We start from the raw sequence: 112,366 nt of genomic DNA on the forward strand, positions 1-112,366 counted from the left end.
TTTACAGAGCTTTTGAACAGTGTGTAATCACAGTTGTCGCAGCGCCCGCTGCGGGCGTCCGGATATTCATTGAATTCGTAAACAATCGATGTATCGTAGCCTTTTGTTTCATATTCTTCTTTTTTTGTTTCCATGTCGATCCTCCGTTACAAGACGTGTCTGCTGTTTATCTTACAGCAAGCTTCCGGCGTATTCAATGGATTTTAGGAGGTTGGGTTTATCTTGATTTCTCCCTTGGTTTGCGCCAAAATAGCTTTATTAAGCTTATATACATAAAAAGCCTATGCAAAGAGGAGAGGAAACGGGTATGGGAAAAGGGTTACTTGGAAAACGCGTGGCAATCGGTGGCTCACGAAAAACGGAAGAAATTAGTACAATCATTGAAAAACAGGGCGGAATACCTGTCATCCGGCCTCTCCAAGGTACAGTTTACTTAGCAGAGAAGCAGGTGGAGCCGGATTTGCGGACGTTTGCGGAAGAAAAAGCTGACTGGGTCATTTTCACGACAGGCATCGGGTTGGAGACTCTTGTCGATATGGCAGAGAAAATTGGACTGAAAGATGAGTTTCTGCAGGCCATTCGCCAAGCGAAAGCGGCATGCCGGGGATACAAAACGCTGTCTGCGCTGAAAAAGCTTGGAATCACACCGGAAGCTTCGGATGAAGACGGGACAACAAGAGGCTTAATCCGTTCCTTGGAGCCTCACGACTTTTCAGGAAAAACAGTCATGGTGCAGCTTCATGGCGAAAAAGCGCCGGCTCTCATGGCATTTCTTGAAGAAAAAGGCGCGTCTGTCCTGCCGATTCTGCCTTATCAGCACATCCCACCGGAGGAGGAAACGGTGGAGCAGTTATGCCGAGAGCTGATGAACGATGAGGTCGATGCCGTTTGTTTTACAACGGCCATTCAGGTTCGTTCCCTGTTTGATTTTGCCAAGGGGCGAGGTTATATCAATGAAGTGAAGAAGGTATTCGAAGAACGCGCCATCGCAGCTGCTGTCGGAAAAGTGACTGCTGAAGCACTGCGGGAAGAGGGCATTACGAGACTGCTTGCGCCAGAGATTGAGCGGATGGGTGCGATGATTGTTGAGCTGGCCAAGTATTATGAAGAAAAGGAATAACAAGTACAAAAAGCCGCTTTTCCCTCGGAAAGCGGCTTTTGTCTGTCATTCATTCTGCTTCAGCTGCTGATGAACGGTGAATAATGATGGGTATGTCAGCACGCTTAAGATTACACAAGTCAGCGCGGCTGAGGCCATCGTTGTAAACACGATTAAGAGTTGAAAGCGTACTGCCTGAATCGGGTCCGCGCCGGCTAGAATCTGGCCAGTCATCATGCCGGGAAGCTGGACAAGACCCAGTGTTTTCTGGCTTTCGAGCGTCGGGATCATACTCATTTTCATCGCTGAGGTAAGAATGCGCTGTATGGATTGCTTCGGTGTGCCGCCAAGTGACAATATTAATTGAATTTCTTCTTTGCGAACGCCGACTTCTGAGTTAAGCCGGTTTAGAAACAAACTTGAGAGCACCATCGAATTTCCGATGACCATCCCGCTGATCGGAATGACATATCGTGCCGTAAGCGGAATGATATGAAGAGACAGCAGAATTCCCTGCGTCACAATTTCTACGATTGCTAACGCGGCAAACACCCTCCAAAACGAACCGATAGTATTTTTCTTTCGCTTGATGACATTTTGAGCCGCCACCGCGAGCATTAACAGCACCATCAGCAGGATAAAAACAGGGTGGTCTCCGCGAAAAATCAGCGACAAAACATAACCGATGATAAGCAGCTGCACCGCGGCCCGGATGGTGGCGATGATCATGTCTTTTTCTACACCGGCTTTAAAGGATTTTGATAAAAACAAGGCGATCAAAACAAAGATCATCGTTAAAGAGAGAGAAAGGTAATCCATTACCGAGTGCCTCCCTTCAAAAATTCTTTCGCTGCTTCATGCTGCGGAGCGGAGAAAAATGTGTCGGTTTCAGCGATTTCAAGCAGCCGGCCATCTGCCATAAACCAAATGGTATCGGCTATTCGTTTTGCCTGCTCCATATTATGAGTGACCCACATGACTGTCCATTTTTTCTCTTGATGCTGACGTTTGATCAGTTCTTCAATCTCAAGAGCAGAAACCGGGTCCAAGGCCGATGTGATTTCGTCCAACAATAGAATGGAGGAAGGATTTGAGAGCGTTCTGGCCAGTGACAGTCTTTGCCGCTGCCCGCCCGATAAGTCTCTGGCGCTTCTGTCTAACAACTCTGGCGGCAGCCCTGCAAGCGAAGCCAGCTTTTCAGGAGAGTACAGCTGGGATTGATGCAGCCTTTGTACAAGACTTAAATTGTCACGCACTGTCCCGTCGAGCACGGGAGCCGATTGAAACGCGAGGGCTGCCGTTCGCCTCAGCTCATTGACATTCCATTCTCTGACTTCCTTTCCGTATATGTTGACTTCGCCGCTGTCAGGCGTTCTCATTAAATTACACATAGAAAGGAGGGTGCTTTTGCCTGAGCCGGAAGGACCTAAAACGGCTACGATTGCGCCCTGTTGAATGTCTCCGGTGACATCCTGCAGCACATCATAGGTTTGTCCATCTTGTTTATAGCTTTTTCTGACTGATCTGAAGGAGATGGCTGGTATGTTTTGTGTTTGATCGTTTGCTTCCATTACAATAATCACCTTTCAATATAAGTAGGCTGACATTATATTTAACTATAACGTGAAACAGATTCCTTTTGGTAGCACAAATAAAGGAGAACAGGCTTTCACCCATTCTCCTGCAGATGCTAAGCAGTCAGATTTGACTGTGCTTTCTTTTTCGGTTTTCTCGGCTGTGAAGCGAAGGTATGTAACATCATCCCCGCTATTATAATGAACAAACCGGCAAATGATAAAAGAGATGGGAAAACGCCTGACAGCAGAACAATTTCACCAAGCAACGCGAAAATCACTTCACCGGATTGAGTGGCTTCAACGGCTGCGAGTTTTTGCGGATTGTCTCTTACCATATCAGTGGCCCAGAAAAATAAAACCGTCGCAATGATGCCTGAGCTGACGGCTACGATAAAGGATTGAACGGTTTGGCTTGCTGTTGGAAGGCCGTCTGACCACCAGCCGTAAGCTGCTAATATAAGCCAGAATGGAAGGCTTGCCAATGTCATTCCAAGCACGCGCTGAAATGTATCAAGCCGGCCTCCGTATTCTTCGAGCATTCTCCTGTTTCCTAACGGATAGGCAAAAGCCGCAATGACAACCGGCAGCACACTGAAAAGCAGCATCCTCCCAGAAAGCGATTCTGCATGCTGAAGCTGAATCAGAGCCGCTCCAATCAGGATGATCATGGAAGTGCCAAGTGAAACCAGGGGAATCTTTTGGCGAACGAACTGCGGACCGCCCGGCATATCTTGTTTGACATAAAACAAAGGAGATAAGAGCACCCCGGCTACAATTGTAATTTGCCAGGTTCCGGCTATGAGCCACCCCGGACCGTATGCAGCCGCAAATGTAATCGGCGCGTAAAAAAGCACGAAGCCGACGAAGCTCCATTTGATCCAATAAAACGGCTTTTTCCTCATCTCTAGTAAGAGAGGCGTGAATGTCCCTCTCATGATGACAATCAAACATAAAAACGGCACCATAAAAATAAAGCGCAGCGAAGAGCTCCAAAGCCAGCTGCCTCCTGATAACTCCATCGCTCTGTTTAATATAAAGGTAACGGCGAAAAAGAGTGAAGCCAATATTCCGATAACGATAGCTTTCATGATATCCCTCATTCTGGCATTATTTTTTTATACTATACTATTCGGTATCATGCAGATCAATGGAATCATGAGAAAAACATCATGTTTTGCGAACCGCTATGTGTGGAAGACAAAAAAGGGAGGTGAAATTGATGGAAAAAGAGACACAGACATACTTCTTTCCGGATGACGGCAGGATTCCGAATCACCCTGATTTTCCGCTCGTGGTGTATCAAAACGCGCTTAAGGACACCGGACTGGCAGAGCGGATCGTCATCCGGCATGGCTGGTCAAACAGCTGGTCAGGGAGTGTTTTTCCATACCATCATTATCACAGCAATACGCATGAAGTCCTGATTGCCCTTAGGGGAGAGGCTGTGATTCAGTTTGGGGGAGAAAAAGGGGCTGCCATCCCTTTCAAATCAGGCGACGCAGTCGTGATTCCAGCCGGAGTCGGACATAAAAAGCTCAACTCAAGCCCCGATTTTACTGTCCTTGGCGCCTATCCCGGTGGCGTTCAGTATGATATAAAGACGGGGAAACCGAATGAGCGGGAGGAAGCGCTCAAACAGATTAAGCAGGCGGCGTTGCCGGCGAATGATCCGATCACAGGAAAAAGAGAGCCTCTATTGGAAATATGGGTAAAGTGAAGGGGAGAAATTGCTGGATTGTCAATAACTAGTGCCGCAGAAACGATATGACATGAGCTCCATATAAATTAATTTCATAATCGAAGCAATTCACGTTCAAATTTTGTTCAAAAAGTGTTATCATATAGAAGGTAATCGAATTGGAGTTTTTTGTGTTTGCTATTTTCAGAGAGAGTAAAGGATTTTGACTTATTCAATTGTTTATTTTTAGATAAAAATAATACTGAATATGGCAAGATGAAAAACTGGGTAGTAAACATTTATTTTTGTAAATGATTGTGCACGAATTCACAATCCTTATTCTTATGCCTTAAAAGCGTGAGACAGGGAGAGGCACTACCCTTTCCAAAAAAATCAGCAAACTGCTTATAGTAAAGGAGAATTGGATATGCCAGAAACAATCGATCAAACAAATGCGTCTGTCAGCCAAAGCCAGCAAGATCTTATTGATCAGCTATTAAAGCCAGAAGTTCAAGAATCATTGACTGTTTTAGTTGACCAGCTTCCGAAGCTGACTGAGTTAGTGAATATTTTAACGAAGTCTTATGATTTCGCTCAGTCTGTAGCGACTGACGAAGTGTTAAAGAGCGACACAGTCGGTGCGATCACTGAAATTCTCGAGCCTGTAAAAGAAACAGCGAAAGAAGTAGCTGCGACTGCGATTGAAGCAAAAGACCGCGCGGAAGCAAGCAACGAAACAATTGGACTTTTCGGCCTTCTTCGCATGCTGAAAGATCCTCAAGCTCAAAAGCTGTTCCGTTTTGCTAACAGCTACCTTGAAGTCATGAACGAACGCGAAAACCAAAAATAATCTCAGATTCAAATTGATATAAAGGACGGAGGATATACGATGTCAAAACATATTGTCATTCTAGGCGCTGGTTATGGCGGAGTTCTTTCTGCTCTAACAGTTCGCAAACATTACACAAAAGAACAAGCACGCGTGACAGTGGTAAACAAATACCCTACTCACCAAATCATTACGGAATTACACCGCCTTGCTGCAGGCAACGTGTCTGAAAAAGCGGTTGCAATGCCATTAGAAAAACTTTTCAAAGGCAAAGACATTGATCTTAAAATTGCGGAAGTAAGCTCTTTCTCTGTTGATAAAAAAGAAGTTGCGCTTGCTGACGGTTCTACATTAACTTACGATGCGCTTGTTGTTGGTCTTGGTTCTGTAACGGCTTACTTCGGCATCCCAGGTCTTGAAGAAAACAGCATGGTATTGAAATCTGCTGCTGATGCGAACAAAGTCTTCCAGCATGTTGAAGATCGTGTGCGCGAGTACTCTAAAACGAAAAACGAAGCAGATGCAACAATCCTTATCGGCGGCGGCGGCTTAACAGGTGTTGAGCTTGTTGGTGAGCTTGCTGACATCATGCCGAACCTTGCGAAAAAATACGGCGTAGACCATAAAGAAATCAAATTGAAACTTGTTGAAGCAGGTCCGAAGATCCTTCCTGTTCTTCCGGATGATCTTATCGAGCGTGCGACTGCAAGCCTTGAAAAACGCGGCGTTGAGTTCTTAACAGGTCTTCCTGTTACAAATGTAGAAGGAAACGTAATCGATCTGAAAGACGGATCTAAAGTTGTTGCCAACACATTTGTTTGGACTGGCGGCGTACAAGGTAACCCATTAGTCGGTGAATCAGGTCTAGAAGTGAACCGCGGACGCGCGACTGTAAATGACTTCCTGCAATCTACATCTCATGAAGATGTATTCGTTGCTGGAGACAGCGCAGTTTACTTCGGTCCAGACGGCCGTCCATACCCGCCAACTGCACAAATCGCATGGCAAATGGGTGAGCTGATCGGTTACAACCTATTCGCTTCCCTGGAAGGCAAACCCGCTTGAAACATTCAAGCCAGTAAACTCTGGTACACTTGCAAGCCTTGGACGCAAAGACGCGGTTGCCATCATTGGTGCTAATTCTACACCGCTTAAAGGTCTTCCTGCTTCCTTGATGAAAGAAGCAAGTAACGTACGTTACTTAACACACATTAAAGGACTTTTCAGCCTGGCTTACTAATCCTTTTAATGAATCTGACATTGCCAAAAGCGTTCCTTACCGAGTGCTTTCTGGCAATGTCTTTTTTTATGTTTATGACAGCGTTAACATTTCATTTTCAAAAAAGAGATTGATCCCAGAGGAATATAAAGGTAAAATAAAAACAAATCAAAATGTTAACGTTAACATTTTGAAATAGAATGAAAGACGGTGAGGACATGGAACCCTTCATGGGCGAAAACTTTTTATTGAAAAATGAAACCGCTGTCAGCCTCTATCATAATTATGCGAAAGACATGCCAATTATTGATTACCACTGCCACTTAAGTCCGAAAGAAATCTATGAAAATAAGACATTTCAAAACATCACGGAAGCCTGGCTGTATGGTGACCATTATAAATGGCGCATCATGAGAGCCAATGGAATTGAGGAGACATACATCACCGGAGATGCGCCTGATGAGGAGAAATTTATGGCTTGGGCGAAAACCGTGCCGATGGCGATCGGCAATCCGCTCTATAACTGGACTCACTTAGAATTGCAGCGTTTTTTTGGCATTTATGAGATTTTAAACGAGAAGTCTGGGCCGGCTATATGGAAACGGACAAATGAACTGCTCAAAGGGGAAGGCTTCGGGGCAAGGGATTTAATCGTGAAATCAAATGTAAAGCTCGTGTGTACAACAGATGACCCTGTCGATTCTCTTGAATACCATTTATTGTTAAAAGAAGACAAAGACTTTCCTGTCAGCGTGCTGCCTGGATTTCGGCCGGATAAAGGACTTGAGATCAATCGTGAAGGCTTTCCTGAGTGGGTGCAGGCGCTTGAAGATGCCGCCGCCATATCGATTACAACCTATGATGAGTTTTTAAATGCGTTGGAAAAACGAGTGCGATTCTTCCACTCAGCCGGCGGCAGAGTTTCTGATCACGCGATAGATTCAATGGTATTTGCCGAAACAACAAAAGAAGAAGCTGGACGGATTTTTTCTGACAGATTACAAGGAACAGAGGTTTCTTATGAAGATGAGAAGAAATTTAAGACACATACGCTTCAGTTTCTTTGCGGTTTGTATGCGGAGCTCGATTGGGCGATGCAGTTTCATATCAACGCTTTAAGAAACACGAATACAAAAATGATGAAAAGGCTCGGACCTGATACAGGCTATGATTCAATGAACGATGAAGAAATTGCTAAGCCTTTATACAAGCTGCTGAACTCAGTTGAGATGAAGAACCAGCTGCCGAAAACGATTTTATATTCACTGAATCCAAATGATAACTATGTCATCGCCAGCATGATTAACAGTTTTCAGGACGGTATTACCCCAGGAAAAATACAATTCGGCACAGCCTGGTGGTTTAACGATACTAAAGACGGGATGCTCGACCAAATGAAAGCGTTATCAAATGTTGGCCTTTTCAGCCGTTTTATTGGCATGCTCACCGATTCCAGAAGCTTTCTTTCGTATACGCGTCACGAATATTTCAGGCGGATCGTCTGCAATTTGATTGGAGAATGGGTGGAAAACGGCGAAGTGCCGCGCGATATGGAGCTTCTGGGAAGCATCGTTCAGGGGATTTGCTATGACAATGCGAAACACTACTTCCAATTTCAAGAAGAGAAAGCAAACGTGTAACAAAGTGTCCGCTCAGCATCGCTGAGCGGATCACTATCCGAAAATTCTTAAGACACAGAGGTGGAACATGCGAACTGAACTGGCAAATAAGGTTGTGTCGGTCGAAACGGAAAAAAGGCTTTCATTGAAAGAGAAAATGTCCTATGGTTTTGGTGATTTTGGCAACGGTTTTATGTTTGATCTCGGCCAGATTTATTTATTGAAGTATTTCACTGATGTAGCGGGAATCCCCGCTGCGATGGCCGGCGGCATTTTTTTAGTCAGTAAGCTGTTTGCAGCGATAACAGATCCAATTGTCGGCTCATCAATCGATTATCGCAAAAACATTGGCAAACGGGGGAAATTCAGGCCTTATCTATTAATCGGCAGCATCGTGCTTGCGGTGCTTACTGTTCTTATTTTTCTGTCTCCCAATGTATCAACGACCGGAAAACTGATTTATGCATATGCATCCTATATGATTTGGGGCATCGGCTATTCGTTTGTGAATATTCCGTACGGCTCATTAGGGGCAGCGATGACTCAAAATTCTGAGGACCGGACCTCCATTTCGACGTTCCGCCAAATCGGATCACTTGGCGCCTTGTTTATCACAAGTGTGGCCGTGATGCCGCTGCTCGTCAAGTTTGATAATCCGAAGGTCGGCTACCCGGTGGTCATGGGCTTATTCGCCGCGCTCGGTGTGTTTTGGTTTTATATTTGCTACCGCAACTGCAAAGAGCGCATTGTCATATCGGAAGCACCAAAAGAAAAATTAACACTCTCATCTGTCGTCAAAACATTTATTACAAATAAACCGCTGTTAACCCTTGTCCTGATGACGATTTTTTCAATTTCCGCATACAACATTAAATCCGCCATGCTCGTCTATTTCGCACAATATAACTTGGGCAATGTTGAATTAATGGCTTATATGAACTTCATCATTATTGGTTCTTCCTTTTTGGGCGTCGTATTCCTTCCAAAGCTCGTCAAGATGTTTGGAAAGAAACGAACGGCAATGATCGGCTTCGGCATCAGTGTGGCCGCGGATCTGATCAACTTTATGCTCCCATCTAACGTATATGTGTTTACAATTCTCGCCAGTATCGCCTTTATCGGAATCAGTATCCCAAATGGCATCACGTGGGCTCTTGTCTCCGATATTATCGACTATGGCGAATGGAAATCCGGTGAACGGAAGGAAGCAACGACATATTCACTTTTCAATTTCTCAAGAAAGCTTGCTCAATCTTTGTCTGGCTTTCTCTCGGGGATCGGTTTGGGGATTATCGGCTATGTCCCGAATGCAGTCCAGACAGCACAGGCGCTGATTGGCATCAAAGCGCTTCTGCTTCTGTATCCGGCCATTGCTTTGGCATTAGCGATGATCATTATCGGCTTTCTTTATAAACTCACAGACCAGCAGCATGCTCAGATCGTTCAGGATCTTCAGCAAAAGATCTGACAATATAATATAGAGAATATTTAAAATAATTTGTAAATAAAATGTGTTTGTAGGGGGTTCGCTAGGAGAGTGCCCAAAAAACTGAAAAGGAAGGAGGCACTTGCTTGAAAACGATAACAATTGCAGCTAAAGAAGCAAAGGAACTCGTTCGGCAAAAGCTGGCCGGTGCCGGTTTGAATGAACGAGATGCTGAAAAAGTAGCAGATGTTCTCGTGCACGCTGATTTGCGCAATGTACATTCGCATGGCGTGCTGCGCACAGAACACTATGTGAACAGGCTTTTAGCGGGAGGGATCAATCCTGGGGCACAGCCTGTTTTTAAAGAAACGGGGCCTGTGACCGGGGTGCTTGACGGAGACGATGGTTTCGGTCATGTGAATTGCGACATGGCGATGGACCATGCAATTGACATGGCGAAGAAAAAAGGAGTCGGCATGGTCACGGCCGTAAACAGCAGCCATTGCGGAGCGCTAAGCTATTTTGTGCAAAAAGCGGCTGACGAAAAGCTGATCGGAATAGCAATGACGCATACAGACAGTATCGTTGTCCCGTTTGGGGGGAGGACTCCTTTTTTAGGAACAAATCCGATTGCTTACGGTGTTCCGGCTAAGCATAAAAAACCGTTTATCCTAGATATGGCGACATCCAAAGTGGCTTTTGGGAAGATTCTGCAGGCCCGTGAAGAGGGCAAAGAAATTCCTGAAGGATGGGGAGTCGATGAAAACGGAGAAGCAGTAACTGATCCTGACAAGGTCGTCTCACTTTCAACATTCGGGGGCCCGAAAGGCTATGGACTATCGATTGTGGTGGATGTGTTTTCAGGATTGCTGGCGGGCGCGGCTTTTGGCCCTCATATTGCCAAAATGTACAGCGGCCTTGATCAAAAAAGAAAGCTGGGGCATTACGTTTGCGCGATCAATCCAGCCTTTTTTACTGACTGGGATACGTTTTTAGAGCAGATGGATGCCATGATTGATGAACTGCAGCAATCACCGCCGGCTGTTGGATTCGAAAGAGTGTATGTGCCCGGCGAGATCGAGCAGCTGCATGAAGAAAGAAATAAGAAAAACGGAATTTCTATCGCTCGGAGCGTGTATGAATTCTTAAAAAGCAGGTGAGTAAAATGAAAGCGGTTCAAGTACGAAAAGCGTATGATCTGGTGACAGCGGAGGTGAAGAAGCCAGTTCTTTCAAAGGATGATGAAGTGCTCGTGAAAGTCAAGCGAGTCGGCATTTGCGGTTCAGACATGCACATTTATCATGGAACGAATCCGCTTGCTACCCTCCCGAGAGTTATCGGACACGAGGTAACGGGACAAGTGGAGGCAGTTGGTGCGAATGTACAGAGCCTAAAACCCGGTGATCATGTGGTGATTGAGCCGATTTCTTATTGCGGATCGTGCTATGCCTGCCGCAAAGGGCGGCCGAATGTTTGCGCCAAGCTTTCTGTATTTGGCGTACATGAGGACGGAGGCATGCGGGAATATATTGTGCTTCCGGAAAGGCAGCTTCACGCGGTCTTAAAGGACTTGCCTTGGGAGGAAGCAGTCATGGCCGAGCCTTATACGATAGGCGCCCAGGCAGTGTGGAGAGGCCAGGTGGAAAAAGGTGATACCGTCCTGATCCAGGGAGCGGGGCCCATTGGGATCTGTGTGTTAAAAATGGCAAAGCTGGCGGGCGCTGCTGTCATGATGACTGACTTGAACAACGAGCGGCTGTTATTTGCGAAAGAAAACGGCGCCGATGCTGTTGTAAATGTCCAAGCAGAACATGTTGCCGAGCGGGTTCTTGAATGGACTAGGAATGAAGGAGCAAACGTGGTCATTGATGCTGTTTGCCTGCCGGAGACATTTGCACTTTCAATTGAGGCCGTGTCACCGGCGGGACATGTGGTTGTGCTTGGATTCGATGAAAGAGCGGCTCAGGTTTCTCAGCTGCCGATTACAAAAAAAGAAGTCACGATAACCGGATCCCGATTGCAGACCAATCAGTTTCCAAAAGTGGTAGAGCTTTTGAATAGAGGCCGGTTAGTGCATAACGGACTGGTGACCCATACATTTTCAGTTGATGACGTTCATCATGCATTTCAGTTTATTAAGGAGCATCCAGATCAGGTGCGGAAAGCCGTCATCACGTTTGATTAAATGACTGAATCCGGAGGTGCGAGCATGAATATGACATTCCGATGGTATGGACGAGGCAACGATACAGTCACACTTGAACACGTGAAGCAAATTCCCGGAGTCAAAGGCATCGTTTGGGCTCTCCATCAAAAGCCTGTCGGCGACGTGTGGGAAAAAGAAGAAATCAGAGCCGAGACCGAATATATTCAATCCTATGGTTTTCATGCTGAAGTTGTAGAAAGCGTGAATGTTCACGAAGCAATTAAACTTGGGAACGAAGAACGCAGCCGGTATATTGAAAACTACAAGCAAACGATCCGCAACCTTGCCGGATTTGGCGTGAAAGTGATCTGCTATAATTTTATGCCGGTTTTTGACTGGACACGCACGGACATGTTCCGGCCGCTAGAAGATGGATCGACCGCTCTGTTTTTTGAAAAGGCCAAGGTGGAAAGCCTTGATCCTCAAGAGCTGATTCGGACGGTGGAGGATGCATCTGACATGACACTGCCGGGGTGGGAGCCCGAAAAATTGGTGCGGATCAAAGAGCTTTTTGCTGCCTACAGAACGGTCGATGAAGAAAAGCTATGGGACAATTTATCATTCTTTTTGCAGGAAATTCTTCCTGTTGCTGAGGCCTATGGTGTTCAAATGGCCATTCATCCGGATGACCCGCCGTGGCCGATTTTCGGACTGCCGCGCATTATCACAGGAGAGGCAAGCTATAAGAAACTGCGGGCGATATCAGATTCACCGTCTAATTGTATCACCCTTTGTACAGGTTCAATGGGAGCCAATCCCGCTAACGACATGGTGGAGATCGCTAAAACGTATGCCGGCATCGCTCCATTTTCACATATTCGCAATGTGAAAATTTATGAGAATGGCGATTTTATTGAAACATCTCATTTAACAAAGGATGGTTCGATCAACATTCAAGGCGTGATGGAAGAACTGCATAAGCAGGATTACGAAGGATATGTCAGACCGGATCATGGGCGCCATCTTTGGGGCGAGCAATGCCGCCCGGGATATGGCTTATACGATCGGGCACTTGGCATCATGTATTTGAACGGGCTGTGGGACGCCTATGAAGCAATGGCAAAAAAAGAGGTGGGCGTATGATCCCGCTGCATGAGAACCTGGCTGGTAAAACGGCTGTCATCACTGGCGGCAGCGGCGTGCTTTGCTCTGCGATGGCACGGGAGCTAGCCCGTCATGGCATGAAGGTGGCGATATTGAATCGGACGGCTGAAAAAGGCCAAGCGGTCGTGAAGGAGATAACGGCGGCTGGCGGCACAGCGTGCGCTGTTGCTGCGGATGTGCTGGACAGGATGTCACTGGAGCGGGCAAAGGAAGACATCCTTGGCCAATTTGGCGCTGTTGATCTGTTAATTAACGGGGCTGGCGGCAATCATCCTGCCGCGATAACCGATGTGGAGACATATGAAGAAGCGGGAGAAGGCCAATCCTTTTTTGATATGGATGAGAGGGGCTTTCTAACTGTATTCTCCACCAATTTCACCGGTGCGTTTCTGGCCTCGCAAGTGTTTGGAAAAGAGCTGCTGAAAGCCGATTCACCGGCGATTATCAATCTTTCTTCGATGAGTGCTTATTCACCTATGACGAAGGTTCCGGCATACAGTGCCGCCAAAGCATCGATCAATAATTTTACGATGTGGATGGCTGTTCATTTTGCTGAAACCGGGCTGCGGGTCAATGCGATTGCCCCAGGCTTCTTTCTGACAAAACAAAATCATGATCTGCTGATCAACCAAGACGGAACGTTCACCAGCCGATCTCACAAAATTATTGCGGGAACACCGATGAAGCGCTTCGGAAAACCCGAGGATTTGCTCGGTACGCTTCTTTGGCTGGCGGATGAATCCTATTCCGGTTTTGTCACTGGGATCACCGTTCCTGTCGATGGAGGATTTATGGCTTATTCAGGTGTGTAACGAAAGCGGTGCAACAGAAACTGAACCAACATAGGGGTGAGGTTGAGATGTTTTCAAAAGATAAGCTTCCCGTTATCCTTTTTTTGTTCCTGGCAGGGGTGATTAATTACCTAGATCGCTCGGCGCTTTCCATTGCAGCTCCTTTTATTCAGGATGATCTCACATTGTCTGCCACGCAAATGGGCTTGATTTTCAGCAGTTTTTCGATTGGTTATGCGATTTTTAACTTTCTTGGGGGCGTGGCATCCGACCGCTATGGGGCAAAGCTGACCTTGTTTGTCGCGATGGTTGTTTGGTCGCTGTTTAGCGGAGCAGTCGCCCTTGCTTTTGGCTTTGTCAGTCTGCTGATTATACGCATTCTCTTCGGAATGGGAGAAGGCCCGCTTTCGGCGACCATCAACAAGATGGTGAACAACTGGTTCCCGCCGACCCAGCGGGCGTCTGTTATCGGTGTAACCAACAGCGGCACGCCGCTCGGGGGAGCCATTTCCGGCCCGATAGTCGGCATGATCGCAGTGGCGTTCAGCTGGAAGGTATCCTTCGTTCTCATTATGATTATTGGATTGATATGGGCAGTGCTCTGGTTCAAGTTTGTCAAAGAAAAGCCGCAAGAGACGATGAAGGAAGCACCGGCAATAAAAGCAGAAACGTCTCCCGGAGAAAAAATTCCGCTCACCTTTTACCTGAAGCAAAAAACGGTCCTGTTCACGGCGTTCGCTTTTTTCGCTTACAACTACATCCTCTTCTTCTTTTTAACATGGTTTCCGAGCTATCTTGTCGACGAACGGGGATTAAGTGTTGAATCGATGAGTGTCATCACGGTCATACCGTGGATTTTAGGATTTATCGGGCTGGCTGCGGGAGGATTTGTTTCTGACTATGTGTACAAAAAAACGGCCCGAAAAGGTGTGCTGTTCTCGCGCAAGGTTGTGCTTGTCACGTGTTTGTTTTCATCAGCTGTCCTGATTGGTTTTGCCGGGCTTGTGGCAACGACTGCAGGGGCTGTCACTCTTGTCGCTCTGTCAGTGTTCTTTCTTTATTTGACCGGTGCTATCTATTGGGCTGTCATTCAAGATGTGGTTGATCAAAACAATGTCGGTTCTGTTGGCGGCTTCATGCATTTCCTCGCCAACACGGCAGGAATTATCGGCCCGGCTCTAACCGGATTTATTGTTGACCAAACAGGCACGTTTTCTGGAGCATTTTTGCTTGCCGGAGGGCTGGCTGTCTTCGCTTCACTTGCTGTGATTCGTTTTGTCCGTCCAATCATTGGCAAGCCAGCAGGAACAGAAGCTGAGAATCCTGTGTCTTATTAATCTGGAAATATAGTGGGAGAGGCGGTATGTTTGATGATACAATATACAGTAAATAATCGCAGCCGGTATGATAAGGAAGGGAATTAGATGGTAACCATAAAAGATATCGCAAAACTCGCAAACGTATCCCACACAACCGTTTCCAGAGCACTCAACAACAGTCCTTACATCAAAGAACATACGAAGAAAAAGATATTAGAGCTAGCAGAGCAGCTCAACTATACACCAAATGTAAATGCGAAAAGCCTGGCGATGCAAAAGTCGCATACGATCGGGCTATTCTTTACAAGCATTACAAACGGAACCTCACACAGCTTCTTTGCAGACACAATCAAAGGCGTCAATCAAGCCATAAGTGAGGATTACAATCTGTATGTGCGCGGCATTGATGATCTGAAAAACTATGACTCCGTTACACCGATGAGGTATGACGGCATCATTTTAATGAGCCAAAGTGACATTGATAATTCTTTCATTTACCATATTCGCGAAAAAAACATTCCGCTTGTCGTGCTGAATCGTGATATTGATGATCGCACCATCACGAATATTTTGTCCAATGACAAGGAAGGCTCTCAAGAAGCTGTAGAATACTTCATTCAGTCCGGCCATCAAGACATCGCCATCATCGAGGGGATCGAAGGCTTTAAATCCTCCCAGCAGCGAAAGGAAGGCTACTTATCTGCACTGATTCAACATCATATTCCGATCAAGCATGAATACAGTGTCAAAGGACAGTACGATATGGAAAGCGGCTTTCAAGCGATGGAGAGGCTGCTGGCACTGCCGAATCCTCCAACCGCTGTTTTTTGTTCGAATGATGACATGGCAATCGGAGCGATGAATGCGATATTCGCAAAGGGCCTGCGCGTTCCTGATGATATTTCGGTGATCGGGTTTGATGATATTGGGTTTTCACAGTACATCATGCCAAGACTTACAACAGTAAAGCGCCCAGTGGAGAAAATCAGCGTGCTCGGTGCGCAAAAACTCTTGTCTCTGATCAGCGAGCCCGAAACAAAAGCAGAAAAAATCTTGGAAAACACAGAATTCATGGTGCGTGATTCAGTCAGACGATTGACGACGTGATGCCCCGTTTTTCAGCGGGCATTCTTTTATAAAGAAAAATGTTAACGTGTGCATAAAAAGAGGGAGGCAATAAGGATGCAGAAACTGAATAAAAATGTTTACGATCACTATACTCGGTATCCAGAAAAAATTCTCCAATTCGGAGAAGGAAACTTTCTTCGGGGATTTGTTGATTGGCAGATTGATCAATTGAATCAACACGCTAATTTTAATGGGAGCGTGGCAGTTGTCCAGCCAAGAGGCTCAGAAAAAATCAAACGATTAAATCAGCAAGATGGATTATATACGCTTTTTTTACAAGGAATGAAAGACGGAGAAGCGGTAAACGAGCATATGATTATCAACTCAATCAGCCGGGGAATTGACCTGTTTTCTGATTATGAAGCATACAAAGAATTGGCATCAAGCGAAAGGCTTCGGTTTATTATCTCCAACACCACTGAGGCTGGGATTGTATGTGATGAAAAAGATCGTTTAGAGGATAGGCCGCAAAAAACATTCCCTGGGAAATTAACTGCATTTCTCTACTTCCGCTATCAGGCTTTTAAAGGAGATCAGACAAAAGGGTGTGTCCTAATCCCATGTGAACTGATTGAGAACAACGGCGAAAAGCTGAAGGAAACGGTTCTTCATTATGCAGGTCTGTGGAAGCTGGAGGAAGGATTTACACAGTGGATTCATGAGGCCAATACATTTTGTAATAGTTTAGTAGACCGGATTGTTCCGGGTTTTCCCGTCGACAGCATTGATGAGATCACGGCGGATCTTGGCTATCAGGATGATTTGATAGTTGTGGGAGAGCAATATTATTTATGGGTTATCGAGGGGCCTGATTGGATTGGAAAAGAACTTCCCTTTGCGGCTGCAGGGCTCCATACAAAGATCGTCAGCGACCTCACCCCATACCGGACTAAAAAAGTAAGAATTTTAAATGGCGCTCATACAGCAATGACGCCAGTGGCTTTATTATACGGCTTAAAAACTGTTAGGGATGCTGTCGAGCATCCGGAAGTTGGGCGATTTATAAGAGAGCTGATTGACGACGAAATTCTTCCTGTTTTAAAAATGGAAGGTCTTTCTCAGTATGCTGACGATGTGCTGAACCGTTTTAAAAACCCGTATATTAAGCATTACCTGGAAAGCATTGCATTGAACGCCATTTCCAAATTCAAAACGAGAAACCTGCCGACTCTTAAGGAATATGCTGAACAAAAGGGACAGCTTCCAGAACGCTTGGTGTTTTCTTTCAGCGCTCTTCTGTATTTTTATCATAATAATGAGACATTGCAGGATGATCCGGCAGTTCTTCAATTTTTCAAAGAGGTTTGGTGTCAGGAGGATGGCGACATGCTTCGGATTGCATCAAGAGTGTTAGGCGAACAGCGGCTGTGGGGGGCAGATCTCAATGAGATACCGAAGCTGACTGATAGAGTCGCTGTTTACTTGAATCTTATTCATGAGCTGGGCATGCAGCGGGCTCTTGAACAATACTGCATACAAGGGGGAGAGGTACGTTGAAGTCGTTTATAAAGATTCATAAGCAAGATAATGTCCTTCTTGCTCTGCGGGATATCCAAAAGGGAGAGAGGCTGCATGCGGACGGCGTGTCGATTGAAGTAAAGGATGATATAAAAAGAGGCCATAAGATTGCATTGCAGCCTATTAAAGAAAACGACAGCATCATCAAGTACGGGTTTCCAATCGGTCATGCATCACAAGATATCTCGATCGGAGAGCATATTCATGTCCATAATACGAAAACAAACCTGTCTGATATCCAATCATACAGCTATACACCAAGATTTGATGAAAATCCGTATACTAATGAGAACCGGACGTTTAAAGGTTTTAGAAGAGAAAACGGAGATGCGGGTGTACGGAATGAATTGTGGATTGTCCCAACTGTCGGCTGTGTCAATGGAATAGCAGAAAAAATGCTGCAGCGTTTTGTCAGAGAAACAGGGGATATCACTCCATTTGATAACGTACTGGTGTTAAAGCATCAATACGGATGCTCGCAGCTTGGCGACGATCATGAAAATACGAAGCAAATCCTGCTGAATGCTATTCGCCATCCAAATGCCGGCGGCGTCTTGGTGTTAGGGCTTGGCTGTGAAAACAATGAGCTGGCAAGAATGAAGGAAGCACTGCAAGATGTGAACTTGAAGCGGGTGAAGTTTCTGGAATCCCAGTCGGTGACCGACGAAATGGAGGCAGGCGTTGCTTTGCTGAAGGAAATTCATGAAGCGGCCAAAGGAGATAAGAGAGAAGACATTCCGCTGTCTGAACTGAAGATCGGGCTGAAATGCGGAGGTTCGGACGGATTTTCCGGCATAACCGCAAACCCGCTGCTTGGACGTTTTTCAGATTATCTCATTGCACAGGGAGGGAGTACTGTGCTGACGGAAGTACCGGAAATGTTCGGCGCAGAAACCATCCTGATGCAGCGGGCTGCCAATGAAGAAGTGTTTCATAAGATAGTCCAATTAATCAATGATTTTAAACAATATTTTATCAAACATGATCAGCCGGTGTACGAAAATCCTTCACCGGGCAACAAAGCGGGCGGCATTTCTACACTTGAGGATAAATCGCTAGGCTGTACGCAAAAAGCGGGGATTTCTCCTGTCACGGATGTCTTGAAATACGGGGAAGTGCTCAAGACAAAAGGACTGACGCTTTTGAGCGCACCGGGCAATGATTTGATCGCCTCCTCCGCATTGGCGGCGGCCGGCTGCCAAATTGTCCTCTTTACAACGGGAAGAGGCACGCCGTTTGGCACCTTTGTCCCGACGGTGAAAGTAGCGACAAACACCGAGCTGTATGAGGCGAAGCCGCATTGGATTGATTTTAACGCAGGCCTTTTAGCAGAGGATGATGTTCATGAGAAATATGTGCTGCGTGAGTTTATCCACTATATGATTGAGGTGGCAAGCGGCCAGCTTGTGAACCATGAAAAAAATGATTTTAGAGAACTCGCCATTTTTAAATCGGGTGTGACGCTATAATAAGAAAAGGCTATCCTTCAAGCGGATAGCCTTCTTCATTAAATCAATTTTAAACCGCTGACTAAAATAATGGACGCCATAATAAATTGCAGCGGACGCGGGGAGAATCGAGGCGAAAGATGGCTTCCGATCAGCACGCCGGGAATTGAACCAATGAGCAGATTAGCTGCCAGCATGTAATCCACGCTTCCGAAGCTAGCGTTCAAAATGCCTGCTGCCGTAACAAGAAGAAATGCATGCGCGATATCTGTTCCGACAATCTGTGACGCTTTCATGTTAAATAAGTAAATCATGGCGATTGCAAATAATGAGCCAGAACCGATTGATGTTAAGCCGACGATAAACCCAAACACAACACCAATAAGAATCGTCAGCGCCCGCTTATTTTCAAGCGGCATCAGCTGCCAGCGGTTGGGACGAAGTTTTCTATCCAAAAACAAACGAATGATGATTGAAATGGCAACCAGCGTTAACACATATCCTAGAGCGTGCTTAATAATTTCTTCCTGATGCTGGTGAAAGGCGGGGAACAAATGCAAGATGCCAATGGCTAGCGAAGCACTCGGAATACTGCCGATGGCTAAGTATTTTACCAATTTAAAGTTAATCGTTTTCTGCCGCCAATGGGAGGCAACGCCAAAGAGCTTTGTGATCGAGTTATATACAAGATCTGTACCGACCGCGATGGAAGGATTAATTCCAAGCACAATTAAAAGGGGAGTTAATAAGGCCGCTCCACCCACTCCCGTCAATCCGACTAAGGCTCCGACAAACAAACCCATCAATATGATGCTTACACTCATGATAAAGGCCTCCTGAAAACCCGACTATTTTTATCAGATTATATATGATTAGGACGCGTTAATCAATTAAATTTTTTGAATTTTTGTACGTTAGCTGCTTGAAATTTTGGTATGCTCAATATCTCTATTCATTTGCCCTATAATGAGTGTCTGGACGAAATCGAGAAGTACTAAAGGCGCAAAAAAAAGATACCTCTTAACAGGTATCTTTTTTTTTGTTTACGCTACATGCGCTGCTGATAGAAAGGAAGATCAGTGTGACCCATTTCCCGCACATACACGAACAGGTTGCCTTTATGGTGAATTTCATGCTCCATTGCAAGCTGAAGTAACGCGCGGCCTGTGACTTTTCTGCCGAAAGCGGATGTCAGATCAATTTCTCTGTCCAGCTGCTCTTCAGTCAGCTGTTCAAGGATAGCGACCGTTTTTTCTGTATATGTTTTTGCCAGAACATTGAGATCTGTTTCTGTTTCTTCCTGCTTGTTTTGAAATGGTGAGGCATTGCCTTCCTTAATGACATTTGCGAACAAGTGGAAAGACGTAAGAATGTGTTTGACCAGCTCTTCTGCTGACATTGATGTTTCTGCCGGTTTGTAGCTGTAATGGTCTTTGCTGATTTTTTCGGCAAGCTCATTGGTCACGTTTCGATGGGATAAAAAATGGCTGACAATTTGATTGGATTGGCTCATTATGATCTCCTCCATATGTAAAAATAAATGGTGCAATGAAATCCTATATCAACGGTTATGAATTCACAAGTAATATGCTGTGGGATGAAACAAAATGCTATGTCAATCGTATATATAACGTTCACAAAACATGAAATGGAGTATAAACATGACTAACATACCTTTCATTTATCAGTACGAAGAAAAAGAGAATGAAAGAGCTGCGGCGGGCTACGGCACTTTCGGTTACCTTATCACACGGATTGAAGAAACGCTTTATGATCAATACGGTGTATTCTATGAGCTCTATGCCAGTGATGATCCAAATACGGAATACTGGGAGCTTCTTGTAGAAGATGTCCGCAGCGGTTCATTGGAGCCTGAGCATGTGGCATATATATTTGAAAAGCTTGAAAAGAAAACCTTTGCTTACGATGAAGATGAGAAAGAACCGGATTATACCGTCCATAAGTCTATAAGAAACAGTGTATACGCGTATCCTGAAAAGGGAGTTGCTTTTGCCAGAATTCCATATTTTCAAGATGGGAGCATTATGAGTTTTGATTGTCTGTTTGCGGTTAACGATGAAAAGATGCGTGCATTTCTGGAGGGAGTCAGACCGCGTCTTTGGGAAAAAAGCAAGCGGAAAGTGACCGTGTTTACGGATGGAGATGGAGGGACTTCAAGAGAGCAGGAAGCCATTGTCAGAGAGGTTCAGCGGAGTCAAGTCATCATGAATCCGCTATTGAAAAAGGAGATATACAGATCAATTGATCAGTTTTTTCATAGTGATAAATCGTTTTATCAAACATATGACATCCCTTACAAGCGCGGCATTCTGTTATATGGACCTCCTGGAAACGGAAAGACGACGTTAGTGAAGTCGATCGCAGGCAGTATCAATGCACCTGTTGCTTATTGGCAAATTACTGAATTTACGTCGAGCGAGACAATAGAAGAAGTCTTTCAGGCAGCGAGACGCCTCGCTCCTGCAGTTCTGGTCATCGAGGATATAGATTCGATGCCGGAAGATGTGCGGTCCTTTTTTCTCAATACGCTGGACGGCGCGACATCAAAAGAGGGGCTATTTCTCATCGGTACGACAAACTATCCCGAAGAGATCGATCCAGGTTTGATGAATCGTGCAGGGCGATTTGACCGTGCCTATGAAATCGGGCTTCCGGATGAAGAGCTGCGGCTGGAATATATGAAAATGAGAGGCTTTGGCATCTTTTTGAGTGAAGGAGAAATAAAAAACGCCGCAAAACTTACAGAAGGCTTTTCCTTTGCACAGCTGGGAGAATTATATGTATCTTCAGCCCTTCAATGGCACCAAGAAGGGAATCACCATATTGAAACCATGGTGAAAGACATGACAGGAGAGCAAAGAAAAAGCCAGCGGGGAAGCTGGATGGAAAGAAACAAAGTCGGTTTTCACTAAAAGAAAGCACGGGTGTTTGAAAAACCCGTGCTTTTTTGTTGCGGTTAGCCGAAATTCGACAATTGCGGTTATTTTGCGTTCTTCTTTTTCTTGTAAATATGATAAAATATGACATATCTCGGGTAATTCAAAAGGGGGGATTAATTGAGGATGAAGCAGACGATTCCGTCCTCTTATGTCGGGCTTAAAATTAATGAATGGTATACTCATATCCGGCAGTTCCACGTCGCTGAAGCCGAACGGGTCAAGCTCGAAGTAGAAAGAGAAATTGAGGATATGGAAGAAGACCAAGATTTGCTGCTGTATTATTCTTTAATGGAGTTCAGGCATCGTGTCATGCTGGATTACATTAAGCCTTTTGGAGAGGACACGTCGCAGCTAGAGTTTTCAGAATTATTAGAAGACATCGAAGGGAATCAGTACAAGCTGACAGGGCTTCTCGAATATTACTTTAATTTTTTTCGAGGAATGTATGAATTTAAGCAGAAGATGTTTGTCAGTGCCATGATGTATTATAAACGGGCAGAAAAGAATCTTGCCCTCGTCTCGGATGATATTGAGAAAGCCGAGTTTGCTTTTAAAATGGCTGAGATTTTTTACAATTTAAAACAAACCTATGTTTCGATGAGCTACGCCGTTCAGGCATTAGAAACATACCAAATGTATGAAACGTACACCGTCCGCAGAATCCAATGTGAATTCGTTATTGCAGGTAATTATGATGATATGCAGTATCCAGAAAGAGCATTGCCCCACTTAGAACTGGCTTTAGATCTTGCAAAGAAAGAAGGCAATCCCCGCCTGATCAGTTCCGCCCTGTATAATCTCGGAAACTGCTATGAGAAAATGGGTGAACTGCAAAAGGCAGCCGAATACTTTGAGAAATCTGTTTCTATTTGCAAGTCGGAAAAGTTCGATAATCTTCCGCATTCTATCTACTCTTTAACACAAGTTCTGTATAAACAAAAAAATGACGCCGAAGCGCAAAAAAAGTATCGTGAAGGATTGGAAATCGCCCGTCAATACAGTGATGAATTATTTGTGGAGCTTTTTCAATTTTTACATGCGTTATACGGAAAAAACATTGACACAGAATCGGTCTCACACACCTTTCAATTTCTTGAAGAACATATGCTGTATCCTTATATTGAAGAGCTGGCGCATGATGCTGCCCAATTCTATATAGAAAACGGACAGCCCGAAAAAGCACTTTCATTTTATGAGAAAATGGTGCACGCACAAAAACAAATCCAGAGAGGAGATTGTTTATATGAAATCTAAATGGATGTCAGGTTTGTTGCTCGTTGCGGTCGGGTTCAGCTTTACTCAGGTGATGGTTCATGCAGGTGAAACAGCAAACACAGAAGGGAAAACATTTCATATTGCGGCACGCAATCAAACATGATGCATAAAAAAAGACCCTTAGGGGTCTTTTTTATTTCTTCAGCTTCCATTCTTTTATCGTCAGCTCAGAAGATCCACTTGCCACCAGCGGATCCGCATGGCCGATTTCCGCTGCCTCTTCCAGTGAATCTGCTTCGATGACATACGCTCCGCCTGTGGCGTCGCTAAATGGCCCAAACATTTTTAAACGTTTTTCTGCTTGTAAACGATCCAGAAATTCATAGTGCCCAGCCACATGCTCCTGATTAAATTTCTCCGTTCTCATTGTCAGCATTAAATATGTATACATATTCAGACCCTCCGTGAACTTCATTTTAACACATTTATCCATATTACGGTGATAGATGATATGAGCTTTTCGTCCTACGAATGCCACCTATTTATGAAAAAAGAAAAGGAGAGATGATAGGTGAGCATTCCAGTAAAGAAAAATTTGGTTTCTGAGGCGAAATACGCGTTGAAGTGTCCTAATGCAATGTCCGCTGAATACATTACCATTCACAACACGGCAAACGATGCATCAGCGGCCAATGAAATCAGCTATATGATCGGGAACACAAGCTCGACAAGCTTTCATTTTGCGGTCGATGATCAAGAGGTGATTCAAGGTCTGCCGCTTAACCGAAACGCTTGGCACACTGGTGACGGCACAAACGGTCCGGGAAACCGCAAATCAATCGGTGTTGAGATTTGCTACAGCAAATCGGGAGGCCCGAAGTATGAGGCAGCTGAAGCCTTGGCGATTTCATTTGTTGCACAGCTTTTGAAGGAGCGCGGCTGGGGCATCGATCGTGTGAGAAAGCACCAGGACTGGAACGGAAAGTATTGCCCGCACCGCATTTTATCAGAGGGGCGCTGGGATCAAGTGAAGGCGGCAATTGAAAAGGAATTAAACGGGGGCTTATCAGCTAAAAAAGCTGCAGTCTCTTCTTCAGCGTCTGTATATCATGTGAAAAAAGGCGACACATTGTCAGGGATTGCCGCATCACACGGAGTCAGTGTGAAAACGCTGCAAAGCATCAATCATATTACTGACCCGAATTACATTAAAGTCGGACAAGTGATCAAACTGCCTCAGACGGCATCTGCTTCTAAAAGCCATGCCGCATCCTCATATCCGCTCCCATCCGGCGTGATCAAAGTGACAAGCCCGCTGACGAAAGGGACAAAAGTAAAGCAGGTGCAGACCGCTTTAGCCGCTCTTTATTTTTATCCTGATAAAGGAGCGAAAAATCACGGCGTTGACGGCGTTTATGGCCCGAAAACAGCAAATGCAGTGAAACGTTTTCAGTCTGTCAGCGGTTTAACGGCTGATGGGATTTACGGTCCGAAAACGAAAGCGAAGATGGAGGAAAAGCTGTAAATGAAAAGCCGGAAGCTGTGAAGCTTCCGGCTTTTTATCTTACATACAGACTGCGGCAAGCACCTTTTGAATATCATAAATGCTCTCATCTTTTTTAAACTGCTTTGAGACGGCAGGAAGTTCTGCGCCGGAAATCCAAATTTTCAGCTCTGAATCGAGGTCAAAGCGGCCGGCCGTTTCCACGCTGAATCTGGAAATGCTTTTGTACGGAATCGATTGAAACTCCGTTTTCTTGCCTGTGATTCCCTGCTTGTTCACAAGAATAAGCCGCTTGTCAGTGAAGACAATCAAATCGCGAACCAGCTTAAACGCGGCTTCAACCTTCTCACCCTCAAGTAAAATATGAGCAAGCTCTTCTTTTACAGCAGCCGTTGACAGTGTTGACGCATTGCCGAGTAATCCATCAATAAACCCCATCATATACCTCCTCTGCGTATTCTATCAAATCATACTATAAAAAAGGTTTTCATTCATGGATGAGTAGAGTAAACTTGTGCTGACTGGTAAAGGGGGCGTTCAAAATGACAGATAGGTATGACAGCTTTGCAGCCCTTTCTGCTTCTGAGTCGGAATACCGGATTATTTATGAGGAAAAAAACGGAAGTGAATTTATCGTCCTCGGTCCCCACGGCGGCAGAATTGAGCCTGGGGTCAGTGAATTGGTGCGGGCATTTTCGGATCGATGTTCCATCTATTTGTTTGAGGGTCTAAAGCCGCGAAACAACCGTTCCTTGCATCTCACCAGCATTCGTTTTGATGAGCCGCTGGCTTTAGAAAAAGTGAATGACCACCATTACGCATTAGCGTTTCACGGGTATTATGATCCGAAAATCCCGCATACATTGGTCGGCGGGGCGGATCGTAAAAAAGCCAAGCTCATTTGTGAGCGTCTGAATGAAGCGGGTTTTAGCGCCGAGCTCACTAATGAGAAAGACCGCCTCGCAGGTGTACACCCAAACAATATTGTCAATCGGACGAAAAGAGAAATGGGGCTGCAATTGGAGGTGAGCACGGCACAGCGAAACGCGCTGTTCTGCAATTTTGGGTGCCGTGATAAAAGCTACATACAAAACGATTTGTTTGATCGATATGTGGAAGCTGTCAAGCTTGGCTTTTATACATAAAACGAAACGGGACCTGCACTGTCAGCCTATTCCTTCATACGCTGGGATTGTGCGAAAGTGTAGGGAGGAATGATTCATGTTTTATCATATAAAAGAGCTTCAATATCAAGCAAAGCCAGCTCATCCCGATCCGGTTTATGCGAAAAAACTTCAAGAGGTGCTCGGCGGCCAATTCGGTGAAATTAGCGTCATGATGCAGTATTTGTTTCAAGGGTTTAACTGCAGGGCGGATGCTAAGTATAAAGATTTGTTATATGATGTGGGGACCGAAGAGATCGGGCACGTAGAAATGCTGGCAACGATGATTTCCAGGCTTCTGGACAATGCACCCGCGGATGTACAGGAGGATGCTTATAAAAGCAATCCCGCTATCGCAGCAGTCATGTCAGGGATGAATCCTCAGCACGCGATTGTGTCCGGATTGGGGGCGATGGCATCAGATAGTGAGGGCTATCCGTGGAATGCAAAATACATTATCTCAAGCGGAAACCTGCTGGCCGATTTTCGCGCTAACTTAAATGCGGAGGCCCAAGGACGCCTTCAGGTGACACGGCTTTATGCCATGACCGATGATCCAGGGGTAAGAGATATGCTGTCATTTTTGATTGCAAGGGATACCTATCATCAAAATATGTGGTACGCGGCCATTAAAGAGCTGGAGGAAAGAGAACGGGATATTGTCGTCCCGACGACGTTCCCGCGTGAGCTCGAAAAGCAAGAAGTCTCCTATGATTTGTTTAACTTTTCCAGGGGGGATGAAAGCTCGCAAGGAAGATGGGCACATGGGGAAGCCTTTGACGGCCGGGGTGAATTCAGGTATATCCCGGCTCCGATTGCGTTCGCATCTGCGCCTCATCTTAAACCGGCGCCCATGTGGCTGCATAATACAGTTCCCCCAATGTCGAAATGTTAGGTTCTCTTCTGGGCTGAGGAATATATCCTTAGCCCGTATTTGATCAGATGTTTTTGCCAATATGATATAACGCTTTTTCCTCAGCCACCTGCAAGTGCTGCTGATCGCCTTCCTCGTACGCATTTGGCCGCTTGTGAGATAATAAATAAGCGAGCCGCTTCTGAAATTGAATACCTGCTTTACGCCGTTCAAACATGTCAAGCCTTTTATCAGCAAATTCCTTTGTTACCCGGAATACCGCCGCAATTGTGGCGAGTGCCTGGCTTCTCCATTGCGGCAGTTCCATCTGCAACAGCATAAAGGTTGGCACACAGAAGTGGTACATAAATTGATTTGCCTGGAATTCTTGAAGCTCTCTGAAGAGCTTGTTCATCTGAAAATGATTGCCTGCATGCTTTAACACGTGGCACAGCTCATGGCCAAAATCCTCCCATTGCTCTTCCCGTGACTTTTTTTGGTTCAATACGATACTGTACATGCCGTCGTATTTCACCATCATGCTCCCCATATCCTCAAAATGCACCCAAATATCCAGATCCTTTGCGATTTTCAGCATGTCAATGTGATGAGGGGATGTGATGCCCAGCCGGCCGTATAAATTTTTAACGTATTCTTCCAGATGTGATAAGTAATCGCCCAATTGAATACTCCCTTTCGAACATTTGTTCTGTTTTTAGCGAGAAAGAAAAGCCCGTATAGGACTGGAAAGTAGTGTAGAAATCTTTCCCTTTTCTTTAAAAAATAAACACTTTTTTCTTTATATCGGTCTACTTTTTATATGTTTTAGAGAACAGAGAACGATTTATTTATTTTTCGGTTTGCGGTTTTTCTCTTTTTCTTTTAAATAGTTGATAAATTCGATGGCCTGCTGTTTGCTTTCTGGGGAAAAATCCTGCATATCGCGGTATGCAAGCTGCAGGTCCGGATCTGAGAACATATCGTCATCGGATTTTTTGTCTTTTCCCGTTAATAAGTAATCAGTCGTTACTTGAAAGTAATCAGCCAGCTTTTGGAGTGTGTCGTAATCAGGTTCGCTTCGCCCATTTTCATAGTGGGAATATCGTGCCCGTGACACACCGATGTGTGATGCGATTTCTTCCTGTGTCCTTTTCCCTCTGAGACTCTTCAATCTGCCGCCTATCATACTATGACCTCTCTTTTTTAAACTCCCTACGTTACTTATGATTATAGATACAATATGTATCAAAATAAAGTTATGATAAAAAAAGTATCAAAAATAACTTGATGATACAGTTCGTATCGTTTATACTTGGTAACAGTTGATACGAAATGTATCGAAAACAAACCAGGAGAGTGATCACATGTATCCAATCCAAATTGTTTTTAGTGAAAATCCCATAGATCAGCGCCATCTCGGACAATCCGGCGGCACCATTTCGTTTACGGCATGCGGCCTTCCGGTGTTCCACTTTGAAACGCAAGAGCAGTTTCAAGCATACATGATGTTAAAGGGAGAAGCGGCGTACAATGAAAAACGATAAAAGCTATCCTTTTCCGACGTATTCAGGGTTATTGAATTCAGAACATTATGACAAAATTGGCCCGGCGCTATGGCTGTTTCTCTGGTTTATCAGCTCAACAACAAAAGAAATCGAAAAAGACGGCGTAAGCTGGGGCATCGTACTCGGCCATAAGCCGTTAAAAGCGAGAGAAATGGCGGCAGTCTTCGGCGTAAGTGAAAAAACCGTCAGAAGATGGCTGGAGCTTCTCGAAAACCATGATTACATAAAGGCCGTCCGTGCGCCATACGGACTGATGATTTCGGTCAAGCATTCCAAAAAATTCAGCTTCAGATCGGACAATACTGTACACGGGAGTCTAAAAGAACGGCCATTTTCGCCGCAGACACCGGACACAAACGACCGTACAGATATAGATAAAACAAACAAATATACTGCTGCTGATGATGCAGTGGATCACATTGCGAAGCGGTTTACACAATTACGGTCGGCTCAAGAAGGACGCACCGTGTATCCTTCCTCAAGAGATTATCAAGCCATCGCCCGCATTGTTGCCATCGGCGTTCCTGTCACGCAAACAATCAAATGGCTTGAAGAATGCTTTCAGGCTTTTGAAAACCGGCGGACCGCCGCTTCTGAAACAATCAAGGCTTTTCGCTACTGCTCGAAATTCATTGAAGACAGATTTTTCGCGCAGCAAGCCAAAAAGAATGCCGCAATTCAGCATGAGAGGATGAAAAAACATGACAAAACGAACAATCGAACAGATTTTGGACGAGCTGAGAAGAGGGAGACGTCCATTACTGGCGGACAAACCGGCCGAATCAGACGCAAGCAGGTATGATTGCCTGCGTTGCAAGGATCAGGGAGGTTATCTCGTCAGGCAGAATGGCCTGGAAGTCTGGACGATGTGCAGCTGCATGGCAGAACGGAAAGTGAAGCGGCTGCTGGGTGCAAGTGAGATTACCCACGCTTTCAGACAGCTCGGCTTCAAGGAATTCCGCACGGAGGGAAAGCCGCAGGCCATAAAAGACGCATTTGAGTGTACAAAAGAGTATGTTGCCGATTATGAACAAATCAAGGATTGCCGAAAAAACAGCATTGCCCTTTTAGGACAGCCCGGATCAGGGAAAACACACCTTTTGACTGCCGCTGCCAACGAATTAATGAGAACATGCTATGTGCCTGTCATTTATTTTCCGTTCGTGGAAGGCTTTACTGATCTGAAAAATGATTTTGCCCTATTAGAAGCGAAGCTGAACCGGATGAAGCAGGCGGATGTGCTGTTCATTGATGATCTGTTTAAACCGGTTAACGGCAAACCCCGCGCTACAGATTGGCAATTAGAGCAAATGTATTCGGTACTCAACTATCGCTACTTAAATCATAAACCGATTTTGCTTTCGAGCGAGCTGACAATTGAAGCACTTGTACGGGTCGATGAAGCGCTCGGCACGAGAATCTATGAGATGTGCAGTGACTATTTAGTGATTATCAAAGGAGCAGCCTACGAGCTTAACCATAGATTGGAGGGCGTCAGATAATGTGCAAGCTTTGTCAAACAAAGAAAGTCATTGTGGAACATACCGGTATTGGAGTCGTTTTTCATCCATGTCCGAACTGCCGATCCGGCACTGACTTAACGCCTGTCATTCAAAAGCTGGAGCAAATGCTGACAGCGGGAAAAGCGAGGCTGAATATCTATGATTAAACAGCTGACTGCTCTAATCACTTTGCTGTTTCGGGCAAAGCGAACAGAAAAAAACATTGAACAATGGTATAAGGACGACGGGAAGTGAAAGTGTTGGCAAAGACAAAACAGGCAGAGAAAAGCCCTGCGCCGTGGCGTGCTGTCCCGTGCGGGGATACGAAACCGATCTATATTTATTCAGCTTACAGTGAAGAAGAAAAAGAAAGATTCCCATATTCAAACGGACGGCTGATTGCCGCTGTATTTGACCTTAGCTCTTATTCGCAAAAAAGCAATGCCGCTTTGATGGCCGCTGCGCCTGAATTGCTGGAAGCGTCTAAAGCAGCGCTTGATTTTCTGAAAGGGAATTCTGTTCATTCAAAGGAGCGCATCATTCAGCTATTAGAAAAAGCTGAAGCAAGCGCTGCACCGAAAAGGGGAGGAAAAGAAACATGATTCATCCTAAAAAACTGCAGCATATTGATTCCGTCACGCTTAAGAGCCAGCTGGAGGACGGGAAAATCCGTGTCATTATTGTGGATGGCATCAAGCAAGAAGCATGGATCACAGAAGCGCCCGAGCATGGAAAAACGCTCGTCGAAACAAGAAAGGGCGACCTTGCCCGTGTGGAATTTGAAATCGGCTACAAATTAAATTAAAGCGAAAACAGAATACGTCCAAGACGGAAAGCCTGCGGACACTGATCAACTGCACAGCATTTGTGCGTTGATTGGTGTCCGTTTTTTATTTGCCAAAAATAAGGAGGATCATAGAATGCAAGACTTACTATTTGAATATAAACGCACGCTCAAACAAACAAGAATACAATATAAACCGCTCGCTGAGGCAGATGAATCCGTGCTCTCAGCTGAAGAGCTGAAGGATAAAAAAATCATCAGAAATATGATTACTGATCTTGAATATGTAACAGAATGGCTTGAAAAAGGAAGGCAGCCCGGCATCAGACGGGCGATTGACCGGCGTGATGCCTACCAGCGGCTGATGATCAAGGACCCGAGAATCATCGAATCATTTTCCAGCGCTATGATGTTTGAGCCGGACGGACAGGTATCAGAAGAAGACAGAGAGAGAATTCGAGAAGCATTAGCTCTGTTAACGGACAGAGAAAAGGAAATGTTTTTGCTGCATAAGGTAGAATGTTTTTCTTATGAACGGATCGCCGATCTTCTCGGCGTGAAAAAATCGACAGTGCAAACGACGATCAAACGGGCAATCGTAAAGATGCAAAGACAGCAGGAAGACATGAATCGATCACTTGCCTGAAAGCTTGTCATACGTTTGCCACCTATAAGTGAATAGAGCATGACACATAAGCGGCTGGCTGATCAGCCGCTTTTATGAATAAACAACCATGCTGGAGGTGGCGGTGATGCCGTAGCATGAAAACACAACTTCGCGAACAAGCATTAGCAATCTATCAACAACATCAAGGAAAGATCACAAATCGGGCGATTGCGGACACAATCGGTGTTTCCGCGAAAACAATCGGCATCTGGAAAAAACAAGACAAATGGAAAGAGGCCCTGTTTTCTGCGTCCAAAAACGAACAAAAACAGCGCCCTATAGACAACGATGAATTAAATGAACGCCAGCGGCTGTTTTGCCTGTATTACGTCAAAAGCTTCAATGCCACACAGTCAGCAATCAAAGCGGGCTATTCTCCTGACAGCGCTCATGTGACGGGCAGCCGGCTCTTAAAAAACGAAAAGGTTGCTGCTGAAATCAGACGCATAAAAAAAGAAATGGTCAATGAGATGTTTATTGAAGCGATGGATGTGCTGCAGGTTTATATCAAGATCGCGTTTGCGGATATTACGGACTATGTGACCTTTGGAAAAAAAGAGGTCCAGGCTGTCGGGAAATCGGGTCCGCTGTTTGATGAAGATGATAACCCGATTATGAAGGAAATCAGCTTTGTCGATGTCAAAGACTCGGGGCTCGTTGACGGCACCATTGTAACGGAAGCAAAGCTTGGCAAAGAAGGCATTGCCATCAAGCTTGCAGATAAAATGAAGGCGCTTGAGAAGCTATCCTTATATTTTGATTTGTTTCCAGATCAATTTAAACAAAAAATTGAAAATGAGAAGTTGAAGCTTGCCAAACAAAAAGCGGAGAAAACAGATGACAGCCAAGAGCCGATTGAAATTATGATCAAACGAAAAGAGGGCAAGTCATGATTGTAAAAGAAATCAACCCTCATTTCGAAGATTACGTGTTCAATTGGGAGCAGACGTACCAATTTCTCGTCGGCGGCTACGGCTCATCCAAAAGCTATCATACCGCATTGAAAATCGTGCTAAAGCTGCTGAAGGAAAAACGGACGGCCCTTGTGATCCGGGAGGTGTTCGATACCCATCGGGATTCGACCTTCGCCTTGTTTCAAGAGGTGATCGAAGAGCTCGGTCTCACAAAGGCTGTGGCATCTCTTTCTTCCCCGCTGCAGCTGCGATTTCACAATGGCAGCCGGATCATGTTCAAAGGAATGGACAATCCGGCAAAATTAAAATCGGTTCATAATATTTCATTAATATGGATTGAAGAGTGCTCAGAGGTGAAGTATGAGGGGTTCAAGGAATTAATCGGACGTCTTCGCCATCCTGAGCTGAAGCTTCATATGATCTGTACCACCAATCCCGTCGGCACCTCCAATTGGACGTACAGGCATTTTTTTCGGGACGAACGCAATAAACGGTTTGTGCTGGATGACAGCGAACTTTACGAAAAGCGGACAATTGTGAAGGGAGATACGTATTACCATCATTCCACCGCTAACGACAATCTTTTTCTCCCAGAAAGCTATGTGAAACAGCTTGACGGGCTCAAAGAATATGATCCCGACCTGTACCGGATTGCCCGCAAAGGAAGATTCGGCGTCAACGGGATCAGGGTGCTGCCGCAGTTCGAGGTACTCCCGCATGATCAAGTAAAAAAATGTATCGCAGCCATCAGCAAGCCAATCTTTCGTACAGGCATGGATTTTGGATTCGAGGAATCCTATAATGCCGTCGTCCGGCTTGCTGTAGATCCTGAAAAAAAATACCTCTACATTTATTGGGAGTATTATCAAAATAAAATGACAGATGACAGGACGGCTGAGGAGCTGCGTGAGTTTATTGAGACACAGGAATTGATCAAAGCCGACTCGGCTGAGCCGAAAAGCATTCAATATTTCCGCCAGCAGGGCTTTCGAATGGTTGGAGCCAGAAAGTTTCCCGGCTCCAGGCTTCAATATACCAAAAAGGTAAAACGGTTCAAAAAAATCTTCTGTTCGGATCGCTGTGAAAATGTCATCTATGAGCTCAAGACACTTACGTATGCCAAAGATAAAAACGGAGCTCTGATTGAGGATGAATTCACGATTGACCCGCATACGCTTTCTGCCATTTGGTATGCGCTTGATGATTATGAGGTTGCTGATATGAAAGAGACAGCACACAAACGAATCCGGCCGAACAGAGAAAGGAGGAGGTCATAAATCATGCACAATCAAACAGTCAGAGCAACTGTATTTAAAGCCAATGCCGCGGCTCCACAAACAAAGCAAATCTATGAAGATGACTTTTCTGAGCTGTACGGAGAGGACATTATCGCTCCGCCCTACAATATCATCGAGCTCAAAACCATTGCCGAATACTCGACTATTCTTCAGCAATGCATTGATGCGTACAGAGTGAATATTACAGGCTTTGGATTCGATGTTGAGTACACATTTGATGTCAACGCAAGTGATGTCGATCAGGCAAAAAAGAAAAGAGCGGAAAAAGACTGGGCCAGACTCGAAGCCTTTTATAAATGTCTTCACTTTGATGAATCAGCTGAAATGATTTTAGGCTATGCCATCGAAGACAGAGAAAAAACAGGCAACGGATTTATGGAAGTGCTTCGCGACGGGGCGGGAAAACCTGCCGGCATCGAATATTTAGATGTGAAATATATGCGTGTATGCGGAGCAGGCGAGCCTGTAGAGGTTTCATTCGTATATGAAGAAAACGGGAAAATGAAAAGGATCAAAAGGCAAAAACGCTTCCGAAAATATGTGCAGATGATCAATGGAAAGAAAGTATTTTTTAAAGAATACGGCGATCCGCGAAAAATGGATATTCGCACAGGTGAATATGTAAACACATTGGCAGAGAAGTATCAAGCAAATGAAGCCATTCACCTCAAAATCGGAAGCGGCGTATACGGTGTACCCCGCTGGATCGGCAATATTGTCAATTTATACGGGGCCCGAAAAGCAGAAGAGCTCAATTTTATGTATTTTAAGCAGGGACGTCACGTCCCCGCTGCGATTACAGTGGAAAACGGGATGCTGTCTGAAGCTTCTTACCGGGAGCTGCAGGAATACATGAATGATCTTGAAGGCGTGGAAAACGCCCATAAATTTCTCCTGATCGAAGCGGAAGGAATCGCAAAAGAAAAGGATCTCCACGGAGGCGAGGATATTACGCCGGTTTCCGTGGAAATCAAATCCTTGGCTGAAATTCTCCAAAACGACGCCCTGTTTCTTGAATACGATGAAAAAAGCAGAAATAAGCTGCGTTCCGCGTTCCGTCTCCCGCCGCTGTATACAGGCGAGGCCCAGGAATACAACCGGGCGACAGCTGATACTGCTAGAAAAATTACGGAGGAGCAGGTTTTTCAGCCGGAGCGAAAAACGCTCGTGAATAAACTGAATACGCTGCTTTTGCCGGAGCTGAATATCCATGACGTCAGGCTGACATTAAAAGGACCAGACTTTCGTGATCCGCTTGAGATTGCGAAGGTGCTCGGTCCTTTTATTACAGCAGGAGCAGTCTCGCCGAATGATTTACGCGACCTTGCCGGACGGGTGCTTGGCAAAACACTGGAGGAGTGGCCGGAGGACATTTATAAACGGCCTGCAGGACAGGATGCGGAAAAGACAAACCTGACTGCGCTCATGCAGGAGTTGAAAGAAAGCATCGAAGATATCAAAACGTCCTGAAGGGAGGTGAATCAAGCAGGTGGCGCGAGAATTAAGAAATGCCAAAATCAGCTTTGTCAGTTATGTGGACAAGGCGGCTAACCAGACAGAATTTTTCTTTACGAAGTCAGCCGAACCTCCGTCATTTGAAAAAAAGGTTCGGCTGTTTACAAAAAGTGAGCAGGATGAACAAAAGCTCGTGTACGGAATCGTGTATGAGCCTGATGTTCCTGATGCCCACGGCGATTTTATGACCGCCGAGGAAATTGAAAAAGCGGCGCACGGTTTTCTCGCGGAGGCACGGGAGATTGATATCAATCACAGCTTTGAGGGCGGAACCGGCGTCGTGGTCGAGTCCTATGTGGCGCCCGATGATTTTATGATCGGGTCAAAGCGGATTACAAAGGGCTCATGGGTACTCGTGACAAGAGCGTCTGACGAGGTGTGGGAACAGATTAAGGCTGGAATTATCACAGGCTACAGCATGGCTGGCACTGCAGATGTGTATGAAGAAGAACCGGTCGAAAAAGCAGGGTTCTTTAGTGTATTCAAGCAAATGCTTGCTGACAAAACAGGGAAGGAGACTGAAGAAATGAGAAAAGAAGACATGAAAGAATCATTCGAGCATGCGCTTTACCCTCTGCTCAAACGGCTTGAGCGGATTGAAAAAAACACAGACACGGAGGAAAAGCCGGAGCAGACGGGTGATGACGAGCGTCTGAAAAAGCTCGTTGAAGACATGCTTGCCCCGCTGATCGAACGCATCGAGGTTTTGGAAAAAGCGCGAGGCGCCTCTAAGCAGACAGCGGACGATACGGGCGGCAATACAGAGCAAGTCAAAAAATCAATCTGGAGCGGACTGCTGTAAAACCAGTCAAGGAGGAGGAAATCAATTGAGAAATCAAGAGATCATTCGGAAAGCGGAAATGTCGCTTTCTGCTTTAAAAAGCGGCGGGCTTATGAACCCTGCGCAAGCATCGGCTTTTATCCGCATGGTGCAAAACACGCCGACCATTTTCAGTGAATCCCGCGTGATTCAAATGGAAAATGACTCGCAAAAATTTGAGAAAATCGGCTTCGGCCAGCGTATTCTGCGGGCTGCGCAAGAAGGAAAAGCACTGTCAAACGACGAGCTGACAGTTCCAACGACAAGCACTGTTCAGCTGAACACGAAGGAAGTCATTGCGGAAATTAACATTACGTATGACACACTTGAAAACAATATTGAAAAAGACGGCCTGCAGCAGACAATCATGCAAATTTTAGCAGAGCGCGCAGCAGTTGATATTGAAGAGCTGATCGTTAACGGTGATACAGCATCAGCTGATCCGTATCTGGCACAGCTGGACGGCATCCGTAAACAGGCGGTTTCCCATATCGTTGACATGAACGGTGAAGAACTGTCCAGAGCGACATTCAAGAAAGGCTTAAAGGCAGTTCCGCCAAAATATTTGCGCATCCCTCAGGAATTCAGATTCTATACGTCTCACGGCTTAGAAGTTGAATGGAAGGACCGCGTGGCAGACCGCCAGACAAACCTTGGGGACCAGGCTGTTCAGGGCGGCTTGTCAACAGCATTCGGCGTACCGGTCAAAGGAGTATCCAATATTCAGCCGTACACAGTCGGTGAGGGAGACGCGCAATATGACGCTTCTGATATCATTCTCACACATCCGAAAAATATCATTCTCGGCTTCTCCCGCAATATCCGAATTGAAGTCGACAAAGACATCCGCTCCCGTAAATTCATTATTGTCTTAACGGCCAAGCTGGACAGCAAGTTCGAGGAAGAGGATGCCTGCGCGAAATTAATTAACGTAAAAGAATAATAGAAACGAGGTGGTCAGCTCATGCTCATTGAACCGACTGACGTAGCCTCCTATTCGGTCTATGATCGGGTGAAAAACAGGCCGGAAGAGCTGCTGGCGCAGGATATCATCGAGGCGGAAGCAGAAGCGGCTCTCATCACGGGCCACCGCTTTGAAGACAGCTTGTATGATCCGCTGCCCGGTAAGGTGAAGCTCGCTTTAGTAAAGCTTGCCCAGTATTTTGCGCTTGTCAACAGCGATGAATCTGCCTCATCAAGCTATCAGTCTGAGAAAATGGGGGATTATTCCTACACGGTTTCCGGAGAAGGCGGGATTCAGCGGCCTGAGGTGTATCATTTGCTCGAAGAGTTTATCAAGCCGGGCTACGTCCCTGAATCCTCCAGACTGAAGGTGAGATCTTTATGAGCTACAAGCAGATGCTCATTCACCGTTGCGACATTTATCATGAAGCAGCCCAAGCGCCGTCTGCAGGCCGATTTGGGATTCCGGCAGACAGGCTGCAGCCGGTGATTTCATATCCCGATACACCCGATGAACAAGATGTCCCTTGTTATTTTACCGAAAAAACACAGCAGCTGGTTCAGGAGGAGCCGGATCAAACTGTATATCACAGCTTTCTCGTCCATTTTCCGTTGTCAGCGGATATCCGCGTGAACGATAAAATCATTTGGGAGAATCATAAATATATACTAAAGCTGCCGAAAAGGATCAGACATCATCATTGGGAGGTCGTCGCAGTCAGGGATGAAAGCCTATGAAAATAGCGGGATTGAAACAGCTGAACACGGCATTAAAAGAAGCGGCTTCAGGCGGTTTTTCCATACAGGCGTCCCGGTGGCTTGAGGAGTGCGGGCAAGATTTTCTGGAGATCGTCCAATCTGAACTCATCAGCACACAAACGATTGATACAGAAAAACTGCTCAGTTCCTTTGAGAAAGGCGCAGAGGACAATCTCTGGATTGTGCAAAGCGGCGGGCTTTCGCTTGAGGTGGGGACACAGCTTGATTACGCCTCATTTCTTAATGACGGCCATTGGACGTCAAAACAAGATGTGAGATGGGTGCCGGGGCGTTTTCAAGGCTCACGGTTTATTTATGATCCAGCCGCTTCAACGGGAATGGCGCTCAAGAGAAAATGGATACCGGGCACGGGCTACTGGGATCATGCACTGCTTTTATATGAACAGCTGTTTGAAAAATCGCTGGAAAGCAAACTGCGCCAGTGGCTGAAGAAGCTGTAAAGGAGGAGCAGGATGAACAGTGAAACAGGATCGATCATGGCGTTTTTGTACAGCCGGTGGTCTGTTCCCATTTATGAACGCGAGCTTCCTGATCACTTTCAGGTGCCGTCGTTATACGTCCCGCCACCATCTGTTTTCGAGGAAACAGATACGGTCTCCACATTTAAAAAAACCTACAGTCTCAATGTAAAACTGTTTCATCTGGACTCCGTTCAGGCGCTGGATGAAGCGGACAGGCTCGCGGATGCCATCAGAGAAGCGAGAAATATGATTCCGCTGCTGAGTGAATCCGGCGAGAAGACGGGGGATATGGTTCGCATCTCCCAAATCGAGACAAGGGTAGGGGACAGGGGCGAGGCGGCCATGGTGATCAGGTGGAGCAGCCGATATTATTATCACAAAACAGAACAGCCTGTCTTACAGGATATCGACATGAACAGCGGGGTGAAATAAACGGTGTCAAAGGACAAACAACAGAAGAAGGCTGTACATACAAAGAGCCGGGAAGCTCTATTTGATACAGCGGATTTGATTAAGCACGCGAAGGAACTGTTCGGCGTTAAGCCGGATATTCTTCAGGGGGCTTTATTTGGCGTGGATCAACCACGTATGACGAAATCAGAAGCCAACCAATTGATTCAAACATTTCTAACCAAGGAGGTCATGTCATCATGAATGGCGGAACATTTACAACAGGCAAAGAAAAAGAACGTGCAGGCATTTATTTTAACTTTAAAACGACGGCACAGGAGCGGGTATCACTCAGTGAACGGGGAACAGTCGCACTTCCGGTCGCCTCAAGCTGGGGCGAAGCGAAAACGTTCGTCTCCATTTCCAGCGTTGAAGACCTAAACAAAAAAGTGGGCCTCAGCATTGATGACCCGTCTTTATTGCTGCTGCGTGAAGCGAAGAAAAATGCGAAAACGGTATTGATGTACCGTCTAACCGAAGGTGTCCGAGCGTCTGCTGATATTGCTGAAGGCGTCAAAGCAACTGCAGTATATGGCGGAACAAAAGGAAATGACATTATCATCCGCATCAATCAAAATGTGCTGGATGCTAATTCTTTCGATGTGACAACATATATGGACGAATCAGAGGTTGATAAACAGACTGTCAAAAAGGCTGAAGAATTAACAGCTAACGGCTATGTCACTTTTACCGGAACAGGCGATCTTTCTTCAACGATTCCTCTCACTGGATCAGAAGGAGACACTGCAGCTGAGACGCTGAATGCATCCGCGGGCATCCGTTTATCCGGCGGTACGGATAAAGCCCCTGTCAACTCCGACTATACAGATTTCTTAGCCGCGGCTGAAACGGAGAGCTTTGATGTGATTGCGCTGCCTGTTGCAGAAGGTGACCAGTTGAAGGCGACGTTTGCTGCTTTCATTAAACGCCTGCGCGACGGCCAAGGACAAAAAGTGCAAGGCGTCACAGCCAATTATGCCGGTGATTATGAAGGCATCATCAACGTAACCGAGGGTGTGCTGCTTGAAGATGGCACGGAAGTTACACCGGACAAAGCAACAGCTTGGGTAGCTGGAGCGAGTGCAGGAGCAACCTTTAACCAATCACTTACATTTGTAGAGTACGAAGGCGCAGTTGATGTGTTACACCGCCTTGACCACGATACGATTGTTGAACGTCTGGGTAAAGGTGAATTTTTATTCACATTCGACGCCCGTGATAAATCCGTCAGCGTAGAAAAGGACATTAACTCACTCGTGACGTTCACAGCTGAGAAAAACAAGAAATTTGCGAAGAACAAAATCGTTCGTGTCCTGGATGCTGTGAATAATGATTTAACACGCGAGCTGAAAGCCTTAATTAAATCAAGAAAAGGCAGCGGAAGCGATATCCCGGCATCTGAAGACGGACTGCAGTATGTAAAAACGATGATCACACAATACATGACAACGCTTCAGGACGCAGGCGGCATCACTGGCTTTGATTCCGATGAAGATATCACAATTTCAATGAATGAAGATCGTGACGGCTTCTTGATTGACCTGGCTGTACAGCCTGTCGACGCAGCAGAAAAATTCTACTTTAATGTGGAGGTAAACTAATATGGCATTAAAAGCACAAAACACAATCTCAGGAAAAGAAGGCCGCTTATTTCTCGATGGTGAGGAAATGGCGCACATCAAAACATTTGAAGCAAACGTTGAGAAAAACAAATCCGAAGTCAACATTATGGGCCGCCGCATGACAGGCCATAAAACAACAGGGGCAAATGGAACAGGGACCGCAACGTTCTACAAAGTCACATCAAAATTCGTGCTATTGATGATGGACTATGTCAAAAAAGGCAGCGACCCTTATTTCACACTTCAAGCTGTGCTGGATGATCAATCCTCAGGCCGGGGCACAGAGCGAGTCACGCTGTACGACGTCAACTTTGACTCTGCCAAAATCGCAAGCCTTGATGTCGATTCAGAAGCGTTAGAGGAAGAAGTTCCATTTACATTCGAAGACTTCGACGTCCCTGAAAAGCTATCTGACACGTTTTAATAAAAGCTGAATCAGCCCATACACAGACCTTTCTCAGAAAGGTCTGTTTTTTTACAAGATGAAACCAAACAATAGACAAGGGAGTTTTTTACATGAGCGAGAAGAACGAAAACGTATATGATCTTTCCTTTTTTATGCCGGGAAAAACAATTGAAGCTGAGGAAATCAAAGTGCCGATCTCAAAGCGTTTTGTTGATAAAAAAGGGAATGTCATTCCGTTTATTTTAAAACCAATTACTACTGAACGGATTGATGAATTAGAGAAAGAAAACACCACATTTAAAAATGTGAAAGGCCGCGGCCGCGTCAAAGATTTAGACTCCCAGCGCTTTTATGCGAGAATTGCCATCGAATCTACTATTTATCCTGATTTTCGTTCAAAAGATTTAAGGGAAGCATACAAAACTGCGGATCCGGTAGAAGTTGCCAAACGTGTATTATCTGTTGGGGGAGAGTATGCGAACTGGCTGAATAAAGCAATTGAAATCAATGGTTTTGAAGATGATCTTGAAGATCTAGAAGAAGAAGCAAAAAACTAGTAAAGGATGGCGATAAGGAAGCTGTGTATTTGTACTATGCAATGCATGAGCTTCATTACTCGCCATCCCAACTTCTTGAATTATATGAAGCACCAAAACATTTTAAAGCTCTTTTATTTGGGTTGATAGGTTATAAGCTAGATCTATTAGAAAAAGAATCAAGGGGAGGAGGGAACTAATATCGCAAAATTAACAGCCCGTTTTGATCTCGAAGACAAGGTATCTAAAAAACTAAAACGGATACATAAAGGATTCCAAGAGGTCGAAAAAAAAGTCAAAACCATTAATCGGCAAATCAAAATCAGTATCAGAGCGGAAGATCAGGCATTTTACCGGCTGAGAAAAATAAACGACTATATCATTTTGAAATTCGCGAAATCGCTTGAAATTAAAGTTGTACTTGATGACCAAGTCACTTCAAAGCTTGATGCAATTGAAAGAAAACTTAAACGGCTGCCGAAAGAAACGAAGCTGACTGTCTCTTTGGTAGACCGGACAGCAGCTGCGTATAAAAAAATAAAGAAGATGCTATCTAATCAAAAGCTATCATTCCTTTTGATTCCAGATGACAAGGTTACTTCTACAGTTAAAAGGATTATCGGTTATATTAAGAAAAATTTGAAAAACGGATACACAGTAAAACTAAAGGTCATCGATGAAATCACCAAAACAGTTAATCGATTAACAGCACTTTTAAGGAAATTTGAAAAAACCTATTATGTAAAAGTGGTTGTTAAGACAAAAATATCAGACAAAATCAATAAAAAAGAAAGCCCGATTAACAAAGAAACTTCTAAGAAAGAATCAGACAAATCCTCAGATAAAGGCTCTGATAAAAGCTCAGATCAAAAACCTGGATGGGTCGGAAAAATAAAAGGTTGGCTGAAGGATTGGTGGACAAAATCAGCTTGGCCTTGGATTAAAGATACACTCAATGAAATAGGCAAAGCTTTTTTGGATCGTTTCAAAGAGAGATTGATAGAAAAGCTGAAAAATGATGTGTTTGATAAGATCATTGATAAAATTCTAGGACCACAAAAAAAGGACGATTCTGGTGAAAATTCTGACACAGATAAAAAAGTCCTTAACCGTAATACAGGAGGAAATTGTTGCTGTGACTGCTGTGAAGGCGGCGGCCTCAATCCGAGCACTAAAAATAAAAAAACCTATAGAAAAAAGAAAAGTCCCACAAAGGCTCCAAACAGAACACTCAAGGTTCCTGGAGAGGTGATAAGAAGACGCCAAAGCGGCACACCTGCTGAAAGTGCACCTAGGACCTCGGGTTCCAAGTTAAAGAACTGGCTTGGAGGGTTAAAATCGCTAGGGAAAGATTCATCCAAACTAGGTAAAGCGTTCAGAGGAATGGGAAAGGCTGTTCCATACGTAGGATCTGCTTTAGCAGTATTTGATTTAGCTGGAATCAATAAAGATAATGCTGGCGAAAAGGTTGGTTCAATTGGAGGACGTATTGCCGGAGCGGAAGCTGGTGCAACAGCCGGAGCGGAAGCTGGTGCAACGATTGGATCTTTCGTTGGTCCGGAAGGTACAGCAATCGGCGGGGCAATCGGCGGAATTGGCGGCGGATTAGTAGGCGGAATCGGCGGCGAAGAAGCAGGTAAGAACATTGGTAAGATGTTTGATACTTCTCAAATCAAAGAGAACATTTCAAATACATTATTTAATGGTGATTGGTGGAATGAAAAATGGACAGGTGTTAAAACAACAACGAGTGATACTCTCGGAGGCCTTAGTGATACGTGGACTAATATAAAAGATACAGCTTCTACTACTTTTTTTGACTCAAATTGGTGGGCTGAAAAAGCTGGTTATGCATACGGTACATTAGAGTCTACGCTTTTCAACAGTGATTGGTGGGGCGGAAAATGGGAATCGGTAAAAGGTTGGACACAGGAAAAATGGGATCAAGCTTCCTCTGTATGGAACTCTGTTAAATCAAAAGTAAAAGAAACAGTCTTTAATAAAGATTGGTGGTCCGGTAAGTGGGAAGGCGTTAAGAGCTGGGCTCAAGAAAAATGGAACGGTGCCGTTTCTGTTTGGGAATCAATTAAGTCGAAAGTAAAAGAAACAGTCTTTAATAAAGATTGGTGGTCCGGTAAGTGGGAAGGTGTTAAAGGCTGGACAAAGGAAAAATGGGAAAATACAAAGTCACTTTGGAAAAAATTCAAATCTACACTTGAGGACAGCCTATTTAATAAAGACTGGTGGTCTGGAAAATGGGATTCAGTAAAAGAGTGGGGAAAAAATATATTAGGAGATTCTTGGGATGCAATAAAGTCTACAGGCGGGAAGGTAGTAAAAACTGCTCAAAAATTGGGCGGCGGAGTGAAGTCTTGGGTTCAAGAAAAGGTAGAGCATTTTCAAAATGGACGAGAGAAAGCTCACAGAGACTTTGGAATGAAAACTGATAAAAACGCCTCAGGTGGTTTTATTACGAAACCAACTATTTCTTGGATCGGTGAAGCGGGTAAGGAATTTGTCATTCCAGTCGACAACAATCGCGGCCGCGGCAAAATGCTGTTAGCGCAAGCCGCATCGAAATTGGGCATGCATGTGGTCGATGATATGGCATCAGCCTCTACACTTTCAGGTGGTACAGCTCTAAACACTGTTGGCAGCCATTCTGCTTCAATGTCACCTTCTATTAACACATCTAGCCTTAACGGACAAGCTTCAGACCTCGGACAGCAATTTTCAGAGGGCTTTGACAAGGGAATAAGTAACCAACCTGTCAAAATGGAAGACTGGAAAAAGAAAAACATCAATACGCCATTTACACAAATGATTTCTGCTTCACCAAATTACGGTAAACAAATGGTAAGCGGGTATGCCAAGGGCCAAAACGGCACTGCAACCGGAACGGACGGCTTTTTGCAATCAAAAGTTAAAACGCCGTACCAAGCCACTGTGAACAAATCGTCTTCATGGGGCACAGGAACGGTCAAAGGCTTTGCGCAAGGACAAAACTCAACCCAAACAGGGACTGCACAGTATGTGAGTACACATGTTGACAAACCGTTCTTGCGTTCAAAAGACACATCTAACAGCTGGGGTTCAGGCATGGTCGAAAACTTTGTGACAGGCATGAATTCTAAATCCAGTGAAGTAAAACAAGCAGCAAAGGATATGGCCAAGAGAGTGGAGCAGGCTTTCCGTGAAGAATTAGATATCCATTCGCCTTCTCGAGTCATGATGAGCTTGGGGCGTTTTGCCTCTGTCGGTGTTGTAAAAGGACTGGATTCTGTCGATGTGAAAAAATATGCTGAAAAGCAAGCTGGATCACTGGCAGCTGCTTATTCCGGAATGGATGCAGTAGGTGGAAATGTGAAGCAGTGGCTTATGGCTGCAATGATGGCCACAAAAACACCATTGAGCTGGCTCTCGGGATTAATGACGATTGCACAGTATGAATCAGGGGGCAACCCGAACTCTATTAACCTGTGGGATAGCAACGCGAAGGCGGGAAATCCATCACAAGGACTCATGCAGACAGTTCCGACCACATTTAATGCTCATAAAGCACCGGGCATGGGTAACATTAGAAATCCGATTCACAACGCTGCTGCCGCGATCGGCTATATCAAAAGCAGATACGGCTCAATTGATAATGTACCTGGCATTAAAAGCCTGAAACGTGGCGGTCCTTATGTCGGTTATGCAAACGGCGGGCTGATCACGAAAGAACAAATTGCCCGTGTCGGTGAAGGAAACAAGCGGGAATGGATCATCCCAGAGGAACGGGGCATCCGCGGTCGCTACCTTCTTCAGAGAGCGGCACAGGCTCTTGGTATGGAAGTGACAGATCCGTCTCAATCCCAGCAGTCTGAGCTTTCTTCAGGACAAGTTTCAGCTGTTACCTCGGCTAGCCGGCCGACTGCAGCGGTTTCTGGATCAAAAGAGATTTATATTCAATTTAACGGTGACCAGCACTTCCATAATGGACAAGACGCCGAAAGCCTAGCGGCGAAGATCAAGCAGGCGCTTATAGATGAACTGCAAAAGGATATCAATATTGGAACGAAGGGAGTCGTTGCATTTGACTAAATCCGTATATGAATTTTGGATTTCACAAGGGAAGGACAAGCTGCGGCTCCCCGTTCTTCCCGACCAGCTGAGTATTTCAAATACAGTTCAGAATGAGACGGTTAAAGTAGCCAAGTTCGGTGACCTTACATTTATTGACGAGCAGGGAGCGAAAGAAATTTCGTTCTCTTCTTTTTTTCCGAAGAAATACAGTCCGATAGCAGAATATCAAAACTTCCCGTCGCCGGAAAATGCGATAACAAAAATTGAAAAATGGATGAAGGCCAAAAAACCGGTTCAGTTTTTGATTACGGGAACTAAAGTGAATTTAACATGCAGTATTGAAGGTTTTTCCTATAGCGAAGGCCAGCAGGATATAGGTGATCGTTCCTTTGATATTCAATTAAAAGAATACAAAACCGCTTCCCCGCGGAAAATCAAGCAGAAGAAAAAAACAAAGGCAAAACGTCCGTCGAAGGCTGCGCCGAAGACGTACACAGTGAAAAAGGGAGACACGCTATGGGACATTGCAGGCAGATTTTACGGGAACAGCACTCAATGGCGCAAAATTTGGAACGCCAATAAAACAGCAATGATCAAACGAAGCAAACGGAACATCAGGCAGCCGGGCCACTGGATTTTTCCCGGCCAAAAATTAAAGATACCGCAATGAAACAGGTGATGTATGATGATAGAACTGTTCGTCATTAAAGACACAGAGTGGCTTGAGCTGGTTGCTGAAAGCGTATCGCTTGAAGGCCACCGTTATCAGGCGCCGCGCTCCATTGAAGCGACCATCGTCACCAAACAGGGCGACCAGACGTATTACAGTGTCTCAGAAGGAGATACGGTCTTGTTTAAATGGAAGGGAAAAGAGCTGTTTCGGGGCATTGTTTTTGCAAGAACCCCGGACGAGCATACGCTTGCCTTCAGCGCTTATGACATGCTGCAGTACCTGGTCAAAAACCAGGATATGTACGTGTTTTCCAATCAGCGGGCCGACCAGATCATCAGAAGGATTGCTAGTGACTTCCAGATACCGACAACCTCGATCGCAAACACAGGCCATACGATCAAAAGTCTTGTCATTAAAAATGATACGACATTGTATGACATCATATTAAAAGCGCTGAAACAGACGAAAAGCCAGACAGGACGACATTACCAGCTGTATTCGGAAAAAGGAAAGCTCGGTCTGCGCGCTTGGCCAGATCCGTCAGAGGTATGGGTGCTTGAAACGGGCGTCAATATCACAGGCTACCAATACAGCACTTCTATAAACGACACTGCTACTCGGGTGGTGCTTCGCCGGCAAAAGGACAATAAGACATATAAAGCCTCTGCTAAGGACAGTTCAGGCTTAAATAAATACGGTGTGCTTCAATATACGGAAACGGTCACGGATGACATCAACCAGGCACAGCTTCAGCAGCGGGCAGATGTACGCCTTGCTGAAAAAAAGGGCGTGAAAAAAGAACTGAAAAATATTCAGGCAGTGGGCATCCCGGAAGTGCAGAGCGGCTTGCCCGTCTATATTTCGATTCCGGAGGCCGGTATCAAGAAAACCTATTGGGTAGATACGGACCGGCATGAATTTAAAGGAACGAAACATACGATGACGATCGATGTTGTCGAAAAGAATACGATGCCGGAAGGAGTATCCTGATGAGATTAAGTGAGGCTATAAAACATTTGGCAGTCGGCGCAATTGACGCTGAGTCTCCGGTAGAACTGCTCCCGGCTGAAGTCGTTTCAGTTTCTCCTGTGGAAATCAAATTAAAAGAAAACAGCAAACTGATCATACCGGAAGACGCCATCATTATCCCAAAACGAATGCAGTCCGGAGGAGACGATGCACTCGAACCGGGGGATCGCCTCATGACCGCGGCTCTGACTGGCGGGCAATCGTTTTTTATTTTAGATAAGGTATAGACAAACCGCTTCAGTACGAAGGGGTTTTTATTTAGCATGTAAAAGGAGTGGGCATCATGGCCCTGACACCAGAAGTGGAGTTTGAAGATATTGAAGATGAGAGCGAAATCATTGAAACCTCGCAAACGTACAAAATAGATTTTGAAAACGGAAGAATTACGAATGAGCTGATTACCGGGCTTGAAGCGATCAGGCAGTTCGTGTATATCGCCTTACAGACAGAACGCTATGCGTATTCCATATACAGCCATAATGTCGGAAATGAGCTTCAGGACGTGCTGACAGATCATGAGACGACTGATGCCTATAAAAAGATGGAGATTCCGAGGCTGATAGAAGAGGCGCTGGTTTATGATGACCGGATATCGGCTGTAACAGACTTTGAGATAGAAAAACAAGGCGATGCGTTTCATGTGTCCTTTGTGGTGGAGACGGATGAAGGGACGCTTGAGATTGAGGAGGTGATTGGCGAACATGTTTGAAGATCAGACCTTTGAAAATATTATGGAGCGAATGCTGAACAGCATTTCCGCAGATATTGACACAAGAGAAGGCAGCGTCATTTATAATGCGTTAGCCCCGGCGGCGGCCGAGCTTGCGAAGTCTTATATATGGCTGGATACTGTGCTTGAGCTAGTTTTTTCTGATACCGCACAAGGCGAATTTTTAGACAGGCGTGCAGCGGAAGCGGGAATTGAACGGACAGCCGCGACAAAGGCGGTCAGAGCGGGAGAGTTTACATCTGGAGTTACTATTCCTGTCGGCTCCCGCTTTTACGTGGATAATCTTTATTTTCAATATACGGCAGACGGGACGCTCATCTGTGAAACACCTGGTGAAGCGGGAAACGCCAATCTGACCGGACGCAATTTACTGTCATTGGATACCATTCCCGGTTTAGAAACGGCCATTGTCAAAGAAATCCTGATTCCGGGGCGCGAGGAAGAGGGAGATGACAGCTTGCGAGAACGGTATTTTACAAGGGTTCGGCGTGAGGCCGTCAGTGCCAATAAAATGCATTATAAAGAGTGGGCTGAGGAAGTGGACGGTGTGGGAAAGGCAAAGATCTTCCCGCTTTGGAACGGTGAAGGCACGGTCAAAATTGTCGTCACCAATGCGAATCTTGAGCCCGCTTCTCCTATTTTAATTCAAAAAGTGAAAGATTATATCGACCCTGAACCTGGGCAGGGAGAGGGACAGGCGCCAATCGGAGCCGTTGTCACAGTGGAGAGCGCGGTCTGGAAAGAAGTTGAGATTTCTGCCGAAGTGCTGCCTGAGATCAATCACTCAATTGATGAAGTGAAGTCAGAAATTGAGGAAGGCGTTTTAAATCTCTTTAAGAAAATGGCGTTTGAAGACAACGTTATCCGCCTTTCTCAAATTAACAATATCGTCTATAATTCACCGTCAGTCAGTGATTACTCCAATATTCAAATCAACGGCACGTCTGAAAATCTGGTGCTGAGCGACGTGGAAATTCCTAAGCTTGGGCAGGTGAAGATTATTGAGCAAACAAGATGACATGACAGCGTATCTGCCGCCGTTTCTCACCAGCCTTAAAGAAATGGCTGAGCTGCTGAAAGCGGAAGCGCCTGAGTTTGATAAACAAAATGACAGCATATTTGATCTGACGGATCAGTTATTCGTACCGACGGCGACATGGGGGCTCAGCCGCTGGGAAAAGATTTTAAATGTGCCTCGGGAATCAGGCGACACAGATGAGATCAGACGATTGCGGCTCATTTCCAAAATGTCGAACATCCCGCCAATCACATATAGGGCCATTGAGCAGGCGGTAAACCGTTTCTTGAAAAACCCGTCTGCACAGGTCCGCCTGCTTCCCGGTGAATACCGCTTTAACGTGGATATCAATGTTGATGACCTCCAGCACATGAATGAGCTGATTGAAGCCATAGAAAATATGAAGCCCGCTCATTTGGCGTATACGCTCAGAGGCGGATTGAATGAGACGCTGCAAATCAAAGATACAGTCATCCTGAATCACCGCAGATACCGAACGGCCAGTGAGCTCAAGGTCGGTTATTCTGTCACTCTTAACAACAATGAGGTGGTCTTAACTTGATTTCAACTATATACAGAGAACGCACAGCGGCTGATCTAAAAAGCAGAATCGATCACGTGCTGCTCAACGGCCAAAAAACAGAAATAATAGAGCTCGCCATTGACGGTGCGACCGTCACCGTCCTGACAAAACGTGAGGAAGACATTAAGCATATTGAGACAGTACAAATTTTTGACGAGCTGGGCAATGTGATCACAGAGAGAAAGACTGACCTGGACGTCAGCGAAAACAGAACACTTGATTTCAGATTTACTTTTGAGGTGGTGTAAACATGGCATACGAAGAAAAAACAGACTGGCTTCCGGACGACCCCATCAACGAAGATGACGTCAACCGCTGGGAAAAAGGAATAAAAGACGCCCACACCGACCTGGCCGCCCACAAAAACGACATGAACAACCCCCACAACACAACGAAGGCGCAAATCGGGCTGGGGAACGTGGATAATGTGCAGCAGGCGGCTAAGAAGGATTTTGACAAGCATGAGCAAGATCAGGTGCGGCATGTTACATCGACAGAGCGTGAAAACTGGAACGCAAAAGAAACTCCAGGTGAAGCTCAAAATAAGGCAGATCAAGCCGAAGCCAACGCAAAAGCCTATACAGATAGTTTTGCTGCACGAAGAGATAATCCTAACCAAGTAACAAAAGCACAAGTTGGACTTGGGAATGTCGAAAATGTGAAACAAGCCTCACAAGCAGATTTTGATGCTCATTTAAGCAATACTAAAGTTCATGTATCTGAAGGGGAAAAAAACAAATGGAATGCTGCCCAACTAATTAAACTTACTGGAGACGATGGTAAAAGAATACAACTCCAAGACGGTACGGATATTCTTACATTATCTTCTGGGTTTTATTGTGCAGTTGGTCAGTCAGTTGTAAACAACCCGGTGGAAGGCGATGCAACTTGGTATAACTACGATATTGTAGAAGGCGGTTCAGGAAGGAAAACAATAGTAGCTTACCAAAGTTGGGGAAGCATGATGTGGATTGGAATGGTTCACACTGATGGAGAATTTAGAGGATGGAAACAAATTGCAACAACAGATTTTATAGATAGAGTTCAAACAGAATTAGATCTTCATGAAAATGATAAAACTAATCCTCATTCAGTTACTAAACAACAAGTGGGTCTCGGAAATGTTGAGAATGTTAAGCAGGAGACACCTGATGGTGCGCAAAAAAAAGCTGATACTGCTTTAAACCAATCAAAAGATTATACTAACAGCACGGCCTTTATTACTAGACCATTAAATTCAATAACCGATGCAAATGATTTAAATCTTCCGCCTGGCACTTATCGTTTAGACACTAATTACATGAATGCAAATCCAGTTTTGCAAAATCAATTTCCATTAAATGATAACAGAACAGGTTTATTAATTATCTACCCCTCTGCAAATAAATGGGCTACACGTCAAGATTGGTTTAGCATCTCTACGAAAACACTTTATACAAGGGTAGCAGTTAATGGTACTGATTATACCAATTGGTATATATTGGAAACATCGGAAGGTTCACAAAGTAAAGCAGATAAAGCCTTAGCTGATGCTAAAAACTATGTTGACTCTAATTATACGAATAATAAATTAACAGTTCTTACAGGATCCAATGCAATTCAAGACGCTAGAACAAGCGGCAATGAGTATCCAGCTGGGCTGACTTTTATGGATATAGGAGCAAATAATACAACAGGATACCCTCTTACCTATGGTATTGTAAAAAATGAAAAACACAGTAATTATAGATTTACTCAGTATTTTTATGGAACTGGAAATGAATCTAGCTCCTACTTTGCCAACACAGGTTCTTGGATTCGCCATTGGTGGGCAGATTCAGGCTGGACAGCCTGGCATAAAATTTCTGGATTCGCACATGCCAATATTCGGGCTAACAGCATACAATATTTAAATAAAGCTAACCATACAAAAATTCAGTTTAAACGCAAAATAAAAGATAGTCATAATGCTTTTGACACAAATAATAGTAGATTCGTTGCCCCTAATGATGGAATGTTTTTAGTGGGAGTTGGGCTGTATATGATAAATACACCGGCTTACATCAATTTTCATCTGAAACTCTATCTAAATGGATCATTGTATAAACCAATTGACCATAAGAGAGGGGACTTTGTTGATAAGCAAAATGAAATGTACCTTGGATTAAATGGTAATGTAACCGTTCCTATGAACAAAGGTGACTATATAGAGATCTATTGTTATTGCAATTATAGCGGTGATGATAGAAGAGGTGTATCCGATTTTAACGAGCTATACAACTATATAGACGTCCAAGAACTTGGAGGACTTAACTATCCTACAGTATAAGATAGGAGGCAAAATGATGATCGCAGAAGCAATCATGTTTAAATACCCCAGTGCAGACCCAACAAGAGATTTTATCGTTCAGAATGACGGGGAAGGGTCTTATATAGCTGAATGGAATCTGCGCTCGCCCATCCCAACACAAAAAGAACTCGAAACCTGGTGGGAAGAGCTGCAAAAAAATCCGCCGTACGAGCCGCCTGAGCAGGTGGAGCTTCTCGCTCAAGAATTGTCACAAGAAAAGCTGGCACGCAAGCAGCTTGAAGAGCTGAACAAAACTTTGGGAAGCGAGTTGTCAGATATAAAGCTATCATTACTTTCCTTGAAAGGAGATCTTGCCGAATGAATTATTGGGTGCTAGCCCTTTATTATGAGTGGGCGACAGCAGATATGGTAAAACAAGCATTAGCATATAAAGACTGTTCAATTGAGGAGCTGGCAGAGGGTGTGAACAAAAAGCTGATCACAGCTGACCAGTATAAAGAAATTACCGGTAAAGCCATGTAAGGCTTTTTTATTTTGCCTGTTTTTAGATCAAAGGAGGATGAAGATGGTGAAGTATCAATATGAATTTCCTCTCGATAAGGCTGGAAAAGCCGGCGCTGTAAAGCCCTATCGAGGAGGAAAAAATGATTTTGTGACACCTGTTTCGAATTTGTCAGGCGTAGCGGAGATTTTAACAAATGCTGCTTTAAAGGCGACTGAGGCATACAGTCAGCTCGGGCAGGACAGGCTTGGCGCAGTTCTGATTTCGAAAGTGAAGGGCTGGGCGTATGCAGATCGTGAAGGTACGCTCTTTATAGAAGAAAGCGACAACAACAATGTTTGGACAACGACAGCAGCAGTTAATGTCGCAGCAGGCGTCCTGACAGCGACGGACTGGGTATATCTTTCTAAACGCTATTACCGTTTCCGCTATGTGAACGGGAATCTTCAGCAATCTGAGTTTGTATTATACCAATCAGTCGGTGCGGGTGAGATGGATGTGCGTGTCAATGAAAAAACGCCTTTACAGATTGACTTTGCGGAGAATCAAACACACGATGGACGGCTGAAAGTCGAGGCTCGCAAAACATTTGACTTTGTCTTTCATGAAAATGCAGAGTCCGCCGGCGAGGGGGCTGCTTTACCTGTTGACGGTGCCGCGCATTTACTCGTTGAAGTCTACGGCACAGCAGAAATGAGCGAAGTCAAATTTTGGGGCAAATCGGTGTCAGGACAGAAACTGCCGATCAGAGGCGTGAAAACTGATGATGCTACCACTGCCTCCAGTACATTAGGAAAAGCTGAGGCATGGGCCTTTGATATTAAAGGGTTTAAGGAGATCATCATGGAGATTATCAGTATCACCGGCGGTACTCTTTCGGTAAAAGGGACCGCGGTTTCATAATAGTCTCGGCCCTCGGAAGGGAGGTGATCTGCATGTGAAGGAGGAGTGAGAGATGCAGCAAGAGGCAGACGTGAATGTGTTTCAGCAGGATTTAGCAGACATGAAAGGCGAGCACAAAGCACTTGAGCAGAGGGTTTCCGCATTAGAACGCGTGTCTGACCGGCAAGACCAGCAAATCATGACGCTGAACGAAAAATTAAACAAAATTGAAGAAAACACCACGTGGATTAAACGCACCATCACAGGTGCCATCATTACAGCAGTGTCTACAGGCATCATTGGCGGAGCCATCGCCATTATGTACAGCCTGCTGCAGCATTAAAGGGGGATTTTTATGAACACGTTTGACAAGGGCACGGTCATCAGGACGGTGCTTCTTTTAATTGCTTTAATCAACCAGACCATGCTGATGCTCGGCAAATCACCATTGGACATTCAGGAGGAGCAGGTCAATCAGCTCGCTGACGCTCTTTATTCAGCCGGTTCCATCGCATTTACAATTGGAACGACACTTGCCGCTTGGTTTAAAAACAACTATGTAACAGAAAAAGGGAAAAAACAGCGCGACTTGTTAAGGGACAATAATCTGACGAAATAAGGAGAGATGAAAATGGTTAACATTATTCAAGACTTTATTCCGGTTGGCGCAAATAACCGTCCAGGCTACGCAATGACGCCGCTTTACATTACGGTGCACAATACAGCGAATACTGCAGTAGGAGCGGATGCTGCGGCCCATGCCCGCTATTTGAAAAATCCTGATACGACGACAAGCTGGCATTTTACAGTTGATGATACAGAAATTTATCAGCATCTGCCTTTAAATGAAAACGGCTGGCATGCGGGAGACGGAAATGGCAGCGGCAACCGGGCTTCTATCGGAATTGAAATTTGCGAAAATGCTGATGGAGATTTTGCAAAAGCAACAGCAAATGCCCAGTGGCTCATCAAAACATTAATGGCTGAACATAATATCAGTCTCGCCAATGTCGTCCCTCATAAGTATTGGTCAGGGAAGGAATGTCCGCGAAAATTATTAGATACGTGGGATTCGTTCAAAGCAGGAATTGGGGGAGGCGGCAGCCAAACTTACGTCGTGAAACAGGGCGACACACTTACATCCATAGCGAGAGCATTTGGTGTTACGGTTGCTCAGCTGCAAGAGTGGAACAATATCGAAGACCCGAATCTTATTCGCGTTGGTCAAGTATTAATTGTAAGTGCTCCATCGTCCGCTGAAGAACCCGAGCTCTATCCACTCCCTGATGGTATCATTCAATTGACAACACCTTATACCTCAGGAGAACACGTCTTTCAGGTGCAACGAGCACTTGCGGCTCTGTATTTTTACCCTGATAAAGGCGCTGTTAACAACGGAATTGACGGCGTTTACGGACCGAAAACAGCTGACGCAGTTGCCCGTTTTCAGTCTGTTAACGGTTTAACTGCTGACGGTATCTACGGGCCTCCGACGAAAGCGAAGATCGCAGCGCAATTAAGCTGATCAAAGACCATAAAAATCCCGGAGCCGCTCCGGGATTTATTTTTTCTTCTTCAACTTTTTAATAATTCCAGCACTGCGCTCCCTCACCCGAAGCGAGTACCCGGAAAGCCCAAACCTTCCGTAATCAACAAACTTCACACGCCTCACCAATTTTTTCACTGTATCACCTGACATTATCCTCTGTTTGTATTTATTATATGTCACCCTTTAAGAAAAGGAATAAGGACAAGAGCTGTTTTCCCTTGTCCTTTTAGTGTGATCATGCTTTTTTTCGTTTATACTCGTCAATCAGCCGTTCGTTTTCTTTGAAGATTCTTGCTGTATGCGGACTGACTTGATAGCTTGCGACACTGGTGGTTGAACGTTTTTTCAGGATTTTAAACGGCTTCGCCGCTCTGGGCTCGCATCTGTTTTGAAACGCACGTTCCATTATCCTTCACCTTCCTCCTCAATTGGCAGCACCAAATCATATATGCTCGTTAATGACGTAAATAGCAAATAATCAAATTCCGTGACAATGCTGTCAGACGTCAGCTTGATGACATAGTTCTGTGTCTCGATGGTAAAAGGGATGAGAACCACTTTTCCGTATTGGTCGTAATAAACATCCTTTCGATCGAGCCGTGTTTGTACATCTGCCGGATCATCCATATGCTCGGTTAACCGGTCTTTATCAGCCTGTGTCGAATAGTGGCAAAGAGAAGCCGTTAAGTTCATTTTATCAGCATAGGTTTTCAGCAGCTTATCAATACCTTCAGCATAAGCATCTATACTTCCATAATAAACATGGATCGGTTCGTTTTTCAATAGGTATTGGTATGTTTTCAGCCGATTGAGATACATGTGGAGCATTTCGTTGTTTTCTTCAAGAATTTCTCTTGTGTCTGTTTCAAGCTCGCTGCCGGCCAGTTTTTTGACGTATGCACTTAAGAAGATAAAAGCATCAATCAAAGCAAAACTGACTGCGACAATGAGATACCGTTCCCAGTGGGTAAATAGGGAAGTGGGCTCATATGTCCAGTATACCATAGCACCCAGAACAAACAGCAAATACCAAGTTTTCCGGATGGCGGACATTTTTTCTTTGACCTTCGCTTCGAAACGCCACGTGGCATACACGTATAACCCCAGTCCGGCCACGATGCACCAGACCATGATCTGAAAGAATAAAACCATATTCGAATCCCTCACATCTGAAATAGGTTCTGCTTATTGTATTCGAGAGATCCGGATGGTTTTCCTGTTCCATCAAAAAAACCGCTCCTTTGACAGAAGCGGTGTGACATTAAAATATCATATTTAAAATAAAGTAGGCGATGGCACCAAGTGTCGCTGAAATCGGAAGCGTGATGACCCATGTAATGAGCATTCGCTTGGCCGTACCCCAGTTTACGCCTTTTACCCGGTGTGACGCACCGACGCCAAGAATTGATGAAGAAATGACGTGGGTTGTACTGACCGGCAAATGAATAAATGTGGCGCCGAAAATAATGGCTGCTCCGGTTAAGTCAGCGGAAACACCGTTTACCGGGCGGATTTTCATGATCTTTCCGCCAACGGTTTTGATGATTTTCCAGCCGCCGATTGATGTTCCGAGACCCATGGCTGTCGCGCAGGCGAATTGCACCCAGGTAGGAATATCATTAGCAGAAGTATGTAAATTCGCTGTGATGAGAGCCATTGTGATAATTCCCATTGCTTTTTGCGCATCGTTTGTTCCGTGTGTATACGATTGCAGGGCAGCTGTTACAATCTGCACTCTGCGGAATTGCTTATTCGTTTTCGCCAAGTTGCTGTCTTTGAAAATCAGCTTAACGATGCTATAAAGAATAAAACCAAGGACAAAGGCAATAATTGGTGATAGAATCAGTGCTTCAATGATTTTAATGAAGCCCTTATAGTTTAACGCTGCAAATCCGGCTGCCGCAATGGCTGCACCGGCAATAGCGCCGATGATGGCATGGGATGAGCTGCTTGGGATACCGTAGTACCATGTGATAAGGTTCCAGGCAATTGCAGCGAGTAGCGCAGCCAAAATGACAACAGAGCCATTTTCCAGCGTATAAGGATCTACGATGTCTTTCGTAATGGTTTTGGCAACACCTGTAAACGTCATTGCTCCGACAAAGTTCATCACAGCAGCCAATATAATGGCATGGCGTGGTTTTAACGCTTTTGTTGATACCGAAGTCGCAATTGCGTTTGCCGTATCATGAAACCCGTTGATGAAATCAAACGCCAGAGCACAAATGACTATTAGTATCGTTAATATTAATAGAATATCCATTTTTACCCCTCGTTACGCGTTTTTCATAATGATGGTTTCAAGATTATTGGCAACACTTTGACAAGAGTCGGCGATTTCTTCAAGCGTTTCGTATATTTCACGATATTGAATGACTTTGATTGGATCTGTTTCATTTCCGAAAAGATTCTTTAATGATTTTCTGTGCAAGTTGTCACAACTGTGCTCATACTCTTTAATTTTGATTGCGTGAGGCTGAATATCCTTTAAGCGATTTTCTGCCAGCAGCTCGATCGTAATCAAAATCTCTTTCGCGCATTCTCTGATATATCCGCTGAATTTATCAATATGCTCGTCTGATGAAGTAATTGAGAAAATCTCCATCATGGCAGAGAAATGTTCGATTCCGTCAAGCACATCATCCAAGCTGTTTGTCAGCTGAAGGATATCTTCGCGCTCAATAGGAGTGATGAACGCTTTGTTAAGCTCTTTAATCATGACATGAACATGATTGTCACCTTTTGTTTCATATTCCTTTAACGTATCTGCAAATTCTTTAAGAGTCGTTTGGTTAGTGACCTTAAAATTCACAAAATATTCTGCAGTTTCGTCTATGTTCTTTGCAATTTCTGTTAAAAGGAGTGAGAACTTATCTTTTTTTCTTCTTATCATTAAAAACCCTCCATAGTTTGAATGAACAATGCACACATCAAATTATTATATAGCCTTTTGTCGAAAAAAAACAGGTAAAGTCGAAAAAAACGTATCTTGACTTTTTTGATAAATCGTGTCTCCTTATTTTGACCTACTTCGCTTTAAAAAAACGACCCAAGTTTGCAAAAACTTTCTGCTTAACGTAAAAAGTATATCAAAAGTTGTGTTTTTCCTGTCAACTTTTATCTTCTGTTTCACCAAAAAACGGTTCCCTAAACAAGGGAACCGTTTTATCAGCTTGCTTTTCGTTTTTTCATCCCGTAATAGACAGGCAGTCCGGCAAGGCCGATGAGGATGGATAATCCGCAGCTCATTGTATCTGTAATGAGTGTGCTGCCTAACACAAAGAAGGAGCCCGCGATTGCCAGAATTGGCATAAATGGATAAAGCGGAACACTGTAGGCGCGCTTTTCTCCCTTTGCTCGCTTACGGAGAATAAACACTGCAAAAAAGGCCATCACATAAAAAATGTAGATCATGAAAATGGAGATTTCTGAGAGCTTATCAGGGTTGCTGATCAGCATCATAATCAAAGCCAAAGCAATTTGAAAAGAAATCGCAATCCATGGTGTGCGGAACGACGGGTGTACATGTGACAGTTTTTCAGCAAATGGAAGCTGTTTGCGTTCCGCCATTGCAAATGAAACACGCGGGAAAGAAAGCACCTTTCCATTTAAGCACCCAAAGATGCTGACGATAATCCCTACACTGATCAGCTTTCCGCCAATTGAACCGAACAGCATGGTTGCAGCGGTGCTTGTCGCATTTTCACCAAGCGTGACAATTTCGTTCGCTGACAGGATGTGAAGCAATGCAAAATTAATGAAAATATAGATCGCCGTTACAATTAATAATCCGCCCGTCATAGCGCGTGGAAGCAGCTTTTCGGGATTTTTCATTTCTCCGCCGAGAGCGGCAAGGAGAATCCATCCGTCATAAGCAAACAACGTAGCTAAAATAGCCGCCCCGAAGTTCATATCGGAAATGCTTTCGTTTACTGCTGTGAAGATGTGCTGATCGCCTTTCCAAAGGCCAAAGATGATGATGCAGGCAATCGGAATCAGTTTTCCGATCGTTGTCAGCGTTTGGACAAAACCGCCATATTTTGTACCAATAATATTAATGACGCATAAAAAGAGAACTGCTATGATTCCAATGACTTTTGATAGTCCAGATCCCCAGCCGAAAAGATTCGCCATTAAAGATCCAAAATATAAACCCAGCGCGCCGATAATCGCCGGACCGTAAATGATAATCTGCACCCAGCCGCACAAAAATCCCCAAAACTCGCCGTACACTTCTTCAAGGTACGTATAAAGCCCGCCGGTTTTTGGAATCTGCGTTCCGATTTCCGCGATTGTCAAACCGCCCGCCAGTGTTAAAATACCGCCTAACAGCCAGGCGAAAAGCGCCGTTTTTGAATCACCTGAATAAGCAAGCACAGCGCCGGGCTTCATAAAAACACCAGAACCGATAATGGTTCCGATGACAAGAGTAAGGGCAAACAAGAGGCCTATCTCTTTTTTCAAACCGTTGTCTTCAGTATGCATGTCCTTAACCTCCTATGATGTTGAAGCTTCATGTTGAAGAATCTATTTTTTCATATTGTAAACCCTATTTTAGAAAAGTGAAATAAAATAAATTTTCTGATTTTCGAAATTTGCTTTGTGTACAGCAGATAAAACTGTGGAAACACCTGTTTTAACGATCTATAAACGAATAAACTTCATGATTTTAATTTGTAAAGTTCGTGTTTTATGTTTTGGATTTTAGCCGGTACAGAGGGGAGATGAGAATTCAGAAAATGAACGAACCTTCGGTGAAGCTGATATGTTGACTTTCTCATGCGAATAAAATACTTTGTTATTAGAACAATAAATATACAATTATGATATGATATCTCGAAATCGAGATAAAATAACCTGGAGGGACAGCATATGAAAGTTAACGGCATTCACCACGTATCGGCATTAACGGCCGACGCACAAAAAAACTTGGATTTCTATAAGAAAGTATTAGGATTAAAGCTCGTGAAAAAATCCGTCAATCAGGATGAACCGACAATGTACCATCTGTTCTACGGAGATGAAGTGGCAAACCCGGGAACTGAGCTGACGTTTTTCGAGATTCCCCGCATTGCACCGTTTCATGCGGGAACAAACAGTATTTCTTCTATTGGATTGCGCGTTCCAAGCACAGAAGCCCTGCATTACTGGAAAGAACGTTTTGAAGAGCAGCAAGTAACGCACAGCGGTATATCCAAAAGAGCTGGACGTGACATATTGGCATTTCAAGATCATGAAGGGCAGCGACTTGTGCTGACTGCTGATGAGGAAGGAAAAGGATATGGCCTGCCTGTTAAACAGAGCGGCATTCCGGAAGAATTTTCGTTTCGCGGGTTAGGGCCGATTGAACTGACTGTGCCATATGCTGAACCAACCTTACACGTATTGACGAATATTCTTGGATTTACAGAAATCAGCCGTGAACCAGTCGAAGGGCAAGGAACCGCCGTTATTCTGGAATCAGGAGAAGGCGGTGCTGCAACGGAAATCCATTTAATAGAAAGAAACGATCTTCCGCGCGAGCGTCAAGGCAAAGGGAGTGTTCACCATGTCGCATTTCGGGTAAGAGATGAAGAAGAACTTGCCGGGTGGCACCGGATCATCAGCCGCGAAGGCTTTAGCAATTCCGGCATTGTGGAGCGCTACTATTTCAAGGCGCTGTATTTCAGAGAACCGAACGGCATTTTGTTCGAGTTATCAACGGACGGACCGGGCTTTATGGTAGATGAAAATCTTGACGAGCTTGGCCAAACGATTGCTCTTCCGCCATATCTAGAGCATCGAAGAGCAGAAATTGAAGCGAAATTGAAACCGATCCAATAAATTGTGATTCATTTGCCTTCCGGCGCCGCCGGAGGGCTTTTTTTATTACCATAATTAATTTTGACCTAAACAGCATGCCTTATTAGGGAGGAAATATCAGATGCTGATTGGGAGAAATGGCTTAAAACCCTTTGCAAATATGGGTGATTGGTATGGAATGACCTCGGCAAAAATATTGTCTTTGTTTATTAATAGTTTATTCATATTTGCTTGTTACACTATTCCCAAGTTAGACAAAAAGGAGTGAAAAACACGTGGAAAAGAAAAAACGCGAGCTGGATATTTTCCTCATCCTCATTTTGCTCGCATCTGCATTCTTAAATATCTATAACATCTGGAATGATGATACGGTGAATCCTTATTACACCGCTGCAGTCACAAGTATGATGCAAAGCTTTCATAATTTTTTCTATGCCTCATTCGACGCGGCGGGGTTTATAACGGTTGATAAACCGCCTATTACGTTCCAGATACAAACCATCAGCGCACTTATATTCGGTATGCACGGCTGGAGCGTCATCCTGCCTCAGGCACTTGCTGGTGTAGGTTCTGTCCTTTTAATGTATCTGTTAATAAAACCGACATTCGGTAAGACAGCAGCAAGAATTGCCTCTTTCATCATGGCATGTACACCGATTGCTGTAGCTGTAGCACGTACAAACAATGTTGATGCATTACTGGTATTTTTCTTATTGCTTGCTACATGGCTTCTCTTTAAAGCGATCAGAAAAGGAAAGCTGATCTGGCTGTTAGCAGCATTTTTCGTTGTTGGAGTAGGTTTTAATACAAAAATGCTGCAGGCTTACATGATTTTACCGGCCTTCCTATTGTTCTATTTGATTGCGGCAAATGCCGCGGTGAAGAAAAAAATCATTTCGCTGGTAAGTGCGTTAGCCGTATTAGCAGCCGTTTCGTTATCGTGGCCGCTCATTGTCGACAATATCCCTGCAAGCAAGCGGCCTTATATCGGAAGCAGCCAAACCAACTCTGTTTTGGAATTGGCTTTCGGCTATAACGGAATCCAGCGGCTGACAGGCCAAAATTCAGGCGGCGTCCAGGGTGCGCCAAACAAAGACGCTTCAAAAGAAATGTCTTCTTCTGATAACACTCAAGCACCGCCTAATCAGTCATCAAGCAGCAGCTCATCAAATGATGGTAAATCCTCAAATGGCAATATGACGGCACCTCCATCCAATGGCCAAATGCCAAGCGGAGGAGAAATGCCAAGCGGCGGTCAAGGAGGCCCTCCAAGCGGCGGAGATGGCGGCCAAGGCGGACCTGGCGGAGACGGAGGGAAAGGCGGTACAGGAACCGGTTCGAAAATGCAATCAGGTTCAGGGATGTTTGGAACGGGAACACCTGGTCCACTGCGGCTTTTCCAAACAGAGTTATCTGATCAAATCAGCTGGCTTCTGCCATTTGCGATATTTGGAATCGCAGGCTTACTGATCGCAGGCGCGAGAGAAAGAAGAAGATTATCTATAGAGCAGAAGGAAACGGTGTTCTGGGTTGCGTGGCTTGTACCGATTGCCGGATTCTTCAGTGTCGCAGAATTTTTCCACCATTATTATCTCATTATGCTGGCGCCTCCGATTGCTGCTCTTGTCGGTGCGGGATGGGTCGCCCTTGTTCATCTGTATCGCAATCAGACAGGCTGGAAAGCATGGCTTTTGCCAGGAGCAATTATTGCGACAACTGGATTTGAATTGTTTATTCTCAGAAACTACAACGATCAAATCGGTGCAGGCTGGAGCATCGGTGTAGGTGTTATCGGCGTGTTGTCAGCGATTGCTTTGCTGCTGTTTAAACAGCGCCAAAAACCGTTCAGTTATTATATTTCACTTGCAGCTCTCCTCGCATTGTTGGTGATGCCGATTTATTGGGCAAGTACACCACTTCTGTACGGAGGCAACAGCTCACTGCCTGAAACAGGCCCTCAGCTCGCATCAATGAGCGGAAAAGGCATGGGAATGTCTGATGCGACTGTAAATGAAAAACTGATCAAATATCTAGAGGAGAATAACTCCGGAGCTGAATACCTATTCGCCACAACCGATTCGAACACAGCGGCACCATATATCATTAAAACGAAAAAAGCTGTCATGGCTATTGGCGGATTCAGCGGTTCTGACCCGGCGATCACGCTGACTCAATTCAAAAAGCTTGTAAAAGAAGGAAAAGTGAAATACTTCTTGGCTTCTGGAATGGGAAGAGGCGGAAACAATGACATTGTTGAATGGGTTGAGAAAAATGGAAAAGAAGTAGCATCAGAAAAATGGCAATCAAGTTCTGATCAAAAAACAGAAAATACTGATTCAGCTGATACATCAAGCAGCAAGGCTTCAGGTAAAAACGGAAAAATGGGCGGACCTGGCGGAATGAATCAGTCAGCAACATTATACGAACTACATGCTGATGAATAGGAGGCAAAAACATGAGCAGACATATTCAATATTCAATTGTTGTACCTGTGTATAATGAAGAGCTTGTCATTCATGAAACCTATCAGCGCTTAAAAGAGGTCATGGATCAAACGAAGGAAAACTACGAGCTGCTTTTTGTCAACGATGGCAGCAAAGACCGCAGTATTGAGATTTTAAGAGAGCACAGCCTGATCGATCCGAGAGTGAAAATTATTGATTTTTCAAGGAATTTTGGACATCAGATCGCCATTACGGCGGGTATGGATTATGCACAGGGGAATGCAATCGTCGTCATTGACGCCGATTTGCAGGACCCTCCTGAACTGATTTTAGATATGATTGAAAAGTGGAAGGAAGGCTATGAGGTCGTGTACGCCGTGCGGACTAAACGAAAAGGGGAAACCTTTTTCAAAAAACAAACCGCGGCTATGTTTTACCGGCTTCTCAGCGGTATGACAGATATTGATATCCCGATTGATACGGGGGATTTTCGTCTCATGGACAGAAAAGTCTGTGATGAAATGAAGAGATTAAAAGAAAAAAATCCATTTGTCAGAGGGCTAGTCAGCTGGGTGGGCTTTAAACAGACAGCGGTCGAGTATGTACGTGATGAAAGGCTCGCCGGAGAAACAAAGTACCCGCTCAAGAAAATGCTGAAGCTGTCAATGGACGGCATCACGACATTTTCACATAAACCGCTGAAGCTGGCAAGCTATGCGGGGATTTTAATGTCAGGTGCTGGATTTCTGTATATGTTTATCGTGCTGTATCTGAAGCTATTCACAGACAGCACGATTACCGGCTGGTCATCACTTATTGTGATCCAGCTCCTGTTCAGCGGCATTGTCCTTCTGATTTTGGGCGTGATCGGCGAATATATCGGCAGAATCTACGATGAAGCCAAAGACAGGCCGCTTTACATCGTCCAAAAATCGTATGGAATTGAAAATAAAAGACTCTATAGAGACCAGCATATGTCATAACCTTAAACCCCCTGTCCGTTACGGACAGGGGGTTTTTATGCACTGCGCACGATCTAAAGCAAAAGATGCAGATAGATATATGGAGATTGGGTAAAGAAGAGATTGTGAGCTTGTACTGCGGTTCAGTCATGCCGAAATAAAAACAGCAAAACTTAAAGATTTCGTCATCGGCTTTGCTGCAAGTCAGCTGTTATATTGGGGGGCTTTTCAGAAACGCATGATTAGAGCCGTACCAGTTATGTTTAATAGAATACTGGTACCCAATACAATTCCCCACGTCAACGTCGATTCAGATAGAAGAAAGCTCAGCAAAAGAAAAGCCAATCCTGCGCAGATCATACTCAGTCCCACGGTTTTCATGTTCATGCCTCCTAGCAAACGATGTTTCTAGCATCTGATGAGAATGATGTCAATCTGTATGATATACGGATATCTCGTCAGAAAGTTTCATAGAACAATTAGGTCTTTTATCTAATAAAAAGCCTCAGACCGCTTTTGCGGCCTGAGGCATTATGTCTTACGAAGTTTTCTCTTCTTTTTGATCCAGTTTAATTTTTTTCGTCATTTCTTTGCCGTTTCGGAGAATTTTCACTTCAACGGTATCACCGATCTTTGCGTCTTTATATAAGATATTGCGCAATTCACTGCCTGTATCAATTTCTTTACCTTTTAGGCCGATGATAATATCCTCCGCTTTTAATCCGGCCTTTTCAGCAGGAGAGCCTGAAGCGACCTCACGGATGTAAACACCTTTATTCAGCTGGCTGCCGAACAGGCCGAGTGTGCCTTCTTGGTAATTTTGCGGCACTTGTTCCAGATCAAGCATGCTGACACCGATATATGGACGTTCAATTTGTCCTTTAGAAAGCAGTTCTTCAGCAATCGGTTTTACGTCATTGCTTGGAATGGCAAATCCGATACCCTCAACATCATCCTCACTGATTTTCATACTGTTAATGCCGACAATTTTGCCGTCTGTATTTAACAAAGGACCGCCGCTGTTACCTGGATTAATTGCTGCGTCTGTCTGAATGACGTTAATGCTCGTTTCGCCGGCTGATGTAGACATTGAAACCGTTCTGTCCACGCCGCTAACAATTCCTTGTGTTACTGTGCGGGACAGATCTTTTCCAAGCGGATCCCCAATCGCAATAACGGTCTCGCCTGTTCTGAGATCAGATGAATCACCGAAGTTTGCCACTTTTGTGACGTGGTCATCACTGATTTGGAGGACGGCTAAATCAGTTAACGAGTCACTGCCTACCAGCTTTGCAGTAACCTCAGTGCCGTCATATAAAGATACCTTCAGTGATGATGCCCCTTCTACGACATGGTTATTTGTAATGATATAAGCCTTGCCATTCTCTTTTTTGAAAATGACACCTGACCCTGAACCGCTTTCTGTATCTTCGCTGGAATTAGAAGAACTAGAGCCGAACAAAGAGCTGTTTGATTGTGCCTGAAGATTTGTAATGCCGACAATCGCTGGTGAAAGGTCTTCTACCATATCTGAGATTTTAGAAGAGTCCTCGCTCTTGAATGCAGATGAGCTGCTTGAGCTTGATGAGCTTTTTTTAGATTCAGAGGAGGTGCTTGTTGCTGTAACAGATTGCGTTTGCTGCTGGCTGGATGATTGTTTTGCAGTGTCCTGAGAATCATGGTCGCCAAGCGGTGTAAACGTGTAAATGCCAAGGGCAAGACTGCCGCCGATCACTCCGCCAAGCAACGGTCTGAACCATCCGAATCCTCGTTTTTTCTTCTCCTGATCATGAATGACATTGCGGGCCGAGTAGGAGGTGCTCTGATCGTTCTCTTTCGTTAAAAAGACCTCATTCTCATTACCTTTCGTTCTGTTTTCATCACGATAGTTATCCATCATGTTCACTCCGTTTCTCTATTTTCACATGTCTATTTATATTGATAGGTTTATGACTTGAGTTTATCATAAACAAAAACTGTGGGATAAAAATGAAAAGATTATGGGAAATTGTGAAAAAGTGCGGAAAACGGTACACTTCATATTGTATATGAAAGGACTGAGTCGATGGAACAGATTGGATTGATTGGATATGGCAGCATGGCGGATATGATCGCCAGACAGCTGTTGAAACATGAACAAATAAAAGAGAATGAGCTATTTATTGAGACGAGAACGAAGGGGGAGCGGCTGCGGGCACTCATGTCAGATTATCCAAACGTATCGGCTGATCCGTTGGAGAATTGGGCAAATACGTGCCAATTGATTTTGATATGCGTCCCGCCGCTCCATGTCATCGAAACAATGCGCCGTCTGCACCCGTATGTGAACAGAAATACTCACATCGTATCCATAGCTGCCGGTGTGCCGCTGCGTCTTTTGGAGGCAGAAACAGAAGCGGGTATCTCACGTGTTATTCCTGCCATTACGTCCGAAGCAGAAGCTGGCATCTCACTTGTCGTTCACAGTGAAGCACTGGCTGCGGAGAAGAAAGAGCATCTGAATGAATTGTTATCGGTTTTCAGCCGTGTACGAGAAATCAAAGAATCGAATGTTGATGCGGCCAGCAATTTAACGAGCTCGGCACCGGGATTCATAGCTGCAATCTTCGAAGAACTGGCACTGTCTGCCGTCAGAAACAGCAGTCTGTCCAAAGAAGAAGCCTTTGATTTTCTGATTCATTCGCTATACGGAACTGGCAAGATGCTGATCGAAAAAAATATGTCTTTCGAGGAGACGCTGGAACGTGTCGCAACCAAAGGCGGAATAACGGGAGAGGGAGCTGAGGTGATACGCGCCTCTGTGCCGGACGTTTTTGATGAGGTGTTTGAAAGAACCCTGAAAAAATATGAACTGCTTACAGAACAGGTTGGTAAACAGATATGAATCCTTGAAAGAGGATTCTTTTTTTATCACTGAGTGGTTGAGATTTTCCCCAGTTATATTGCATTTTTCCTCTTTTTTTAATATAATTTGTTAGAATATTCATAATTTAGTAAAAAAGGAGGAGCGTTATGAAATTGTACATGTCAGTAGATATGGAAGGTATTTCGGGTCTTCCGGACGATACCTTTGTGGATTCCGGCAAGCGGAATTATGAACGCGGACGGCTTATCATGACTGAAGAAGCAAACTACTGTATTGCTGAAGCGTTTAACAGCGGGTGTACCGAGGTGCTGGTCAATGACAGCCATTCGAAGATGAATAATCTGATGGTTGAAAAGCTTCACCCTGAAGCAGACTTGATTTCTGGTGACGTCAAACCATTTTCAATGGTGGAGGGACTGGATGATACGTTTACAGGCGCTTTGTTTCTCGGTTATCATGCGAGAGCCTCGACTCCCGGTGTCATGTCACACAGCATGATTTTCGGCGTCCGTCATTTTTACATAAACGATCGGCCTGTCGGTGAGCTTGGATTAAATGCATACGTTGCCGGTTATTATGATGTCCCGGTATTAATGGTAGCCGGGGATGACCGGGCGGCGAAGGAAGCGGAAGAGCTTATCCCGAACGTGACGACAGCCGCAGTCAAACAAACCATTTCAAGATCCGCAGTGAAGTGCTTGTCCCCTGCGAAAGCCGGACGGCTGTTGACAGAAAAAACCGCGTTTGCCCTGCAAAACAAGGACAAAGTCAAGCCGCTCACCCCGCCTGACAGGCCAGTTCTGAGCATTGAATTCGCCAATTATGGCCAAGCAGAATGGGCGAATCTGATGCCGGGAACGGAAATCAAGACGGGAACTACAACCGTTCAATTTCAGGCGAAGGACATGCTTGAAGCCTATCAGGCGATGCTTGTCATGACTGAGCTTGCGATGCGGACATCATTCTGCTAAAGGGGTGTTTTAGGCTTTGGCGCGATACATGATAAAGCGTTTTTGGGCAATGGCAGCTACGATTTTGGTGATTACCACCCTGACTTTTGTTCTCATGAAGGTCATTCCCGGATCTCCTTTTAACGAGGAGAGAGGCACAAATGAAGCCGTTCAAAAAAATCTTGAAGCCTACTATCACTTAGACGATCCTCTCATTTTCCAATACATTTTCTACTTAAAATCCATCATTACATTCGATTTCGGACCTTCAATTAAAAAACCGTCGGACAGTGTAAATGATATGCTGGAACGCGGATTTCCCGTTTCCTTTGAGCTTGGGATGACAGCGATTGTCATTGCTGTGATTTCTGGGCTGGTGCTGGGCGTAATCGCTGCACTCCGCCGCAATGGCTTTTTGGACTACGCTGCGATGAGTCTTGCAGTACTCGGCATCTCCATCCCGAATTTTATTCTGGCAACATTGCTCATTCAGCAATTTGCTGTCAATCTCAAACTATTTCCCGCTGCGACATGGACGAGCCCGATTCATATGGTGCTTCCGACCGCAGCGCTTGCTGTAGGGCCAATGGCGATCATTGCCAGGCTGACACGCTCGAGCATGGTTGAAGTTCTGACACAGGATTATATCCGCACAGCAAAAGCAAAAGGGCTTTCTCCGTTCAAAATTATCGTAAAACACGCACTCAGAAATGCACTCATGCCCGTCATTACCGTCCTGGGCACACTCGTCGCCAGCATCTTAACAGGAAGCTTTGTCATTGAAAAAATCTTTGCCATTCCGGGAATGGGAAAATATTTTGTTGAAAGCATTAATCAGCGGGACTATCCCGTGATTATGGGAACGACCGTTTTTTACAGCGTCATTCTGATTATCATGCTGTTTTTGGTCGATTTGGCCTACGGTCTCTTAGACCCGCGCATTAAACTGCATAAGAAAGGGTGAAGCGTGTGAATCTCCCTGTACAAACGGATGAACGCCAGCCAGAACAGCACAATCAGGTGCCTGATGAGTGGTTTGTCTCGAATCAGGAAAAAAATCGGGAAGCCGATTCGGTCAAGCGGCCGAGTTTATCATACACGCAGGATGCCTGGAGGAGGCTGAAAAAAAATAAATTAGCGATGGCCGGACTCTTTATTCTTTTATTTCTTTTTGTCATGGCAGTTATCGGGCCCTTTTTATCGCCCCATAGTGTCGTACGCCAATCGCTGACAGAACAAAATCTTCCGCCCTCAGCCGATCATTGGTTCGGCACCGATGAACTCGGCCGGGATGTGTTTACCCGAACATGGTATGGCGCGAGAATCTCGTTGTTTGTCGGCGTGATGGCAGCACTGATTGATTTTTTGATCGGTGTCATTTACGGAGGCGTTGCCGGCTATAAAGGCGGCAGGATTGACAGCATTATGATGCGGATTATCGAAGTGCTGTACGGCCTGCCGTACCTGCTTGTTGTCATTTTGCTGATGGTGCTCATGGGACCGGGACTGGGCACTATTATTGTGGCGCTGACTGTGACCGGGTGGGTCGGCATGGCGAGAATTGTAAGAGGCCAGGTGCTTCAGATTAAAAATTATGAATATGTACTCGCCTCGAAAACCTTTGGCGCGAAAACCTTTCGCATCATCCGAAAGAATTTGCTGCCGAATACTATGGGGGCGATCATCGTACAAATGACATTAACCGTACCTGCCGCCATATTCGCAGAATCATTTTTAAGCTTTCTCGGCCTCGGCATACAGGCTCCGTTTGCAAGTTGGGGCGTGATGGCGAATGACGGCCTGCCTACGATTTTATCTGGGCATTGGTGGCGCCTGTTTTTTCCGGCCTTTTTCATATCTCTGACGATGTACGCGTTTAATGTGCTGGGGGACGGATTGCAGGATGCGCTTGACCCTAAGCTGAGGAGGTAGCTGTATGGAAAAAGTTCTGTCAGTCCAAAATCTGCACGTGTCTTTTACGACTTACGGCGGGACGGTTCAGGCGGTCAGAGGGGTGAGCTTTGATTTGTATCAAGGAGAAACCTTTGCGATCGTCGGCGAATCCGGCTGCGGCAAAAGCGTTACCTCCCAAAGCATCATGGGCCTGCTTCCGCCTTATTCGGCGAAGGTGACAGACGGCAGCATTCTATTTAAAAACAAAGACCTTTGCCGTCTCTCTGACAAAGAAATGAGAGGTATCAGGGGAGCCGACATTTCTATGATTTTTCAAGACCCGATGACGGCGTTAAACCCTACGCTGACTGTCGGCGACCAGCTGGGGGAAGCGCTATTGCGCCACAAAAAAATGAGCAAAAAAGCGGCACGGAAAGAGGTGCTTTCCATGCTGTCATTGGTTGGTATTCCAGATCCCGAAGAGCGCCTAAAGCAATATCCCCACCAATTCAGCGGCGGCATGAGACAGCGGATTGTCATTGCGATGGCGCTGATTTGCGAGCCTGACATCTTAATTGCGGATGAACCGACCACCGCCCTGGATGTAACCATTCAGGCACAGATTTTAGAGCTGTTTAAAGAGATTCAGAGAAAAACGAATGTGTCTGTCATTCTGATTACACATGATTTAGGGGTCGTTGCCCAGGTAGCTGACAGAGTCGCAGTCATGTATGCGGGGAAAATCGCGGAAATCGGCACGAGAAAAGATATTTTTTATCAGCCGCAGCACCCTTATACAAAAGGACTGCTGGCTTCTGTTCCGCGGCTGGATTTAGATGGCGCTGAGCTGATCCCAATCGACGGAACGCCGCCGGATTTATTTTCGCCTCCGCCGGGCTGCCCGTTTGCCGCCCGCTGTCCGAACAGGATGGTTGTGTGTGACAGGGTGTACCCGGGCCAGACGATCAGATCTGACTCGCACACCGTCAACTGCTGGCTGCAGGATCAACGAGCAGAGCATGCGGTGCTGTCAGGGGATGCGAAGGATTGAACATGAAAAGGGGGAAGAGGATGAAACGAGTGAAAAAGCTATGGGGCATGGGTCTTGCATTAGGACTTTCGTTTGCGCTGATGGGGTGCACAGCAAATGAACAGGCCGGAAAAGAAGGCAGTCATGATAAGGCAAAAACCAGCGGAGAAAAGGTGCTGTATGTAAATAATGAAAATGAACCGACTTCATTCGATCCGCCGATCGGCTTTAATAATGTGTCATGGCAGCCGTTAAATAACATCATGGAGGGGCTGACGCGTCTTGGCAAAGATCATGAGCCCGAGCCGGCAATGGCGGAGAAATGGTCTGTTTCGAAAGATAATAAAACCTACACATTTACGATTCGGGAAAATGCGAAATGGACAAACGGAGATCCTGTAACAGCCGGAGACTTCGAATACGCGTGGAAGCGGATGCTTGATCCGAAAAAAGGCGCTTCATCGGCATTCCTAGGTTATTTTATTGAAGGCGGCGAAGCATATAACAGCGGGAAAGGGAAAAAAGATGATGTGAAGGTGACGGCAAAGGATGATCGAACCCTTGAAGTTACACTGGAAGCACCGCAAAAATATTTTCTGAGCGTTGTGTCCAATCCTGCGTATTTTCCGGTAAATGAAAAGGTCGATAAAGACAATCCAAAGTGGTTTGCTGAGGCGGATACATTTGTCGGAAACGGCCCGTTTAAGCTGACGGAATGGAAGCATGATGACAGCATCACAATGGAGAAAAGCGACACGTATTGGGATAAAGATACAGTGAAACTTGATAAGGTGAAATGGGCGATGGTCAGTGACAGAAATACAGATTACCAGATGTTTCAATCAGGGGAACTTGATACCGCTTATGTCCCTGCTGAGCTGAGTGATCAGCTGCTTGATCAGGATAACGTCAATATTGTTGACCAGGCGGGTCTCTATTTCTATCGATTTAATGTCAACATGGAGCCGTTTCAAAATGAAAACATCAGAAAAGCCTTTGCGATGGCTGTGGATCAAGAGGAAATTGTAAAGTATGTCACGAAAAATAATGAAAAACCGGCGCGCGCCTTTGTATCGCCTGGGTTTACGCAGCCTGACGGCAAAGATTTCCGTGAAGCAGGCGGAGACCTGATCAAGCCTAACGAAAGCAAAGCGAAGCAGCTGCTCGAAAAGGGCATGAAGGAAGAAAACTATAATAAGCTTCCTGCGATCACGCTTACTTACAGCACAAAGCCGGAGCATAAAAAGATTGCCGAAGCTATTCAGCAAAAATTGAAAAATAGCCTTGGAGTCGATGTAAAGCTGGCCAATATGGAATGGAACGTATTTTTAGAGGATCAAAAAGCGCTGAAATTCCAATTCTCTCAAAGCTCATTTTTGCCTGATTACGCGGACCCTATCAGTTTTCTGGAAGCCTTTCAAACGGGAAATTCGATGAACCGCACAGGCTGGGCCAATAAAGAATACGATCAGCTGATCAAACAGGCGAAAAATGAAGCCGATGAAAAAACACGGTACTCTCTTATGCATCAAGCTGAAGAGCTGCTCATCAATGAAGCGCCGATCATTCCGGTTTATTTTTATAATCAGGTTCACCTGCAAAATGAACAAGTAAAAGGAATTGTCCGTCACCCTGTCGGCTATATCGATTTAAAATGGGCAGATAAAAACTGATGGCGGTGATTGAGGAAATACTGCTTCTTTATGCGAAGGAGCGGTATTTTTTCTCTTTCTTGCACGTATACGTAGGGTGCAGAGCAAATGAAAGGAGTGTTTTCGTTGAATTACAAGCCGAAAGCGCTGAAAAAGGGTGATACAGTCGGAGTGATCGCGCCCGCAAGTCCGCCGGATCCAAAAAAGCTTGACACCGCGCTTTTATTTTTAGAAGAGCTCGGTCTTCAGGTAAAGCTGGGCAAGGCGCTGAAAAACCAGCACGGCTATTTAGCGGGACAGGATGATGAGCGGCTGGCGGATCTCCATGAGATGTTCAGAGACGAGGAGGTAAAAGCAGTGTTGTGCGCATGCGGGGGTTTTGGGACAGGACGTATCGCCGCGAGCATTGATTTCAGCTTGATCCGCAAACACCCTAAAATCTTTTGGGGATACAGCGATATTACGTTTTTACATACTGCCATTCATCAAAACACAGGTCTTGTCACCTTCCATGGCCCAATGCTCAGCTCGGATATTGGCCTTGACGACGTTCACCCGCTGACAAAAGCGTCATATAAGCAGCTCTTCCAGGAGACGGAATTCACCTATACAGAAGAGCTTTCTCCGCTGACCACGCTTGTTCCTGGAAAAGCGGAAGGCGAGCTTGTCGGGGGAAATCTGTCTTTGCTGACGTCTACACTGGGCACGCCATTTGAAATTGATACGAGAGGAAAGCTTCTGTTTATTGAAGATATTGACGAGGAGCCTTATCAAATCGACCGGATGCTGAATCAGCTGAAAATGGCGGGGAAGCTGACGGACGCTGCGGGAATTCTAGTTTGTGATTTTCACAATTGTGTCCCGATGAAGCGAGAGAAGTCTCTCTCGCTTGAGCAGGTGCTGGAAGACTATATTATTTCTGCGGGCAGGCCTGCTCTGAGAGGATTTAAAATCGGCCACTGCTCGCCAAGTATTGCCGTTCCGATCGGTGCGAAAGCTGCTATGAATACAGCAGAAAAAACAGTCGTAATAGAGGCAGGCGTTTCAGAAGGGGCGCTGAAGACATGAAAATCATTCGAATCGAAACAAGCCGAATCGCTGTCCCGCTGACAAAGCCGTTTAAAACCGCGCTTCGCACTGTGTATACGGCTGAATCAGTCATAGTAAGGATTACTTATGACAGCGGTGCAGTCGGATGGGGAGAAGCACCCCCGACGTTAGTGATTACAGGAGACAGCATGGATAGCATTGAAAGTGCCATCCACCATGTGTTGAAGCCGGCATTGCTTGGAAAAAGCCTGTCCGGCTGTGAGGCCATTCTGCACGACATCCAGCATCTTCTTACAGGAAATATGAGCGCGAAGGCTGCTGTAGAAATGGCGCTATACGACGGCTGGGCGCAGATGTGCGGGCTGCCGCTTTATCAAATGCTTGGCGGATATCGAGATACGCTGGAAACAGATTATACCGTCAGTGTCAACTCACCTGAAGAGATGGCAGCTGATGCCGAGAATTATCTCAAACAAGGCTTTCAAACGCTGAAAATAAAGGTCGGAAAAGATGATATTGCAACAGATATTGCCCGTATCCAGGAAATCAGAAAACGTGTCGGATCAGCTGTGAAACTGCGTTTAGACGCTAATCAGGGGTGGACGCCGAAGGAAGCGGTAACTGCCATTCGGAAAATGGAGGATGCGGGTCTAGGCATTGAGCTTGTCGAGCAGCCTGTCCATAAAGATGATCTCGCTGGGCTTAAAAAGGTGACAGATGCAACAGATACGCCGATTATGGCTGATGAAAGTGTTTTTACACCGCGCCAGGCGTTCGAAGTTCTGCAAACCCGGAGCGCAGACTTGATCAATATTAAATTGATGAAAGCGGGCGGCATCAGCGGAGCAGAGAAAATTAATGCCATGGCGGAGGCCTGCGGGGTGGAGTGTATGGTCGGCAGCATGATCGAAACGAAGCTGGGCATTACGGCCGCGGCGCATTTTGCGGCAAGCAAGAGAAACATCACACGCTTTGATTTTGACGCGCCGCTGATGCTGAAAACAGATGTATTCAAAGGCGGCATAACATATAGCGGCAGCACGATTTCGATGCCTGGCAAACCGGGCCTCGGAATCACCGGGACTGCGCTTTTGAAAGGGGGAAAAGAGCAATGATGCACACTGTCATATCAGCAGTGGCCAACATCTGGACAGCGCCTGATTCACCGCGTCCGTCTGATCAATTCATGCTTCAACCGACTGTAAGGATCAGAGACTGGCTGGAGCGCATGACGTATGATGAACGGCTTGGATTATGTACAGACAATGTAATCCAAACTCAGGTTCTCTTTGGCGAAAAGGTACTTGTGACGGCGGAACAGGGGGAATGGGTTTCTGTGATCGTGCCTAGCCAGCCATCCCGAAAGGATCCGCGCGGATACCCGGGTTGGATGAAAAAGTACCAGCTGGCAAAATCTATGCCCATCCATTCACAACACGATGTGATGATCAGCAAACCTGCTGCCTTTTTGTACAGAAGCAATGGGGAAAAGGAGATCGAATTAAGCTTTTTGACGGTTCTCCCCTTCATTGCAAAAGAAAACGGATATTTTAAGGTTTCGACCGTTTTGGGAGAAAGGTTTGTGAAGCAAAGTGATGCAGTGCCTGTCAGCCAACAGAAAGGGACTGCTGAAGACATCATTCAAACGGGTGCGTTTTTCCTTGGCCTTCCCTACCTGTGGGGAGGGATCAGCGGGTTTGGGTTTGATTGCTCCGGATTTATGTACAGTATATTTAAGGCAAATGGATACAGCATCCCCCGTGATGCGGGAGATCAGGCTAAGGCGGGGAAGGGTGTCCCGCTTGATGATATGAAAGCCGGTGACCTGCTGTTTTTTGCTTATGAGGAAGGAAAAGGAGCGATTCATCACGTCGGTCTCTCCGTTGGCGGCGGGAAAATGCTTCATTCTCCAAAGACAGGAAAATCAATCGAAATCATTACATTAAAAGACACAACCTATGAAAAAGAACTTTGTGCGGTGCGCCGCTGTTTTTCAGAATAAGGAGGGAGACAAATGACGCCACTGCCTTTATTAGAGGTCAGCCAGCTGAAAATGCATTTTGACGCAGGGAAAAAGCGGACAGTCAAAGCCGTCGACGGGGTCACCTTTCAGATTCGTGAAGGAGAAACGTTCGGGCTAGTCGGGGAATCAGGGTGCGGGAAATCAACCTTGGGGAGAGTGCTGATGCGCCTTTATCAGCCGACAGAAGGAAGCGTGACATACCGCGGCACAAATCTTCATGCACTGAGTGAAAAAGAGCAGTTTGCCTTCAACCGCAAACTGCAGATGATTTTTCAGGACCCTTATGCTTCACTTAACCCGCGCATGACCGTTCGAGAAATTATTTTGGAGCCGATGGAGATTCACAATCTCTACAATACCCATAAAGCGCGGCTTCTCGTCGTGGACGAGCTGCTTGAGGCAGTTGGGCTTCACCCCGATTTTGGCAGCCGTTATCCGCATGAATTCAGCGGCGGGCAAAGGCAAAGAATCGGGATTGCGAGAGCACTGTCGCTGAATCCTGAATTTATCGTGGCGGACGAACCGATTTCTGCACTTGATGTCTCTGTTCAAGCGCAGGTGGTCAACCTGCTGAAGCGGCTTCAAAAAGAGAAAGGGCTTACGTTTTTATTCATTGCCCATGATCTTTCGATGGTGAAGCATATCAGTGACAGGATCGGTGTTATGTACTTAGGACACATGATGGAAATTACAGAGAGCGGCACCTTGTATCGTGAACCGCTCCATCCCTATACAAAGGCGCTTTTGTCCTCGATTCCGATTCCAGATCCTGAATTGGAGGACAAGCGTGAGCGTATTCTCTTAAAAGGAGAGCTGGCGAGCCCGGTCAATCCGCCAAGCGGCTGCGTGTTTCGTACCCGCTGTCCGGAGGCGATGCCTGAATGTGGAGAATCTCGTCCCCAGCTTCAAGAAATTGAACCCGGCCGTTTTGTCGCTTGCCATTTGTATCGAAATGCTGAAACGAAGGAAAAAGTGAGATAAATAAAAAGAGTGGCTCCTTTTTACTAGAGCCACTCCATTTGTTTTATACTTGATGTAAAAACTTTACACAAACCGGGTAAGGGACAGAAACCGTTGATGGGAGGAGTGTCAATCGGCCGGTTTCTTTGTCTCTTTCAAACAAGACAAGGTTGCCTGTTTCTTCATTTGAAGCAACGAGGAACCCTTCCGTTGGGTCAAGTACAAAGTCACGAGGCCAGTTTCCTTCTGTCGACACTCTTTCTACGAAAGCCAGCTCTCCTGAATATTGATTCACTTCAAATACGGCGATACTGTCATGGCCGCGGTTTGCGACATAAACAAAACGTCCGTCCTGCGTGACATGAATTGCGCTTCCCTGGCTGTTATCTGTAAAATCATCAGGGATGGCAGAAACGACTTGGATTTCTCTAAATTCGCCGGCTGTCGGGTTGTATTCAAGCGCAATCACTTCATTGCTTAATTCTGTCATGACATAAGCGTATTTTTCTTTCGGATGAAAAGCGATATGGCGAGGTCCTGCACCGGGAGCGAAGGAATGGCTTCCGGATTCAGTCAACACGCCGTCTTTCAGCTTATAGGTGTACAGCTTATCTATACCTAAATCAACCGCTACCACATAATTGTGTTCAGGTGTGAACCCCGCGTAGTGTGTATGCGGTTTTTCTTGTCTTTCGTGCGGCCCTTTTCCTGTGTGAGCGGCCTCTGAAACAGGTGATTGCAAGCTGCCGTCTTCCTGAACCGGAAAAACGTGTACCTTCCCGCTGTGATAATTGGCAGTCAGGACGAATTGATTTTGATCATCAATGCTTACGTGGCATGGCGAAGGGCCATCAATTAACTGATGATTCAGAAATGTCAATTCGCCGCTGTTTTTATCGATTTGATAGGCAGCAACTCCGCCTTGGCCGTCTGCTTTTTCGATGGAATAAAGGATGGTGTTGTTTTTATTCGGCGCCACATATGTCGGGTTGCCCAGCTTAGCGGCCAGCTTTGGCTCGCTGAGTGCTTTTTTCTCAGTATCAAGCTCAAATGAATAAATTCCTTCGCTTCCGCCTTTTGTATACGTCCCGACATATCCTATGTATTTTGTCATGCGATTTCCCCCTTAAAAATGATGTCACCTCTATATTAACGTATCTTGATAAAATAAGCTGTTCAAAACATGAAAAAGGGGAAGATTCTTCATTCGCCTCGAATCAGCGGCATTGTGCAGCACCTGAAGGAGCCGCCTGATTTAATAATTTCTGACAGGTCAATTTCGATAATGTGATAGCCTCTTTTCGATAGCTGTTGATTGACATGGCGGTTGCCAGGGAGACTGATGATCGTTTTTTTTCCGATTGAAAGGATGTTGGTGCCAAGCGTAAATTGTTCGTCCTCGGGCACCTCAATAAGATCATAACGTTTTGCCAGCATATCGGCTGCATCTGGCTCAATGGCCTGTGGATAAATTAACGCTTCGCTTTCAGATACAATGTTAAATACGCAGTCCAAATGCAAAAATTTTTCATGAAGCTTCACTGGAACGATCGTATATTCAGGAAGTGCCTCTTCCAGCTGGCCGATAGCTGAAATGTCGGTGCGCTGGCTGATTCCGACATAGACAATGTCATCATCGATAATGACGTCTCCGCCTTCAATACTCGTATCAAGCATGCGGGTGTAAGAGATACCTTGGCTGTGAAAAAAATCTTTTATAACGGCTTCTTCTCCTTGGCGAATCGGTTCAGTCATGCTTGACAGAAAGGCTTTTTCTCCGATGACAAATCCTATGTCCCTAGTAAAAACCTGCTCTGGGAGCCCGTCGCGAACGGGTAAAAGGATGACCTCAACGTTGTGTGACCTAAGTGCCTCCACTAAGCGGCTGTGCTGGTCGTTAGCGGTTTTTACATGAATATTGTCATCTTCAAAATGTTTTTGTGTTTCGTTTATAACATCTTTTATGGTCATGTGCTCAGGTTTGCATAAGATCACTTTCTGAAGTGTGCCGTATTCCGTTCGGCATACCGTTTTGTGCTGAGATTTCGGGATGGATACGTCCATTTGTTTTTCCTCCTAAAGTGTGAAGAATACATTTATTATTCCCTCATCATGAAAATCATTAAACCATTTTAAATTTTAGACAAATGGAAGAGAATATTGTTTAATAGGAGAATATAAGTGCATTTAGCTAAAAGATCAGACATCAAAGGGGAGAAAGGTATGGAAACACCGGAAACAAGATTTTGTAAAGAGTCAAAGGTTGTGAAAACCAGCAGGGTGTTCCCGCTTGACACGAACAACCATAATACGCTGTTTGGCGGAAAATTAATGAGCTACATCGATGACATTGCCTCTATTTCCGCGGCGCGCCATTGCAGACGTGAAACCGTAACGGCTTCAATGGATTCTGTAGATTTTTTAAAGCCGATCGGGCAAAAGGATTCTGTCTGCCTAGAGTCATATGTGACATGGGTCGGCACATCTTCCATGGAAGTATTTGTGAAAGTCATTAAGGAGCATTTGATGACTGGCGAACGGGAACTCGCTGCCACATCCTTTTTGACATTTGTCGCATTAGATTCAAATGGCAAGCCGGTGCCTGTGCCGAGAGTTGTACCGGAAACAGAAGAAGAAATCATGCTTCATAATACAGCAGTACAGCGCGCTAATGAACGAAAGAACCGCAAGAAACACAGCCAGGCGCTTGCAAATGCGCTCGGAACTGATAAACCTTGGTGACGTTAAACCCAAAACATAAGTTGTTTTGGGTTTTTTTTGTACTTTTCAATGGTGATTATTACAATGGTTAGTCCGTTTTTGCTAGGGGATTCTATAAAAAAGCAACAAATGTCATGTTAAATTGATAATTTTGTGACAACTTTATTAAAGATTCATTTTAGATATATCTTTTATTCGTAAGATCATGTATTTTAAAGATATATTTTAAATACATCTTTTCGAAAGGATTGTTTATACAATGTTAGATAACAAAACAATCGAAATTATTAAAAGCACTGTACCCGTATTGCAACAGCATGGAGAAACAATCACTGGCCGTTTTTACGATCGGATGTTTCAAGACCATCCAGAGCTTTTGAACATTTTTAATCAAACAAACCAAAAGAAAAAAACACAGCGAACTGCACTGGCAAATGCCGTTATTGCAGCTGCGGCAAACATTGACCAATTAGGAAACATCATTCCGGTTGTCAAACAAATCGGCCACAAGCACCGCAGTATCGGAATTAAGCCTGAGCACTACCCAATCGTCGGTAAATATTTGCTGATTGCGATTAAAGATGTATTGGGAGACGCTGCAACTCCTGACATTATGCAGGCATGGGAAAAAGCGTACGGAGTCATTGCTGACGCGTTCATCGGAATTGAAAAAGACATGTATGAACAGGCTGAAGAGCAAGCCGGCGGCTGGAAGGAGTATAAGCCATTCGTTATCGCAAAAAAAGAGCGGGAAAGCAAAGAAATTACATCCTTCTATTTGAAACCGGAAGACGGCAAGCCGTTACCTGAATTCCAAGCAGGGCAATATATCAGCATCAAAGTGCGGATTCCTGATTCTGAATATACGCATATCCGCCAGTACAGCCTGTCTGATATGCCGGGAAAAGACTATTATCGAATTTCAGTGAAGAAAGATGGTGTCGTGTCTTCCTACTTACACGATGGGCTGCAGGAGGGAGATTCAATAGAGATCAGCGCACCGGCAGGGGACTTTGTTTTAGATCATGCATCACAAAAAGATCTCGTTTTGATCAGTGCCGGAGTTGGCATTACACCAATGATCAGCATGCTGAAAACATCTGTTTCCAAACAGCCTGAACGGCAAATTCTGTTCATTCATGCGGCGAAAAACAGTGAATATCATGCATTGCGCCATGAAGTAGAAGAAGCAGCAAAACATTCTGCTGTTAAAACAGCATTTGTGTATCGCGAGCCGACAGAGGAAGACCGTGCAGGTGATCTGCATTTTCATGAAGGACAGATTGATCAGCAATTCCTCAAAGAACTGATTGCCAACACAGATGCGGATTACTATATTTGCGGTTCACCGTCGTTTATTACGGCAATGCATAAGCTTGTATCAGAGCTCGGATCAGCGCCGGAGTCTATCCATTACGAGCTATTCGGCCCGCAATTAAGTTTGGCGCAGTCCGTTTGAACACATACATGAAACTCTTCTCCTTTCAGAGAAGAGTTTTTTATTGAGATATAAGAAGGCAGACAAGCGCCGGTTTCTACATCCGGACAATCACAGACCCGCCGCCATTTGTGCATACACGGTTTTGCTGTTCTTGCATTGTTCTCAGCAATTCATTGTTTACCTCAATCGCTCTAATTAGTTGCTCCATCCTTAGCTCCAAACCGGCCAGCCTGTCGATTGTTTGCTGCTGGTAGCCCTCGGGTTGGGGAGCCAATGGCAGATCAAAGGGCCAAAGGGCATTCGACTTCTGATTTTTCATATTGCGTATTGCGCCTCCAATCGGTGTCACTTTCTATTATGTTATGTTCAGGCGATATGCACGTTCGCCTAGACACTGATGCATAGAGGGCCTGCCACGGGGCACAATAGGCTCAATATGACCAGCGGATGGAGGTAAAGATCGGTGTTATGGATGGTATGGGTATTTTTACTGAAGCCAGTTATCGTATTTTCGATTGCATATATTTTATTTCGGCTTGCCGGTAAAAAAGCTGTGTCACAAATGAACAATTTTGACCTGCTTTTGACCTTCGCAATCGGAACCATTATCAGTGAGCCGATCCTTACATCCAAGCTGCCGATGTCAATTTATTATGCGGGTGCTTTTTTGGTGCTTTATCTTATCATGAGCAAGCTCTCTTTATCTAATAAATGGCGATGGCTCCTAGTCGTGAGCCCGACTGTCCTAATCCGAAACGGGGATATTGATGAACGCGGCCTTCGTAAAGAAAGGCTGACTGTTAATGAGCTGCTCGGAAAGCTGAGGGAAAAGGGCTATGCCGACCCGGCTGACATTGATCTTGCTATCATTGAAGAAACGGGAGAAGTAAGCGTCATCCCGAAAGAGGAAGCGAGAGCGGTGCAGGTGCGGGATTTGAATATGGAAGCTGAACGGAATTTTATCCCGATTCCGCTCATACTGGATGGCGAAATCCTGGATCATAATTTGAAATATCTCCAAAAAAACCGATCCTGGCTGTTTGAGAAGCTTGAGGAAAAAGGGTACAGCCCCAAACTGCTGTCTTCGATTACCCTTGGCACGATGAATGCACGCGGTGATATATCCCTTGATTTAAATACCGCTAATGAACCGCAGCATGATCCTTACTTATATAAACCGGGAAATAACAATTAAGATGGCTCTCTCTTGTAATGAGAGCTTTTTTCTTTTTTAAAGGGAATTTTTGTTTGGTGTCAAATGTACCTAGTTAGGAGGGGAACTGAACATGAAGGACTTATCCATAAGAAACGACATGGCGCCAACGGTCAGTTTGCTGTATTCCGCAGTGGAAGAAAACAGTCTCCGTCTGGCTTCCATCGTAAGCCATATGACACACAGTGAACTTTACTATAAGGGGCGCTGCCAAACAAAAAACAGCACGGCTCAGCTTTTGCACCATATCACAAATGTTGATATCAGATGGGTCTGGCGTATCAAGGAAAATCGGATACCGGACCATATTGAACAGGCATACGGCCCGATGACAGATGAAAGCGGACGGCTGCCTGAACCGGTGAATCAGCCAGACTTAGATGAACTCCTGAAAAGACATCAGCATGTAGTAGAGGAGTTGAAATCGGTATGCTTCACTTTAACTGAAAATGCTTTGAACCAGCCGCTTTCCTTCGAAGGTGACACCGCGACGATACGATGGGGAATTTGGCATATGGCAGATCATAACCGCTATCATCAGGCACATATTGAAGCTCTCAAAAAAGAATGGAAGCAGGATGTGGCGAAGTATGAATGCTAAAACGAAGCTTGTGACCGATCGAATTCGTTTGCGCTGTATGGAAGATCGGGATCAAGCCACTTTGTTTGGGCTGCTTTTTAATGATCCTGACGTCATGACATATTATTCCGGTTTAAAAGATAAGAGGCAAACCCGCGAGTGGGTCAATTGGAACCAACGAAATGAAAAAGGGTACGGCGTTAGTCTGTGGATCGCCGAAGATAAGCGGACAGGGGAGTTTTTGGGGCAATGCGGCATCGTTCCCCAGCAGATCGAAAATCAAACCGTAATGGAAATTGGATATATGTTTGCCCGCCGCCACTGGGGGAACGGCTATGCGCAAGAAGCGGCTCGGGCCTGTCTGGACTATGGCTTTAACGAGCGGCAGTTCGGCAAAATGACGGCTTTGATTGATCCGGGTAACAAAGCGTCCATACGGGTAGCGGAGAAAATCGGCATGCATTACAGCAAAACGATCAGAAAATGGAATAAACCGATCGCGGTATATGAAAGAAAATCTTACAATTGAAAGATAGAGCTCAGTTTAGTATCATGATATCATGTAAAGTTTTCTAGGGTTCCGCATGTCAATTGACATGGACTGGTCCGAGAGAAAACACATACGCGTAAATAGAAGCGCGTATGCACACGGAGGGAAAAAAGCCCGGGAGAGTCAATCTCATGTGAGACGACTGTCCGGGGTTTTTTTGTTTTCGGAGAATCTTAATAGATAGAAAGGAATGACTCAAAATGAAATGGGGATTGGTCGTGCTTGCCGCTGTTTTCGAGGTTGTTTGGGTGATAGGCTTAAAGCACGCTGACTCAGCCTTAACATGGAGCGGCACTGCCATCGGCATCATATTTAGCTTTTACCTTCTAATGAAGGCGACTCACAGTCTGCCTGTTGGTACCGTGTATGCCGTCTTTACCGGGCTCGGCACAGCGGGAACAGTACTTAGTGAAATCGTTCTTTTTCATGAACCGGTTGGATGGCCGAAGCTATTGTTAATTGGCGTGCTCTTAATCGGTGTAATCGGGTTGAAGCTTGTGACACAGGATGAGACAGAGGAAAAAGGAGGCGAGGCATAATGCTGCACTGGATCAGTTTATTGTGCGCGGGCTGTTTAGAAATGGCCGGCGTGGCCCTTATGAATCAATATGCGAAAGAAAAAAGCGTGAAATGGGTGCTGTTGATCATTGTTGGTTTTGCCGCTTCATTTTCCTTGCTGTCGTACGCAATGGAAACCATTCCGATGGGAACGGCTTACGCGGTCTGGACAGGAATTGGCACCGCCGGCGGGGCGCTTATCGGCATCCTCTTTTACAAGGAGCAGAAAGACGCCAAACGGATCTTCTTTATCGCGTTGATTTTATGCTCAGCAGTTGGTTTAAAAATTCTGTCATAAATTGATTTTTATCAAATCTTCAGTATAATGGATAAATAGTTTAGACTTACAAAGATAAGAGGGATTATTCATGAAATCATATATGACTCAGCGGTTGGACGAATACCGTGACGGAAATGAGGATAAAGGGCGGCTCTTGGTCAGCTGCCCCGATCAGCCGGGTATCGTCTCTGCAGTTTCCGCGTTTTTATTTGAACACGGTGCCAATATTATAGAATCAAATCAATATACGACAGACCCTGAAGGCGGCCGGTTCTTCCTGAGAATCGAATTCGACTGCGCGGGCATTCGTGAGAAAAAAGCATCTCTTCAGGCGGCGTTTGCCTCTGTTGCGGAAAAATTCGACATGATATGGAGCTTAACTTTGGCAAGCGAATTGAAGCGTGTCGCCATTTTTGTATCAAAGGAGCTCCACTGCCTGCATGAGCTGATTTGGGAATGGCAAACCGGCAACCTGATGGCGGAGATCGCTGTTGTCATCAGTAACCATGAGGAAGCGAGAGAGCTGGTTGAGCGCCTGAACATTCCATTCCACTATATGAAAGCGAACAAAGACATCAGAGCGGAAGTCGAAAAGAAGCAGCTTGAACTGCTGGAGCAGTACGATGTTGATGTCATCGTGCTCGCACGCTATATGCAGATTCTAACTCCTGATTTTGTTTCGGCTCATCCGAATCGCATCATCAATATCCACCATTCATTCCTGCCAGCTTTTATCGGTGCGAATCCGTACAAACGGGCCTACGAGCGCGGCGTGAAACTGATCGGTGCGACATCTCATTATGTGACAAACGATCTTGATGAAGGGCCGATCATTGAACAGGATATTGAGCGTGTGGACCACCGCGATAATGCGGAAGCGCTGAAAAACATCGGAAGAACAATTGAGCGCAGCGTGCTTGCCCGTGCTGTGAAATGGCATTTGGAAGACCGTGTCATCGTTCATGAAAATAAAACAATCGTCTTTAACTAGACTGCAAGAGGCCCGCGCAATGCGGGCTATTTTTGATGACAAAAAACCTTGACAAGTGTCTTTTTTCTTTGCATAATATAAAAAAATCATTGAGCGTTGAAGAGGATTAGTAAGCAGACCTTTCTGTGACAGAGAGCAAAATGAATCGCTGAAACATTTTGCCGCATGAAACCTGCCGAACCTGCCTTGGAGTCCTAGGGGGAAAACCTAGGCGCATAACCTGGCGTTACAGGAGAGCGGAGCGTGCACAAGCGCGTTCAATCAAGGTGGTACCACGGAAACCCATTTCGTCCTTATGAATCAGGATGAAATGGGTTTTTTTATTGTAGAAGAGCCGCGGAGGAGAATAAATGAAAAAACAAAGAATAGTAGTGAAAATAGGAAGCAGTTCGCTCACGAATAGCAAAGGAAGCATTGATGAGGCAAAAATCAGAGAGCATGTTCAGGCGATTTCCGTGTTAAAAAAAGCGGGGCATGAAATGATTCTGATTACCTCGGGTGCCGTAGCGGCGGGGTTTTCCAGCCTCGGTTATCCATCCCGTCCCGTTACCATCAAAGGAAAACAGGCGGCGGCCGCGGTCGGACAAACACTGTTAATGCAGCAATATATGAATCAATTTAAACAATACTCACTGACTCCGGGACAAATCCTTTTAACGAGAAATGATTTTTCGAAAAGAGAACGGTACCGAAACGCGTATGCTACGATAATGGAATTATTAGAGCGCGGCGTCATTCCGATTATCAACGAGAACGATTCTACCTCTGTTGAAGAATTGACATTCGGAGATAATGATATGCTTTCTGCGTTAGTCAGCGGATTGATTCACGCGGACCAGCTCATGATTCTCACCGACATTAACGGACTGTATGATGCCAATCCAAATGAAAATCCTGAGGCGAAACGATTTGATTATTTGCCGGAGATCACGCCTGAATTGCTTGGATATGCAGGTTCAGCTGGATCAAAGGTCGGCACCGGCGGAATGAAATCAAAGCTGTTAGCCGCACAAACCGCGCTGTCTCTGGGAGTGAAAGTATTCATTGGAACAGGCAGCGGAGAGCAAAAACTTGCGGACATTTTGGACGGCAGGGGAGACGGCACTTATATCGGAGACAAAGAACTATCTTCGGTTAACAACACAAGGCAGTGGATTCAGTTCCACTCGCCGATATCGGGAGAAATTATCATTGATGCGGGTGCCGAAGAGGCGATGATCCATAATGGAAGCAGCCTTTTGCCCGCTGGCGTTGTGGGTGTGAACGGAAGCTTTCCGAAAGGGGCGGTTGTGGAAGTCAGGGGACCGGGCGGCGTGATCGGCAAAGGCCAAACCCATTACTCCTCTGAGGAGATTATGGAGGCCAAGGGCAAACGCAGTGACGAACTTGATTTTGAGAAAACGTTTGAGGTTATTCATAGGAATGACTGGGTCAATGTAAAAGACTAGGAGGCGGAAAAATGAGTGAAGTTTCTGTAAAAGCGAAGCTGGCGAAAGAAGCAGCAGCCGAAATGATCATGAAAACAACAGCCGAGAAGGATGAGGCGCTCAGCCTCATTGCAAACGGACTCCGCAAAGAACTGGATTTTCTCTTGGCGGAGAATGCAAAAGACATTGTGAACGGAAAAGAGAATGGTTTAACACCGGACATCATTGACCGTCTCACATTGGATGAGAAACGTATACGCGATATCTCGGACGCGGTGGAGCTCTTAATCGACTTAGCGGACCCAATCGGCGACTCTCTTGAAACGATTGAAAAAGAAAACGGCCTGTTTATTGAAAAAATCCGTGTGCCGCTTGGTGTCGTAGGAATGATTTATGAGGCGAGGCCAAACGTCACAGTTGATGCGGCTACCCTTTGCCTGAAGACAGGGAACGCGGTTGTGCTGCGGGGAAGCTCCTCAGCCATCCACAGCAACAAAGCGCTCGTCAGTGTCATTCACAGAGCACTTGAGCAATCAGCGCTTCCGATTCACGCTGTGCAGCTGATTGAGGATACGAGCAGAGAGACAGCAAAAGAGCTCTTTACGTTAAATGATGGTTTAGACGTATTGATTCCGCGCGGAGGCAAGAAACTGATTGATCTCGTTGTGAGAGAATCAACAGTTCCTGTATTAGAAACGGGAGCAGGAAACTGCCACATATTCATTGACGAAACAGCCAAACCGCAAATGGCAGAAAAGGTTGTCGTAAATGCCAAAACGCAGCGCCCTTCCGTATGCAACGCGATTGAATCATTGCTGATTCACAAGGCTTGGGCAAGACAGCACGGGAAAGAATTGCTGGACCAGCTGGAAAACGCGGGAGTTGAAATTCGGGGTGATGAATTGGTGTGTGAACTTCATCCTTCAAGCAAACAAGCATCAAAAGAAGATTGGGAAACCGAATTTTTAGCGCCTGTCCTCAGTGTAAAGACGGTTGAAAACGTCCAAGAAGCTGTGAAGCATATCCAACAATACGGCACCAATCATTCTGAAGCGATTTTAACTGAAAATGACAAAAACGCGGCATATTTTCAAACGGCTGTCGATGCTGCCGCTGTCTATCATAACGCGTCAACCCGCTTTACCGACGGCTTTGAATTCGGCTACGGAGCCGAAATCGGCATCAGCACGCAAAAGCTTCATGCAAGAGGACCGATGGGGCTTCCTGCACTGACTTCTACAAAATACATCATTAAAGGAACTGGGCAAATCCGTGAATAGCGGGGCAATGTTCAATAAAAAAGCTTATCTCATTACGAGATAAGCTTTTTTATACGAGAAAAATTGACATTTCAAATTTAATTGTATACAATTAAATTGTATAAAACGTATTGGAGGAATGAAAAATGAGTCAGCCATTATTTACAGCAACTGTTTCAGCGGTAGGAGGAAGAGAAGGAAAGGTCATTTCATCAGACCGCGTTCTTGAGCTTGATGTCGCAATGCCGGGGACACCGAGAGCCAAGAAATTAGAAAAAGCGACAAATCCAGAGCAGCTGTTTGCAGCAGGTTATGCAGCTTGCTTTGACAGCGCTCTGCAGCTTGTTGCAAGAACAGAACGGGTAAAAGTAGAGACAGAGGTTACAGCGAATGTAAGTCTGTTAAAGGATGAAGCGGACCAAGGTTACAAGCTTGGTGTGACGCTGCAAGTAAAAGGAGAAGGAGTCAGTGCATTAGAATTGGAGGCGCTTGTGAAAAAAGCGCACGGCGTCTGCCCGTATTCAAAAGCAACCTCCGGAAATATTGATGTGACACTTGAAGTTGCTGAATAAATAAAAAGAGGATGCCTTGTACAAGGCATCCTCAATTTTTTTGATGAAGTGTTTCCAGTAATGTATATAGAGCGGACTTTAACTGTTTGAGATCCTCCCCAGACTGCTTTGAGAGCCCCAGAATTGTCCCTGGAATGTCAACCGCTTTTTCTTTTAATAACGCTCCGTCCTCTGTCAGGCTGATCAACACGGACCGCTCATCCTCTTCAGATCTTTTTCTCGTAATCAAACCCTGTTGTTCCATTCGTTTAAGCATCGGAGTGAGCGTTCCTGAATCTAAATACAGCTGTTCGCCCATTTTTTTGACAGTAAGCGTTTCATGTTCCCATAACAAAAGCAAAGCCAAATATTGAGGGTATGTTATATTCAGCTTATCAAGCAGCGGCTTGTATTGCTTTGTCATCTCCCGCGAACTCGCATATAGCAAAAAACAAAGCTGATTCTCCAATTTCATATGATCAAATTTATTTTCCATTTTGTTCACCAACTCTTTTTTGTCATTCGATTCTATTGTATCTGAAAAACCTCACTTTTCCTATTCTCGGCAAACATAGCATGTTTAAAAAGATCAGAAAGGGAAATATAACAACTAGATACAAATAAGGAGGTTGGGAAATATGGCACTATTTACAGCAAAAGTAACCGCGCGAGGCGGACGAGCAGGACATATTACATCAGATGACGGTGTTCTTGATTTTGATATTGTCATGCCAAATGCCAAAAAAGAAGGACAAACCGGCACAAATCCGGAACAGCTCTTTGCGGCAGGGTATGCTGCATGCTTCGGCGGCGCGCTCGAACACGTAGCCAAAGAGCAGAATATCGAAATTGATTCGGAGATTGAAGGGCAGGTCAGCCTCATGAAGGATGAGAGCGACGGCGGGTTTAAAATCGGTGTCACACTTGTTGTGAACACGAAAGATTTAGATCGGGAAAAGGCACAAGAGCTTGTCAACGCCGCTCATGAATTCTGTCCTTACTCAAAGGCAACCAGAGGAAATGTTGATGTAAAACTAGAATTAAAATAATGACCGGCATCCTGAGGATTCTCAGGATGTTTTTTGGTGTCGGACATGCGGGGCGGGCACAGATTTATGATAAAACTTCAGAGAAGCGTTTGAAGCATGCCTTTAAACCAAAAGTTACAGATGAAGCGGGTGGCTGGCACGGTGTCTGCCGTGCTGAATTGCGCGTATATGCTGTTTTGTATTTGCACAGGGCATAGCGGCTACTTGGAGAAATAACAAGGACCAGGCCGCGCATGCCTGATCCTTTTAATATTCTTTCTTATTGGCGAAGTTCCGCCATGCTTGAAACGGGGATAAATGCTCTGTTAGTGTCACTTGATAAAAGGGGATCGTTCTTTCTTCAGCAGGTTTATCAATTTCTTTATAAATGAATGAATCATCAAACCCGGCTTCGGCAGCGTCTGTGTGCTCAGCTGCATAGAAAACGGCTTTAGGCCGGGCCCAGTAGATGGCGCCCAAGCACATTGGGCATGGTTCACAGCTCGTATACAAAATGCAGTCATCAAGCTGGTAGGCTCCTAGCACCTTACAGGCTTTCCGAATAGCTGTGACTTCCGCGTGGGCAGTCGGATCATTGCTTGTTGTGACGTTGTTCTGTCCCTCTGCAATAATGGCTCCGTCTTTCACGATAACGGCTCCAAAAGGCCCGCCGATTCCTGCATTCACTCCTTCACATGCGAGAGTGACAGCCCGTTTTAAGAACGTTTCATGATTCATCCCAATCCCTCCTGTCAATAGAGTGTTATTAGTATAGCCGAAAAGAATGCAAAGAACATTCTTAAAAAAGTGCAAAATAAACAAAGTATTTGGGGGATTTGCTAAATAAGAAACCGATTGTGGCTGTATTATAGAAAAAAACCATCTGCCAAATGCAGATGGTTTTTTCAAATTATACTAGCTGTGTCTGCTGTGCTCTTGCCTGTTTTGCGGCTTCAACCATATTTTTCAATGCTGCAACCGTTTCTTCCTGCTGTCTTGTTTTCAATCCGCAGTCTGGATTTACCCAGAAGCGGTCAGTCGGACAGACGGCAAGCGCATCAACGATAATATTGTACATTTCTTCAGTTGACGGCACACGAGGGCTGTGAATGTCATATACACCAAGGCCAAGCCCTTTCAAATACGGGTGGTTTTTTAAGTAATCTAAAAATCCTCCGTGGCTTCTGCTATGTTCGATTGTAATCACATCGGCATCAAGATCATTGATTGTATCAACGATATCTTCGAAGTTGCTGTAGCACATATGTGTATGAATTTGTGTCTCGTTTTTCACGGAAGAAGTGGTTAATCTGAAAGCTTCTGCCGCCCAAGTCAAATACTCATCCCAATCGCGGGTTTTCAATGGAAGGCCTTCACGCAGCGCTGGTTCATCGACTTGAATGATTTGAATGCCTGCGTCTTCAAGCGCTTTAACTTCTTTGCGAAGGGCAAGCCCGATTTGGAAGGCGATTTCTTTCCTCGAGATGTCGTTTCGAGGGAAAGACCAGTTTAAGATTGTAACCGGGCCCGTCAGCATTCCTTTCACATGCTTGGAAGTCAATGACTGTGCGTAGACTGTGTCTTTCACTGTCATCGGTTCAATAAATTCAACATCTCCGTAAATGACTGGCGGGCGGACACAGCGTGAGCCGTATGATTGAACCCAGGCATATTTAGTGAAGGCGAAACCGGCCAGCTTTTCACCGAAGTATTCGACCATGTCTGTCCGTTCAAATTCGCCGTGAACAAGGACATCAAGCTCCAATTCTTCCTGAATATCAATCCATCTTTTTGTTTCCGCATTGATAAAGTTTTGATACTGTTCATCGGACCACTCAGCTTTCCGCCATTTTTGGCGTGCGCTCCGCACTTCAGCAGACTGCGGGAAGCTTCCGATCGTTGTCGTCGGCAAAAGCGGAAGGCCGAGAGATTCATTTTGCAGGGCTAAACGTTCTTCAAACGGAATCGGGCGCTTGAAGTCTTTATCGGTTAATTGCTCAAGCTCTTTCTTTTGTTCGGAATTGGCGCCTGTTGCAAACTGTTTAAGCGCCTGGATATCAGCCTTAGCCTGCTGAATCTCTTCGCTGATCGCCGCTTTTCCTGATACTAAGCCTTCTTTCAAAGCTGTCAGCTCGGCCAGCTTTTCTTTTGCGTAGGATAATCCGTTCAATAGGTCTTTTTCCAAATGCTCATCAGGGTGTTTCGCTACTGGAACATGTAGCAGGCTGCTGGAAGGCTGAATCCACAGTTCATCAACTTTTGCAATGCTGAGAATATCAAGAACGGCATCGAGACGCTCTTCAAGGTCCGCTTTCCAAATGTTGCGTCCGTCGATAACGCCGGCTGCCAGCACTTTGTCTGTCGGAAAGCCATGTGTTTTAAGCTGTTCCAGGTTTCTGCCTTTGTCGTGAACGAAATCAAGGCCAATTCCCTGAACCGGGTAAGAGATCAGCTCTTCATAAGCATCAACAGAATCAAAATACGTCTGCAAAAGCACATTCAAGGATGAAAGCTCACTTGTAATGCTTTCAAATAATTCTTTTGCACCGCGGACATCTTCACTAGAGGCGGTAACGAGCGCCGGCTCATCGATTTGAACCCATTTTACGCCTTCTTCTTCAAGCTCTTTCAAAAGCTGTACATATAATGGCACAAGGCGTTTTTGGATCGCTTTTGCTTCAGACGGTTCATAGCCTTTAGCAAGCGTAACGAACGTATAAGGGCCGACAATCACAGGCTTTGTTTCCACACCGTATTCCTGTTTGATCCGGCGATAATCTTCGAGTTGTTTGTTTCTTGTCAGACGGAACTCAATGCTCTCGTCATATTCCGGAACGATGTAATGGTAATTTGTATTAAACCATTTTGTCATTTCACTAGATACAGCGTCTTTGATTCCGCGGGCGATAGCGAAGTATGTATCGGTAGCGTCAGTCAAATGTCTGAACCGTTTCGGGATCCAGTTGAAGCTGACTGCTGTGTCGAGTACATGGTCATACTGTGTGAAATCAGAAACAGGCACAACATCAATCTGCTGGTCAATTTGTGTTTTTACTGCGGATAAAAATAGTTCGTCGATTTGCTTCAAAAACGTTTCTTTATCAGTACTGCCTTTCCAATACGCTTCAAGTGCTTTTTTCCATTCCCGGTTCAGTCCGATTCTCGGAAATCCTAAATTCGATGTTTTGATGGTTGTCATTGTTTCTCCTCCTTTATATGTAAAACACTCTCTTTAACCCGCGGATACAGGCTGCTAAGAGGTTTTCTCACAACAAAAAGCCTCTTTCCCATGAGAGAAAGAGGCTTTTCTGCGTAAAACACTGCCTCTCTCATCTCTCAGACACAATCTGATGGAATTAGCACCGTGCCTTATGAGACATCAGTCTCGGCGCGAAAAGCAGTGCGCCCCATTTCACAATGGTATTACGGTCGGTTGCTGTTGGGGTCAAAAGGCCAATCCCTCGCCCAACTCTCGATAAGAGAAAATGTTATTAATTTTTTGAAAAGTTGAATCATTTGTTGGTAATCTTAACAGTAATTCAAATTCATTGTCAACATAGAATTTGAAATTTTTATTTACATGATGTGGTGTATATTATATAAGAAAAATAATCTTATAGGGTCAACAAATGTGATTGCTCTGCTTTTTCTGCGAGCTCATCAGGAGCTGTTAAATACAGGAATCCATTGCCTGCCAGCGTTTTTGCAATATCAAGAGGAAGTGTCCTGCGGATTAGCTGTGCGAAAACCTCAGATTCAGAAAGCTTTCTTTGAAATGATTCTTCTTCATAGCTTTTGATTAAAGCAAGCGCACCGCTGACATGAGGGGCAGCCATTGAAGTGCCGGTCAGCTTACCGTACTTCTTGTTGGGAAGGGTGGATAAGATGTTTTCTCCTGGTGCCACAAGGTCAATCTCTTTATTCGCGTTAGAAAATTCTGATAATTCTCGCGCTACTGAAACAGATCCAACTGCAATGACTTCGTTATAAGCTGCGGGGTAGGAAAGCTCTTCTGTGCGTTCGTCGCCGTCACCTTCATTTCCCGCTGCACAAACGACAAGCACTCCGTTTTTCACTGCGTTTTTCACTGCTTCTTCCAGCTCTGGCACATCGCTTGGCCCTCCAAGGGACATTGAGATGATGTCGACTTTCTGTTCCACCGCGTAGTTGATGCCGTTAATTATCCATTCGTATTGTCCGCTGCCATTCTCGCCGCCAAGAACCTTCACAATCAATAGGCTTGCCTCAGGCGCGACTCCGGCAATGCCTCCGTTTGAATCATTAGCTGCAATTGTTCCGGCGACGTGTGTGCCGTGTCCGTTGTAGTCGGAAATCGCATCTTCCTTGCCGCCGTCGTCATCCGTGAAGTTCTTTCCGCCGATGATTTGATTTTTTAAATCAGGGTGGCTTGTGTCGCAGCCCGTGTCTAATACAGCAACTTTAATATTTTTGCCTTTTACCCCTTTTGCCCACATTTCTGGCGCCTTAATCACTTTAATGCCCTCAGGAAGCTCGTTTACATCCATGATCTGCTCATTCGTCACATACGGGATCAAGCGGATTTCACCATTCATAAAAAAGCCCTCCTTTTTTATGCTTGCAAGTGGATTCAAGGGTGTTGTCTCATATTATATGAAAAAAACAAGCGCTCGGACAGAGCCATTTGAAGCATTTTGAAAAAATAGGATACACACCAAAGAATTAGTAATTTTCAAAATATTGGGTGGCTTCGGCGTGTATGACTGGGATTCAACTGTAAGTCAAGTTATAATAGTGTTGGGGAAAGGAGCAGTGTCATGAAACTGAATGAAAAATTATATGCATTTTTTTCAGAGCATGTGGAACAAATGGCCGAGGAATGGATTGAAACGATGGAGGAAAGTGATCCGAATTCGCTTTACGCCCTACATAATGCAACAGTAACGGAAGAATTGAAAGAGCAGGACAGAGAATTTTACCGGCATCTGAATTACATGTATGTTTTACCGGAAAAACAATTTCTCGAAGAGTTTCAAGAGTGGGTCATTGAGCTGACCAACGATCAAAAACATCTCGACACACCGGTTCAGTATGTCATTCGGGAGTTTATGAGAAACAGGAGATTATATACGAAGTATTTTGAGAAGTTCGCAGAAGAAAATGAATCAGCGTTTGAACCGGGAGAGAAGCAAAAATGGGCAGATTTGATTGTAAAAGTATTTGATTTCACCATTTATACATTCGTTGATCACGCTGAAATGAATGCCAAGCAGCAATTAAACGCCCAAAGAGAAATGATATTGGAATTAAGCTCACCTGTCATTACCCTGAGCAAATCAACAGCTCTGCTGCCACTTGTCGGTGACATTGATACCGAACGGGCGAAGTTTATTCTGGAAAACACGCTTCAAGCTTGTGCGAAAAGACGTGTGGAGCATCTGTTAATCGATCTGTCAGGTGTTGTTGTGGTGGATACGATGGTGGCGCACCAGATCTTTAAATTGATTGAGGCGCTTAATCTGATCGGTGTCCGGTCAACCCTGTCAGGAATCAGGCCTGAAATTGCGCAAACTGCTGTACAGCTGGGGATTGACTTTTCGAATATTACCATTAAAACCAACCTTGCCCAAGCATTAAACTATCATCAATAAAAAAATCCGCTATCTGTGATAGCGGATTTTTTATGATGCGAAACATAAAGATACGAGAAAGGATCCCGCGAATAATATGAGGACGAGGCAAAAGAACACCCAGTCGCGCCGGTTCACGCTCAATGTCCTGTAGTATGTCCGGTTTCTGCTTCCTGTAAATCCTTTCGATTCCATCGCAAGCGCTGTCCGTTCCGCTTTTCTGATGGCGCTTGCCAATAGCGGTATGGTATATCGTTTTAACGCACTGATTTTATTCATGATGCCGCTCTCCGCCGCTCCTCCTCTGATTTTATGAGCCTGCTGAATCAGCTGGACCTCATCCTTTAACAGCGGAAGAAAGCGAAAGCCTGCAATGACACCGTACGCGAGCTTTGGTGAGAGCCTGCACTGCTGGACAAGGCTCAGCATAAATAAAATCGGATCGGTTGTAAAAACAAACATCATCGATAAGGCGGAAAAGCATAAAATACGAAACCCGAGAGAGATGCCGACAGACACATTATCGCTGTTAATTGAGATAGGGCCTGCTTGAAACAAAAAATTATCCGGTGTTGTCGGCACTTTTCCAAAAACTGCGGCTGTCCACACGCATCCGAATGCTAAAATCAAAAACGGAATCGTAAACAACAACCATTTTTTCAATGGGATTCCGGCCGCCAGTAGAACGCCCGCAACGATGATGATATAAAAACATGCCGGAGTGTATGGGTTGTAAATAAACGACAGCATGACGACACAACAAAAAACCGCCGCCGCTTTCACAGTCGGATTAATGAGATGTAACGGCTGCTTCATCACGCACCTCCTCTTGAAATGCCATCCATTCATATAGAAGGGGAAGGGTGAGCTTTGCTTTTTGAACAAGCCCTGTTTCTTGAGAAAACAACTGCGCTGGAGATCCGTCAAAGGCCAGGCCCGTATCGTGAAGCACAAGCACGCTGTCAGCATACGAAGAGACTAGCTCCATATCGTGTGTAATCATAAGGACAGCGGTTCCCTCTGCCTTGATACGCTGAATCATTTCCATGCATTCAGCCGCCGTGCGGGCATCCTGGCCAAAGGTTGGTTCGTCTAATAATAAAACCTTTACGTCATGCATGAGCATAGTAGCTACGCTCAGTCGCCGTTTTTGCCCTTGGCTGATCGCAAACGGATGATGATCAGCCAAATGCGCAAGACCAAAACGCTGCAGCAGGTGTTGCGCTTTTTTCTCAGTTTCAGCATTTGCTTTCTGGCCGAACAGAAGCTCATCATACACCGTATCGGTGACGAATTGATGCTCAGGGTTTTGAAAAACAAATCCCATCCGTTTACGCAATTCTTTTTCTTTATATTTCTGCAGCGGCTGGTCATAAAGAAGGATTTTGCCGCTTTGCGGTTTCATGAGACGGGCCAGAACTGATAAGAGCGTCGATTTTCCAGTGCCGTTCGGACCGACAAGCGCCGTTAAAGAGCCTCCGCGCAACGAAAAGCTGATGTCTTTGAAAATCGTCTGCTGTCCTCTCGCGAACGAAAGGCTGCTGACTTCAAGCACACTCTCCCCAGAAGGAGCTTCCTTCTTTTTGGCATGCCCGGCGGGAATAGGCTCTTTGAACAGCATTTCTTTTGATAAAGTAAACGGCATACTCAGCTTTTCCTGCAGATGACAGACCTTTGGAATGGCGATGCCCAATTTCTTTAGTGTCTCCGCTTCGTGTTGAAATAGATTTTTCGTCAGGCCATCCAGCGCTTTTTTGCCTGATTTGTCAAGCGCGATCGTTCTCTCAATCCAAGCCGCCCATTCATCAAGCTGGTGCTCAATGACGAGGAGGCTGAAACCTTTTTCCCGCTGAAGATCCTTCATCAGATGAACGAACTCCCGCGCTGAGAAAGGGTCTAAAAGAGAGGTCGGCTCATCTAAAATAATAAGCTCAGGCTCCATCGCCAAAATACAGGCGAGAGCCACTTTCTGCTTTTGTCCTCCTGAAAGGGTTGAGATCGTTTTTTCTTTTAAATGGGTAATGCGTAATTTTTCTAATACGGCGTTGATTTTCTCTGTCATTTCTTCTTTTGGAATTTGCAGATTTTCCAGCCCGAACGCTATTTCGTCCTCCACCGTCAGCATGCAGAACTGCTGATCAGGATCCTGAAAAACGACCCCGGCATGCTGAGCAATCGTTTCGGAGGTTTCAGCATCTGTGACCGGCTTTTGAAATAGAAAGACATGTCCGGACTGAATGCCGTCGCAAGCCTCCGGATATAGACCTTTTAAACAAAGGGCGAGCGAGCTTTTACCGCATCCGCTCGGTCCTAATAATAAAACACATTCTCCTTTTTGAAGCTCAAACGAAATGTCTTGAAAAACCGGTTTCTCGTCTTCTTCATAAGAGAAGCTGAGCTGCTCAACCGTCAGAAGCTCATCAAAGGCTTGCATGTTCTGACGCCCGCTTCCGTTTCTTTTTCAGTTCCTTTCCGAGTGCCATTCCGTTTAACACACCTGTATAAGCGAGAGAGTCGCTGACAGCTTTTCCGAGAAGCCCCGCCAAAAGCGCGCCGGAAATGAGACGGATCACAAGCATAATGAGCAGATAACCTGGTGAATAGGCTGCATAGCCAGAAACAAAGAGATCATAGATAAAGCTGGCTACTGAAGACCCCATACCGGCCAGCATAAGGACAGGGAGAGAGTATGCTTTCCAGCGTGTTGCAAGAAATACAGCCTCAGCCCCGAGCCCTTGAACAATGCCAATGACGATGACCATCGGGCCAGACGGATTTCCCAGCAGGCACTCAACGAGAGCGGCAATGATTTCAGAAACGAGCGCCGCACCCGGTTTTCGAATCATGTACGCGGCGATCACAGAAACGATAAACCAAATGCCGTAAATCGGTTCATAGGCGATTGGCCCAAACATACCTGCAAGCACGTTTCCGAAATGTGTAAATAATAAATAAACAACGGCAAATACGATACTGATAACGGACATGATGACAATTTCTTTTACTTTCCAGCTTTTCATTTTATCCCTGCTTTCTGTTTTTTCTTGATGGACTGTTAGCCGAAAGATTCACAGTCATGGTGATATGGTTTGTTTGCTGCTCGGCCATGCGGAAAACGGCTTCCAATGTGCTGAATACGTCATGCGCATCCCCGTCAAGCTCGCTCGCGTAATGGACACTCTGTACGAAAGTGCCTTGGGCTTTTGCAATGTCGACAGCCTTCATAATCAACCCCATATAATCCGGCTCGTTCATTGGATAAAGGGCAAATTGGCACGGCGCTTCCGCCTTCAAGCCTCGGACAGCATCTTCATTGACACGCTTATCACCTTTGGAAAGATATGTATCCCCCTGTGTGTCACCCGGGCATCCAATGGAAAACGTGCCGTTCATGACGATGTGTTGTTCGCTGTTTGCTGCATGAAGGTAAATGGCTTTTGCAGCATCGAATACATGATCAATCGATCCGCGTAACACCGTGCTGATATGGTCGGTTTTCGTCCAAACCTTGGATGTATCTGTTTTTTTCAGCGCAGACTTGATCACACTGATAAAATCATCCGTCATCGGATATAAAGAGAAGCGAAAACCGGCGATTCTGCTTGTACCGCAAATATGCTCCATTTCTCCGACCTCCTGTTTTTTTGGTAAAATAAAAAACTGCATATCCTAAGGGAATATGCAGTCATAGATCGATTAAGCGCACAAAAAAATACACCATTCGGTCAACCTGCACTTCCCCACGCTGGTATTATCCAGATCGGGTCATAAGGGATCAAAGCGCGTTTCTTCCGCGCTTTATCTCAGCCAAAACAGCACCCCTAGTGCTTTCCGTATACAATTTTTTATTTTGACATCATAATAGATGATAAGAATCATTTTGTAAACAACGAAATCATTTTTTTCATATAGGGACGGGAGAGGATGATCAAATTTGGAAAAAGGACACATATTAATTGTGGAAGATGAAGAAAAAATCGCCAGGGTTCTTCAGCTTGAATTGGAATATGAAGGATACAGCGTCACCATCAAACACAATGGCACAGAAGGTCTGGATGCGGCAGCGAAAGGCGGGTATTCCTTGGTGCTTCTTGATGTCATGCTTCCGGGGCTTAGCGGACTGGAAGTGCTGCGCCGCTTGAGAAAAACGGATCCGCAGACACCGGTCATATTATTAACGGCGCGAGACAGTATTCCTGATAAGGTAACAGGTCTGGACATCGGTGCAAATGACTATGTCACCAAGCCGTTTGAAATCGAGGAATTGCTTGCGAGAATCAGGGCGGCGCTGCGGCAAAATGGAACAAAAACGGAAGATATCGGCACCTTTCTTACATATGACGATTTGCGGGTGAACGAAAAAACCCGTGAAGTGAGACGCGGAGACAAAGAGGTGGAATTAACGCCGCGGGAATTTGATCTACTCGTCTATATGCTAAAGCATCCGCAGCAAGTGCTGACACGGGAGCAAATTCTAAGCTCGGTATGGGGATTTGATTATATCGGTGATACAAATGTCGTGGACGTCTACATAAGATACATCAGAAAAAAACTGGACTATCCTTACGAAAAACAGCTGATCCATACGATTCGCGGGGTCGGCTATGCCATTAAGGGGTAAACGATGAAGCTGAAGACCAAGATTCATCTATACACATCAATATCACTGTTGATTTTATTAATTTTGGTGCATACCGCAGTCTATCTCATTTTTTCGTCTGCGCTGACATCAAAGGATGCATCCCGGCTTGCTGATGAGACGGATAACATTGCCGAAGCGCTGCGTGCCGCTGAAACAGAAGGAGTGGCTTTGCAGGATATGCTGCAGGCCTATCTTCCGGCAAATGGCATGGTGCGTGTAGTGAATGGTGATCAAAAAGCCGTTATGACGATCACAAAAGAAAAAGCCTATAAAGGTTTTCCTCTCTCTTTTCATAGCGGAGAAACGGCAGATGTGAGGAAACATGACGGCAAGCTGTTTGCCGAGGCTGCTGTTCCGGTGATTTGGACCGATGGACAAGTGGTGTCTCTTCAGCTGGTTGAAAGGCTGGAGAACACAGAAGAGAGTCTGTTTCTGCTGAAAATCATCTTAATCGCTGCAAGTGCTGCTGTCTGCATTGCTTCTTTTTTTGCCGGGAGCTTGCTTGCCCGCCGTATCATCAATCCGATCAGACGATTAATGATCACAATGAAAGACATACAGCGAGACAAAGAATTTAAAACGATTTCTTTAGAAGGACAGTCCAACGATGAATTGTATCAAATGGGGCTGACATTTAATGAAATGGCAATGATGCTGAAGGAGCACTATGATAAACAGCAGCAATTTGTTCAAGATGCTTCACACGAATTGAAAACGCCGCTCACCATTATAGAAAGCTACAGTAGCCTGATGAAGCGGTGGGGGGCAAAAAAGCCGGAGGTGCTTGAGGAGTCGATAGAAGCCATTCACTCAGAAGCAGTGCATATGAAAAAACTGACCAATCAGCTTTTGGCGCTGGCCAAAAGCCATCAAGGACTCGAGGTTGATCTGAAAACAATCGATCTGATTAAAGCGGCGCGCGCGGTTATGCAAACGCTCCAGTCCGTTTATCAGCGTGACATATTGCTTGAAACAGATAAAGAGAGCCTGCTTGTAAAGGCTGATGAAGAACGCATCAAGCAGCTGTTGACCATTTTGCTTGATAATGCAATAAAGTATAGTGAAAAGCCTATTGAGATGTCAGCCGGAACGAGGAATGGACGGCCATTTCTGTCAGTGAGGGATGAAGGCATCGGAATACCTGAGGAGCATATCCCGCATTTGTTCGAACGGTTCTACCGGGCAGATGAGGCACGAAACAGAAAAACAGGCGGAACGGGTTTAGGCCTTTCCATTGCCAAGCAAATCGCCGATGAGCATGGCATTGAGCTGTCTGTCAAAAGCAAGCCGGGACGAGGAACAGCTGTCACCATGCAATTCAGCGAACAGAATGGGGGAGGCCGATGACTAAAACAATAAAAACAGTATCTTTTGCCGCAGCAGCCATTTTAGTTGTCATCATCTGTACGTTTCTCATCATTCGGCAAACCCATGAGAACGTATTGTCAAAGGAGACTGTCGTAAAAAAAGTCGAATCTTCTTATGAAGGCAAGGTCACGAAAGCAACACAATCAAAGGATAAAAAAACATATGATATAACGCTTGAAAATCAAAAGGGAACTTACTTTGTAAAAGCAGACGCAATATCGGCTGACATTCTTTCAATGAATAGAGTAAAAGCAGTGAATCCATCTGCCATGACAGAAAAAGAAGCCGAGCATCTCGCGCTTGAGCGGGTGCCGGGAACGGTCAAAAAACAAACACGACAAAGTCGAGTTGCCACTTATACCATACAAAAAGAAGACGGGAAAACATACGAAGTGAAGGTAGACATGCAGGCAAAAACAGTCTTGTCTGCCGATCAAATCAGCAGCAAAGATCAACAAAAAACGCCGATTACGAAAAAAGAAGCCAAAACAATTGCTGAGCGAGAAACGGGAGGAACAGCGGATGACGCAGATCTCGAAGAAAGTGAGGGCACTCTCATCTTTGAAGTGGACGTTGATCTTCCTGATAATAAGGAAGCGACAGTGAAAATCAATGCCTACACAGGAAAGGTAGCTAACATTGTGTATGAAGACTGACGGTTTCTCATCAAATTCTCATCTTGCTCTCGTTTTCCTTTCATGTTGAGTGTGTAAACTGTACTCATACAAAACAAAGGAGGACTCACAAATGCTCAAGAAAAAATGGATGGTCGGTCTTTTAGCAGGGTGCCTAGCGGCCGGAGGATTCAGCTACAACGCGTTTGCCAAAGAAAACAATGAAAACAGACAGGCTTCTTCTAAGACGGATGCACTCACTGAACAAGAAGCAGAAGCAATTGCTAAAACAGTTGTTGACGGCACAGTAGAAGACATTGACAGAGACCTTTACAACGGTAAAGAAGTCTATGAAGTGGAGATTGAAAAAGAAGGTGAAGACTACGACGTTTATGTAGATATTCATACAAAACAAGCGCTTAATGACCCGCTAAAGGAGAAAGCAGAACAAGTCGCCATAACCAAAGAAGAAGCTGAAGAAATTGCTTTAAAGCAAACAGGTGGAACCGTAACAGAAAGTAAGCTTGACGAAGATGACGGTGCTTACATCTATGAAATGGAAATCCAAACGAAGCAAGGAACTGAGACAGAATTTGAAATTTCCGCAAAAGATGGACGCATTATCAAACAGGAGATAGATGACTAATCAAAACCCCCGCTGCAGCGGGGGTTTTTCATGATAAGAAACCTTCTTTTGGACAATCTAAGTAGAAAAGGAGGCGAAACGCATGGAAAAGAAAGAGGAGCAATACATCAATCAGGCTGAATATGTCCCTCATCCGACGAAGGAAGGAGAGTATGCCTTATTTCTTCATGAAACGTATCATTTGCTTTCTGAAGATGACGAGACACAAACAACAGAATAAGGGCTTTGGCCCTTGTTTTGTTCCGTAATTGTGATGTAAGCGCATTTATTACTTTTTTGAGTTGACACAGCTTGTTTTTTTCTGTAATCTCAGTGTGTCAATTCAATTAGGAACTTCGTTAGGTGAGGCTCCTGTATGGAGATACGCTGCTGCCCAAAAATGTCCAAAGACGCCAATGGGTCAACAGAAATCATCGACATAAGGTGATTTTTAATGCAGCTGGATGCTTGTCCTATGCCATACAGTGCTAAAGCTCTACGATTGAAGGCGCCCGCACGCTTTTTTTGCCGTGCTTCTTTCACCTTCAATCCCGAAGGCTTTTTTTATGCCTTTAAAACGAAACCAATCAAAGGAGGTGCGGAGTATGGATTCTCCCCATTCGAGTCAATCTGAAGAAGTACCCATATACTATGACAGCAAGACAATTGATTACACGATGAGGAGACGAACTGCCGCACCTTCTGGCGAGGCCGGCACGTCTCCGTAGAGGAGGTACGAGTCCCGATGGTTCAAAACATGACCTATGACGAACTCATTTTACGCATCATTATTTTACTGCGAGACGGGAAAATCAGGGATTTTAGAAGTGTTATTGATGAGCTTCAGCCCTATGACATGGCATTTATTTTTAAAGAAATGCCGGAAAAACATCGCGCCCGCTATTTATCTTATTTAACTGTAGACGATATCACTGATATGATCGGGGAGCTGGAACGCGAATTTCAGCTTGTCGTCTTAAATAAAGTCGGAAAAACAAAAGCAACACTGGCGATGAACAAAATGGACAACGATGACCTCGCTCAATTGCTTGAAGAAATGGACGAAGAACTGAAGGAACAGCTTTTATCCAGCATGGAAGCGTCAGAATCAAAAGCTGTACAGCTCTTGATGAATTACCCGGCTGATTCAGCGGGACGCATGATGACAAACCGGTATGTGTGGATCCCTCAGCATTACACGGTAAAAGACGCGGTCGTCAAACTGAAAAGCTTCGCTGAAATAGCTGAATCGATCAACTACTTATATGTTATTAATGAAAGCAAACAGCTGGTTGGGGTTCTTTCCTACCGCGATTTGATTCTGGGTGAACCTGAAGAAAAGGTGCAGGATTTAATGTTTACCCGCGTCATATCAGCAGATGCTCTTCAGGACCAGGAAGAAGTTGCCCGCCTGATAGAACGTTACGATTTTTTGGCAATACCGGTTGTAGAAGAAAACAACGTGCTTGTCGGCATTGTGACGGTTGATGATATTATCGACGTTGTTATTCGGGAAGCTGATGAGGATTACGAAAAATTTGCCGCTTCCGGTAAAGACATCACCTTTGACACAAAAGCTTACGTGGCGGCATACCGGCGTCTGCCATGGCTGATTTTACTCTTATTTATCGGACTGATTTCAGGAAGCATTATCAGCTATTTTGAAGACGCGCTGAAGCAGGTTGTCGCGCTTGCGTTTTTCATGCCGATGGTGTCAGGGATGACAGGAAATACGGGAACACAATCTCTTGCGGTTGTCATCAGAGGTTTGTCTAAAGAAGAAATGAACAAAAAAACGATTGTGCGCCTGATCTTCCGGGAGTTCAGAACAAGCATTTTTATCGGAGCGGTTTGTTCTGTGCTGATTGCGATTGTTTCTATCATATGGCAGGGGAATGCGCTTTTGGGATTTGTTGTCGCCTCTTCACTGTTCTTAACCTTAATCATCGGCACGATGTCAGGAACGATTATCCCTATTATTTTGCACAAACTGAAAGTAGACCCGGCGATTGCTTCTGGACCGCTGATTACAACGTTAAACGATATTTTATCTTTATTAATCTACTTTGGCATTGCCACTGCATTCATTCACTCATTATAAACGTAAAAAGTCCGTCTCAACTGCGAGCCGGACTTTTATTATTTAACGGTTTTTGTACCGAAAGTGAGCATTAAGCTGCCCCTCCAGCATTTTTTTCCGCACTTGCGGATCGTTTTTTAACATCTGTTCTTTTTTGCGCATATCCTTTAAAATCTCTGCCGTCTGTACGCCGTCTTCACGCTTATTGGCGATATCCATCAGCCGCTCCACATCGGCAAAGGAGTATTTTCTTGTCCCCCTTGAAGAACGCTGCGGGTAAATGAGCTTTCGTTCCTCATAATACCTGATCTGTCTTACGGACAATCCTGTCAATTCACTCACAATTCCGATTGAAATCACTTTTTTGTCTTTATAAGAATGATCTTCTGTGGTCATTTTTCCACCCCTGGATGTCTTTTGATAATAGTATATAAAAAACAAAGAGAAAAAACCTGACGCTTGTCATATTTTCTAACATCAAATAGAAGATTTTTGAAAAAATACGGAAGAAAAATTAACAAGAATAATGCGTAACACCCAAGCGCGTTTTATCCTTTATGTAACGAATCAAACGAGGAGGAAGGATAATCATGGAGGAAGAAAAAGCAGTCTCACTGGCAAAAGAAATTATAGAGTTGGATATCAAGCGTGATGAAATGCTGGAGACGTTTATGCAGCTTGCCGGAGAACAGGCTTTTCAATTATTAAGATCGGTTCAAAACGGACAATACCGAAAATCTTCGTAAACATAAATTCTTTACATTAGATTCATACCACGTTCATTTAAAAAGAGTATCTTTTGTATAGGATACCTCAAAATGAAGGAGGACGCTATGAGTAATTTATTGAAATCCGCTTTAGAAAAAGAACGACGCCATTATTCTGAAAAACTCTATCAGATAGGGGTTTATAATAAAGAGGTCATGAACAAAATGACGATTTCTGAGCTTCGGAAAGAATACGCTTATTTCTTTCGAAGCATTACAAATCATAAAAATTATCCTTATACAAGATAATGTATAAGGATTTTTTTGCTTTTAGAAGGAATTTCTCGAATTATAGCGAATACGTATAGTAAGGGACTGAACTCTTATTATATGTAAGGGTTTTCATTATTTTTTTATAAAAATCCTATATACGAGGTAGATATGATGAGATTATCGTTTAACGAAGAAGAAGTTGAGCGTGCGATGAATTTGTACAGAGTTTTTGCAAGGGCTTTCAAAAGTGTGTCCGAACATAGTATCCGTGATAGCAAAGAGCACGGTTTTAATCCCACTGAATTTGCTGTACTGGAACTCCTGTACACAAGAGGCCCGCAAAAATTACAGCAAATTGGGTCGAGACTTCTGCTTGTAAGCGGAAACGTCACATATGTTATTGACAAACTAGAAAGAAACGGGTTTTTAGTAAGGGAGCAGGACCCGAAAGATAAACGCTCTGTTTACGCACATTTAACTGACAAGGGAAATGAGTATTTGGATAAAATTTATCCGATTCATGCACTGCGTATTGCGAGAGCGTTTTCAGGTCTTTCGCCTGATGAACAGGACCAGCTGATCGTCCTGCTCAAGAAAGCAGGCATACACAGCCAGCATTTGCTGTTTCGTTAACTATTCTACACTCTCTATTTCAGGAGAGTGTTTTTTTGTTTCCATATGATTCTTTTTAAAACATCTTTAATCTTCCTATCAGACATTTCGCCAAGGTATCCATTGACGTGTTTTTTATACTCCTTCATCTGTTCGTTCGATTGAAAAAATGCCGCGATATACTCTTCTGCTTTCTGCATGTCCCAGTTTCTCATATCTGTGACGAGTTTCCTTTCATGTAGAAGGTTTAAATTCATTTCCTCCTGTCCCGGCAGTGCATGATAAATAAATACCGGAAGCCGTTTCTGTAAGCATTCACTGATGGTCACGCCTCCGGGTTTAGTCATGATGCCTGTCGCCTGTTCGTACAAACGGTTCATCTCTGCTTTGCTGTGAAGGTAAGGAATCGCCTCAATCAAGGGGTGGTGTAAACTTTTGACATAGGAGTAGAGCTTTTCGTTTCTGCCGCATAATATTTTGTATAAGATCTTTCCGCCTGGCGACAGTTCCTGCACCCATTTTAAAATCCCACCGACCCCCATACTGCCCCCTGTGATGATGATGGTATATGGCGGGTGGTGCTGCAAGGTATCTGCTGATTCCATTTCAAAATTTTGGTGAACTGGAATGCCGGTCAAGTATATGTTGTTCTGATCGATACCCTCTGATATTAGCTGCTTCTTTACTTCCGTGCTCGGAACAAAATGGTAATCAATGTTCTTCCGTCCCCATAATTGATTCACGAAAAAATCAGTGTATACATTCACAACCGTCAGATTCGGATATTCAGGCTTTAGTCGGTTCAGCAGATAAGAAGGCAGCGCATGTGTGCAGAAGGCGATATCAGGCTGTTTTTCTTGGAGGATGTGCCTCATTTGCTGTGTGAACAGCCATTCGTACATGAAATAGCGTTTGTCATGCTGAAATTCTCCGCAGGCGAGGAGCCTGTAAATGCCGCTGTACGTTTTCGGGAAATATTGAATCCATTTTAAATAAGCCACGGAGGACAATTTTTCTAACCGCCTATACGAATGTGAAAAGATATCAATCTTTTCAGCTGCCAGCCCTTGAGACTCTAATTCAGCCTGCAATGCATCAGCCACATGATGATGGCCGGTGGAAATGCTTAAAAAAGGAAAAATGAGAATGTTTTTCATGACAGTCCTCCTAAAAAAATATGGCAACTATATTTTGAGGAGAACGTTCACAAAATATAAGGGTGTTTTTGATCATAAGGAAGGTGAAAAGATGAAAACTTGTTTCCTTTCCATATGGAGAGTGGTTGATCCGATTTATTTCTTTTTTTCAAGGCTAAGCTTGATTGACAACGATCAAAAAAGCGTTTTTCGAGTCAGGCTGACGAAGTACAAAGGACATCATGTCGTGCTTAGCGACGGAACGCATATAAGAAAAAATGATGTGCTCGTTAAAATCCACCTGCATAACATAAAGCTGATCAGGGAGCTGCAAAGCATTGAGAGCGCAGTCAGAAAGGGAATCATTATTTATCAGAAAGTATATCAATCGATGCCGCTTCTTCTTGACTATATCAACAATCATAAAAAAAGCGAGAAAATCAAAGGAATCATTGGGATTACAATGCTTGACAAAGGTGTGGAAAGGCTCGGCTTTGATGTGATCACCCCGGTGAACCCTTTTTACAGATGCTTTAAAAAAGTGTCTCATGTGCCGATTTTATATTTGACTTCAAAGCCTGTGAGCTTGCGGCATTTACCGAATTCATCCTATTTGTTTATCTCAAAAGAAAAGCTGCAGAAAACCTATCAAAAAAAAGACTGATGCCTCGGTCAGCACAGTCTTTTTTGATTAAATCTGATGAAATGTCACTTCAGGGCGGCTTCCGACACGGATATTTACGCCGGTTTGTCCCAAGCCCTCGCTGATATAAAATGGTTTATCGTGATGATAATGAAGGCCTTTAATCATGTTCATTCGCACGAGCTTTCCCATTTTCACCAAATGATACGGTTTTGGCCAGTGAATTTGCCCGCCGTGAAAATGCCCTGACAGCAGGTAATCATAATGAACATCTTTCATATCCAGAATAATATTTGGGTCATGTGTTAAGACAAGATGATAGCCATTTTCCAGACTTTGATAAGAGCCGGTGATATTACTCCGATTCGTACTGTAATCATCAATGCCGATAATATTGACTGGTCCTGCAGCCGTCTCGATTCGAACATGTTCATTTTGCAGCGTGATACAGCCGTTTTCCTCTAAAACTCGCTTCAATCTCTGAAAGTCCTCTTCTTTCAATACATAATCGTGGTTACCGAACACCGCGTACATTCCATATGCAGGCTTTAGCTTTTGCAAGGCGTTCAAGTAACCTGCCAGTTTCGGAATATTACGTTTCCGATCAAGAAAATCCCCGGTAAGAGCAATGATGTCCACAGGCTGATCTTTTGTTAAATGATACAGCTCCTCAGGTGAGACTGAAATGTTTTCCAAGTGAAGATCAGATAAATGAAGGATATTTAATTTTTTTCTGGCTGGAAGGCCGTCTTTTTGGTCGATTGAAATGGTGTTGACTTTCACATCTTTTGTATTGCGGTTCGCTTTATATAGAAATGGCACAAATACGAGTATGGCCAATGAAAGTAAGATTGTAAACAAAATATATCCCCTCCCTTCTATCAGTATAGTAAGTGATCAAGCCCTATGGATAGCGGGAATTAATGGGTAGAGACAGGTTGAAAAACGGATTGTCATATGATGAATGATTTGGAAGGGAAAAGGGATAATAAATTTTGACACATGAGGCAGAACATGCCGACGGAGTCAGAATAACAAATGGATGTGTAAGCAATGTTACGATTGATGAGACAACAAAAAAAAGAAACATATTATCTCTGGATCGCATTATTTCTTCTTTTATTGTATGTATCCCCGCTTTTTATTTTAAAGGAAGATGCCCATATCCGGGTCCACGATAATTTAGATTCCAACATCGCTTGGTACAAGGTTCTGGCCGATAGCGGAGAAATCGTCGGCAAGGTTGACGCTGCCATTCCGCAAATCATTAACGGGCTGCCCCGGGATGCCTTTGGCACCGAGTGGAGCGGAATTGTTTGGCTCCATGCTTTCTTTTCTTCCATGACCGCCTATGCAATAAGCCAGACGGTTACAAGAGTTGTCGCTTTTTTTGGAATGTATGTGCTGCTGAAGAAACATATAATCCCGGAACCAAAAGCGGCTTTCATCCGAATTGGCGTATCGCTTGCATTTGCCTTAACACCGTTCTGGCCTTCGGGAATGCTGAGTACGCTTGGGTACCCTTTGGCACTGTGGGCTTTTTTAAATATCCGAAAAGGGGATATCTCATGGAGAGAGTGGCTGACGCTGGGCTTGCTCCCTCTATACTCAAGCTTTGTTCTAGGCTTCTTCTTTTTCCTGGCAGGGATGGCGTGTTTTTGGCTGTATGATGCCATTACAAAAAGAAGATGGAATTTGATGTTCTTAGGCAGTATTGCATTTATGACGAGTATCTATCTTTTCGTTGAATATCGGCTTGTCTATTCGATGCTGTTTGAGCACGCACCGATGCATCGTATCGAATTTATCTCATCTAGGCATGACGTTTGGCATTCTCTTCGACTATCCATAAAAAACTTTGTCTATGGCCATAATCATGTGATGACCGTTCATACCGTTGTCATCCTTCCGATCCTGATGGTCGTATTTGCTGCTCTGCTGTTCAAACGAAATCGGACAAAGCCAGAAAATGTTTATCTGTTTTTATGTGTGCTTAATTACGGGTTGTCATTATGGTATGCGTTTTGGTTCAACAAAATTTGGGCTGTTCCAAAGCAGAAATTTGCTTTTTTAGCAGAATTTAATTTTGCCCGTTTTCATTTTCTTCGGCCGCTTGTTATATACGTGAGCTTTGCGCTTGCTTTATATCTCATTTGGCGGATGGGGAAAGGATGGAAATGGCTTGTGTACGCCGCAGTCGCTGCACAGCTGATGGTGTTGGCGCCTTTTAATGAAGAATATACGTATGGTGTTCATTACAACGCGCCGACATTCAGGGAGTTTTATGCATCAGAGCAATTCAAAGAGATTAAGGAATATATCGGACGTCCGCAAGATTCGTATAGGGTGGCGAGCATCGGACTGCATCCGTCTATCGCCCAATATAACGGGTTTTATACGTTAGATACGTATAACAATCTGTATCCGCTCTCATATAAATATGAATTTAGAAAAATCATCGAAAAAGAGCTGGAAAAAAATTCTCGGCTGAAACAATACTTTGATGAATGGGGCAGCCGCTGCTACCTTTTTGTCGATGAACTCGGTAAACGATATGATTTCAAAAAGAACTCGAAGAAAACGATCAACAACCTTCAATTAAATACAGATGTATTTAAAAAAATGGGTGGACGGTACATTTTTTCTTCAGTTCCGATCATGAATGCTGAACAAAACCATCTCGCGCTCGTAAAGACGTTTGACCATAAAGATTCCGCCTGGCGCATTTATTTATATGAAACAAGATAAGGAGGATATCGATTGAAACAGTCACAGCCAGTATTAACCATCGTCGTCCCGTGTTTCAATGAAGAGGAAGTGTTTCAAGAAACAAGCCATCAGCTGACAGAGGTTGTAGATGATTTAATTGAAGAAAAATTAATTGCTGAAGACAGTAAAATTCTGTTTGTCGATGATGGCAGCAAAGACCGCACTTGGGCTTTGATTGCTATGGAGAGCATAAGAAACAAGAAGGTTACCGGCTTAAAATTAGCCTGCAATGTCGGCCACCAAAAAGCGCTTTTAGCCGGATTGCATAAAGCGAAGAATAGGTCAGACTGCGTCATTTCGATCGATGCTGATCTTCAGGACGACATCTCTGTGATCCGGGATTTTATGCTGAAATATCATGAGGGCTGCGAGATCGTTTACGGTGTACGCCGGAGCAGAAAAACCGATACCTTTTTCAAGCGCACGACCGCGTTAGGGTTTTATCGTCTCATGAATAAACTTGGGATTAAATTAATTTATAATCATGCTGATTTTCGTTTAATGAATAAAAGGTCCCTTGAAGAGCTTGAGCGTTATCCGGAAGCGAATCTGTTTTTAAGAGGTATTGTCCCCATGATCGGCTTTAAATCGGCCGAAGTTTTGTATGACCGCAAGGAACGCTTTGCCGGCAAAACGAAATATCCGCTGAAAAAGATGCTATCCTTCGCTTTTAACGGGATTACTTCATTCAGTGTCGCACCAATTCGATTCTTTACGCTTTTAGGGTTTGTTTTGTTTTTCCTCAGCGCTGTGGCAGGGATTGGCGCGTTTATTCAAAAGCTGCTCGGCCATACGAATGCAGGCTGGGCGTCTCTTATCATATCCATTTGGTTTTTGGGCGGGCTGCAATTGATGGGAATTGGAATCATCGGAGAGTATATTGGAACGATTTTTTCTGAAGTGAAAAGACGGCCGAAATACGCGATTGATATTGATTTGTATAATGAACAGCTGAGCCCGCTTCAGCGCCAGGAAAAAGAGCGGTTAGAAAAAAAGTACAGTTAAACACGGAAAGAGCTGACTTCATTAGTCAGCTCTTTTTCTTCAACTGATGCAATATAGCGCTAAGCGGTTCGTCTTGCGGGTTGCGGTAAAAATCAAAAAATGGGCAGCCCTGCTTCTTAATTCGATCGATGACCGTATCAATTGTAAACAGAGCGGGTGTTAAAGATGATTGCACCTCATGCCAGTAGAGCGGGGCTGCAACAGTCCCAAGCTCATTTCCTCTCGTTGAATAGGGACAGATAATCGTTTTTCCTTCTGCATGCTGCAAATAATCAAGATACAATTTGCAGTGTCTGTTTTTAATCAAGCGTTCAGTGGTAAAGAGCTCGGGAAATGCATTGGTGCAGTACTCTGCGATCAGCTGCGTAAATTGGCGTGTTTCTTCATACGTAAATGCCTCGGGAGACAAGGGAATATAAAGCTGGATGCCTTTGTTGCCGGACAGCTTCGGGTACGATGTGATGCCAAAGGAATCCAACAGCCGCTTCAGTTCATTTGCGGCCTGCACGGCCATAAGAAAGTCATCTCGCGAAGGCGGGTCTAAATCAATGACAATCTCAGCCGGACGCCTGCTTTTAATGGTTTGAAAAGGAACGTGAAACTCCAAAGCAAGCTGGTTGCAAAGCCATAGCAATGTAGACATATCCTCACAGACAATATGTTCATGGCTTCCATCATAGAAAGACTGAACAAAATCCGGCGCATAGTCCGGCTTGTTTTTTTGGAAAAATGATTCGCTCCTAGATCCATGCGGATAGCGGATGACGGTGACAGCCCGGTTTTTCAGAAATGGGAGCAGGTAGTCACTGACTTCAATCATATACTGAATAAAATCTTCTTTTGTTTTTTTATTCTTTTCAAATATGATTTTATCCAGGCTTGTGAACTGGAGCTTTGGGTGAACCGGTTTGGAGTGTCGTATGACTTGCGCATACGTGCATTCGGTCCAGTCCATTTGGAATTCGAAACCGATAAACGATACCTCTCTTAATGTGCCTTGGAGAATTGTTAAGTATTGAACAGCTGCACAAATCGAAGGTTCAAGCGTAAATTCGCCTGAGGGTGTTTGATGTCCGTGCTGTTCCATAATCTCGCGTATAGCGCTTTTTTCCTCATCACGCATTCCGTGCGAGACAGAGGCAATCGGTGTCATTATTCCGTTTTTTAACACCGATACCGTCAGAAACCCGTTGTTAGGGTTGAACCCTGTTATGCAAACATAAGCTTGTTTAAAGTTTTTATATTTGAGCCAATCGGACGACCGCTTCTTTTCAAGCCATTTGCTGTTTGTTTTCTTCGCTACAATTCCTTCTCCGTCATATTTTATTACCATCTCCCAGAGTTGATCAAAATGATCATAACAGGGAATGGATTGAATGGTTTCTTTTGCGTAAGGATCTGGAGATGCAGGAAGCTTTGCTGCGGATATGAGTTCACGCAGCGATTTTTTGCGGTCCAAATACGAAAGAAGCGTTACATCTTCTCCGCTTCGCTCTAACAAATCAAAGGCGAGAAAGCAGCACGGCCGCGCGTTTGCCGATTCCTGAATCTTGTCTGGCCTTTTCAAACGCCCCCGCACTTGAAGGTGTTCAAAATCTGCACGACAGGGATTCACCAAACATACGATTTCACCGTCAAGTGTCAGCGGAAGCTCTTTTTCTAGGTGCTGAAAGGCAGTTTTGGCGAATTGTGTGATTTCAGGGAAGGTGCTGCTGAGCTCCACACCATTTCTGCTGGTTAAGGTCACACCTGAAGAATGGATGCGGAGAATACAGCGGTACCCATCATATTT

Annotated in this window: 128 protein-coding genes, 1 pseudogene, 4 riboswitches and 1 other annotated feature (2 of these 134 running past the window's edge); of the genes and pseudogenes, 97 read left to right on the top strand and 32 right to left on the bottom strand. The window is 44.8% G+C overall.

Annotation, left to right across the window (positions count from 1 at the left end):
• A protein-coding gene (locus tag QF06_RS05105) for a DUF8096 family protein (RefSeq protein WP_003232781.1) crosses the window boundary here: on the bottom strand, positions 1 to 134 show its 5' portion. Its footprint begins 55 nt before the window's first position; 134 of the gene's 189 nt are visible here — the first part of the coding sequence; the start codon lies at positions 132 to 134; its stop codon lies off the left edge, out of view.
• Positions 135 to 307: 173 nt separating this feature from the next.
• Between QF06_RS05105 and QF06_RS05110 the strand changes: the two genes are divergently transcribed.
• On the top strand, positions 308 to 1,120 hold the full coding sequence (locus tag QF06_RS05110) for a uroporphyrinogen-III synthase (protein WP_014479529.1): 813 nt from the start codon (positions 308 to 310) through the stop codon (positions 1,118 to 1,120).
• 45 nt (positions 1,121 to 1,165) lie between these two features.
• Here QF06_RS05110 and QF06_RS05115 read toward each other — a convergent pair whose 3' ends face one another.
• From QF06_RS05115 to QF06_RS05125, 3 genes are all read right to left on the bottom strand, one after another.
• Positions 1,166 to 1,918: an ABC transporter permease gene (locus QF06_RS05115; RefSeq protein ID WP_003232776.1), complete on the bottom strand. Its 753-nt coding sequence runs from the start codon at positions 1,916 to 1,918 to the stop codon at positions 1,166 to 1,168.
• Positions 1,918 to 2,670 carry an ABC transporter ATP-binding protein gene (locus QF06_RS05120; protein ID WP_003232774.1) on the bottom strand — a complete coding sequence of 251 codons (753 nt, stop codon included), beginning with the start codon at positions 2,668 to 2,670 and terminating at the stop codon, positions 1,918 to 1,920. The genes QF06_RS05115 and QF06_RS05120 overlap by 1 nt, the downstream gene beginning before the upstream one ends.
• 119 nt (positions 2,671 to 2,789) lie before the next feature.
• Positions 2,790 to 3,764, bottom strand: coding sequence for a DMT family transporter (locus QF06_RS05125; protein ID WP_014479530.1), 975 nt, complete (start codon positions 3,762 to 3,764; stop codon positions 2,790 to 2,792).
• A gap of 131 nt (positions 3,765 to 3,895) precedes the next feature.
• Between QF06_RS05125 and QF06_RS05130 the strand changes: the two genes are divergently transcribed.
• The 13 genes and pseudogenes from QF06_RS05130 to QF06_RS05190 all read left to right on the top strand — a co-directional run bounded on the left by QF06_RS05130 (position 3,896) and on the right by QF06_RS05190 (position 18,982).
• The gene (locus QF06_RS05130) at positions 3,896 to 4,393 is read left to right on the top strand and encodes a cupin domain-containing protein (RefSeq protein ID WP_041850949.1); all 498 of its coding nucleotides are present in this window, start codon (positions 3,896 to 3,898) and stop codon (positions 4,391 to 4,393) included.
• 388 nt (positions 4,394 to 4,781) lie between these two features.
• Positions 4,782 to 5,204, top strand: coding sequence for a helical membrane plugin domain-containing protein (locus QF06_RS05135; protein ID WP_003220510.1), 423 nt, complete (start codon positions 4,782 to 4,784; stop codon positions 5,202 to 5,204).
• A gap of 39 nt (positions 5,205 to 5,243) precedes the next feature.
• Positions 5,244 to 6,423: pseudogene (locus QF06_RS05140) on the top strand (NAD(P)/FAD-dependent oxidoreductase).
• Between the two features lie 197 nt (positions 6,424 to 6,620).
• A complete protein-coding gene (uxaC, locus tag QF06_RS05145) occupies positions 6,621 to 8,042 on the top strand; it encodes a glucuronate isomerase (protein ID WP_041850948.1) in 1,422 nt (473 codons plus the stop codon).
• Positions 8,043 to 8,109: 67 nt separating this feature from the next.
• Positions 8,110 to 9,489, top strand: coding sequence for an MFS transporter (locus tag QF06_RS05150; RefSeq protein WP_038828740.1), 1,380 nt, complete (start codon positions 8,110 to 8,112; stop codon positions 9,487 to 9,489).
• Positions 9,490 to 9,593: 104 nt separating this feature from the next.
• Complete coding sequence (gene allD, locus QF06_RS05155) at positions 9,594 to 10,607, top strand: ureidoglycolate dehydrogenase (protein ID WP_041850947.1); 1,014 nt, start codon at positions 9,594 to 9,596, stop codon at positions 10,605 to 10,607.
• Positions 10,608 to 10,612: 5 nt separating this feature from the next.
• On the top strand, positions 10,613 to 11,632 hold the full coding sequence (locus tag QF06_RS05160; RefSeq protein ID WP_038828738.1) for a zinc-binding alcohol dehydrogenase family protein: 1,020 nt from the start codon (positions 10,613 to 10,615) through the stop codon (positions 11,630 to 11,632).
• 24 nt (positions 11,633 to 11,656) lie between these two features.
• Positions 11,657 to 12,736, top strand: coding sequence for a mannonate dehydratase (gene uxuA / locus QF06_RS05165; protein WP_043940104.1), 1,080 nt, complete (start codon positions 11,657 to 11,659; stop codon positions 12,734 to 12,736).
• Positions 12,733 to 13,569 carry an SDR family oxidoreductase gene (locus QF06_RS05170; protein WP_038828735.1) on the top strand — a complete coding sequence of 279 codons (837 nt, stop codon included), beginning with the start codon at positions 12,733 to 12,735 and terminating at the stop codon, positions 13,567 to 13,569. Before uxuA ends, QF06_RS05170 begins: the two co-directional genes overlap by 4 nt.
• A gap of 47 nt (positions 13,570 to 13,616) precedes the next feature.
• Complete coding sequence (locus tag QF06_RS05175; RefSeq protein WP_021479487.1) at positions 13,617 to 14,885, top strand: MFS transporter; 1,269 nt, start codon at positions 13,617 to 13,619, stop codon at positions 14,883 to 14,885.
• Between the two features lie 87 nt (positions 14,886 to 14,972).
• Positions 14,973 to 15,974 (top strand): LacI family DNA-binding transcriptional regulator, encoded by a 1,002-nt coding sequence (locus QF06_RS05180; RefSeq protein WP_041850946.1) that lies wholly within the window; start codon positions 14,973 to 14,975, stop codon positions 15,972 to 15,974.
• 75 nt (positions 15,975 to 16,049) lie between these two features.
• Positions 16,050 to 17,492: a tagaturonate reductase gene (locus QF06_RS05185; protein ID WP_041850945.1), complete on the top strand. Its 1,443-nt coding sequence runs from the start codon at positions 16,050 to 16,052 to the stop codon at positions 17,490 to 17,492.
• A complete protein-coding gene (locus QF06_RS05190) occupies positions 17,489 to 18,982 on the top strand; it encodes a UxaA family hydrolase (RefSeq protein ID WP_041850944.1) in 1,494 nt (497 codons plus the stop codon). Before QF06_RS05185 ends, QF06_RS05190 begins: the two co-directional genes overlap by 4 nt.
• 38 nt (positions 18,983 to 19,020) lie before the next feature.
• Here QF06_RS05190 and QF06_RS05195 read toward each other — a convergent pair whose 3' ends face one another.
• Positions 19,021 to 19,785: a sulfite exporter TauE/SafE family protein gene (locus tag QF06_RS05195; protein WP_038828729.1), complete on the bottom strand. Its 765-nt coding sequence runs from the start codon at positions 19,783 to 19,785 to the stop codon at positions 19,021 to 19,023.
• A gap of 224 nt (positions 19,786 to 20,009) precedes the next feature.
• Positions 20,010 to 20,474 carry a DinB family protein gene (locus QF06_RS05200; RefSeq protein ID WP_041850943.1) on the bottom strand — a complete coding sequence of 155 codons (465 nt, stop codon included), beginning with the start codon at positions 20,472 to 20,474 and terminating at the stop codon, positions 20,010 to 20,012.
• A gap of 148 nt (positions 20,475 to 20,622) precedes the next feature.
• Here QF06_RS05200 and yjoB point away from each other — a divergent pair, with 148 nt between their 5' ends.
• The 3 genes from yjoB to phrA all read left to right on the top strand — a co-directional run bounded on the left by yjoB (position 20,623) and on the right by phrA (position 23,299).
• Positions 20,623 to 21,894 (top strand): ATPase YjoB, encoded by a 1,272-nt coding sequence (yjoB, locus tag QF06_RS05205; RefSeq protein WP_041850942.1) that lies wholly within the window; start codon positions 20,623 to 20,625, stop codon positions 21,892 to 21,894.
• Between the two features lie 144 nt (positions 21,895 to 22,038).
• Positions 22,039 to 23,175 (top strand): response regulator aspartate phosphatase RapA, encoded by a 1,137-nt coding sequence (rapA, locus tag QF06_RS05210; RefSeq protein WP_015252291.1) that lies wholly within the window; start codon positions 22,039 to 22,041, stop codon positions 23,173 to 23,175.
• Complete coding sequence (phrA, locus tag QF06_RS05215; protein ID WP_003245487.1) at positions 23,165 to 23,299, top strand: phosphatase RapA inhibitor PhrA; 135 nt, start codon at positions 23,165 to 23,167, stop codon at positions 23,297 to 23,299. The genes rapA and phrA overlap by 11 nt, the downstream gene beginning before the upstream one ends.
• A gap of 30 nt (positions 23,300 to 23,329) precedes the next feature.
• On the opposite strand, the gene QF06_RS05220 is transcribed toward phrA, so the two are convergent.
• Positions 23,330 to 23,587, bottom strand: a complete 258-nt coding sequence (locus QF06_RS05220; RefSeq protein WP_003232731.1) for a YciI family protein — start codon at positions 23,585 to 23,587, stop codon at positions 23,330 to 23,332.
• Positions 23,588 to 23,707: 120 nt separating this feature from the next.
• Between QF06_RS05220 and QF06_RS05225 the strand changes: the two genes are divergently transcribed.
• Positions 23,708 to 24,661: an N-acetylmuramoyl-L-alanine amidase gene (locus QF06_RS05225; protein ID WP_041850941.1), complete on the top strand. Its 954-nt coding sequence runs from the start codon at positions 23,708 to 23,710 to the stop codon at positions 24,659 to 24,661.
• Between the two features lie 39 nt (positions 24,662 to 24,700).
• Here QF06_RS05225 and QF06_RS05230 read toward each other — a convergent pair whose 3' ends face one another.
• The gene (locus QF06_RS05230) at positions 24,701 to 25,078 is read right to left on the bottom strand and encodes a PH domain-containing protein (protein ID WP_041850940.1); all 378 of its coding nucleotides are present in this window, start codon (positions 25,076 to 25,078) and stop codon (positions 24,701 to 24,703) included.
• Between the two features lie 104 nt (positions 25,079 to 25,182).
• Between QF06_RS05230 and QF06_RS05235 the strand changes: the two genes are divergently transcribed.
• Both QF06_RS05235 and QF06_RS05240 read left to right on the top strand, forming a co-directional pair.
• A complete protein-coding gene (locus QF06_RS05235; RefSeq protein ID WP_038828723.1) occupies positions 25,183 to 25,785 on the top strand; it encodes a poly-gamma-glutamate hydrolase family protein in 603 nt (200 codons plus the stop codon).
• A gap of 76 nt (positions 25,786 to 25,861) precedes the next feature.
• The gene (locus tag QF06_RS05240; protein ID WP_003245071.1) at positions 25,862 to 26,698 is read left to right on the top strand and encodes a manganese catalase; all 837 of its coding nucleotides are present in this window, start codon (positions 25,862 to 25,864) and stop codon (positions 26,696 to 26,698) included.
• Between the two features lie 43 nt (positions 26,699 to 26,741).
• On the opposite strand, the gene QF06_RS05245 is transcribed toward QF06_RS05240, so the two are convergent.
• Positions 26,742 to 27,338, bottom strand: a complete 597-nt coding sequence (locus QF06_RS05245) for an ImmA/IrrE family metallo-endopeptidase (RefSeq protein ID WP_003232721.1) — start codon at positions 27,336 to 27,338, stop codon at positions 26,742 to 26,744.
• Between the two features lie 162 nt (positions 27,339 to 27,500).
• A complete protein-coding gene (xre, locus tag QF06_RS05250; protein WP_003232719.1) occupies positions 27,501 to 27,842 on the bottom strand; it encodes an HTH-type transcriptional regulator Xre in 342 nt (113 codons plus the stop codon).
• Positions 27,843 to 28,020: 178 nt separating this feature from the next.
• Between xre and QF06_RS05255 the strand changes: the two genes are divergently transcribed.
• The 36 genes from QF06_RS05255 to QF06_RS05420 all read left to right on the top strand — a co-directional run bounded on the left by QF06_RS05255 (position 28,021) and on the right by QF06_RS05420 (position 54,236).
• Complete coding sequence (locus QF06_RS05255) at positions 28,021 to 28,200, top strand: hypothetical protein (protein WP_003232712.1); 180 nt, start codon at positions 28,021 to 28,023, stop codon at positions 28,198 to 28,200.
• Positions 28,187 to 29,023, top strand: coding sequence for a phage-like element PBSX protein XkdB (locus QF06_RS05260; RefSeq protein WP_003245799.1), 837 nt, complete (start codon positions 28,187 to 28,189; stop codon positions 29,021 to 29,023). Before QF06_RS05255 ends, QF06_RS05260 begins: the two co-directional genes overlap by 14 nt.
• Positions 28,923 to 29,723: an ATP-binding protein gene (locus QF06_RS05265; RefSeq protein ID WP_015252287.1), complete on the top strand. Its 801-nt coding sequence runs from the start codon at positions 28,923 to 28,925 to the stop codon at positions 29,721 to 29,723. The genes QF06_RS05260 and QF06_RS05265 overlap by 101 nt, the downstream gene beginning before the upstream one ends.
• Positions 29,723 to 29,890: a hypothetical protein gene (locus QF06_RS21005; RefSeq protein ID WP_003245588.1), complete on the top strand. Its 168-nt coding sequence runs from the start codon at positions 29,723 to 29,725 to the stop codon at positions 29,888 to 29,890. The genes QF06_RS05265 and QF06_RS21005 overlap by 1 nt, the downstream gene beginning before the upstream one ends.
• A gap of 84 nt (positions 29,891 to 29,974) precedes the next feature.
• Entirely contained in the window at positions 29,975 to 30,325 is a 351-nt protein-coding gene (gene xkdD, locus QF06_RS05270; RefSeq protein WP_041850939.1) for a phage-like element PBSX protein XkdD, read from the top strand.
• Positions 30,322 to 30,528 (top strand): phage-like element PBSX protein XtrA, encoded by a 207-nt coding sequence (gene xtrA, locus QF06_RS05275; protein WP_021479478.1) that lies wholly within the window; start codon positions 30,322 to 30,324, stop codon positions 30,526 to 30,528. The genes xkdD and xtrA overlap by 4 nt, the downstream gene beginning before the upstream one ends.
• 115 nt (positions 30,529 to 30,643) lie before the next feature.
• The gene (locus QF06_RS05280) at positions 30,644 to 31,153 is read left to right on the top strand and encodes a sigma-70 family RNA polymerase sigma factor (protein ID WP_041850938.1); all 510 of its coding nucleotides are present in this window, start codon (positions 30,644 to 30,646) and stop codon (positions 31,151 to 31,153) included.
• 116 nt (positions 31,154 to 31,269) lie between these two features.
• Positions 31,270 to 32,067: a phage terminase small subunit gene (gene xtmA, locus QF06_RS05285; protein WP_041850937.1), complete on the top strand. Its 798-nt coding sequence runs from the start codon at positions 31,270 to 31,272 to the stop codon at positions 32,065 to 32,067.
• On the top strand, positions 32,064 to 33,365 hold the full coding sequence (locus QF06_RS05290) for a PBSX family phage terminase large subunit (RefSeq protein WP_041850936.1): 1,302 nt from the start codon (positions 32,064 to 32,066) through the stop codon (positions 33,363 to 33,365). The genes xtmA and QF06_RS05290 overlap by 4 nt, the downstream gene beginning before the upstream one ends.
• 3 nt (positions 33,366 to 33,368) lie before the next feature.
• Positions 33,369 to 34,856 carry a phage portal protein gene (locus tag QF06_RS05295; protein WP_032725514.1) on the top strand — a complete coding sequence of 496 codons (1,488 nt, stop codon included), beginning with the start codon at positions 33,369 to 33,371 and terminating at the stop codon, positions 34,854 to 34,856.
• 19 nt (positions 34,857 to 34,875) lie between these two features.
• Positions 34,876 to 35,703 (top strand): XkdF-like putative serine protease domain-containing protein, encoded by an 828-nt coding sequence (locus tag QF06_RS05300; protein WP_041850935.1) that lies wholly within the window; start codon positions 34,876 to 34,878, stop codon positions 35,701 to 35,703.
• A gap of 25 nt (positions 35,704 to 35,728) precedes the next feature.
• A complete protein-coding gene (locus QF06_RS05305) occupies positions 35,729 to 36,664 on the top strand; it encodes a phage major capsid protein (RefSeq protein ID WP_003232690.1) in 936 nt (311 codons plus the stop codon).
• 21 nt (positions 36,665 to 36,685) lie between these two features.
• Complete coding sequence (gene yqbG / locus QF06_RS05310; protein WP_021479474.1) at positions 36,686 to 37,069, top strand: protein YqbG; 384 nt, start codon at positions 36,686 to 36,688, stop codon at positions 37,067 to 37,069.
• Positions 37,066 to 37,422, top strand: coding sequence for a YqbH/XkdH family protein (locus tag QF06_RS05315; RefSeq protein ID WP_032725516.1), 357 nt, complete (start codon positions 37,066 to 37,068; stop codon positions 37,420 to 37,422). The genes yqbG and QF06_RS05315 overlap by 4 nt, the downstream gene beginning before the upstream one ends.
• Positions 37,419 to 37,904, top strand: coding sequence for an HK97 gp10 family phage protein (locus QF06_RS05320; protein ID WP_041850934.1), 486 nt, complete (start codon positions 37,419 to 37,421; stop codon positions 37,902 to 37,904). The genes QF06_RS05315 and QF06_RS05320 overlap by 4 nt, the downstream gene beginning before the upstream one ends.
• Positions 37,905 to 37,916: 12 nt before the next feature.
• Positions 37,917 to 38,357, top strand: a complete 441-nt coding sequence (locus QF06_RS05325; RefSeq protein ID WP_003232680.1) for a phage-like element PBSX protein XkdJ — start codon at positions 37,917 to 37,919, stop codon at positions 38,355 to 38,357.
• A gap of 3 nt (positions 38,358 to 38,360) precedes the next feature.
• Positions 38,361 to 38,579, top strand: coding sequence for a YqzN/YkzM domain-containing protein (locus QF06_RS05330; protein ID WP_003232679.1), 219 nt, complete (start codon positions 38,361 to 38,363; stop codon positions 38,577 to 38,579).
• Positions 38,576 to 39,976, top strand: coding sequence for a phage tail sheath family protein (locus tag QF06_RS05335; RefSeq protein ID WP_003245369.1), 1,401 nt, complete (start codon positions 38,576 to 38,578; stop codon positions 39,974 to 39,976). Before QF06_RS05330 ends, QF06_RS05335 begins: the two co-directional genes overlap by 4 nt.
• A 1-nt stretch (position 39,977) precedes the next feature.
• Positions 39,978 to 40,421 carry a phage tail tube protein gene (locus QF06_RS05340; protein WP_003232677.1) on the top strand — a complete coding sequence of 148 codons (444 nt, stop codon included), beginning with the start codon at positions 39,978 to 39,980 and terminating at the stop codon, positions 40,419 to 40,421.
• 92 nt (positions 40,422 to 40,513) lie between these two features.
• Positions 40,514 to 40,960 carry a phage tail assembly chaperone gene (locus QF06_RS05345; protein WP_003232676.1) on the top strand — a complete coding sequence of 149 codons (447 nt, stop codon included), beginning with the start codon at positions 40,514 to 40,516 and terminating at the stop codon, positions 40,958 to 40,960.
• 29 nt (positions 40,961 to 40,989) lie between these two features.
• Complete coding sequence (locus QF06_RS21010; RefSeq protein ID WP_080332590.1) at positions 40,990 to 41,139, top strand: hypothetical protein; 150 nt, start codon at positions 40,990 to 40,992, stop codon at positions 41,137 to 41,139.
• 1 nt (position 41,140) lies between these two features.
• Positions 41,141 to 45,022 (top strand): transglycosylase SLT domain-containing protein, encoded by a 3,882-nt coding sequence (locus QF06_RS05350; protein WP_041850932.1) that lies wholly within the window; start codon positions 41,141 to 41,143, stop codon positions 45,020 to 45,022.
• Positions 45,015 to 45,674 carry a LysM peptidoglycan-binding domain-containing protein gene (locus tag QF06_RS05355; RefSeq protein WP_003232674.1) on the top strand — a complete coding sequence of 220 codons (660 nt, stop codon included), beginning with the start codon at positions 45,015 to 45,017 and terminating at the stop codon, positions 45,672 to 45,674. Before QF06_RS05350 ends, QF06_RS05355 begins: the two co-directional genes overlap by 8 nt.
• Before the next feature lie 15 nt (positions 45,675 to 45,689).
• Entirely contained in the window at positions 45,690 to 46,667 is a 978-nt protein-coding gene (locus QF06_RS05360) for a phage-like element PBSX protein XkdQ (protein WP_003245730.1), read from the top strand.
• Positions 46,667 to 46,933, top strand: coding sequence for a DUF2577 family protein (locus tag QF06_RS05365; RefSeq protein ID WP_015252273.1), 267 nt, complete (start codon positions 46,667 to 46,669; stop codon positions 46,931 to 46,933). Before QF06_RS05360 ends, QF06_RS05365 begins: the two co-directional genes overlap by 1 nt.
• Before the next feature lie 56 nt (positions 46,934 to 46,989).
• The gene (locus QF06_RS05370) at positions 46,990 to 47,415 is read left to right on the top strand and encodes a DUF2634 domain-containing protein (protein WP_021479466.1); all 426 of its coding nucleotides are present in this window, start codon (positions 46,990 to 46,992) and stop codon (positions 47,413 to 47,415) included.
• Positions 47,408 to 48,454: a baseplate J/gp47 family protein gene (locus QF06_RS05375; RefSeq protein WP_041850931.1), complete on the top strand. Its 1,047-nt coding sequence runs from the start codon at positions 47,408 to 47,410 to the stop codon at positions 48,452 to 48,454. Before QF06_RS05370 ends, QF06_RS05375 begins: the two co-directional genes overlap by 8 nt.
• On the top strand, positions 48,438 to 49,016 hold the full coding sequence (locus QF06_RS05380; RefSeq protein WP_015483131.1) for a YmfQ family protein: 579 nt from the start codon (positions 48,438 to 48,440) through the stop codon (positions 49,014 to 49,016). The genes QF06_RS05375 and QF06_RS05380 overlap by 17 nt, the downstream gene beginning before the upstream one ends.
• Complete coding sequence (locus QF06_RS05385) at positions 49,013 to 49,285, top strand: hypothetical protein (RefSeq protein WP_041850930.1); 273 nt, start codon at positions 49,013 to 49,015, stop codon at positions 49,283 to 49,285. The genes QF06_RS05380 and QF06_RS05385 overlap by 4 nt, the downstream gene beginning before the upstream one ends.
• A 2-nt stretch (positions 49,286 to 49,287) precedes the next feature.
• Positions 49,288 to 51,345, top strand: a complete 2,058-nt coding sequence (locus tag QF06_RS05390) for a hypothetical protein (RefSeq protein ID WP_041850929.1) — start codon at positions 49,288 to 49,290, stop codon at positions 51,343 to 51,345.
• Positions 51,346 to 51,358: 13 nt separating this feature from the next.
• The gene (locus QF06_RS05395; protein ID WP_041850928.1) at positions 51,359 to 51,688 is read left to right on the top strand and encodes an XkdW family protein; all 330 of its coding nucleotides are present in this window, start codon (positions 51,359 to 51,361) and stop codon (positions 51,686 to 51,688) included.
• A complete protein-coding gene (locus QF06_RS05400; RefSeq protein WP_041850927.1) occupies positions 51,685 to 51,849 on the top strand; it encodes an XkdX family protein in 165 nt (54 codons plus the stop codon). Before QF06_RS05395 ends, QF06_RS05400 begins: the two co-directional genes overlap by 4 nt.
• 43 nt (positions 51,850 to 51,892) lie before the next feature.
• On the top strand, positions 51,893 to 52,732 hold the full coding sequence (gene xepA / locus QF06_RS05405) for a phage-like element PBSX protein XepA (RefSeq protein WP_041850926.1): 840 nt from the start codon (positions 51,893 to 51,895) through the stop codon (positions 52,730 to 52,732).
• 52 nt (positions 52,733 to 52,784) lie between these two features.
• Positions 52,785 to 53,054 (top strand): hemolysin XhlA family protein, encoded by a 270-nt coding sequence (locus QF06_RS05410; protein ID WP_003232655.1) that lies wholly within the window; start codon positions 52,785 to 52,787, stop codon positions 53,052 to 53,054.
• Positions 53,055 to 53,066: 12 nt separating this feature from the next.
• Positions 53,067 to 53,330 carry a phage holin gene (locus QF06_RS05415; protein WP_003232653.1) on the top strand — a complete coding sequence of 88 codons (264 nt, stop codon included), beginning with the start codon at positions 53,067 to 53,069 and terminating at the stop codon, positions 53,328 to 53,330.
• 12 nt (positions 53,331 to 53,342) lie between these two features.
• Positions 53,343 to 54,236, top strand: coding sequence for an N-acetylmuramoyl-L-alanine amidase (locus QF06_RS05420; RefSeq protein WP_041850925.1), 894 nt, complete (start codon positions 53,343 to 53,345; stop codon positions 54,234 to 54,236).
• 36 nt (positions 54,237 to 54,272) lie between these two features.
• Here QF06_RS05420 and spoIISC read toward each other — a convergent pair whose 3' ends face one another.
• From spoIISC to steT, 6 genes are all read right to left on the bottom strand, one after another.
• Positions 54,273 to 54,410, bottom strand: coding sequence for a three component toxin-antitoxin-antitoxin system antitoxin SpoIISC (gene spoIISC, locus QF06_RS21735; RefSeq protein ID WP_003232648.1), 138 nt, complete (start codon positions 54,408 to 54,410; stop codon positions 54,273 to 54,275).
• 85 nt (positions 54,411 to 54,495) lie between these two features.
• Positions 54,496 to 54,666, bottom strand: a complete 171-nt coding sequence (spoIISB, locus tag QF06_RS05425) for a three component toxin-antitoxin-antitoxin system antitoxin SpoIISB (protein WP_003232646.1) — start codon at positions 54,664 to 54,666, stop codon at positions 54,496 to 54,498.
• Positions 54,666 to 55,412, bottom strand: coding sequence for a toxin-antitoxin-antitoxin system toxin SpoIISA (gene spoIISA, locus QF06_RS05430; protein WP_003244695.1), 747 nt, complete (start codon positions 55,410 to 55,412; stop codon positions 54,666 to 54,668). The genes spoIISB and spoIISA overlap by 1 nt, the downstream gene beginning before the upstream one ends.
• 109 nt (positions 55,413 to 55,521) lie before the next feature.
• Complete coding sequence (locus QF06_RS05435) at positions 55,522 to 56,523, bottom strand: inorganic phosphate transporter (RefSeq protein WP_003232642.1); 1,002 nt, start codon at positions 56,521 to 56,523, stop codon at positions 55,522 to 55,524.
• A 12-nt stretch (positions 56,524 to 56,535) separates the two neighbouring features.
• The gene (locus tag QF06_RS05440; RefSeq protein ID WP_003218470.1) at positions 56,536 to 57,153 is read right to left on the bottom strand and encodes a DUF47 domain-containing protein; all 618 of its coding nucleotides are present in this window, start codon (positions 57,151 to 57,153) and stop codon (positions 56,536 to 56,538) included.
• Between the two features lie 275 nt (positions 57,154 to 57,428).
• Positions 57,429 to 58,745, bottom strand: coding sequence for a serine/threonine exchanger (gene steT / locus QF06_RS05445; RefSeq protein ID WP_041850924.1), 1,317 nt, complete (start codon positions 58,743 to 58,745; stop codon positions 57,429 to 57,431).
• Positions 58,746 to 59,132: 387 nt separating this feature from the next.
• Between steT and QF06_RS05450 the strand changes: the two genes are divergently transcribed.
• The 4 genes from QF06_RS05450 (at position 59,133) to QF06_RS05460 (ending at position 63,489) form a co-directional block, all read left to right on the top strand.
• Complete coding sequence (locus QF06_RS05450) at positions 59,133 to 60,083, top strand: ring-cleaving dioxygenase (RefSeq protein WP_041344800.1); 951 nt, start codon at positions 59,133 to 59,135, stop codon at positions 60,081 to 60,083.
• 100 nt (positions 60,084 to 60,183) lie between these two features.
• Complete coding sequence (locus tag QF06_RS21740) at positions 60,184 to 60,330, top strand: hypothetical protein (protein ID WP_120363335.1); 147 nt, start codon at positions 60,184 to 60,186, stop codon at positions 60,328 to 60,330.
• A gap of 7 nt (positions 60,331 to 60,337) precedes the next feature.
• The gene (locus tag QF06_RS05455) at positions 60,338 to 62,506 is read left to right on the top strand and encodes a glycosyltransferase family 39 protein (protein WP_041850923.1); all 2,169 of its coding nucleotides are present in this window, start codon (positions 60,338 to 60,340) and stop codon (positions 62,504 to 62,506) included.
• 11 nt (positions 62,507 to 62,517) lie between these two features.
• Entirely contained in the window at positions 62,518 to 63,489 is a 972-nt protein-coding gene (locus QF06_RS05460; protein WP_015715747.1) for a glycosyltransferase family 2 protein, read from the top strand.
• Between the two features lie 517 nt (positions 63,490 to 64,006).
• Here the strand turns inward: QF06_RS05460 and htrA are convergent.
• The gene (gene htrA / locus QF06_RS05465; protein WP_015715749.1) at positions 64,007 to 65,365 is read right to left on the bottom strand and encodes a serine protease HtrA; all 1,359 of its coding nucleotides are present in this window, start codon (positions 65,363 to 65,365) and stop codon (positions 64,007 to 64,009) included.
• A 168-nt stretch (positions 65,366 to 65,533) separates the two neighbouring features.
• Here htrA and proG point away from each other — a divergent pair, with 168 nt between their 5' ends.
• The 10 genes from proG to QF06_RS05515 all read left to right on the top strand — a co-directional run bounded on the left by proG (position 65,534) and on the right by QF06_RS05515 (position 75,913).
• Positions 65,534 to 66,352 carry a pyrroline-5-carboxylate reductase ProG gene (gene proG, locus QF06_RS05470; protein WP_015715750.1) on the top strand — a complete coding sequence of 273 codons (819 nt, stop codon included), beginning with the start codon at positions 65,534 to 65,536 and terminating at the stop codon, positions 66,350 to 66,352.
• Between the two features lie 128 nt (positions 66,353 to 66,480).
• Positions 66,481 to 67,305, top strand: coding sequence for a D-aminopeptidase DppA (gene dppA, locus QF06_RS05475; RefSeq protein WP_014479576.1), 825 nt, complete (start codon positions 66,481 to 66,483; stop codon positions 67,303 to 67,305).
• A gap of 16 nt (positions 67,306 to 67,321) precedes the next feature.
• Entirely contained in the window at positions 67,322 to 68,248 is a 927-nt protein-coding gene (dppB, locus tag QF06_RS05480; protein WP_003245446.1) for a dipeptide ABC transporter permease DppB, read from the top strand.
• 5 nt (positions 68,249 to 68,253) lie between these two features.
• Complete coding sequence (gene dppC, locus QF06_RS05485; protein ID WP_014476568.1) at positions 68,254 to 69,216, top strand: dipeptide ABC transporter permease DppC; 963 nt, start codon at positions 68,254 to 68,256, stop codon at positions 69,214 to 69,216.
• A gap of 4 nt (positions 69,217 to 69,220) precedes the next feature.
• Entirely contained in the window at positions 69,221 to 70,228 is a 1,008-nt protein-coding gene (gene dppD / locus QF06_RS05490; RefSeq protein ID WP_015715751.1) for a dipeptide ABC transporter ATP-binding subunit DppD, read from the top strand.
• 2 nt (positions 70,229 to 70,230) lie between these two features.
• Positions 70,231 to 71,880, top strand: coding sequence for a dipeptide ABC transporter substrate-binding protein DppE (gene dppE / locus QF06_RS05495; RefSeq protein WP_076457954.1), 1,650 nt, complete (start codon positions 70,231 to 70,233; stop codon positions 71,878 to 71,880).
• Between the two features lie 87 nt (positions 71,881 to 71,967).
• Complete coding sequence (locus QF06_RS05500; RefSeq protein WP_041850921.1) at positions 71,968 to 72,927, top strand: S66 peptidase family protein; 960 nt, start codon at positions 71,968 to 71,970, stop codon at positions 72,925 to 72,927.
• Positions 72,924 to 74,024: an L-Ala-D/L-Glu epimerase gene (ykfB, locus tag QF06_RS05505; protein ID WP_038829053.1), complete on the top strand. Its 1,101-nt coding sequence runs from the start codon at positions 72,924 to 72,926 to the stop codon at positions 74,022 to 74,024. The genes QF06_RS05500 and ykfB overlap by 4 nt, the downstream gene beginning before the upstream one ends.
• Positions 74,021 to 74,911 carry a gamma-D-glutamyl-L-lysine dipeptidyl-peptidase gene (gene eepC / locus QF06_RS05510; protein ID WP_041850920.1) on the top strand — a complete coding sequence of 297 codons (891 nt, stop codon included), beginning with the start codon at positions 74,021 to 74,023 and terminating at the stop codon, positions 74,909 to 74,911. The genes ykfB and eepC overlap by 4 nt, the downstream gene beginning before the upstream one ends.
• Positions 74,912 to 74,923: 12 nt before the next feature.
• Positions 74,924 to 75,913: an ABC transporter ATP-binding protein gene (locus QF06_RS05515; RefSeq protein ID WP_041850919.1), complete on the top strand. Its 990-nt coding sequence runs from the start codon at positions 74,924 to 74,926 to the stop codon at positions 75,911 to 75,913.
• A gap of 43 nt (positions 75,914 to 75,956) precedes the next feature.
• Here QF06_RS05515 and pgl read toward each other — a convergent pair whose 3' ends face one another.
• Positions 75,957 to 77,006 (bottom strand): 6-phosphogluconolactonase, encoded by a 1,050-nt coding sequence (gene pgl, locus QF06_RS05520; RefSeq protein ID WP_038829049.1) that lies wholly within the window; start codon positions 77,004 to 77,006, stop codon positions 75,957 to 75,959.
• Between the two features lie 89 nt (positions 77,007 to 77,095).
• Positions 77,096 to 77,956 carry a dimethylarginine dimethylaminohydrolase family protein gene (locus QF06_RS05525; RefSeq protein WP_041850918.1) on the bottom strand — a complete coding sequence of 287 codons (861 nt, stop codon included), beginning with the start codon at positions 77,954 to 77,956 and terminating at the stop codon, positions 77,096 to 77,098.
• Between the two features lie 159 nt (positions 77,957 to 78,115).
• Here QF06_RS05525 and QF06_RS05530 point away from each other — a divergent pair, with 159 nt between their 5' ends.
• Both QF06_RS05530 and hmpA read left to right on the top strand, forming a co-directional pair.
• Positions 78,116 to 78,634 carry an acyl-CoA thioesterase gene (locus QF06_RS05530; protein ID WP_003232595.1) on the top strand — a complete coding sequence of 173 codons (519 nt, stop codon included), beginning with the start codon at positions 78,116 to 78,118 and terminating at the stop codon, positions 78,632 to 78,634.
• A gap of 238 nt (positions 78,635 to 78,872) precedes the next feature.
• Complete coding sequence (hmpA, locus tag QF06_RS05535; protein WP_003232593.1) at positions 78,873 to 80,072, top strand: NO-inducible flavohemoprotein; 1,200 nt, start codon at positions 78,873 to 78,875, stop codon at positions 80,070 to 80,072.
• Between the two features lie 76 nt (positions 80,073 to 80,148).
• Here the strand turns inward: hmpA and QF06_RS05540 are convergent, their stop codons facing one another.
• The gene (locus tag QF06_RS05540; RefSeq protein ID WP_015715758.1) at positions 80,149 to 80,373 is read right to left on the bottom strand and encodes a hypothetical protein; all 225 of its coding nucleotides are present in this window, start codon (positions 80,371 to 80,373) and stop codon (positions 80,149 to 80,151) included.
• 144 nt (positions 80,374 to 80,517) lie between these two features.
• Here QF06_RS05540 and QF06_RS05545 point away from each other — a divergent pair, with 144 nt between their 5' ends.
• The 9 genes from QF06_RS05545 (at position 80,518) to QF06_RS05585 (ending at position 87,484) form a co-directional block, all read left to right on the top strand.
• Positions 80,518 to 81,249, top strand: a complete 732-nt coding sequence (locus QF06_RS05545; RefSeq protein WP_015715759.1) for a DUF421 domain-containing protein — start codon at positions 80,518 to 80,520, stop codon at positions 81,247 to 81,249.
• A 91-nt stretch (positions 81,250 to 81,340) separates the two neighbouring features.
• Positions 81,341 to 81,868, top strand: coding sequence for a DinB family protein (locus tag QF06_RS05550; protein WP_015715760.1), 528 nt, complete (start codon positions 81,341 to 81,343; stop codon positions 81,866 to 81,868).
• Positions 81,858 to 82,376 (top strand): GNAT family N-acetyltransferase, encoded by a 519-nt coding sequence (locus tag QF06_RS05555; RefSeq protein WP_015252243.1) that lies wholly within the window; start codon positions 81,858 to 81,860, stop codon positions 82,374 to 82,376. Before QF06_RS05550 ends, QF06_RS05555 begins: the two co-directional genes overlap by 11 nt.
• A 32-nt stretch (positions 82,377 to 82,408) precedes the next feature.
• Positions 82,409 to 82,520, top strand: a riboswitch (guanidine-I (ykkC/yxkD leader).
• 77 nt (positions 82,521 to 82,597) lie between these two features.
• Positions 82,598 to 82,936 carry a multidrug efflux SMR transporter subunit YkkC gene (gene ykkC / locus QF06_RS05560; protein ID WP_003232583.1) on the top strand — a complete coding sequence of 113 codons (339 nt, stop codon included), beginning with the start codon at positions 82,598 to 82,600 and terminating at the stop codon, positions 82,934 to 82,936.
• A complete protein-coding gene (gene ykkD, locus QF06_RS05565; protein ID WP_015252242.1) occupies positions 82,936 to 83,253 on the top strand; it encodes a multidrug efflux SMR transporter subunit YkkD in 318 nt (105 codons plus the stop codon). Before ykkC ends, ykkD begins: the two co-directional genes overlap by 1 nt.
• A 70-nt stretch (positions 83,254 to 83,323) precedes the next feature.
• Positions 83,324 to 84,226 (top strand): formyltetrahydrofolate deformylase, encoded by a 903-nt coding sequence (purU, locus tag QF06_RS05570; protein WP_043940106.1) that lies wholly within the window; start codon positions 83,324 to 83,326, stop codon positions 84,224 to 84,226.
• Positions 84,227 to 84,313: 87 nt separating this feature from the next.
• Positions 84,314 to 84,524: a binding site (T-box leader), on the top strand.
• A 52-nt stretch (positions 84,525 to 84,576) separates the two neighbouring features.
• Positions 84,577 to 85,674 carry a glutamate 5-kinase gene (gene proB / locus QF06_RS05575; protein WP_014479591.1) on the top strand — a complete coding sequence of 366 codons (1,098 nt, stop codon included), beginning with the start codon at positions 84,577 to 84,579 and terminating at the stop codon, positions 85,672 to 85,674.
• A gap of 11 nt (positions 85,675 to 85,685) precedes the next feature.
• Positions 85,686 to 86,933, top strand: coding sequence for a glutamate-5-semialdehyde dehydrogenase (gene proA / locus QF06_RS05580; protein ID WP_043940107.1), 1,248 nt, complete (start codon positions 85,686 to 85,688; stop codon positions 86,931 to 86,933).
• 125 nt (positions 86,934 to 87,058) lie between these two features.
• Entirely contained in the window at positions 87,059 to 87,484 is a 426-nt protein-coding gene (locus QF06_RS05585) for an organic hydroperoxide resistance protein (RefSeq protein ID WP_041333815.1), read from the top strand.
• A gap of 31 nt (positions 87,485 to 87,515) precedes the next feature.
• Here the strand turns inward: QF06_RS05585 and ohrR are convergent, their stop codons facing one another.
• On the bottom strand, positions 87,516 to 87,959 hold the full coding sequence (gene ohrR / locus QF06_RS05590; RefSeq protein ID WP_003245653.1) for an organic hydroperoxide resistance transcriptional regulator OhrR: 444 nt from the start codon (positions 87,957 to 87,959) through the stop codon (positions 87,516 to 87,518).
• Positions 87,960 to 88,101: 142 nt separating this feature from the next.
• Here ohrR and QF06_RS05595 point away from each other — a divergent pair, with 142 nt between their 5' ends.
• Together QF06_RS05595 and QF06_RS05600 are read left to right on the top strand one after the other, a co-directional pair.
• Entirely contained in the window at positions 88,102 to 88,512 is a 411-nt protein-coding gene (locus tag QF06_RS05595; protein ID WP_003232570.1) for an organic hydroperoxide resistance protein OhrB, read from the top strand.
• A 26-nt stretch (positions 88,513 to 88,538) separates the two neighbouring features.
• Positions 88,539 to 88,709 (top strand): hypothetical protein, encoded by a 171-nt coding sequence (locus QF06_RS05600; RefSeq protein ID WP_003232568.1) that lies wholly within the window; start codon positions 88,539 to 88,541, stop codon positions 88,707 to 88,709.
• A 49-nt stretch (positions 88,710 to 88,758) separates the two neighbouring features.
• Here QF06_RS05600 and guaD read toward each other — a convergent pair whose 3' ends face one another.
• The 3 genes from guaD to isp form a co-directional block, all read right to left on the bottom strand.
• A complete protein-coding gene (gene guaD / locus QF06_RS05605) occupies positions 88,759 to 89,229 on the bottom strand; it encodes a guanine deaminase (protein WP_003245084.1) in 471 nt (156 codons plus the stop codon).
• A 172-nt stretch (positions 89,230 to 89,401) separates the two neighbouring features.
• Positions 89,402 to 91,690, bottom strand: coding sequence for a 5-methyltetrahydropteroyltriglutamate--homocysteine S-methyltransferase (gene metE / locus QF06_RS05610; RefSeq protein ID WP_015715762.1), 2,289 nt, complete (start codon positions 91,688 to 91,690; stop codon positions 89,402 to 89,404).
• Between the two features lie 127 nt (positions 91,691 to 91,817).
• Positions 91,818 to 91,973, bottom strand: a riboswitch (SAM riboswitch).
• Positions 91,974 to 92,105: 132 nt separating this feature from the next.
• Positions 92,106 to 93,065 carry a serine protease Isp gene (isp, locus tag QF06_RS05615; RefSeq protein ID WP_014479598.1) on the bottom strand — a complete coding sequence of 320 codons (960 nt, stop codon included), beginning with the start codon at positions 93,063 to 93,065 and terminating at the stop codon, positions 92,106 to 92,108.
• Between the two features lie 222 nt (positions 93,066 to 93,287).
• Here isp and rsbRB point away from each other — a divergent pair, with 222 nt between their 5' ends.
• Positions 93,288 to 94,121, top strand: a complete 834-nt coding sequence (rsbRB, locus tag QF06_RS05620) for an RsbT co-antagonist RsbRB (protein ID WP_003232560.1) — start codon at positions 93,288 to 93,290, stop codon at positions 94,119 to 94,121.
• Positions 94,122 to 94,151: 30 nt separating this feature from the next.
• On the opposite strand, the gene thiX is transcribed toward rsbRB, so the two are convergent.
• The 4 genes from thiX to thiU are packed head-to-tail and all read right to left on the bottom strand — an operon-like array spanning position 94,152 to position 97,724.
• Positions 94,152 to 94,916 (bottom strand): HMP/thiamine ABC transporter permease ThiX, encoded by a 765-nt coding sequence (gene thiX / locus QF06_RS05625; RefSeq protein ID WP_019712472.1) that lies wholly within the window; start codon positions 94,914 to 94,916, stop codon positions 94,152 to 94,154.
• Entirely contained in the window at positions 94,891 to 96,534 is a 1,644-nt protein-coding gene (locus tag QF06_RS05630; RefSeq protein WP_019712473.1) for an ABC transporter ATP-binding protein, read from the bottom strand. Before QF06_RS05630 ends, thiX begins: the two co-directional genes overlap by 26 nt.
• The gene (locus QF06_RS05635; RefSeq protein WP_003232554.1) at positions 96,521 to 97,120 is read right to left on the bottom strand and encodes an ECF transporter S component; all 600 of its coding nucleotides are present in this window, start codon (positions 97,118 to 97,120) and stop codon (positions 96,521 to 96,523) included. The genes QF06_RS05630 and QF06_RS05635 overlap by 14 nt, the downstream gene beginning before the upstream one ends.
• Position 97,121: 1 nt before the next feature.
• Positions 97,122 to 97,724, bottom strand: a complete 603-nt coding sequence (gene thiU / locus QF06_RS05640; protein WP_032730472.1) for an HMP/thiamine ABC transporter substrate-binding protein ThiU — start codon at positions 97,722 to 97,724, stop codon at positions 97,122 to 97,124.
• 96 nt (positions 97,725 to 97,820) lie between these two features.
• Positions 97,821 to 97,933: riboswitch (TPP riboswitch) on the bottom strand.
• A 101-nt stretch (positions 97,934 to 98,034) separates the two neighbouring features.
• On the opposite strand from thiU, the gene ykoG reads away from it, so the two are divergent.
• The 7 genes from ykoG (at position 98,035) to mgtE (ending at position 103,450) form a co-directional block, all read left to right on the top strand.
• Entirely contained in the window at positions 98,035 to 98,721 is a 687-nt protein-coding gene (gene ykoG, locus QF06_RS05645; protein WP_032730473.1) for a two-component system response regulator YkoG, read from the top strand.
• A gap of 3 nt (positions 98,722 to 98,724) precedes the next feature.
• On the top strand, positions 98,725 to 100,089 hold the full coding sequence (ykoH, locus tag QF06_RS05650) for a two-component system sensor histidine kinase YkoH (protein WP_019712476.1): 1,365 nt from the start codon (positions 98,725 to 98,727) through the stop codon (positions 100,087 to 100,089).
• Positions 100,086 to 100,766, top strand: a complete 681-nt coding sequence (locus QF06_RS05655) for a PepSY domain-containing protein (protein ID WP_017695084.1) — start codon at positions 100,086 to 100,088, stop codon at positions 100,764 to 100,766. The genes ykoH and QF06_RS05655 overlap by 4 nt, the downstream gene beginning before the upstream one ends.
• Positions 100,767 to 100,857: 91 nt before the next feature.
• Positions 100,858 to 101,370, top strand: coding sequence for a PepSY domain-containing protein (locus QF06_RS05660; protein ID WP_014479606.1), 513 nt, complete (start codon positions 100,858 to 100,860; stop codon positions 101,368 to 101,370).
• Positions 101,371 to 101,452: 82 nt separating this feature from the next.
• Positions 101,453 to 101,590, top strand: a complete 138-nt coding sequence (locus tag QF06_RS21015; RefSeq protein WP_003218541.1) for a transcriptional regulator SplA domain-containing protein — start codon at positions 101,453 to 101,455, stop codon at positions 101,588 to 101,590.
• Positions 101,591 to 101,697: 107 nt separating this feature from the next.
• Positions 101,698 to 101,863: riboswitch (M-box (ykoK) riboswitch) on the top strand.
• A 91-nt stretch (positions 101,864 to 101,954) separates the two neighbouring features.
• Complete coding sequence (locus QF06_RS22235; protein ID WP_009967087.1) at positions 101,955 to 102,077, top strand: hypothetical protein; 123 nt, start codon at positions 101,955 to 101,957, stop codon at positions 102,075 to 102,077.
• Between the two features lie 17 nt (positions 102,078 to 102,094).
• On the top strand, positions 102,095 to 103,450 hold the full coding sequence (mgtE, locus tag QF06_RS05670; protein ID WP_003232543.1) for a magnesium transporter: 1,356 nt from the start codon (positions 102,095 to 102,097) through the stop codon (positions 103,448 to 103,450).
• A 42-nt stretch (positions 103,451 to 103,492) separates the two neighbouring features.
• Here mgtE and tnrA read toward each other — a convergent pair whose 3' ends face one another.
• Complete coding sequence (tnrA, locus tag QF06_RS05675) at positions 103,493 to 103,825, bottom strand: MerR family transcriptional regulator (RefSeq protein WP_003232541.1); 333 nt, start codon at positions 103,823 to 103,825, stop codon at positions 103,493 to 103,495.
• Positions 103,826 to 104,019: 194 nt separating this feature from the next.
• On the opposite strand from tnrA, the gene QF06_RS21020 reads away from it, so the two are divergent.
• From QF06_RS21020 to QF06_RS05685, 3 genes are all read left to right on the top strand, one after another.
• Positions 104,020 to 104,175 (top strand): hypothetical protein, encoded by a 156-nt coding sequence (locus QF06_RS21020; protein WP_003232538.1) that lies wholly within the window; start codon positions 104,020 to 104,022, stop codon positions 104,173 to 104,175.
• A gap of 87 nt (positions 104,176 to 104,262) precedes the next feature.
• A complete protein-coding gene (gene ykoL / locus QF06_RS05680) occupies positions 104,263 to 104,445 on the top strand; it encodes a stress response protein YkoL (RefSeq protein ID WP_003245766.1) in 183 nt (60 codons plus the stop codon).
• A 132-nt stretch (positions 104,446 to 104,577) separates the two neighbouring features.
• Entirely contained in the window at positions 104,578 to 105,042 is a 465-nt protein-coding gene (locus QF06_RS05685) for a MarR family winged helix-turn-helix transcriptional regulator (RefSeq protein WP_003232536.1), read from the top strand.
• A 14-nt stretch (positions 105,043 to 105,056) separates the two neighbouring features.
• Here the strand turns inward: QF06_RS05685 and QF06_RS05690 are convergent, their stop codons facing one another.
• Complete coding sequence (locus tag QF06_RS05690) at positions 105,057 to 106,178, bottom strand: MGDG synthase family glycosyltransferase (RefSeq protein ID WP_003245161.1); 1,122 nt, start codon at positions 106,176 to 106,178, stop codon at positions 105,057 to 105,059.
• 91 nt (positions 106,179 to 106,269) lie between these two features.
• Between QF06_RS05690 and QF06_RS05695 the strand changes: the two genes are divergently transcribed.
• Positions 106,270 to 106,821 (top strand): YkoP family protein, encoded by a 552-nt coding sequence (locus QF06_RS05695; RefSeq protein WP_003245777.1) that lies wholly within the window; start codon positions 106,270 to 106,272, stop codon positions 106,819 to 106,821.
• A 27-nt stretch (positions 106,822 to 106,848) separates the two neighbouring features.
• On the opposite strand, the gene QF06_RS05700 is transcribed toward QF06_RS05695, so the two are convergent.
• A complete protein-coding gene (locus QF06_RS05700; RefSeq protein WP_003245342.1) occupies positions 106,849 to 107,661 on the bottom strand; it encodes a metallophosphoesterase in 813 nt (270 codons plus the stop codon).
• A gap of 192 nt (positions 107,662 to 107,853) precedes the next feature.
• On the opposite strand from QF06_RS05700, the gene QF06_RS05705 reads away from it, so the two are divergent.
• Positions 107,854 to 109,548, top strand: a complete 1,695-nt coding sequence (locus tag QF06_RS05705) for a DUF6044 family protein (RefSeq protein ID WP_003245165.1) — start codon at positions 107,854 to 107,856, stop codon at positions 109,546 to 109,548.
• Positions 109,549 to 109,560: 12 nt separating this feature from the next.
• Positions 109,561 to 110,574, top strand: a complete 1,014-nt coding sequence (locus QF06_RS05710) for a glycosyltransferase family 2 protein (protein WP_003245533.1) — start codon at positions 109,561 to 109,563, stop codon at positions 110,572 to 110,574.
• 25 nt (positions 110,575 to 110,599) lie between these two features.
• Here QF06_RS05710 and QF06_RS05715 read toward each other — a convergent pair whose 3' ends face one another.
• Positions 110,600 to 112,366, bottom strand: the 3' portion of a protein-coding gene (locus tag QF06_RS05715) for a DNA ligase D (protein ID WP_010886495.1). It continues 69 nt past the right edge of the window; 1,767 of the gene's 1,836 nt are visible here — the last part of the coding sequence; the start codon falls outside the window, past its right edge; its stop codon occupies positions 110,600 to 110,602.

It is taken from the genome of Bacillus sp. YP1, from assembly GCF_000877815.1.
Lineage (GTDB): Bacteria > Bacillota > Bacilli > Bacillales > Bacillaceae > Bacillus > Bacillus subtilis.

What these genes read in the sequence shown, in the direction of transcription:
- QF06_RS21005 (WP_003245588.1), top strand. Translation starts at nt 29,723, where the DNA reads ATGTGCAAGCTTTGTCAAACAAAGAAAGTCATTGTGGAACATACCGGT.
- QF06_RS05115 (WP_003232776.1), bottom strand. Translation starts at nt 1,918, where the DNA reads ATGGATTACCTTTCTCTCTCTTTAACGATGATCTTTGTTTTGATCGCC.
- QF06_RS05660 (WP_014479606.1), top strand. Translation starts at nt 100,858, where the DNA reads ATGCTCAAGAAAAAATGGATGGTCGGTCTTTTAGCAGGGTGCCTAGCG.
- dppD (WP_015715751.1), top strand. Translation starts at nt 69,221, where the DNA reads ATGGAAAAAGTTCTGTCAGTCCAAAATCTGCACGTGTCTTTTACGACT.
- QF06_RS05240 (WP_003245071.1), top strand. Translation starts at nt 25,862, where the DNA reads ATGTTTTATCATATAAAAGAGCTTCAATATCAAGCAAAGCCAGCTCAT.
- QF06_RS05370 (WP_021479466.1), top strand. Translation starts at nt 46,990, where the DNA reads ATGGCCCTGACACCAGAAGTGGAGTTTGAAGATATTGAAGATGAGAGC.
- QF06_RS05555 (WP_015252243.1), top strand. Translation starts at nt 81,858, where the DNA reads ATGAATGCTAAAACGAAGCTTGTGACCGATCGAATTCGTTTGCGCTGT.
- xtrA (WP_021479478.1), top strand. Translation starts at nt 30,322, where the DNA reads ATGATTCATCCTAAAAAACTGCAGCATATTGATTCCGTCACGCTTAAG.
- QF06_RS05200 (WP_041850943.1), bottom strand. Translation starts at nt 20,474, where the DNA reads ATGAGCCAATCCAATCAAATTGTCAGCCATTTTTTATCCCATCGAAAC.
- QF06_RS05540 (WP_015715758.1), bottom strand. Translation starts at nt 80,373, where the DNA reads ATGAAAAATCAGAAGTCGAATGCCCTTTGGCCCTTTGATCTGCCATTG.
- QF06_RS05690 (WP_003245161.1), bottom strand. Translation starts at nt 106,178, where the DNA reads ATGAAAAACATTCTCATTTTTCCTTTTTTAAGCATTTCCACCGGCCAT.
- pgl (WP_038829049.1), bottom strand. Translation starts at nt 77,006, where the DNA reads ATGACAAAATACATAGGATATGTCGGGACGTATACAAAAGGCGGAAGC.
- proA (WP_043940107.1), top strand. Translation starts at nt 85,686, where the DNA reads ATGAGTGAAGTTTCTGTAAAAGCGAAGCTGGCGAAAGAAGCAGCAGCC.
- QF06_RS21015 (WP_003218541.1), top strand. Translation starts at nt 101,453, where the DNA reads ATGGAAAAGAAAGAGGAGCAATACATCAATCAGGCTGAATATGTCCCT.
- QF06_RS05220 (WP_003232731.1), bottom strand. Translation starts at nt 23,587, where the DNA reads ATGTATACATATTTAATGCTGACAATGAGAACGGAGAAATTTAATCAG.
- QF06_RS22235 (WP_009967087.1), top strand. Translation starts at nt 101,955, where the DNA reads ATGGATTCTCCCCATTCGAGTCAATCTGAAGAAGTACCCATATACTAT.
- QF06_RS05450 (WP_041344800.1), top strand. Translation starts at nt 59,133, where the DNA reads ATGAAAGTTAACGGCATTCACCACGTATCGGCATTAACGGCCGACGCA.
- QF06_RS05260 (WP_003245799.1), top strand. Translation starts at nt 28,187, where the DNA reads ATGAAAAACGATAAAAGCTATCCTTTTCCGACGTATTCAGGGTTATTG.
- QF06_RS05440 (WP_003218470.1), bottom strand. Translation starts at nt 57,153, where the DNA reads ATGATAAGAAGAAAAAAAGATAAGTTCTCACTCCTTTTAACAGAAATT.
- ykoL (WP_003245766.1), top strand. Translation starts at nt 104,263, where the DNA reads ATGAGTAATTTATTGAAATCCGCTTTAGAAAAAGAACGACGCCATTAT.
- rsbRB (WP_003232560.1), top strand. Translation starts at nt 93,288, where the DNA reads ATGAAACTGAATGAAAAATTATATGCATTTTTTTCAGAGCATGTGGAA.
- xre (WP_003232719.1), bottom strand. Translation starts at nt 27,842, where the DNA reads ATGATAGGCGGCAGATTGAAGAGTCTCAGAGGGAAAAGGACACAGGAA.
- QF06_RS05550 (WP_015715760.1), top strand. Translation starts at nt 81,341, where the DNA reads ATGAAGGACTTATCCATAAGAAACGACATGGCGCCAACGGTCAGTTTG.
- QF06_RS05175 (WP_021479487.1), top strand. Translation starts at nt 13,617, where the DNA reads ATGTTTTCAAAAGATAAGCTTCCCGTTATCCTTTTTTTGTTCCTGGCA.
- ykoH (WP_019712476.1), top strand. Translation starts at nt 98,725, where the DNA reads ATGAAGCTGAAGACCAAGATTCATCTATACACATCAATATCACTGTTG.
- spoIISB (WP_003232646.1), bottom strand. Translation starts at nt 54,666, where the DNA reads ATGGAACGTGCGTTTCAAAACAGATGCGAGCCCAGAGCGGCGAAGCCG.
- QF06_RS05415 (WP_003232653.1), top strand. Translation starts at nt 53,067, where the DNA reads ATGAACACGTTTGACAAGGGCACGGTCATCAGGACGGTGCTTCTTTTA.
- ohrR (WP_003245653.1), bottom strand. Translation starts at nt 87,959, where the DNA reads ATGGAAAATAAATTTGATCATATGAAATTGGAGAATCAGCTTTGTTTT.
- guaD (WP_003245084.1), bottom strand. Translation starts at nt 89,229, where the DNA reads ATGAATCATGAAACGTTCTTAAAACGGGCTGTCACTCTCGCATGTGAA.
- QF06_RS05685 (WP_003232536.1), top strand. Translation starts at nt 104,578, where the DNA reads ATGATGAGATTATCGTTTAACGAAGAAGAAGTTGAGCGTGCGATGAAT.
- QF06_RS05185 (WP_041850945.1), top strand. Translation starts at nt 16,050, where the DNA reads ATGCAGAAACTGAATAAAAATGTTTACGATCACTATACTCGGTATCCA.
- QF06_RS05150 (WP_038828740.1), top strand. Translation starts at nt 8,110, where the DNA reads ATGCGAACTGAACTGGCAAATAAGGTTGTGTCGGTCGAAACGGAAAAA.
- purU (WP_043940106.1), top strand. Translation starts at nt 83,324, where the DNA reads ATGAAATCATATATGACTCAGCGGTTGGACGAATACCGTGACGGAAAT.
- QF06_RS05400 (WP_041850927.1), top strand. Translation starts at nt 51,685, where the DNA reads ATGAATTATTGGGTGCTAGCCCTTTATTATGAGTGGGCGACAGCAGAT.
- QF06_RS05390 (WP_041850929.1), top strand. Translation starts at nt 49,288, where the DNA reads ATGGCATACGAAGAAAAAACAGACTGGCTTCCGGACGACCCCATCAAC.
- QF06_RS05125 (WP_014479530.1), bottom strand. Translation starts at nt 3,764, where the DNA reads ATGAAAGCTATCGTTATCGGAATATTGGCTTCACTCTTTTTCGCCGTT.
- QF06_RS05195 (WP_038828729.1), bottom strand. Translation starts at nt 19,785, where the DNA reads ATGAGTGTAAGCATCATATTGATGGGTTTGTTTGTCGGAGCCTTAGTC.
- proB (WP_014479591.1), top strand. Translation starts at nt 84,577, where the DNA reads ATGAAAAAACAAAGAATAGTAGTGAAAATAGGAAGCAGTTCGCTCACG.
- QF06_RS05630 (WP_019712473.1), bottom strand. Translation starts at nt 96,534, where the DNA reads ATGCAAGCCTTTGATGAGCTTCTGACGGTTGAGCAGCTCAGCTTCTCT.
- QF06_RS05500 (WP_041850921.1), top strand. Translation starts at nt 71,968, where the DNA reads ATGAAAGGAGTGTTTTCGTTGAATTACAAGCCGAAAGCGCTGAAAAAG.
- QF06_RS05635 (WP_003232554.1), bottom strand. Translation starts at nt 97,120, where the DNA reads ATGAAAAGCTGGAAAGTAAAAGAAATTGTCATCATGTCCGTTATCAGT.
- QF06_RS05160 (WP_038828738.1), top strand. Translation starts at nt 10,613, where the DNA reads ATGAAAGCGGTTCAAGTACGAAAAGCGTATGATCTGGTGACAGCGGAG.
- QF06_RS05595 (WP_003232570.1), top strand. Translation starts at nt 88,102, where the DNA reads ATGGCACTATTTACAGCAAAAGTAACCGCGCGAGGCGGACGAGCAGGA.
- htrA (WP_015715749.1), bottom strand. Translation starts at nt 65,365, where the DNA reads ATGGATAACTATCGTGATGAAAACAGAACGAAAGGTAATGAGAATGAG.
- spoIISA (WP_003244695.1), bottom strand. Translation starts at nt 55,412, where the DNA reads ATGGTTTTATTCTTTCAGATCATGGTCTGGTGCATCGTGGCCGGACTG.
- QF06_RS05170 (WP_038828735.1), top strand. Translation starts at nt 12,733, where the DNA reads ATGATCCCGCTGCATGAGAACCTGGCTGGTAAAACGGCTGTCATCACT.
- hmpA (WP_003232593.1), top strand. Translation starts at nt 78,873, where the DNA reads ATGTTAGATAACAAAACAATCGAAATTATTAAAAGCACTGTACCCGTA.
- QF06_RS05435 (WP_003232642.1), bottom strand. Translation starts at nt 56,523, where the DNA reads ATGGATATTCTATTAATATTAACGATACTAATAGTCATTTGTGCTCTG.
- QF06_RS05120 (WP_003232774.1), bottom strand. Translation starts at nt 2,670, where the DNA reads ATGGAAGCAAACGATCAAACACAAAACATACCAGCCATCTCCTTCAGA.
- xtmA (WP_041850937.1), top strand. Translation starts at nt 31,270, where the DNA reads ATGAAAACACAACTTCGCGAACAAGCATTAGCAATCTATCAACAACAT.
- steT (WP_041850924.1), bottom strand. Translation starts at nt 58,745, where the DNA reads ATGCATACTGAAGACAACGGTTTGAAAAAAGAGATAGGCCTCTTGTTT.
- ykkD (WP_015252242.1), top strand. Translation starts at nt 82,936, where the DNA reads ATGCTGCACTGGATCAGTTTATTGTGCGCGGGCTGTTTAGAAATGGCC.
- tnrA (WP_003232541.1), bottom strand. Translation starts at nt 103,825, where the DNA reads ATGACCACAGAAGATCATTCTTATAAAGACAAAAAAGTGATTTCAATC.
- QF06_RS05515 (WP_041850919.1), top strand. Translation starts at nt 74,924, where the DNA reads ATGACGCCACTGCCTTTATTAGAGGTCAGCCAGCTGAAAATGCATTTT.
- QF06_RS05705 (WP_003245165.1), top strand. Translation starts at nt 107,854, where the DNA reads ATGTTACGATTGATGAGACAACAAAAAAAAGAAACATATTATCTCTGG.
- QF06_RS05320 (WP_041850934.1), top strand. Translation starts at nt 37,419, where the DNA reads ATGAAAATAGCGGGATTGAAACAGCTGAACACGGCATTAAAAGAAGCG.
- QF06_RS05410 (WP_003232655.1), top strand. Translation starts at nt 52,785, where the DNA reads ATGCAGCAAGAGGCAGACGTGAATGTGTTTCAGCAGGATTTAGCAGAC.
- QF06_RS05290 (WP_041850936.1), top strand. Translation starts at nt 32,064, where the DNA reads ATGATTGTAAAAGAAATCAACCCTCATTTCGAAGATTACGTGTTCAAT.
- proG (WP_015715750.1), top strand. Translation starts at nt 65,534, where the DNA reads ATGGAACAGATTGGATTGATTGGATATGGCAGCATGGCGGATATGATC.
- QF06_RS05345 (WP_003232676.1), top strand. Translation starts at nt 40,514, where the DNA reads ATGAGCGAGAAGAACGAAAACGTATATGATCTTTCCTTTTTTATGCCG.
- QF06_RS05585 (WP_041333815.1), top strand. Translation starts at nt 87,059, where the DNA reads ATGAGTCAGCCATTATTTACAGCAACTGTTTCAGCGGTAGGAGGAAGA.
- QF06_RS05655 (WP_017695084.1), top strand. Translation starts at nt 100,086, where the DNA reads ATGACTAAAACAATAAAAACAGTATCTTTTGCCGCAGCAGCCATTTTA.
- QF06_RS05130 (WP_041850949.1), top strand. Translation starts at nt 3,896, where the DNA reads ATGGAAAAAGAGACACAGACATACTTCTTTCCGGATGACGGCAGGATT.
- phrA (WP_003245487.1), top strand. Translation starts at nt 23,165, where the DNA reads ATGAAATCTAAATGGATGTCAGGTTTGTTGCTCGTTGCGGTCGGGTTC.
- ykkC (WP_003232583.1), top strand. Translation starts at nt 82,598, where the DNA reads ATGAAATGGGGATTGGTCGTGCTTGCCGCTGTTTTCGAGGTTGTTTGG.
- QF06_RS05530 (WP_003232595.1), top strand. Translation starts at nt 78,116, where the DNA reads ATGGAAACACCGGAAACAAGATTTTGTAAAGAGTCAAAGGTTGTGAAA.
- QF06_RS05180 (WP_041850946.1), top strand. Translation starts at nt 14,973, where the DNA reads ATGGTAACCATAAAAGATATCGCAAAACTCGCAAACGTATCCCACACA.
- QF06_RS05525 (WP_041850918.1), bottom strand. Translation starts at nt 77,956, where the DNA reads ATGGACGTATCCATCCCGAAATCTCAGCACAAAACGGTATGCCGAACG.
- yqbG (WP_021479474.1), top strand. Translation starts at nt 36,686, where the DNA reads ATGCTCATTGAACCGACTGACGTAGCCTCCTATTCGGTCTATGATCGG.
- QF06_RS05460 (WP_015715747.1), top strand. Translation starts at nt 62,518, where the DNA reads ATGAGCAGACATATTCAATATTCAATTGTTGTACCTGTGTATAATGAA.
- dppA (WP_014479576.1), top strand. Translation starts at nt 66,481, where the DNA reads ATGAAATTGTACATGTCAGTAGATATGGAAGGTATTTCGGGTCTTCCG.
- QF06_RS05280 (WP_041850938.1), top strand. Translation starts at nt 30,644, where the DNA reads ATGCAAGACTTACTATTTGAATATAAACGCACGCTCAAACAAACAAGA.
- thiU (WP_032730472.1), bottom strand. Translation starts at nt 97,724, where the DNA reads ATGGAGCATATTTGCGGTACAAGCAGAATCGCCGGTTTTCGCTTCTCT.
- QF06_RS05335 (WP_003245369.1), top strand. Translation starts at nt 38,576, where the DNA reads ATGAATGGCGGAACATTTACAACAGGCAAAGAAAAAGAACGTGCAGGC.
- dppE (WP_076457954.1), top strand. Translation starts at nt 70,231, where the DNA reads ATGAAAAGGGGGAAGAGGATGAAACGAGTGAAAAAGCTATGGGGCATG.
- QF06_RS21740 (WP_120363335.1), top strand. Translation starts at nt 60,184, where the DNA reads ATGCTGATTGGGAGAAATGGCTTAAAACCCTTTGCAAATATGGGTGAT.
- QF06_RS05255 (WP_003232712.1), top strand. Translation starts at nt 28,021, where the DNA reads ATGTATCCAATCCAAATTGTTTTTAGTGAAAATCCCATAGATCAGCGC.
- QF06_RS05360 (WP_003245730.1), top strand. Translation starts at nt 45,690, where the DNA reads ATGATAGAACTGTTCGTCATTAAAGACACAGAGTGGCTTGAGCTGGTT.
- xepA (WP_041850926.1), top strand. Translation starts at nt 51,893, where the DNA reads ATGGTGAAGTATCAATATGAATTTCCTCTCGATAAGGCTGGAAAAGCC.
- isp (WP_014479598.1), bottom strand. Translation starts at nt 93,065, where the DNA reads ATGAATGGTGAAATCCGCTTGATCCCGTATGTGACGAATGAGCAGATC.
- spoIISC (WP_003232648.1), bottom strand. Translation starts at nt 54,410, where the DNA reads ATGTCAGGTGATACAGTGAAAAAATTGGTGAGGCGTGTGAAGTTTGTT.
- QF06_RS05395 (WP_041850928.1), top strand. Translation starts at nt 51,359, where the DNA reads ATGATGATCGCAGAAGCAATCATGTTTAAATACCCCAGTGCAGACCCA.
- mgtE (WP_003232543.1), top strand. Translation starts at nt 102,095, where the DNA reads ATGGTTCAAAACATGACCTATGACGAACTCATTTTACGCATCATTATT.
- QF06_RS05230 (WP_041850940.1), bottom strand. Translation starts at nt 25,078, where the DNA reads ATGGGGTTTATTGATGGATTACTCGGCAATGCGTCAACACTGTCAACG.
- QF06_RS05340 (WP_003232677.1), top strand. Translation starts at nt 39,978, where the DNA reads ATGGCATTAAAAGCACAAAACACAATCTCAGGAAAAGAAGGCCGCTTA.
- QF06_RS05420 (WP_041850925.1), top strand. Translation starts at nt 53,343, where the DNA reads ATGGTTAACATTATTCAAGACTTTATTCCGGTTGGCGCAAATAACCGT.
- QF06_RS05375 (WP_041850931.1), top strand. Translation starts at nt 47,408, where the DNA reads ATGTTTGAAGATCAGACCTTTGAAAATATTATGGAGCGAATGCTGAAC.
- QF06_RS05235 (WP_038828723.1), top strand. Translation starts at nt 25,183, where the DNA reads ATGACAGATAGGTATGACAGCTTTGCAGCCCTTTCTGCTTCTGAGTCG.
- metE (WP_015715762.1), bottom strand. Translation starts at nt 91,690, where the DNA reads ATGACAACCATCAAAACATCGAATTTAGGATTTCCGAGAATCGGACTG.
- QF06_RS05265 (WP_015252287.1), top strand. Translation starts at nt 28,923, where the DNA reads ATGACAAAACGAACAATCGAACAGATTTTGGACGAGCTGAGAAGAGGG.
- QF06_RS05365 (WP_015252273.1), top strand. Translation starts at nt 46,667, where the DNA reads ATGAGATTAAGTGAGGCTATAAAACATTTGGCAGTCGGCGCAATTGAC.
- uxuA (WP_043940104.1), top strand. Translation starts at nt 11,657, where the DNA reads ATGAATATGACATTCCGATGGTATGGACGAGGCAACGATACAGTCACA.
- QF06_RS05135 (WP_003220510.1), top strand. Translation starts at nt 4,782, where the DNA reads ATGCCAGAAACAATCGATCAAACAAATGCGTCTGTCAGCCAAAGCCAG.
- QF06_RS05325 (WP_003232680.1), top strand. Translation starts at nt 37,917, where the DNA reads ATGAACAGTGAAACAGGATCGATCATGGCGTTTTTGTACAGCCGGTGG.
- QF06_RS05110 (WP_014479529.1), top strand. Translation starts at nt 308, where the DNA reads ATGGGAAAAGGGTTACTTGGAAAACGCGTGGCAATCGGTGGCTCACGA.
- ykfB (WP_038829053.1), top strand. Translation starts at nt 72,924, where the DNA reads ATGAAAATCATTCGAATCGAAACAAGCCGAATCGCTGTCCCGCTGACA.
- QF06_RS05295 (WP_032725514.1), top strand. Translation starts at nt 33,369, where the DNA reads ATGCACAATCAAACAGTCAGAGCAACTGTATTTAAAGCCAATGCCGCG.
- QF06_RS05600 (WP_003232568.1), top strand. Translation starts at nt 88,539, where the DNA reads ATGTTTTTTGGTGTCGGACATGCGGGGCGGGCACAGATTTATGATAAA.
- QF06_RS21020 (WP_003232538.1), top strand. Translation starts at nt 104,020, where the DNA reads ATGGAGGAAGAAAAAGCAGTCTCACTGGCAAAAGAAATTATAGAGTTG.
- eepC (WP_041850920.1), top strand. Translation starts at nt 74,021, where the DNA reads ATGATGCACACTGTCATATCAGCAGTGGCCAACATCTGGACAGCGCCT.
- QF06_RS05315 (WP_032725516.1), top strand. Translation starts at nt 37,066, where the DNA reads ATGAGCTACAAGCAGATGCTCATTCACCGTTGCGACATTTATCATGAA.
- thiX (WP_019712472.1), bottom strand. Translation starts at nt 94,916, where the DNA reads ATGAAGCAGCCGTTACATCTCATTAATCCGACTGTGAAAGCGGCGGCG.
- QF06_RS05695 (WP_003245777.1), top strand. Translation starts at nt 106,270, where the DNA reads ATGAAAACTTGTTTCCTTTCCATATGGAGAGTGGTTGATCCGATTTAT.
- yjoB (WP_041850942.1), top strand. Translation starts at nt 20,623, where the DNA reads ATGACTAACATACCTTTCATTTATCAGTACGAAGAAAAAGAGAATGAA.
- uxaC (WP_041850948.1), top strand. Translation starts at nt 6,621, where the DNA reads ATGGAACCCTTCATGGGCGAAAACTTTTTATTGAAAAATGAAACCGCT.